Below are 115,343 nucleotides of genomic sequence, written 5' to 3'. Positions count from 1 at the left end.
TACCACCACCGTGACACCGCCCGCTCAGCAGCTTGCCAGTAGCCCACGCGGCGTCAGCTGGCCAGTACTGGATCCTAACGATGAGGCAGGCTGGGAGCGCATGGCTGCCGTCGCGCCCTATTTCCGCCCCCATGAAGTCACCGCTGGGGCTGGTGGTATCAGCGCCGATAATCCGGTGCCTAGCGCCAGCTACCCGTATCCGATCGTGGTCGCCAACCAGGATCTCGATGACAGCGTCGCTTACGGCTTGATCAAAGCGATGCAAGAGAACTACGACGACTATAAAGATAACGCGCCGGGGGCGGTGGGCTACGCACTCGAGTACCAGGATTTACAGTGGGTGATTCCTTTCCACGACGCCGTAGTGGAGTACTACAAAGAGATCGACGTGTGGACCGATGAGATGCAGGCCCACCAAGACCAGCTCGTCGAGCGGCAAAACGTATTGATGCAGGCCTGGGAGCAGTTTATGCAAGATGCCCCCAGCGATGCCGACACGTTTACCACCGATTGGATGACCGCTCGCGCTTCAGCCCTCGCCGAGGCTGGATTCGAGCCGATCTTCGAGTAACTCGCCATGGGGCGGCGCTCGCCGCCCCTGCCGATGGATGGAACGCCCTATGAGCACTGAAACACCACCTGCCAACACGGCGCAGGTCAAAGAAAAAATCAGCCAAATTCGCGAGCTGCCACTGGCGCTTCGTTGGGTACCGGCCACCGTCACCGTGCTCCTCATGATGATGACGCTGGACTACCTGTTTAACTGGGGCTTGCTCACGTTCGTCACCGGGCTGGAAACGCAGTTTTACTACGCAGTGGTGGCACTGCTTCTGCCGCTGGTGTTTCTGCTATGGCCCATGCGCAGCAGCCAGCAGGAGCAACCCATTCCCTTGTATGACTACCTGTTGAGCGCCGCAACGCTGATCGTAGGCGGCTACTTTGTTTACAACGCCGTCCCTATTCTCGAGCGCGGCTGGGCGTTTGCCGCTCCTGATATCGCCATTTATTTCAGCTATGCCTACTGGTTACTGATCATCGAAGCCGCTCGACGGGCGGGCGGCCTGCCCATTGCGATCATTGCTGGACTGTTTTCTCTTTACCCGTTGGTCGCCGATATCGTCCCTGGACCTATCCAAGCGTTCCCTTCCAGCCTCTCTGAAACGGCGATGTACCACACCATGAGCACCGAAAGCATCATGGGGGTACCGCTACAGGCCTTCGCAGGCTTGGTGATCGGCTTTCTGGTCTTTGGCGTGGTGCTGCAAAAAAGCGGCGGCGGCAAGTTTTTCATTAATCTGGCATTTGCACTGCTTGGCCATGTGCGAGGTGGCCCGGCCAAGGTATCGATTTTCTCCAGCGGCCTGATGGGCTCCATGAGCGGCAGTGTGATCAGTAACGTGTTGACCACCGGGGTACTCTCGATTCCCGCCATGCGCCGGATTGGCATGAGCCGCTCGTTTGCCGGCGGCGTGGAAGCCTGCGCCTCGACGGGTGGCGTGTTGATGCCGCCTGTCATGGGGGCCACCGCGTTCGTGATGGCAATGTTTCTGGACATTCCTTACGCCGCCGTCGCCCTGGCGGCGGTGATCCCGTCCATTCTCTATTTTCTAGGTCTGTTCATTCAAATCGATGCCTATGCCGCGCGCAACGACATCAAAGGCCTACCCGCCATTGAGCTACCCTCGATCAAACAAACGCTAAAAGAGGGCTGGTACTTTATTTTCGTTTTCGGCCTGCTGGTATGGATGCTGCTGGTCATGCAGCGCGAGGCCGTGGCCCCCTTCTACGCCACCGCCCTGCTGTTGGTGCTCAATCAGCTCTCCAAGCACAACCGCTGGGGCTGGAAGGATGTCACGGAGACATTGTCATCCGCGGCCAAACTGTTTGCCGAACTGATCGCCATTCTAGCGGGCGTTGGCATGTTGGTCGGTGCGCTCTCCATGACCGGCTTGTCGGGCACCATTGCCAACGACTTCATCAATATCGCTGGTGGTAGCGTGCCACTGCTGTTGATCATGGGCGCGGTCACCAGCTTCGTGCTGGGCATTGGCATGACCGTCACCGCGGCTTACATCTTCCTAGCGGTGGCGCTGGCTCCTGCACTGATTCAGGGCGGCGGCCTGGATCCCATGGCGGTTCACATGTTCATTCTCTACTGGGGCATGCTCAGCTTTATTACCCCTCCCGTCGCGCTGGGTGCCTTTGCAGCAGCCACCGTGGCAGGCGCCCGCCCGATGGAAACCGGGCTGCAGGCCATGCGTCTAGGCAGCGTGATTTACTTTATTCCTTTCCTATTCGTACTCAACCCTGCGCTGATCATGCAGGGCGAACCACTGATGATCGTTGCCGTGTTCATCCAAGCGGTGATCGGCATCGTCCTGTTTGCCTCTGCCATGCAAGGTTACCTGATGGGCGTGGGTCGGCTGGGCTACGGCGCCCTACAAGAAATGGTCATCCGCGCGCTCGTGCTCATAGCAGGCCTGCTACTGGCACTACCCGGTGGTGGCATGGTGCCCCTCAGCCAGTGGGAATTAATCGGCTTGGCCGCAGCGGCGCTGCTACCGGGCGTTGCGCTTGCGCGCCTAAGCCAACGCCATCACCAGCGTTCGCTCACTGCTAATGCTTAATATCACCCCGAGGAGTCTTATGAGCACAAAAACAACCCTCACTCTTGTACTCGGTAGTTTAACGGCGGGGTTGCTGGCGGCAGGGAGCGTCAGCGCCATGCCTAGCACCTTGAACTGGACAGCTTACGGCACCGGCACCAGCGGCCATGCGCAGATCATGGCGATCAGCCAGCTGCTTCAGGAGGAGCATGGCACCCAGTCCCGGGTCATTCCCGGTGAAAACGACACCATGCGCATGACCCCACTGAAAACCGGTCGTGTGGATCTGTGCGCCTGCGGCATTGCCAGCTACTACGGCTCCGAAGGCGTGATGATGTTCGCGGGGCCGGACTGGGGCCCGCAGCCGATCCGCGTGATTTCAACCTCCATGGCCAGCTTTGGGTTAGGTATGGCGGTAGCAGGCGACGTAGCGATGTCATCCATCGCCGATCTTGAAGGTAAACGATTAGCTTATCTTCGTGGCGACGACGCGCTGAACAAAGCCGCCGAGGCCTATCTGGCGTTTGCCGGACTGACCTGGGATGACGTTGAACGTGTCGATTTCCCCGGCTACAACGCCGCCTTCGACGGTATTATCAGCGGTCGTGCCGATGCCGCTATTACTACGACGGTGACGCCTGCCGCCCAACGCTTAGCGGCAAGTCCGCGTGGATTGCAGTGGCCGGAGCTACCCACAGAAGACGAAGCAGGTTGGGCTCAGATGCTGGAGGTGGCGCCATACTTCCAACCCCACGACGTCACTTCAGGCGCAGGTATTAACGCTGACCAGCCGCTTGCCAGCGCCAGCTATCCCTATCCGATCATGGTGGGCAACGCTGATTTAGCGCCAGAAACCGTCACCGGCCTGATTACCACGCTGGTGGAGTCGTTCGATGACTACAAGGATAACGCCCCGGGGGCCAGCGGCTATGCGCTGGAGAACCAAAATATGACCTGGGTAGTGCCTTTCCACGACGCCGTGGTCGAGTATTACCGAGAAAGCGGCGTATGGACCGATGACATGGACGCCCACCAAAACGCCCTGGTGGCGCGTCAGCAGCTTCTGATGGATACCTGGGATACCTACCAAGCCAATGCGCCAGAAGAGGAAACGGCGTTCATCGACGGCTGGATGGAAGCACGCCGCACCGCCCTTGAAGACGCCGGATTAAATCCCGTTTTCTAACCATGCAGCATCGCTATCCGCCAGCAGTTCGACACGTTCGGCCGCCTCTGGGCGGCCTTTTCTTTCGCTTTTTATTTCGCAATGCAAAATCATGTTTTGCATTATTGACTCCAACGGCCTCTTTCGCCATGATCACTGGATTCCAAATAACAACCTTAAATTTCACATAGCGAAACACGGGAGCCACTATGAGTGTTCACTATCAGCGACACGGCGAGGTCGGCGTCATCAGTATCGCGAACCCGCCGGTCAACGCTTTGGGCCAAGCAGTGCGAAGCGGATTGCTTAGCGCATTGAAAGAGGGCATCGCAGACCAACAGGCCAAAGCACTGGTGGTGATGGCAGAGGGGCGTACCTTTATCGCCGGGGCCGATATACGCGAGTTTGGCAAGCCACCCCAAGCACCGCTGTTACCGGATGTCATTACGCAATTAGAAGCCTGCCCCAAACCACTCATCGCATCGTTACACGGCACCGCGCTGGGTGGCGGCTTAGAAGTGGCACTGGGCTGCCACTACCGTGTTGCGCTGGCTGGCACCCGCGTGGGTTTACCGGAAGTGAAGCTGGGCTTGCTGCCTGGCGCGGGCGGTACCCAGCGGCTGCCCCGTTTGGTAGGTGTAGAAAACGCCTTGGAGATCATCACCAGCGGGCGGTTTGTGAAAGCCGCTGAAGCCCGGGATCTCGGCATCATCGATGCCATCAGCGATGCCCAAACGCCGCTGGAGGCAGGTTTGGCAGCGGCCCAAGCGATCCTCACAGGACAACGGCAGGCGCGCATTACCGGGCAGTTACCCTCCCCAGAAGCCAACCCCCAGGCCATTGCTACCATGCGAGAGCAGCTTGAAACCAGCGTGCCGGCACTGTTCTCTCCGTTTCGCATTGTAGAAGCCGTTGACGCCTGCACCAAAGCCGCGTCGCTGGAAGAGGGTTTGCGTCGCGAGCGTGAGCTATTTCTGGCTTGCATGGATTCTCCGCAGCGCGCAGGGCTGATTCACCTGTTTTTTGCCGCCAGAAATCCCCATGTGGTGCCCGGCGTCGACAGTGCTCAGCCCTTTGCGCATATCGCCCTCGTCGGTGAGCATCCGCTATTCGACACGCTCCTGAAAGCGGCCCAGCGCTCTGAGCTCACGCTGACCCACACACCAGACGCCAGCACCGAACTATGCCTGCTCGCCCCTGGCGAAGATGCCAGTGCCTGCCCTTCTCAAGCGGTCACCGTAGCGCTGCAGTTACTTACCGCAAATGCCTCAACATCGCCTATCAGCTTAGTGCTTTCCGAACGCGGCCCTTTCCATGAGCTGGTCAATCACGGTGCCAACGCAGCCGATCAGCAGCGGGTGGCCTTAACGCTCAAAGCGCTACGAGCCAACGTGGTGGTGACTCAGTGTCACAGCGTGCTGAGCACGCTTTATCACGCCGCAAGACAAACGCCCGACAACGATGCTCAGTCCGCCATGGAGCAGGCGAGCCTGACGCTGGCGCAGCAGGGGGCCTGCTACCGCGAGAGCGACATCGATCTGCTGGCGGTGGAAGCGTTGGGCTACCCACGCCATTTGGGTGGGCCGCACCGCCAAGCCACACTGCCATCCCCTTCATCGACTCACAAAAAGACGCCTTCCGAGGATGCACACTCATGAACCTGACGTTTAGCCCCGAAGAGCAGGCATTCCGCGAGAAAGTCCGCCGATTTCTAGCCGATGCACTGCCCAGCGACATTCGTGAGCGCGTGCGTTTAGGCCGCCATCTGCGCGCCGATGACCATATCCGCTGGCAGAACATTCTCAGCGAGCAAGGGTGGCTTGCGGCCAACTGGCCCGTCGAACATGGCGGCCCAGGCTGGGGCCCGGTGCAGCGGCATATCTTCGACGAGGAGTGCGCGGCCGCCCACGCCCCTACCGTGGTACCCTTTGGCGTCAATATGGTCGCGCCGGTGATCATGAAATTCGGCAGCGTCGAGCAGCAACGGCACTACCTGCCGCGAATTCTTAATAACCAGGATTGGTGGTGCCAGGGCTACTCCGAACCCGGCGCCGGCTCGGATCTGGCCGGTTTATCCACCCGCGCCGTGCGTGATGGCGACCACTACATCGTCAATGGCCAGAAAACCTGGACCACCCTGGGCCAGCACGCCAACATGATGTTCTGCCTGGTACGCACAGACCCCCACGCCAAAAAACAGGCGGGCATCAGCTTTTTGCTGATCGATATGCAGAGCCCCGGCATCACCGTGCGCCCCATTATCACCCTCGACGGCGCCCACGAAGTCAACGAGGTGTTTCTCGACAATGTCCGCGTGCCGTTAGAAAACCGCGTCGGTGAAGAGGGCCAGGGCTGGACCTGCGCCAAGTTCTTGCTCACCCACGAGCGCACCGGAATTGCCGGGCTTGGTCACGCCAAGCAGGCGCTGCGTCATTTGAAGTCGCTCGCCACCCGTGTGCAGCATCGCGGTAAACCGCTTCTATCGCTACCCAGCTTTCGCCAGCGGGTGGTGAAAGCCGAGCTTGAGCTGATGGCGCTGGAAGTGACTAACCTGCGCGTGATTGCCGCCGCACGGGATGGCGGCGTTCCTGGGGCGGAAAGCTCGCTGTTGAAAGTGCGCGGCTCGGAACTGCGCCAGGAGATCAGCGAACTTACTCGCCGCGCACTTGGCCCTGCCGCCCTGCCGTTCTTCCCTGAGTTTCTCCATGGCGACGAGTCGCTAGATGACAACGACGCCCAAAGTGCTGCCGCCAGTGCCCAGTACTTTAACCGTCGCAAGCTATCGATTTATGGCGGTGCTAACGAAATTCAGAAAAGCATCGTCGCTAAAACCATTTTAAGAATGTAGGGGGTCACCATGGATTTTGCACTTACCGACGAGCAGCGAATGCTCGAAGAGACACTGACACGCTTGGTGGCCGACCAGGTCACCCCCGAGCAGCGCCGTGCCATGCTGGAAGCGCCCGCCAAAGGCGCCAGCCCGCTGTGGCGCACCTTTGCCGAGCTGGGCCTGCTGCACATGCCGTTTAGCGAAGACGTGGGCGGGCTAGGCGGCGACGGCACCGATCTGATGATTATTATGCAGGCGCTAGGACGCGGCTTGGTTCCTGAAGCTTACCTGTTTGGCCTCGTTATGCCCGGTCAGTTACTCGCCCTATGTGCCAACCCCACGCAGCAGGAGCGCTGGCTTGCTCCGCTGTTGGAAGGTGAACACCAGCTCGCTTTTGCTTGGCAAGAGCAAAACGCCCGCTATGATGCCTTCGATATATCGACCCAGGCGAGCCAGCAAGAGGGCCAGTGGCAGCTTAACGGGTGTAAAGATGTGGTCATCAACCTAGACAATGCCACCGCCACGCTGGTCAACGCCCAACTGCCCAGCGGCAAGATCGGGCTGTTCATCGTGCCTGCCAATACCCAAGGCACCACGGTACGCACCTATCGCACTATGGATGATCAGCACGCCGGTGACCTGACGCTGAATAACGTGACGCTGCCGCTAGAGAACTGCTTAAGCGAAGACGTCAGTGACGCGCTGGCAGCGGTGCTGGCGCTAGGCCGCGCCGCGCTGTGTGCCCAGGCCATCGGCGCCATGGAAACCGCCTGCGACCAAACGTTGGCCTACTTGAAAGAACGCAGGCAGTTTGGCCTGCCGCTGGCCACATTTCAGTCCCTACAGCATCGCATGGTGGATATGCACCTGCACCTAGAGCAGTCGCGCTCCATGGCGATTCTCGCCGCCACCAGCCTCACGCTGCCTGCTAACGAGCGGGACTATAAAATCGCCGCGGCCAAGGCGTACTGCGGCGAGTCCGCGCGCTTTATCGCCGAACAGGCCATCCAGCTGCATGGTGGAATGGGCATGACCGACGAGTGCTTCGTGGCCCACTACGCCAAACATCTGGTGATGTTCGATCACTACCTGGGCGACAGCGACTATCACCTCGAGACGGTGAGCGAACAGCTCGACGCCGCTTAAGGAGCAGCGCATGACCAGCGAAGCAACGCCTTTAGTGCGGGTTAACGTCTCCGAAGGCGGTATTGCCGAACTATTCATTGCGCGCCCAGCGGTGCGCAATGCCCTCAACGAGCCTACGGCCCTGGCGCTGAATGAGGGATTAGCCAACGTAGCAGCTGACCCGAAGGTGCGCTGTGTGATTCTCAGCGGTGAAGGCAGCGCCTTTTGTGCCGGTGCCGATGTAGCGGAATTCGAGAAGGCCACTACTGCGCCCGCCAGCGAACGGTTAGCCACCCTTTTTCTTCCAGCACTGCGCAGCATGATGACGATGGAAAAACCCGTGATTGCGGCGGTCAGCGGTGCCGCTGCGGGGATTGGTGTTTCCTACGTGTTGGCCAGTGACATGGTAGTCATGGGCCGCTCGGCTTACCTGAAACTGGCCTTTATCAATATTGGCTTGATTCCCGATGGCGGTGCGTGCTGGCACTTGGTGCGCAAACTAGGCCACGCCCAGGCCTTCGAGATGGCGGCGCTAGCTACCCCAATAGATGCCGAGCGCTGCGTGGCGCTGGGCCTGGCTAACCGAGCGGTGGAAGATGATCAGGTGCTAGTCGAAGCCCGCGCGCTGGCACAGGCGTTGGTGACGCAATCCCCCCAAGCGCTGGGGGCAACGAAGCGGGCCATGCGACAAGCGGGGAATCTAACGCTCGACGAGACCATCACGCTCGAAGGTGAGCTGCAGGATGCGTGTAAGGCCACCGAGGATTTTCACACCCGCGTGGCCGTCTTTCGTCAACGCCGCCGCAAGTGATCTAGTGCCTGCTGATAATCCGCTCGCAGCGTGGCGACCTCATCGGCCACGCTGTTCAGTGTGATAATAACCCCCACCCCTTGCCCGGCACCCCAAATATCCCGCCACGCTTTGGCTTTGCTGCTGCCGCCTGATCCATAGCGCATGGCGTTTTTGTCACCCTCAGGCAGTGCCTCTGGGTCCAGCCCGGCCAGCTCGATGCTTTGGCGCAGGTAGTTACCGTGCACGCCGGTAAATAGATTGGTGTAGACGATATCCCCCGCGGCGGCTTCCAGTACCATCTGCTTGTAAGCCGGTTGGGCATTGGCTTCCTGGGTGGCAATGAAACGTGTGCCCATATACACCATGTCCACGCCCAGCGCCTGAGCGGCGGCGATCTGCTCGCCTTTGGTAATCGCCCCGGCCAGCACCAGCGGGCCATCGTAGAACTGCCTAACCTCCGCCACAAAGGCGAAGGGGTTGAGCCGCCCCGCATGGCCGCCTGCGCCATGGCAGACCAAAATCAGCCCATCCACCCCGGCCTCGATGGCTTTTTTGGCGTGCCTGATCGTGGTCACGTCATGAAACACCAGGCCGCCATAAGCGTGCACTTGCTTGACCACTCGGTTGGGCGCATGCAGGCTGGTAATGATCAGAGGCACCTTGAACTCAGCGCATAGCGCTATATCGTGCTCCAGGCGATCATTGGTGGGGTGCACGATCTGGTTCACCGCAAACGGTGCGGCGGGTTGTTGCGGGTGCTGAGCGTTATAGTCGTCCAGCGTCTCGGTGATCTGCTGCAGCCACTCCCGAAGCACTTCCGCAGGCCTGGCGTTCAGCGCAGGAAACGCGCCAATGATGCCCGACTGACACTGGGCAATCACCAGCTCAGGGCCAGAAACGATAAACATGGGAGAGCCGATCACCGGCAGCGTCATGGAGGCAGTCAGTTGGGTTAGCATACGTGGCTCATTATCATTGTTTGGAAGCCCATCAGCGTGAAAACCCCAAAAAAGGGGTTTTAAAGCATGGCCAAAATAGTTGGCATGGCCGGAACAGCCCATAGCGGGGGTCTTTCGCCAGGGCAGGTAACACGTTCCTGACGTTAGCAGCATTCCCGCCATCCATGGCGGTCAGAAGCGAAAGTAGCGCCCAAGGACGGGTTGACAGCGCCCCCGCCTAGGGCTATTCCGGACAGCCTCCTAAACTTACAGCTTGCTTTCCAGCTCCGGCAGAATCTCGAACAGATCCCCTACCAGGCCGTAATCGGCCACCTGGAAGATCGGCGCTTCGTCGTCCTTGTTGATCGCCACGATCACCTTGGAGTCTTTCATGCCCGCCAAGTGTTGAATCGCGCCTGAAATACCCACCGCAATGTACAGCTCCGGCGCAACGATCTTACCGGTCTGGCCCACCTGCATGTCGTTGGGCACGAAGCCGGCATCCACCGCCGCACGAGAAGCGCCAATGGCTGCCCCCAGCTTGTCGGCAATGCCGTCGAGCAGCTTGAAGTTCTCGCCGTTGCCCATGCCGCGGCCGCCGGAGATGACGATCTTGGCGCCGCCGAGTTCGGGGCGGTCGCTCTGCGCCAGCTCTTGCTTGACGAAGCGCGATTGGGCGTTGTCGACGACCACGTCCACCGCTTCCACGCTGGCGCTTCCGCCACTTCCCACTGCGTCGAAGGCAGTGGTACGCACGGTGATCACTTTCAGCGCGTCGTCGCTTTTCACCGTCGCGATGGCGTTACCGGCGTAGATCGGACGCAGGAAGGTATCGGCGCTGTCGACACCAATCACGTCCGATAGCTGGCTGACGTCTTTCAGCGCCGCTAGGCGCGGCAGGACGTTCTTACCCGTGGTGGAGGCGCTGGCCAGTACGTGGGTATAGTCGCCCGCCAGCTCCACCAGCAGCGCGCCCATGGGCTCGGCGAGCTGGTGGGCGTACACGGCGTTGTCCGCCACGCGCACTTTGCTCACACCGTCGAGCTGGGCGGCCGCGTCGGCGGCGGCCTGGACGCCTTCACCGGCCACCAGCACGTCGATGTCGCCCCCAATGGCTTGGGCCGCTGCGACGACGTGGGCGGTGGCGCCCGCTAACTGACCTTCATGCAGGTCGGCAAGTACCAGAATGCTCATGAGATCAGCTCCTTTTAAAGCACTTTGGCTTCGTTTTTCAGTTTGTCGATCAGCTCGTCCACCGAGGCGACTTTGATGCCGCCTTTGCGCTCGGCGGGGGATTCCACTTTGAGCAGCGTGACCTTGGAGGCCACCTCGACGCCGTAGTCGGCGGGGGTTTTGACATCCAGCGGCTTTTTCTTGGCCTTCATGATGTCCGGCAGTTTGGCGTAGCGCGGCTCGTTGAGGCGTAGGTCGGTGGTGACGATGGCGGGCAGCGTGAGGGCAACGGTTTGCAAGCCGCCGTCGATTTCACGGGTCACGTTGACCTTGTCGCCGTCTACGGCCACTTCCGACGCGAACGTGCCTTGCGGCAGGTTGGTCAGCGCGGCGAGCATCTGGCCGGTCTGGTTGTTGTCGGTGTCGATGGCTTGCTTACCGAGAATCACCAAACCGGGCTGCTCGTCGTCCACCACCTTGGCCAGCAGCTTGGCCACCGCCAGCGATTCGGCGCGCTCGTCGGTTTCAATGTGGATGGCGCGGTCGGCCCCTAGCGCCAGCGCGGTGCGCAGCTGCTCTTGGGCGGCCTTGGGGCCGACCGTGACGGCCACGACGTCGGTGGCCACGCCCTTCTCTTTCAGGCGCACCGCCTCTTCCACGGCAATTTCGCAGAAGGGGTTCATGGCCATTTTGACGTTGGTAAGGTCCACATCGGAATGGTCCGCTTTGACGCGGATTTTGACGTTGTAGTCGATGACGCGTTTCACCGCGACGAGGATTTTCATAAGGCATGCTCCAGCGATTGAACCATCAGCTTCTCAGTTTATATTCCGCATAGTAAAACTATATTTCACTTTATAAAATCACAATAAAAAAACGCCTGCTAAAGGTCAAGCGTTTCATGCTACCTACCGCCTTAGAATGGCGACCAACCAAACCATAACGCTAACAGCGGGATCACCGTGACCAAAAAGCGGCCATTCCAACGGTAGCCAATGCGGGTGGCGGGCACGCGGGTAAAGCGCGAAAGAATTAGCATCGACGCGGTCATGGGCGACGACATCAGCGCCAGCGCCCAGCCCACCATCAACGATGCCCCGATCAGCGCAGGCGACAGCCCCTCGATGCCCAGCGTGGGTAACAGGCCAACCAACAACGTCACCGTGACAATCGGATTGACACCTATTTGCGCGAGCCCCACCACCATCAGCATCGCCAACACCGCGTTGAATGCGCCTAGCGGGCCAAGCACTGCCAGTAGCGGCGCCAGTTGATGAGTATCCACCAAGCCTACGCATACATGCCCCAAATAGCCTGCCGCTCCCAGCACCACGATTTCATTGGCACTGGGAGACAGCAACCAAGGGAGCTGACGATGGACCGTCGTTATGGCGGCAGGCAATCCACCATAGCCTAGCCTGCGACGCTGCCAAGCCAGCCATAAAAGCGCCCCGCTAGGCGCGCCAAGCAGCGCGGCAATGGGTAGTCGTACATCCAGCAGCCACGCAATGGAAAACACCAGCGCGACAATACCGATTAGCAAAAAGCCAAACTGCGCCAATGGGCGCAACGAAGGAGTGACATAGGTTTTATTGGCGGGTGGATGCGGGCCGGTGACATAGTCCACCATCCAGCCCGCCATAAAAATCAGTGCGGCGGCCCCTAGAATATAGGGTGCCAACTGTGGCCAAGTGACCTGGGGAAGGCTGGACAGCACCACAGCCACCCCGATGCCCATGGGCGAGATCAGTGGTGCCAGCGAAAATCCACGCAGTAGCGCCAGCATCATACGTCGCTGGCGGGCCTGCTGTACCCAGGTGCGGCCCTGGGCGGCGCTCAGGGTATTGCTCTTTTCGATCATGGCGGCAAACAGGTTGAGCACACCAATGTTCAGAATGATGCCGAACAGCGCCGAGCCCAGCGATAGGATCGGATAACGGCGGCTGGGGGGCTGCAACAGCATGCTCTGCCCACAGCGGCGCACTAGGCGGGAGCGGTAGGCAGGTAAACGCAGCATGCTGAGCGCCACCACGAAGGTGGCAAAAAAGGCAAAACGCCCACTCGCCTCGAATAGCAGCTGGCCGGAGGTTGGCGAGCGCCATAGCGCGAGCAGCGTGAGAACGCCGGCAGCACACAGCAGCCCCTTGGCCATACGGGTGAGTTGACCTTTTAGGGTGGCCAAATAGAGCAGCAGCGCCACAACGCCTACGGCTTGCCACGCAACGCTGCCACCGACCAAATGAATCAGCGTGGCAAGCGTTACCAGTAACAAACAGGAAACCCGCAGACGGGCTGGACTCACTCGCTAGGCTCCCTCAACTGCGGGTCGGGAGTACCTTGCGAGGATTCGCTGCCGCTACGGCGACGAAAAGAGCCTTCTCCCATAGCGACAAGGTTGCCCCGTTCATCCACGATCTCACCGCTGGTCATGAAGGTTTTTTGCCCGCCGCCGCGCAGCGTGCCCGTCGCCCGCAACACGCCTTGCCGAGCAGGGCCCACGAAGGTGGTCGTTAGTGATAGCGTCATCCCGCGACGAATATTCCCCGGCACATCGCAGTGCAGGCCCGCCAAGCTTAGGGCGCTATCCAGCATCGAGGCCAGCACACCGCCGTGTACATTGCCGCTGCGGTTCAGGTGCTTGGGCTCGATGGTGAGCTCCACCACCGCGCGCCCCTCTTCCCACTCCACGACGTGCATGCCCAGCAATTCGTGATAGCCCATCAGCGCCTGGGGTGTGGTTGAGCCACCGTTGCTGTCTACGCCGCTCATAAAGCGCTCTCCCCTTGGGCCAGGTCGCGCAGTCGACCCTTGAGAATCTTACCACTGGCGGTGGAAGGCAGCGCATCCATGAAGACGATCTGGGTAGGCCGCTTATAGGGTGCCAGCCGTTCGGCAATGAATGCTTTGAGCTCTGCCAACTCGACGTCGATGCCCGGCTCACACTGTACGAACGCCACCACCTCCTCATTGCCTGCCACCTGCCGCCCCACCACGGCGGTTAAGGTCACCGCCGGGTGCTCGTTGATCACCGCTTCCACATCCGGCGGATAGATATTAAAACCCGAGCGAATAATCAGCTCCTTACTGCGACCCACGATATAGAGCTGATCATCGTGATCCAGCTTGGCAATATCGCCGGTATTGAGCCAGCCATCTTCCGTTAACGTGGCGCGGGTGGCGTCCGGCTGGCGGAAGTAGCCCTTCATAATATTGGGGCCACGCACCCATAGCTCGCCCACCTCATCGCCTGCCTTTTCTGACGTGCCGCTGCTGCCTAAGGGCTCTAACCGATACTCCAACAGCGGCAGCACGCGGCCCACGGTGCTGCTCTGATGACGATCATCGATGCGGGTTTGGCTAATCGTGGGGCTGGCTTCGGTGAGGCCGTAGCCATTATGAAGCGTTAACCCAAAGACGGCTTCCACGCGAGTTTTGGTATCGCTATCCAGCGGCGAGCCGCCTGCCGACATATAGATAAGCGCGGGCGCTTCTAATGCACGCTGCTCACGCTTCAAATACTCCAGGGCGCGAGCGTACATGGCGGGCACGCCCTGAAGAACGGTAATGCGCTCCTCTTTGAGCGTTGCCATCAGCTGTGCCGCATCGAAGCGAGGCACGGTGTAAAGGCACGCGCCGTTATACAGCGAGCCCATACACACCGATGAGAGGCCGAACACATGGGACATGGGCAGCACGCCGTACACCCGCTGCCCTTCACTCAGATGGCGCATGCCACCAGAAATAGAAGCGATATAGAGAATGCCGCGATGGGTGAGCATCACGCCTTTCGGTGTGCCGGTGGTGCCTGAGGTGTAGATCATCGCGGCGACCTGCTCGGCACCACTGGCGTGAACGGGCTCAGGTTCGCTCTCGAAAAGCGGTGAAATCGCTAGGCCGCCGAGCTGCGGATGCTGGTAGCGATCGGCCGCATGGCGCTCGGAGTGCTGGCTCGCCTCTTGAGAGGCTTCGCAGGTGTAAAACACCCGGCGCGGTAGGCAGTTGCCCTGGATCAAATCCACTTCCTGAGCGGAGAGTCGCGAATTGACAATCGCGACCCAAACGTCCATTTCACTAGCGGCCAACAGCAGTACCACCAGGGCACGACAGTTTTCACTGACCGTCATGATACGATCGCCGGGCCGTACGCCGAGATTGGCTAACCAATCGCAGGCAGCGTAGACCTCTTGCCCCAGTTCGGCGTAGCTCCAGCGAATACTGCCATCCACCAGCGCGGGATGATCCGCTAAACGTTTCGCATTTTCCAGCACGCGGGTGCTCAAGCGCTCGGGGAGTTCTGCTAACAGCTCGCTGGCCTGACGGCCAAAAATCATCTCGTCTGGCGCTTGGTAAGGGACCGACAGAGCCATTAGGACGCCTCCCGCACCATGTTCCGGGCAATCACCAGCTGCTGAATTTGTGTGGTTCCTTCGTAAATACGGAACAAACGCACGTCCCGGTAGAAGCGCTCGACGGCGTATTCTGACATGTAGCCCGCACCGCCGTGCACCTGCACGGCGCGATCCGCGACGCGGCCGACCATTTCGGCGCAGAACAGCTTGCAGCAGGAGGCCAGTGTTGAGACGTTTTCGCCATCATCCTTGCGCCGTGCGGCGTCCATCACCATGGTTTTGCCTGCGTAGGCTTCGGTTTTGCTATCGGCCAGCATGGCCTGCACCAGCTGATGCTCCGCCAGCGGCGCACCGAACTGCTTACGCTCCATGGTGTAGCGCAGCGACTCGTCGACCAAGCGCTCGGCCACGCCCACACACACCGCAGAGATATGCAGGCGGCCACGATCCAGCACCTTCATGGCGGTTTTAAAGCCTTGTCCCTCTTTGCCGCCAATGATGTTGTCAGCCGGTACGCGACAGTTATCGAAGATGATGTCGCAGGTATGTGCGCCCTTTTGGCCCATTTTGTTATCCGCCGGGCCGCGGATCAGCCCCGGCGTGCTGCCTTCGACGATAAAAGCAGAGATACCGCCCGCGCCTTTGTTGTCTGGGTCGGTACGCGCCATCACGGTGAACAGGTCGGCTTCTGGGCCGTTGGTGATATAGCGCTTAGTGCCATTCAACACGTAGTAGTCGCCATCGCGCACGGCGGTGGTGCGCAAGCTAGCCGCATCGGAGCCAGAGTCCGGTTCGGTCAAGCAGAACGAGCTGAGAATCTCGCCGGTGGCCAAGCGCGGCACGTATTTGGCTTTCTGCTCGTCAGTGCCATCGATCAAAATCCCCTGAGCGCCGATGCCATTGTTGGTACCGAATACCGAGCGGAACGCGGGAGACGTTTTGCCGATCTCCATGGCCACCAACGCCTCTTCTTCCATGGTGAGTCCTAACCCGCCGTACTCTTCAGGAATGGATAGCCCAAACAACCCCATCTCCTTCATTTCCGACAAAATTTCGGCGGGCACTGCATCCTCTTCGGCCAGCCGCGCCTCATTGGGAATTAAACGCTCCCGGACGAAGCGGGCAATGGTATCAACCAACTGATTCAACAGTTCGGGATCACGGATCATAACGGCTCCTGGTGGCAACGATATTTTTATGGTTGGCGTTCGCGCGGGCAGTGAGGCCTGCCATAGTTCTGCATGGCGAAACTAGCGTTCATTCTCTTGTCAGGCACTTTTGCATAGCCTAGGATGGCAGTCAATAAACGAAATGCTATTTTGCAATGCAGAATAAAAATACTAGCAGCGAGGATGTTGACCTATGGCTTATGACGCAGTCGCCCATTCATTCAAAACGCTTGGTATCGTCGGCACGGGAGCCATGGGGAGAGGCATTGCCCAGCTCGCCGCGCAGGCAGGCCTCGACGTCATGCTATTCGATGTCAAAGACGGCGCGGTGGCGGAAGCGACTGCCTTTATTCATGGGTTATGGCAGCGCAGCGCCGACAAGCAGCGTATTACTCAAGCCCAAGCCGAGCAGTACGGGGAGCGATTGATCGAAGCACGCGACCTCGCGGCCCTCGCCCCCTGCGATATCGTCGTTGAAGCCATTATCGAGAAGCTGGAGGCCAAACAGGGACTGTTTAACGATTTAGAGAGCATCGTTCGCCAGGATGCCGTACTGGCCACCAACACCTCTTCACTCTCCGTTACTGCCATTGCAGCGGCCTGCCAGCACCCAGAGCGCGTGATTGGCTTCCACTTTTTCAATCCCGTTCCGCTGATGAAAATCGTCGAAGTGATTCCGGGGTTACGTACCGCTTACGATGTCACCCAGCGGGTCGATGCCTTGGGTACTGCGATGGGCCACTTCACGGCCCAGGCCACTGACACGCCCGGGTTTCTGGTCAATCACGCCGGGCGCGCCTTCGGTACTGAAGCGTTGCGCATTTTGAGTGAGAGCGTAGCCGACCCCGCTACCATCGACCGCATCATGGTGGATCAAGGTGGTTTTCGAATGGGGCCGTTTACCCTGCTGGACCTGACAGGCCTGGATGTTTCCCATGCAGTGATGGAGTCGGTGTACCACCAATATTACGAAGAGCCGCGCTTTCGCCCGTCACCCCTCACCCGCCAGCGGCTCTCAGCAGGCTTGCTGGGACGCAAAACCGGTGAAGGCTTTTATCGCTACGTGAATGGCCAGCAACAGATGCCGGAAGAACCCGCCATTGCGTCGACCCCACCTTGCCCCGTGTGGATCAGCCAAGACGACCCGGGTAGCGCCACGCAGCTTGCCGAATTGGTTACCACAGCGGGCTGGCCACTAGAAAGTGCGGCTCAGCCCTCTTCAGAGGCGCTGTGCCTGCTGACACCGCTGGGCGAAGACACCACTCAGTGCGCGCTGCGCCAAGGCTTGAATGCCGAGCAGTGCGTCGCGGTGGATATGCTGGCGGGGCTGGATAAACGCCGCAGCCTGATGGCCTCCCCCATTACCCGCCCCGATCTGATCGATGCCGCTGCCAGCCTATTAAATGCTGATGGCACCCCGGTCAGCACGCTTCAAGACAGCACCGGCTTTGTGCTGCAGCGGGTGGTGGCATGCATCGTCAATGTGGGCGCCGATATCGCTCAGCAAGGCGTCGCAGCCCCCGCCACCATCGATCGCGCGGTGGAGCTTGGCTTGGGCTACCCGTTTGGACCGCTGCACATGGGCGACCACTACGGCGCTTCGCGCATCCTGACCATTTTGAACAACCTATTGGAGGCCACCGGCGACCCCCGCTACCGCCCCAGCCCGTGGCTGCGCCGCCGCGCCGCGCTGGGTATGCCGCTGACCGACGGGCCAAGAGGCTGACACATCTCAGTGTCAAATACGGCTTACCGAACCAGGAGAATAACCATGCAAGACGCCTATATTTACGACGGATTACGCACCCCTTTTGGTCGCCATGGCGGCAGCCTGGCGCCCATTCGCCCGGATGAACTACTGGGGCTAACGCTAAAAGCACTGGTAGCGCGTAATCCGTTTGCCTTAGAGAGCTATGAAGAAGTGTTGGCAGGCTGTACGAACCAAGCGGGGGAAGACTCCCGTAACGTGGCGCGTCACGGGGCGCTGCTGGCGGGCCTGCCGATTGAGGTGGCAGGCCAAACCGTCAACCGCCTGTGCGGCAGCGGCCTAGCCGCCATGATGGATGCCGCCCGCGCCGCTCGCTTAGGCGAGGGCGAGCTATTTTTGGCTGGCGGCGTGGAGTCCATGTCCCGCGCGCCTTACGTGCTGGGCAAGGCCGACTCCCCCTACGCGCGCAATCAACCGATGTTCGATACCGTGATCGGATCGCGCTTCCCTAACCCCTGGATCGCCAAAGAGTACGGCAGCCACAGCATGCCGGAAACTGCCGACAACATCGCCCACGACCTGAACATTGGCCGCGAAGCCAGCGATGCCTTTGCCGCCCGTTCGCAGGCGCGCTATGCCCAGGCGCTGGCAAACGGCTTCTATGACGGCGAAATGTTTGGCGTCGAAGTACCCCAAGGGCGCAAACAGCCGCCGCGGTTGGTAGATAAAGATGAACACCCGCGAGCTGAAAGCACCGAAGAGAAACTGGCCAAACTCGGTGCTCTATTCGAAGGCGGTGTCGTGACCGCAGGCAACGCCTCTGGTTTGAACGATGGGGCTGTCGCGCTGATCGTAGGCACGCGTGCGGCAGGCGAGCGGGCTGGGCTTGCGCCGCGAGCGCGTATCGTTGCCAGCGCCGTGGCGGGCGTTGCCCCACGCGTCATGGGCTTGGGGCCGGTACCCGCTTCGCAAAAAGCGCTGGCTCGGGCTGGCCTTTCGCTTGACCAGATGGACGTGATTGAAATCAACGAAGCCTTTGCCGTCCAGGTGTTGGGCTGCGTTCAACAGTTGGGGCTCTCCACCGACGACCCGCGCTTGAATGCCAACGGCGGCGCGATTGCCATTGGCCATCCGCTGGGTGCCTCTGGGGCGCGCTTGGCCCTCACCGCCCTGCGCCAGCTAGAAGCCACCGGCGGCCGCTATGCGTTAGTCACCATGTGCATTGGCGTTGGCCAGGGCATTGCGACCATCATCGAGCGTGTGGACCGCTAACCGCGATAGCCGCCCAACATAGCGGCGCTGCCAAACAGCGTCGCAGGCCAAGCGTTGACTAAGCTTCCTTTTCACGCTTTGCAACGCCCCAGCGCAGGTATGCGATACTTACCACTCAATGATTGATTAGCCGAGACGCTTGATGGAACCCACCGACGCCGCTGCCGATGAGCCGCAATCACCGGAAAAAGATCGCAACTTTGTCACCGCGCTCGCGCGTGGGCTAGAACTACTCCGTGCCTTTGGGACGGGTGAGGAGTACCTGGGCAATGCAGAGCTCTCGAATCGTACCCAAATCCCCCGCCCCACGGTGTCTCGGTTGACCTATACGCTGACCCAATTAGGCTACCTGCAACATAACCGCCATTTGGAGAAGTACCGCCTTGGGCCGGGTGTGCTGGCATTGGGCTACCGCTTTCTGGCCAATATGGGCATTCGCGAAATTGCCCGTCCCCACTTACAGCACTTTGCCGACGCCACCGATTGTAATGTCAGCCTGGGCGGTGCCGACCGCAGCGACATGGTGTATCTGGAAACCTGTCACGGCCACGGGCCGCTGATCATTCGGCTAGATGTTGGCTCACGCCTACCGATTGCCACGTCAGCGATTGGCCGCGCTTGGCTGTGCGGGTTATCGGGTGAGCGCCGCCAGCAGGTGATGCAAGAGCTGGCTGCCTTTCACGGCAGCGATTGGCCCCGCCTGCAGGCTGGTATCGAGCAGAGTCTGCGCGATTATGCCGAGTACGGCTTTTGCCTCTCCGAGCAGGATTGGCAGCGGGATATCAGCGCCGTTGCCATGCCGCTCATTTTAGAGGATGGTGCCGAAGTGATGGCCATCAACTGCGGCGGCTCTAGCCTGCGGTTGGATCATGACCGACTGGTCCATAACCTTGGACCTCGACTCAAAGAGGTAGCTGCCAAAATCAAGCAGGAGCTGGCGCCCAAGTATCGTGCGTCACGTTAAGAAACGTCGTCTTTCCTTTCACTAACGCTCGTTTGATTGCATCATGGTCTTCACTGTCATGTGAACGCACTGAGGAGCAGGGATGCCAAACGAGTGGATCACTCAACAGGGTGAGGTCGTTACACTGGGTGGCGAGTGGACGCTACGCCACTATACCGAGCTAAAGCACGTTCTAAAGCGGCGCGAAGAACTAGGTTCGGCATCGCTATCACTGCCTGGCTTCGAAGCACTCGATACTGCCGGTGCGGCGCTGATCGTCGAGCTCTTAGGGATCGACAAAACCAAACAGGCTGCCAACGACCTACCCCACGCGCAGCAGATGTTACTGATTCGGATTGCCGAAGCCATGGAGGCTCCTGTCGAGAGCACGCGCACTCATTCCCATCGGATCACCGATGCGTTGGCATCGGTGGGCCGCCAAATGGTGGCCATGACAGCGCAACAGCGGCAGCTATTGGCGTTTATCGGCTTGGTCTTGGCGACGTTTGCTTCGCTGCTGTTTCGCCCCCGCCATTGGCGTATGACCGCCACCGTTGCTCATGTTCAGCAAAGTGGTTTGAATGCAGTGCCTATCGTTGCGCTACTTACCTTCATGGTGGGGGCCGTGGTGGCCTTTCTTGGGGCGACCGTGTTGGAAGATTTCGGCGCAACGGTGTATACCATTGACCTGGTGGCGTTCTCCTTTCTGCGTGAGTTCGGCGTGCTGCTAGCCGCCATTCTTTTGGCAGGTCGCACCGCCAGCGCCTTTACTGCCCAGCTCGGTGCGATGAAATCCAATGAAGAGATCGATGCCCTGAAGACACTTGGGCTAGATCCTATCGAGCTGCTCGTGCTTCCTCGGGTGATGGCGCTGTTGATTAGCCTGCCGCTCCTGGCGTTTGTCGGCATGCTAAGCGGCCTCTTGGGCGGTGCGGTAGTGGCGTCGCTGTCGCTGGATATTTCTACTAGCCAGTTTATGGCAACGCTGCAAAAAGATGTGTCGGTAACGCATTTCCTAGTGGGATTGAGCAAAGCACCGGTCTTTGCCTTCGTAATTGCGGTCATTGGCTGTCTGGAAGGATTCAACGTCAGCGGAAGCGCCCAATCGGTGGGTGCCCACACGACGTCCAGTGTGGTGCAAGCCATCTTCATGGTGATTCTCATCGATGCATTAGCGGCGTTATTTTTCATGGAGATGGGCTGGTGAACGACAGATCTTCTCCGACATCGCAAAAATGTCAAAGCAAGGAAGCCGTCATTTGTGTGCAAGGGCTGGTAAATCGATTTGGCGATAATGTCGTTCACGAAGGAGTAGATTTGACCCTCTATCGTCGAGAAATTCTCGGCGTCGTTGGCGGTTCTGGCACGGGTAAATCGGTCCTGCTACGCAGTATCGTAGGGCTCAAGCATCCTAATGATGGCACCGTCGAGGTGCTGGGCCAGCGGTTGAATGCGCTAAGCGGCTCCCAGCGCAGCCAAATCGAACGGCGCTTTGGGGTGCTTTTCCAGCGCGGGGCCTTGTTTAGTTCGCTCAATCTGCAAGAGAACGTCGCGCTACCGCTCATTGAGCACGCTGGGCTGCCTCGGGAAGAGGCTGAATATCTGGCGCGCATCAAACTTTCTTTAGTGGGCTTGGCACCGCAAGCGGCACGGCAGTTTCCAGCATCACTCTCAGGGGGCATGATAAAACGTGCAGCCCTTGCCAGAGCGCTCGCCTTGGACCCGGACATTTTATTCCTCGATGAACCGACAGCCGGGCTCGACCCCATTGGTGCCGCTGCGTTTGACCAGTTGCTCGTGACCCTTCGCGATGCACTTGGCTTCAGCGTTTTTTTGGTCACTCACGACCTGGATACCCTCTACGCAGCCTGTGATCGCGTTGCCGTGCTGTCACAAAAGCGCGTTTTGGTCGCCGATACGCTGGAGCGAGTCGCCGAAACGGACGACGAGTGGGTACAAGATTACTTTAACGGTCCGCGTGGACGCGCTGCACAGCGTGCTGCTGACACACCATCGTCTAAGGAGTGACGCACATGGAAACTCGCGCACACCATGTATTGATTGGATTGTTTACCGTGTTAACGGCTGCGGCCGCCCTGCTGTTTGCGATATGGATGAGCTATGACGCTGGCCAACGGGATTACCTACCTTACCGTATTCTGTTCGAACGCAACGTCAGCGGCCTCTCGGAGGGCAGCAAGGTACAGTACAACGGCATCGAAGTCGGCGATGTCACCGAGCTGTCCTTGAACCCTGACGACCCCCGCCAAGTGATTACTCGGATTCGCGTGTATCAAGACACGCCCATCAAAGTCGATACACGGGCAAAATTAGCGTTTGCCAGCATTACCGGTAGCATGTCGGTGCAGCTATATGGCGGAACGCCGGCTAGCCCACGCTTATCATCGCAAAGTAACGACACGGCCCCCTTCATCCCAGCCGACCCGTCGCCCATTGCCACGCTGTTCGATGAGGGCGAGGAGATGATCGAGAACCTCAACGCGATCCTTCAGAGCGTGAACGAACTCTTCAATGACGACAATCGACAGCAGGCGGGCAACATATTGACCAACATTGCCCAAATCACGGAAATGATTGCCTCTCAGCAGGCTGCTTTGGATGAAAACATGGCGCTTTTTGGCGATGTGTCACGCCAAGCCACCACCACGCTCGAGAGCATCGAGACACTTAGCCAGGAGGCGAATCGACTGCTGAACCAAGAGGGCCAACAAGTCATGCGCAGTGCCGAGAACGCCAGCCGCGACGTTGCTAGTGCTGCTCAGCGGATAGAGCAATTGGTAAACGATAACGCAGGGGCCGTGGAAGGCACCTTACAAAGCACTCGCGACATCGCCCCAGCGCTCGCGGCGCTCCGCTCGACACTCGCCACCCTTGATCGCATTACGCGAGAGCTCGAAGAGAGTCCAACGGACTTTTTCCTTGGCCGCGACCACGTAGAGGAGTTTCGCCCGTGAACATGCCTATTTTTCGCATCGTCGTCATGATGAGCGCGCTGTCCCTTCTTTCGGCCTGCTCAGTATTACCCGAAAAGGCGCCATCGACGCTGTATCGACTGCCTGCAATGGCAACGCAGGCTACCCCTGATGCCACTCGCCTACCGGGTCGACTTGGCATCGCAACGCCAGAAGCGGGCCACTTGCTAAGCAGCAACCGTATCGTAGTGTTTCCCGAAGGCAACGTGGTAAATGTGTATGAAGGCGCGCGATGGCATGAAGATGCCCCCCAACTGCTGCAGGCCAAGCTCATTGCTGGCTTGCAACAGCACGCTCTATTCGCCGATGTGAGCAGCGATCGGCTTCCTTATGACCTGCTGCTACTGAGCGAGCTCCGTCACTTCCAAAGCGAATACGACGTGAGCCCGCCCAGCGTCAATTTACAGTTAGACGTTCAATTAGTCGGCGCAGATCAACAACCAACGGCCTCTACCAGTTTCGCGATTCGCGAACGTGCCAAGAGCGCGGAAATACCTGACGTGGTCAACGCCTTTGGCAGCGCCACCGACCGCTTGACCGAGCAGTTGGCACGCTGGCTCGCGGCCAATGCACCTAGATGAAAAGGCCGTTTCTAGTATGGCGGTGAGGAGTGCGAGTACCGCTTAAGATACTCTTTTGGATCTTTGGGGTAGAAGTATTCCGGCTGTCGCTCTAAATGGGTAAAAAAACGAGTGTCCTTGTACGGCATCTTCATGAACCCCGACACGCCCAGTCCCTCTATTTGACTGACGGCAGCGAGCATACGACTGAGCAAATCCCGAAACTCCTGCTCCCGCCGGGGATCGAGTAGCCGATAGTAGCTGTGGATCTTGAGATGCTTGGGTAGCGCTTCGAAAATGATCATGCCTGTGTGATGGATCTCGTTGAGCCGCTTGAGCGTTCGCATGATGGTATCCGGCAACACCAACAGCTCCTCAGGGTCCGGGCCATCCTCGAAATAGCTATGCTGACGGGTGCGATCCTCCATTTCGGGTACGGCGCTCACCTCGTAAGCAATCGCCGTATCGGGATCACAATGAAACGCTTCCTCGGGGGTTGCGCGCTCTAAGTGCAGGGTTTGGCGGGCATTGAACAAACAGCTTTTGAATACCCCCTGGCGATGAATGGCGCGTGCCAAGTGAACCATGTTGTTCACCGCCTCGATGAAGGCGGGCTTGAGCGCTGGGTCATGCAAATTGAGCGACGAATCGATATACACGCCCTCGCGCTCCCAGCGTACGGCCAAACCACCCACCACCGGATATTTGCCCAATCGGCTCACCGAGGCCAAAAAGGCTTTTTCGGTCTCGCCCATGCCCTGCATGAACTGCTTGTAGTAGCGGTCAAGCTGGACATCGTTCACATCGTTGAGCGTCTCCTCGGAATGGGCCTCTCGCAAGAAGGCTTTACGAGAGCTATAAACCACGGTGTCTATCTCGGCGGTAGCCACGTGGTGACGGCCTTTACCCCACACCGGCACCAGCGGTGTTTGCAGCACACCAGGCAGATCGAGCATGACCAATTTAGCCATGCGCGGCATTTCTCGGATGAAGTAATTACCCGCCTGATAGCGCACCTGAGGGTTGGGATCGAGCATGCCATCCAGCGTGCGAGCGAACTCCATGGGAAGTCCGAGCGAGCTTGCCGGTATGGCGCGATGGCCAAAACGACATGATTGCGCCGACGCGAGCGCATAGAGCGTCCCCGCCACCCCCTGCTCGTCGAAGCGCGGCGATGAGAGCGCGCCATTGAGCTGCTCTTCACCAATGAAATACACGTCCCCCAGTCGGGCATTGGTTTGCTGGAGATTGTCCGACATTAGTTCCATTACATTGGCACCCACGAACTGCAGCGAGGCATCCAATTGTGCGAACACCGATGAGCCCCAGTCGATCAACGCGATGGATTCACTGACCGAATCGAAAACGAGATTGGAGGGTTTGATATCACCATGCACCACTGGCCGGGCGTGCGGCCCGGCCTCACGACGCAGTGCCTTGAGAATATCCGCCAGTTGCGCGGCGATACGCACGATCAAGCGGGGCGAGAGCTTGCCCTGCTTGAGTGAGACTTGCTCTAGATTCCAGCCAGGCGCGCGTTCCATGACCAAAATCGACTGACCACGGGCACGCTGATAGGTAATGAGCTTTGGAATCCGCGGGTGTGACACTTGATCGAGCATGAACGCCTCCTCCTCGAGGCGCTCTTGCAGATGGGTGGGCAGCGTAATGCGTGAAAACTTGAACACATAGTCGGCCCTAGCCCCTTGATGCCAAGCGCACCCTGCAAAGACGAAACCGTAAGCGCCTTTTCCCACCAACTCGATATCGGCGTATCCCAACTGGGCCAACTGTGACTGACACAGCGCTACCCAGTCCTTGAGCTTACGCGCATCATGATGGCTCAGTAGGTAAACCGACTGCTCTTCGGGTATATAAAACTGCTGCAGCGGCGCCTGACTCATCACAAAATGCCTACACGGTCATGCCAAGTGCAGAAGCATGCTTTCAGGCGCTTCTAGAAATCCTTTCCAGGCGTTGCAGAAGCGAGCAATGGTGCCGCCATCGATAAAGCGGTGATCTCCCGCCCACGTCACCGTCAAAATCGCCCGGCGCTGCACGGCGCCATGCTCATCGAAACGCGGCAGCCATTGGGTTTTGCCAATCGCCACGATGGCGGCTTCCGGGGCGTTGATGATGGGCGCGGCGTAGGTACCCCCCAAAGCACCAATGTTGGAAATGCTGATGGTGCCGCCTTTCAGGTCGGCCTGATCGACTCGCGCGTCTCGCGCCGCCTGGGTCAGCCTGCCGACCTCCTTGGCGATCTCGAACAGGGTCAACCGCTCGACGCCTTTCACGTTGGGCACCAAGAGGCCGGCCTTGCTATCGACGGCCATACCGATATTGCAGTGGTCGTAGTAGCTCAGCTCGTCGGCAGCGTCGTTTAACTGGGCATTGATGATCGGCGTTTCTGCAACAGCCAGCGCCATCGCCTTCATGAAGAACGGCATCAGCGTGAGTCGCTCTCCCTGCGCCTCCACCTGGGGCTTGAGACGCTCGCGCAGCGCCAACAGCTCGGTGACGTCGATCTCTTCGCCGTAATGAAAATGGGGAATGGAACTGGCGGATTCGACCATGCGCTTGGCCATCACCGCACGCACGCCGCGCAGCGGCTCCACCCTGGCGGGCGCCGAACCCGATGATGTCGGTGGGGATACGTATGCCTCGTTATCAGCGACCGACGGTGCATTGAGGTGGGCCAGCACGTCTTCTTTCAACACGCGCCCCTCTTTACCACTGCCGGTGATGTCCGCCAGCACCAGATCGTGCTCCCTGACTAAACGCCTAACGGCGGGGCTAGCGGGGACTTTATGGGCTAAAGCACTCGGCTCGGCGGGAGCGCGCGTCGACGGCTCGACGTCGTCACGTTGCGGCGTGGACTCTCGAGGGTTAGCGGTCGACTGATCGGTGGAGGCGTCTGCCGTAGGCTCGCTGGAAGATGAGCCTACCGTTTGGTACGCGTAGAGGGGCGCGTGGACCTTGGCGATTTGCCCCTGGGGCACATAAAGCTTGGTGACGGTGCCCGCTTCGGGCGCCGTAATTTCGACCAGGGCCTTGTCGGTCATCACCTCGACGATGGGCTGGTCCTCTTCGATGGTGTCGCCTTCGGCAACGCGCCACTCCACCACTTCACACTCGACGATCCCTTCGCCGATGTCCGGCAATAAAAAATCACTCATGACTGTTCTCCCTAGCGCTAGAAGTTCACGCTTTCGCGGATCGCTTCAAAAATTTTCAGGTGGTCAGGCAGATACTCTTTTTCCAGCACCAGCGGGAAAGGGGTATCCAACCCGGTGACCCGAGTAATCGGCGATTCCAAGTAAAGAAAACAGCGCTCCTGTATCGTCGCAGCGACTTCTCCGGCAAAACCACCGGTCAAAGGAGCTTCGTGACTGACGATCATGCGGCCCGTTTTGAAGACGGATTCCGCCACGGTATCGACATCCCAAGGCAACAGCGAGCGCAGGTCGATGACCTCGCAAGAGATACCCTGCTCTTCAGCTAGCTCGGCGGCTTTGCCGATTACCTCCATCTGTGCGCCCCAGCCGACCAAGGTAAGATCACTGCCCTCTTTGACGATCTCCGCTTCGCCGATGGGCAACTGATAATCGTCGTCTGGCACATCGCCCACGGCCGCTCGGTAGAGCCGCTTGGGCTCTAAAAAAAGCACCGGGTCAGGATCACGGATGGCCGCGAGCAGCAGTCCCTTGGCTTGATAGGGATTACGTGGCACGACGACTTTCAGACCGGGCGTATGAGTGAAGTAGGCCTCGGGTGATTGGGAGTGATAAAGTCCCCCCGAAATACCGCCACCGTAAGGCGTTCGGATGGTGAGGCCACCTACATTGAAGAGATCCCCGGAGCGGTAGCGGAACTTGGCGGTTTCGTTGACGATTTGATCGAAGGCCGGAAAAATGTAGTCGGCAAACTGAATCTCCGCGACAGGTACCGATCCTTGCGCAGCCAGCCCGTTGGCGAAACCGACGATGCCTTGCTCTACCAGCGGGGTATTGAAACAGCGCGATTTGCCGTACTTCTCCTGTAAATGGCTGGTGGCCCGAAACACCCCGCCGAACACCCCAACGTCTTCGCCGAAGCAGATCACTTTTTCGTCTTCTGCCATGGCGATATCGAGCGCATTGTTGATCGCCTGAAGCATGTTCATGGTCGTCATCTTACGCATCCCCCTGGTGATCGGCGGTTGACGAGAGGGAAGGATCGAGCGACTGAGCGCCACGCGGGTAAGCATCGGGATAACGACGAATATGCCGCTTGAGCTGATCCAGTTGACGCTGCAACGCGGGCGTAACATCCGCATAGACATCGCTGATCAGCGATTCGAGCGGCGGCGGCGGGCGCTTTTCGGCCCGCTTCATGGTGTCCAGCACTTCACGTCGCAAGGTCTCTTGTTGGCTGGCCTCTTCTTCATCGCTCCACCACCCTTTCTTCGCCATCCAGCGCTGCATGCGCAGCAAGGGATCTTTGACGCGCCACGCCTCCTCTTCGCTTTTCGCACGATAGCCCGAGGGGTCATCCGAAGAGGAGTGGGCCGCCAAGCGATAAGACATGGCCTCGATGAGCACCGGCTGATTTTTTTCTACCGCAATGCGTCTTGCCTGACGCGTCGCTTCGAAGACCGCCAATGCATCGTTGCCATCCACACGAATCACGTGCATGTGGTAGCCAAACGCACGGGGAGCAATACCGTCGGCAGCAAACTGCTCGGTGGCTGGCGTCGAGATAGCGTAACCATTGTTACGGCAGAAGAAGATGACCGGCACTTGGTGCACCGACGCCATGTTGAGAGCAGCGTGGAAATCTCCCTCGGATGCGGCGCCCTCGCCAAAGAAGGTCAGCGTGCAGTGACCTTCACCGGCCAGCTTTTGACCGTAGGCATACCCGGTGGCTTGAGGAATCTGCGTCGCCAGCGGCGATGAGATGGTCATATAGTGCAGTTTACGGGAGCCGTAGTGAATCGGCATTTGACGGCCTTTGCCGTAATCGAGCTCGTTGCCAAATAGCTGATTCATGAACTCGTCGATGGAGAAGCCGCGATACATCAAGGCGCCCTGCTCACGGTACTGGGCCATGATCATGTCCGCATCGTCCAGTGCGGCCGTCGCTCCCACAACGGCAGCCTCTTCACCGGTGCACTGCATGTAAAAGCTGAGACGCCCTTGACGTTGAGCAGCCATCATGCGCTCATCAAGAATGCGGGTGGCTAGCATGGCCTGATACAGTCGGCGGGCGTGCTCTTGCGTGATCTCGGGTGCTCGAGCGCCTTCGTAAAGCTCGCCATCGGGATTCAGCAGGGCGAACGTCTCGATGGCAAACTCGTCGCCGGTCATGAAGGCCGGCTGGTATACGTACTGAGTCATCATTATTGTCCTTGTTTTTACCCCTTTTGAGGGCAGTGTTGTCGGTGATGACCGTTTTTGCCAGTGGATTTATCTGACAAGGGTCAACGCAACACTGGGACAGTAACTCAGTGGAAGCGGTTTAGGGATTCGACTTAAGATGCAGAGAGACGCTGACGCAGCGTCTGCTGATAGACATTGAAAGCGCTATCGACGCAGAGCGCCAGAAGCGCGATCAAAAGAGCACCTTGCAGTACGTAGGCCACATTACCGTTGACGATGCCCGCAATGATCGGGTCGCCCAGGTTACTCGCACCCACTGTCGCGCCCAGCGCAGCCGTGGCGATATTGATCGTCACCGAGGTGCGCACGCCCGCCAAAATGACCGGCGCCGCCAGCGGAAGTTCGACTTGTCGCAACACTTGCCAGGGCGTCATACCCATGGCCAGGGCCGACTGTTTGAACGTTGGGTCGACATCATTGATACCCGCCAGGGTATTACGCACGATGGGCAGCAGTCCGTAGAGCATGAGGGCAACGATGATGGGCAGCGTGCCAAAGCCGAGCACCGGAACGGCTAACGCCAATACGGCGACCGGTGGAAACGTCTGCCCCAGCGATGCCAGTTGCCCGATCAGCGGCAAAAAATCACGCCCTCTCTCACGCGTGACGGCCACCCCCGCCGCCACGCCCGCGATGATCGTCACCACCGCCGCCACGCCAACGACCAGGACATGACGGCCGAGCAACTCGTAAAATGCCGCGCGAGCATAAACGACCTGTCTAGCGTCAGGCTCTATCCAACGAAACAAGCTCTCTAGCAGAGGCATACCAATGATGCCCGCCGCCAACAGTGCAGCCCATGCCAGTGGAAGAAGCCACTGGACGTTAGCGACATTCGACAAATCGTTGTTACCGGACTTACGATTCACGCTGACTCGTCCTATCCCACTGTGCTTCTTTGACGATACGGCGAAGCGACAGCTCACCAATCGGCACATCGTTTTGATCGACGACCGTCAAGCGATCACAGTGATCACGCAACATCATGGAGAGCGCTTGGCGCAGCGAAAAATCAGCGGGAATGCGCGACTGCGCCGGCAAGGTAGGCCCCAGCGATGTCATGTGGTCTTTCACCCGTGTGAGCGCTGCTTGCTTCAATCCCCGCTCCAGGCCGCCGAGTAACGACTCGACAAACGGATCGTGGGGATGCTGTAAAAGCGCTAGTGGCGTGCCCTGTTGAACGATGCGACCGTCGCGCATGACGACAAGGTGGTCGGCCAACCCCAGTGCTTCATCCATATCGTGGGTCACGAACACGATGGTTTTGTGCAGCCGAGACTGTATTTTGGCAAGCTCCTCTTGGAGCTTTTCCCGGGTGATGGGGTCTAGCGCCCCAAAGGGCTCATCCATGAGCAAGATATCGGGATCGCCGGCAAGCGCGCGAGCCACACCTACCCGTTGCGCCTGCCCGCCGGAGAGTTGGTGAGGATATTTATGGGCGAACTCCTCCACAGGCAGCCCTAGCAACCCCATCAACTCCTCGACTCGAGCGGTAGTATCGGTAGCCGACCACTTCAATAGCCGAGGCACCAATCCAATGTTGCGTGCAACGCTCCAGTGAGGAAATAGTCCGGTGCTCTGAATCACGTAACCAATGCGACGGCGAAGCTTCACTGGATCGTACTGCTCGATCGCCTGGCCATCCAAGATGATGTCGCCACTGCTGTGATCGATGAGTCGATTGATCATGCGCAGCGTGGTGGATTTACCGCAGCCGGAAGTACCTACCAACGCACAGAGCTTGCCTTTTGCAACCCGCAGGGTAATGTCATCCACCGCGGTGGCGTCGCCGAACGTCTTTGAAACATGGGAAAGCTCGATCATTGCCGTCCTCCGGGACGCAGCGCGTCCGCTAACGCACCAAGCCCTGCATCCACCATGAGCGCCAAGATCAAAATGGGTAACGCACCCAACAGCACCATATCCATGGCAGCCTGACCCAGCCCTTGAAAAATAAATGTGCCTAAGCCGCCCGCCCCAATCAATGCCGCTACCGCGGTAAGTCCCACGGCTTGAACGGCGGTAATACGCACGCCTTCCAACAGCACGGGAAGTGCCAACGGAAACCGCACTTGCCAAAAACGTTGTGTCGTTCGCATTCCCATGGCTTTGGCGGCCTGCAATGTCTCCTCGCTCACTTCTTCGAGGGCGATGTAGGTATTGCGCACCATTGGCAGCAGGCTGTAGGCGATGAGCGCGATCAGCGCCGGCGCGTTGCCAATGCCACTCACCCCTAGCGCCGCCAGCGTTGGGACATTCGCTGCCAGCCAGGCAAGGGGCGCTAGCAGAAGCCCAAACAGCGCCAAGCTGGGGATGGTTTGTAAAAAATTCAGCAGCGTAAACGCTACTTTTTGTAGCCGCTCATAGCGACGCATGAGCATGGCCAGCAGCGACCCCAGCACCACGCTGACGCCTACAGCCGTGCTCACCAGCACCATGTGCTGCATCAGTGCCTGATAAAACTGCCCCTGCCGAGCTTGGAACTCCTGTACCAGGGCAAGGCGATCCAGCCAGAGCGCGGCACAGCCCCACCAGACAACGCTTACACCGAATAACAGTAGCGCCGTCCACCATCGAGATAACCCAAGACGCAGACGAAGCTCTACCAAGCAGAGCAATAAAACGAACAGTACGGTCCAGTAGGCCGGACCAATACCAAGACGCGCCTGAGGTAAGGAAGGGTCGACCAACCAGTGGCCAGCCACCATCAAACCAAACGGCATGAGTAGTAAGGTTAGCGTAACGATGGCCAGCACCGCTCGATAGTGCCGGACGTTAGGCATCAATGCCAACGTCGCCATAGCGAGAGAGAGCAATGACACCAGGGCTGCCCCTGGCCAACCAATGGCATCGACCATGCCAAAGGCGGTACCGGAAACGATACGATTAGGGGCGACACTCACCACGTTCAGTAGCCATGCAGCGGCTAACATGCTCCCGCTGAGACAGCACAGTACGACATTAGGCTGCCAAGGGCGTCGTTTAAAGGATGGCGATGGTAGGGCGTCGATCAACGACATTCATCAGTCATCCAGGCTGTCGAGGTAGTCACTCGCTACTTGATCCGGCGAGACACCATTCACCGCGACATTCGCATTGAGCTCTTGCAGCGTCACGAGGTCTAGCGTGGCAAACACCTCATTCAGCAACGCTTCCATGTCAGGGTAAGCGTCAAGCACTTCTTCACGCACCACGGGAGCGGGTTGATACACCGGCTGTACGCCTTTGGAGTCTTCGAGCACGACGAGGCCCAGGGCGCTCAGACCACCGTCGGTACCGTAGGTCATGGCGCCATTGACACCGCTGGTTTGCTGCGCGGCCGCACGCATCGTAGCAGCCGTGTTGCCACCCGAAAGGACGAGCAGCTGATCATCGCTCAACTCGAAACCATAGGCGTCCTGGAAAGCCGGTAGCGCCTGGGCGGATTCGACGAATTCAGCGCTGGCGGCAAATTTGAACGTTCCGCCATCGGCCAGATATGCAGCCAAATCATCCAGCGTGGTCAAATCATTGGCGTCGGCCACGTCTTGGCGAATGCTCATGGCCCAAGTGTTGTTGGCACTGGCGGGCCGTAGCCAAATCAACCCCTGCTCGGCATCGCGTTCGCTGACGGTTTGATAAGCGTCGTCGGCGCTGTTCCAGACGGGGCTATCGGTCATGTCGAAGAAGAAGGCGCCGTTCCCCGTGTATTCTGGGTAAAGATCGATCTCCCCTGCTTGCAGCGCGCTACGTACCACGCTAGTGCCCCCTAACTGAAGGCGATCTTCCGTAGGAATGCCGTTGCGTTCCAATGTTTGAATGATCAGTTCGCCCAACACCGAGCCTTCCGTATCGATTTTCGAAGACACCACGACGGGATCGTTGGCGCTGGCCGTGGAAAGAGTGACTACAGAGAAGGCTACCGTCGATAGACAGGCAGCCAGCGAAGGTGTGAACAATGAGCGCATGGGGTCGTCCTTTTCAGTGTGCGTCTGTGGCGTACCGGATCAGTATAAGAGCCTACTGCGTTGAAGTCAGACGCCGTTTTCACGGCGTCCGACATATCACCACGATCAAGGCGCTTCGATGACCCAGGTCGTCCCTTCCCGGGAGTCCTTGAGAACGATGCCGAGCGCTGCCAGCTCGTCACGAATGGCGTCCGCGCGGGCAAAATCCTTACTGGTTTTTGCATCATGACGTTCGGCGATTTTGGCTTCGATCTCCTCCTCGCTAAGCGCTACCTGCTGCTGAGCGCCTTTGAGGAAGGTTTCCGGCACTTGCTGTAATAACCCCAGCACCCCGGCCAAGCGCTTTAATTCGCCTGCCAAGCGCGGCGCTTCCGCTGGCTGGTCGCTTTTCGCGCGGTTGAGATCGCGGGCCAAGTCGAACAGCGCGGCCAAAGCGACAGGGGTGTTGAAGTCGTCGTCCATGGCCGCGGTAAAGCGCTCGGCCGCCTCGCTGGCGACTGCCTGCTCGTCAGCGTCCACGCCTTCCAACGCCGTATATAGTCGCGTCAGCGACTTGCGTGCTTCGACCAGCGAATCCAACGAGTAGTTGATGGCGCTGCGGTAGTGGCTGGCGACCAACAGATAGCGAACGACTTCCGGATCATGCTCGGCAAGTACGTCACGGATGGTGAAGAAATTGCCCAAGGACTTGGACATCTTTTCCTGATTCACACGCACGGCGCCGGCATGCATCCAGGTATTGACGTAGGTTTTCCCTGTCGCTGCTTCCGATTGGGCGATCTCGTTCTCATGATGAGGAAAGGTCAAATCCGGCCCGCCGCCATGGATATCGAAGGTATCACCCAAGCAGCAGGTCGACATTGCAGAGCACTCGATGTGCCAGCCGGGGCGACCCTCTCCCCAAGGAGAGTGCCAGTGGGCTTCACCGGGTTTGGCCGCTTTCCAAAGCACGAAATCCAGCGGATCCTCTTTGTGTACATCCACATCCACGCGCGCTCCCGAGCGCATGTCATCCAACTGACGGTTGTTCAATTTGCCGTAGTCGGTGAACTTGCGCACTCGGTAGTAGACATCACCATTGGCCGCGGCATAGGCAAAGCCTTTGTCGATGAGCGTTTCGATCATCGCGATGATATCGTCGATGTGCCCCGTTGCCCGGGGCTCCTGACTGGGTGGCAGCACGTTGAGGCGAGCTTCGTCCTCATGCATCGCGGCAATCATGCGCTCGGTGAGCGCGTCGATGGGCTCGCCGTTCTCCTCGGCCCGCTTGAGGATTTTATCGTCGATATCGGTGATGTTGCGGACATAGGTCACGTCATAACCGCGATGGCGCAGGTAGCGGGTAATCACGTCAAAGGCCACCATCACCCGGGCGTGGCCAAGGTGACAGTAGTCATACACCGTCATACCGCAAACGTACATGCTGACCTTGCCGGCCACCAGCGGGCGAAAAGGGTCTTTGCGGCGAGTCAGCGTATTGTAAATATGCATATGACGTTTCCTTAGCCCTTCTGTTTGATTTTCGCCCAGCTATCTTTCAACCCAACGGTACGGTTGAACACCAGGTGGTCGTTAGTGGAGACATGGCGATCAGCACAGAAATAACCGACTCGCTCGAATTGGAAGCGATCTTCCGGCGCGGCGCTGGCCAGGCTTGGCTCGCCAATGGCGTTGCATACCACCAGCGACTCGGGGTTCAAATGCTCGAGGAAGTCGACGTCCTTGTCACGATCGGGCTGCTCGACCATGAACAGGTTATCGTAGAGGCGCACTTCCATCGGCACGCCGTGGGCCGCGCTGACCCAGTGAATCACCCCTTTCACCTTGCGGCCTTCGGGGTTTTTACCCAGGGTGTCGAAATCGACGGAGCAGCGCAGCTCGACGATCTCGCCTGCGTCATCTTTGATAACCTCATCACAACGGATCACATAGCTATTACGCAGACGGACTTCTTTACCGGGCGCTAAGCGGAAGAATTTTTTCGGTGCGTCTTCCATGAAGTCGTCTTGGTCGATGTAGAGTTCACGACCAAACGGCACCTTGCGCATCGGCATATCGTCACGCGCTGGGTGGCCCGGCACCTCGTACACTTCCTCGTGATCTTCCGGCACGTTCGTCAGCACTACTTTCAGCGGCTTGAGCACGCACATGGCGCGGGGTGCGTTATCTTCCAGGTCCGAACGAATGGCGTGGGTCAGCATGGCGATATCCACCAAACCACCGTCGGAACGGGTCACGCCGATCATTTCACAGAATTTACGAATCGAAGCGGGCGTATAGCCGCGGCGACGCATACCGGAAATGGTCGGCATTCGCGGGTCATCCCAACCATCGACGATCTGCTCATCCACCAACAGCTTCAGCTTACGTTTGGAGGTCAGCGTGTAGTCGAGGTTCAGTCTGGCAAATTCAATCTGGCGCGGCTTGGCGGGCACCGGCAGATTGTTCAAGAACCACTCGTATAGCGGGCGGTGGTCTTCGAACTCCAGCGTACAGATGGAGTGAGTAATACCCTCGATGGCATCCGACTGACCGTGGGTAAAATCGTACGAGGGGTAGATTTTCCACTTGTCACCTGTTTGGTGATGATGCGCATGACGAATGCGGTACAAGATCGGATCGCGCAAATTGATGTTGGGCGACGCCATATCGATTTTGGCGCGCAGCACTTTTTCGCCTTCACCAAACTCACCGTTACGCATCCGTTCTAGAAGGTCCAAGCTCTCTTCGGCGCTGCGCTCACGGTAGGGGCTAGGCTTGCCGGGCTCGGTCAGCGTGCCTCGATACTCGCGAATCTCATCCGGGGAGAGGTCATCCACATAGGCTTTGTCTTCACGAATCAGATGCTGCGCCCAGGCGTAGAGCTGATCGAAATAATCAGAGGCAAAGCGCACCGGTCCGGCCCACTCGAAGCCCAGCCAGCTGACGTCCTCTTTGATGGCATCGATGTACGCCTGCTCTTCTTTGGCAGGGTTGGTGTCGTCAAAGCGCAGATGACACTCACCACCCAACTGCTCTGCCAACCCGAAATTCAAACAGATCGACTTGGCGTGGCCGATATGCAAAAAGCCGTTGGGCTCCGGGGGAAAGCGCGTCACGATTTTGGTGACCTGGCCGCCCGCTATCTCGTCGCGTACTTGGTTGCGAATGAAGTTCGGCGCTGGGGTGGTCTCGTTGGTCATGGTGGTGTTGATAACCTCATGGTGGATGGCGTGCTGGGCAAACGATGCAAAGGCAATCAGGGTTAGCGCTTCGCGGTGCCGAGCAAAACCGCTATTATAACGTGACGCCGATGCACAGCGCCAAGGCGAACGCTTTTATTGAACAGGAATTTATCCATGATCGTATTACAGACGAACCACGGTGACATCACCATCGCGCTCAATCATGAAAAAGCCCCGGTTACGGCAGCCAATTTCGAGCAGTACGTGCGCGACGGTTTTTACGACGGCACGCTGTTTCACCGGGTCATTGATGGCTTCATGATTCAAGGTGGCGGTTTCGACCAGGACTTCAACCAAAAACCGACCCGTGACCCTATCGAGAACGAAGCCGATAACGGCTTGCAAAACACCATCGGCACGCTGGCCATGGCGCGCACCCAAGACCCCCACTCTGCTACGGCACAGTTTTTCATCAATGTCGGTAACAACAGCTTCCTTAACCATAGTGGCAAAAGCTTGCAAGGCTGGGGCTATGCGGTGTTCGGAGAAGTCGTTGAAGGCATGGATGTGGTGAACGCGATCAAAGGCGTCAGCACCACACGTCGCGGCATGCACGCCGATGTGCCTGCGGAAGATGTCATCATCGAACGCGCCTACGTGAAGGAAGCGGAATAATCGTTGGGAGCTTTATGCGTACGCTGCTAATCGCTGATATGCATCTAAGTCACGAGACACCTGAGATCAATCAGGGGTTTTATCGCTACTTAGAACAGACGGCCAGTGGGGCACAGGCGCTCTACATCCTGGGAGATCTTTTCGATGCCTGGATGGGTGACGACCTGCTGGACACCCCTCACCCACTGAGCACCGTGGCCCATGACGTCATTCGACGACTGCACGCACTCAGCGAAGCTGGCACTGCCGTCTATTTCATCCATGGCAACCGAGACTTTTTACTGGGTGAACGTTTTATTCACGCCTGTGGCGCCACCCTGCTACCGGAAAGCGAACAAGTAGAGCTGCAAGGCGTTCCCGCCGTCATTCTCCACGGCGATAGCCTCTGCACCAAAGACGAGGCGTATATGGCTTTTCGCGCTCAGTCGCGCAGCGAACAGTGGCAGCAGCAAATTCTTTCGCTGCCCCTGGAGCAGCGGTTGGAGCTTGCCAAAAGCCTGCGCATGCAGTCGGGTGATGCCAATGCGGGCAAAGCCGACGACATCATGGACGTCACCCAAGATGAGGTTGTGGCACTCATGGAACGTTACGGTGTAACGACCATGATTCATGGGCACACCCATCGGCCCAAGGTGCACGACCTCACGGTCGAAGACGTTCCTGCCAAGCGCTTCGTACTGGGCGACTGGGACAACCAACACGGCTGGGATGTGGTGGTAGAGCCTGCTAATGAGCGTCATGCCGAACCCGTTCTGCGTCAGTTTTCGCTCGACGCTCTGCCTTGACTTGCGATACGAGCGACAAAAAAAGCCGATCACTCGATCGGCTTTTTCTCGGCTCATTGCAAGCGCCCACGCGGGCACTTGCATTTATTCCAATGGGGTATTTCAAGGACTTAGCGCTCGATCTCCGCATCGTTACGTAGATCGTCGATCAACCCCTGGATAACCGACTGGGCACGAAGCTGCTCGGCCATTTGCGCAACGAACGCGGTCATCTGCTCGTCCACTTCGCCTACAAAAACGCGATCTAGCGCAACGACAGCCACACCTTGCGGCATAGTCACCGCACGATAAACGCTTTCGCCCTCGCTGGGACGCGGCATACGGAACACTTCGCCCACAAGCGATTGAGGCAGTGCGCTATCCGACTGACGCGACACGTCATTGGCTTCCAGCCACTCCAGCTCGACATTTTCACCGTTCCGCAAGGAAGCAATCAACTCTCCCGCCTGAGCCTGAAGGGCCTCTTGACGCTGCTGAGCTGCGACGGCCTGTTCGACCTCATCGCGCACGTCTTCCAAAGGCAGAACCGTCGCGTCACGATGCTCGGCCACCCGTAGCACCAAACGACGGTCGTTATCGAGTTCGATGACTTCGCTGTTATAGCCCTCTTCCAGCACGTCTGCACTGAAGGCTTCATCTAGCACGCCAGGCTCGGAAAGTACGCCTTCCCCTTCATCACGGGCAATCCACTGCGTTTGCTCGAGTGTCAGGCCGAGATCATCGGCGACGCTTTGAAGGTCATCCGCGGCAAAACTCTCATCGATCAAGCGCTGAACCCGTTCGTTGAACGCGTCATTCACTTCCCGAAGTGCCACGTCTTGAGCCAGTGCATCACGCTGCTCTTCGAAGGTGGGGCCTGCCAGCTCGGTCACGCGGAGAATGTGGAAAGCACCATCCATTTCTACCAGCTGAGAGGTTTCGCCCACACCCAGGGAAAACGCCGCCTCGTCAAAAGCATCACCAAAAAAGCCGCGACTGATGACACCTAAATCACCGCCATCTTCGGCACTAGCCGTGTCATCGGAATAGCGCGCGGCCGTATCAGCAAAGCTTTCGCCTTCGTTGAGGGACGCAAGCGCTTCGCTAGCCCGCGCCTGAGCTTCTTCACGGCTACGCTCGTCACCGAAAGTGATCATAATGTGCGATACGCGACGATCAGCGCTTTGGCTCTGCGCTCGCCACGCGTCGCGAAGCGCCTGTTCGTCGACATCGACGTCCTCCGCCATAGCTTGGCGATCGATCAACACATACTCTACGCGCACCTGCTCAGGACGCTCGAAACGCGACTGATTGGCATCGTAGTAAGCCTGCATCTGCTCGTTGGTAACGTTGACGTCGATATTGGCGTCTTCGGCGCTCAGCATGACGTAACGAAAATCTCGCTGCTGCCGCTGTAAGTCAGCCAAACGCTCTTCTTCACTAGCCAGGGTGAAATCGCTAAAGGCAAGCCCTTGCTGTAAATGCTGTCGCTTGATGTCTACTCGTAGCTCTTCACGAAACGAGAGAGGCGTGTAACCTGCACCGGCGAGACGGTTACGGAAAATGTCTGCTGAGAATCGTCCATCTTGATCATGGAACTCGGGCAAGCTAACGATCATTTGATCCAATTGAGCATCGGAGACGTAAAAACCGCCCTCTTCCGCGTACTGGGTCAGTAAGGATTGGGTAATCAGCTGATCGAGCATATCGTTGCGCAAGGCGCGCTCTTGCTCTGGCGGCACCTGTCCAGAGCGCAACGCACGTTGAACGTTCAGCTCGACTTCTTGACGCATAATGGGCTCACCATTGACGCTGGCGACCTCGTTGGGATCGCTGCCGAACACGCTAAACAGCGACTCCACGCCAAACAGTGCCATGGCTGCCACCATGAGACCGATAATTATCTTGGCACCCCAGCTTCTGGAGCCATCTCGTATACTTTGCAGCATGCTAGCCTCAGATCATCAAAGCCATCTATTGCCCGAAATAGCGGGCCAGAAAATAACATGGGCGCATCGCGGATGCGATGCGCCCATTAATTTACAGCCAACGCGACCCAATTAGTTGACGGCGTCTTTCAGCGCTTTACCGGCTTTAAAGCTAGGTACTTTGGCGGCGCTGATTTCGATGGGCTGACCCGTCTGCGGGTTACGGCCAGTACGCGCAGCACGCTCTTTGATCGCAAATGTACCAAAACCGACCAGAGAAACACTCTCGCCTTTTTTGAGGCTATCGGTGACAGACTCCACCATGGCATCCAATGCGCGGGTTGCCGCTGCTTTCGGAATATCTGCAGACGCGGCAATAGCTTCAATCAGCTCGGACTTATTCACACTTCACCCCTTAACTGTTTCAAAAAATGGCTCTGAACGGTACGGTCACCGAGTGCATCAACCTCAAAGCATAGCTGCGTTTTATAGCAATGCCTTGAAACACCTGTCAAGCGACCTGACCGTGAAATGCCCGCCGCTCAAGGCATTGGGCAAATTTATTAAGTAAAATTAAAGCAGGCGTTGCTTTAACGCTTAATGGGTACTTGCAGCAGCATTCGTATTGAACGACGTGTCTGCGCCTTTCAACGTGGCACCTTCGGCAACGTTACCCGTCAACGCGACCGCCAGCACGTCATCTATCCACCGTACGGGACGAATATCAAGTGCATCTTTGATATTTTCCGGTACTTCCTTGAGATCTCGACGATTTTCCTCAGGAATTAGGACGGTCTTTATACCACCCCGCCGAGCCGCCAGCAATTTCTCCTTTAGCCCCCCAATCGGCAGTACTTCGCCGCGCAGATTGACCTCACCCGTCATAGCGACCTCACAACGCACCGGGCGCTGCGTATACGCGGAGACAATGGCTGTCACCATGGCAATACCCGCGCTAGGGCCGTCTTTAGGCGTGGCACCCTCGGGCACGTGGATATGCAGGTCTTCGTTCTCGAAACGCTGAGGATCGATCCCGTAACGCTCGGCTCGCGCCTTGACCACCGTCTGGGCAGCGCTCACCGACTCTTTCATGACATCCCCTAAAGAGCCGGTTTTATGGATGCGCCCTTTACCTGGCGTAACCACCGATTCGATATTGAGCAGCTCGCCACCCACCGAGGTCCAGGCCAAGCCCGTGACACGACCGACCTGATCCTCCTGTTCCGCCAATCCATAGCTGTAGCGGCGCACACCGGCATAGGTTTCGATCTGCTCGGCCGTCAGTATTTGCTGCGCCTGCAGCTTGCTGCCCGCTTTATCTGTTGATTTACGCTCTGCTTCTAGACGCTCACGCAGTACCTTACGACACACTTTCGCGATCTGGCGCTCGAGTTCACGCACCCCGGCTTCGCGTGTGTAGTAGCGCACGAGCTCCAGCAGAGCATCATCACCCAGTGCCAGCTCATGGGTTTCCAGACCGTTCGCTTCAAGCTGCTTAGGCAACAAATAGCGCTTGGCGATAGCAAGTTTTTCATCTTCGGTGTAGCCCGGAAGACGAATGATCTCCATACGATCCAACAGCGGTCCGGGAATGTTCATCGAGTTCGCCGTACAAATGAACAGCGTCTCGGAAAGGTCATAATCCAGCTCGAGGTAATGGTCGCTAAAGCTACCGTTCTGCTCTGGGTCCAGCACTTCTAGCAGTGCCGATGCAGGATCGCCCCGATGATCCATGCCCAGCTTGTCCACCTCATCCAGGAGGAAAAGCGGGTTTTTAACACCGGCTCGACTCATACGTTGCATCAGCTTACCTGGCAGCGATCCAATGTAGGTGCGACGATGGCCGCGAATCTCCGACTCATCACGGACGCCACCCAAGGCAAGACGTACATACTTACGGTTAGTCGCGCGAGCAATGGATTGACCAAGCGACGTTTTACCCACCCCGGGCGGACCAACCAAACAAAGCACTGGGCCTTTCAACTTGCGCACGCGTTTTTGTACGGCAAGATATTCAAGAATGCGTGCCTTGACCTCTTCCAACCCGTAGTGATCCGCATCCAGCACTTCTTGCGCTTTGACCAGATCGTGTTTTACCCGGGTGCGCTTTTTCCAAGGCACTGCAATAAGCCAGTCCAGATACGATCGCACCACGGTTGCTTCGGCAGAGTTGGAAGCCATCATTTTGAGCTTGTTGAGCTCTTGCGTTGCCTTTTCTGATGCCTCTTTGGGCATACCGGACGCTTTGATCGCTTGCTCGTACTTCTCTGCCTCATTGGGCACGTTATCCAGCTCACCCATCTCTTTTTGGATGGCTTTCATCTGCTCGTTGAGATAGTACTCTCGCTGAGTCTTCTCCATCTGCTCTTTGACACGCGAGCGAATGCGCTTCTCGACCTGAAGCAGATCGATTTCTGACTCGATCAACGCCATCAAGTGCTCGATACGATCCCGGACGCGATCCATTTCGAGCAACTCTTGCTTGTCGCCAATTTTTAGTGACAAATGCGCACAAATGGTGTCGACCAGCCGACTCGGGTCTTCGATGCCGGACAGCGAATTCAGCACCTCGTTAGGCACTTTCTTGGAAAGCTTCACGTACTGTTCGAACTGATTGAGCAGTACCCGTACGAGCGCCTCTTGCTCACGGTTAGTGAGTGGTTCGCTTTCCCGTGGCGTCAAATACGCCTGAGTGTAGCCCGCTTCGCTTTCCTCGATATCGATGACATCCGCCCGGAAACTGCCTTCGATCAATACCTTGACGGTACCATCGGGCAGCTTGAGCAGTTGCATGATGTCAGCAACGGTCCCCATCGCATAGAGGTCCGCGTTATCAGGGTCGTCTTGAGAGGCCTCGCGTTGAGCCACCAGCAGTACACGCTTGTCGGCTTCCATCGCGGCTTCCAGCGCCTGTATGGATTTCTCACGACCAACAAAAAGCGGAATAACCATTTGCGGGTAGACGACGACATCCCGCAACGGCAACAGGGGTAGACATTGTGTCTGTTCGGCGTTCTGCTGCATCGCAGACGTTCCTCAAATTCGGATGAGTACTTGATGGGTACTTAGTCAAGTACCACACAGTGGAAAGGGCATGGCAGGACACGCTCACTGCGTGCTGGTCAGCCATTTCAAGTCGCGTATTAACAGCAAGGGGCCGCCTAGGCGACCCCTTGGTTTGGCACAAGCGGTGGAGAGCTAGGCCGTGGCGGGCACCTTATGATTAACCGTCGGTACCATCGACACGAGTCTCTTGCTGCTGCGAGTAGATCAACAGCGGTTCACTTTCGCCAGCGATGACGGAACCATCGATGACGACTTTGCTCACCCCTTCCAAGGATGGAATTTCATACATCGTATCGAGCAGAACCGACTCTAAAATGGAGCGAAGTCCACGTGCGCCGGTTTTTCTCTCCATGGCTTTTGCCGCCACGGCTCTCAGGGCATCGTCTCTGAACTCCAGAGTGACGTCTTCCATTTCGAAGAGTTTGCCATACTGTTTGATCAACGAATTCTTTGGCTCGGTCAAGATTTGCACCAAGGCCTCTTCGGTGAGTTCTGTCAATGTGGCGATCACTGGTAAACGGCCGACGAACTCGGGTATCAAACCGAACTTGACGAGATCTTCAGGCTCGACATCTGCAAGAAGCTCCCCTACACCACGAGAAGACTCTTTGCTTTTCACGCTGGCATTGAAGCCAATGCCACCTTTTTCAGCGCGATCACGAATCACCTTGTCCAGTCCGGCAAACGCACCGCCCACGATAAACAGGATATTGGCCGTGTTTACCTGCACGAACTCCTGCTGGGGATGCTTGCGACCGCCTTGAGGAGGTACGGACGCCGTAGTGCCCTCGATCAGTTTCAACAGCGCCTGCTGCACCCCTTCGCCCGAGACATCACGGGTAATCGAAGGGTTGTCCGATTTACGCGAAATCTTATCGATTTCATCGATATAAACAATACCGCGCTCGGCCTTCTCGACATCGTAGTCGCACTTTTGCAGTAGTTTCTGGATGATGTTTTCGACATCTTCACCCACATACCCTGCTTCGGTCAGCGTCGTTGCATCAGCAATGGTAAAAGGTACATTCAGTAGCCGCGCCATGGTCTCGGCCAGCAGCGTCTTACCGCTTCCCGTCGGACCAATCAGGAGGATGTTGGATTTACCTAGCTCCACATCGCCTTCACGCACTTCTGACTTCAGACGCTTGTAGTGGTTATACACCGCTACGGACAGCACCATTTTGGCGCGGTCTTGTCCGATGACGTAGTCGTCCAGCGTATGACGTATTTCGCGGGGCGTAGGTAGACGCTCCTCATCGCTCTCGGCATCGGCTTCGAGAACTTCTTCGCGAATGATGTCATTACACAAGTCGACACACTCATCGCAGATATACACGGACGGGCCAGCAATCAGCTTACGTACTTCGTTTTGATTTTTGCCACAAAACGAGCAGTAGAGCAGTTTGCCACCTTCGTCCTTGCCTTTGCCGTCGGCCATTCGCGTACCTCTGTCACTGCGGCGGCTGACGCCGCCTTAAAAGCTCGTTAGAAAAGCAGAATCCTATCACGCTATCAGGATGTAGGCCGCTTATCCAGCACTGCGTCAATCAAGCCATACTCTTTGGCTTTATTGGCGCTCATGAAATTGTCACGGTCGGTATCTTGGGCCACTTTATCAATGTCTTGGCCAGTATGGTGGGCCAAGATTTGATTCAACTTCTCCCGGATACCAAGAATTTCACGGGTGTGAATCTCAATATCCGATGCTTGCCCCTGGTAACCGCCCAGCGGCTGATGAATCATCACACGTGAGTTCGGTAAGCAGTAACGCTTGCCTGCAGCACCTGCGGTAAGCAGTAGCGCGCCCATGCTGGCGGCTTGACCGATACACACGGTGGAAACGTCCGGCTTGATGAACTGCATGGTGTCATAGATAGACATCCCTGCCGTCACAGAGCCGCCGGGCGAGTTGATATATAAGTGAATGTCTTTGTCGGGATTTTCAGACTCAAGAAACAGTAGTTGCGCCACGACAAGGTTGGCCATGTAGTCTTCTACAGGGCCCACCAGGAAAATCACGCGCTCTTTCAGCAGACGCGAATAGATATCGTAGGCTCTTTCCCCTTTGGCGCTCTGCTCAACCACCATGGGCACTAGACCGCCGGCGTTTTGAATATCAAACTCACTCATTCGGGTGATTCCTTGCGTCCGGTAAGGGAAAAGCGCACCCAAGCAGGGTGCGCCACGCGATGAGATCAGGCGCTTGCCTGTTCGCCCTCTTCATTCTCATCTTGCTCAGCCTGTTGCTGAGCAGCAGCCAGCGCTTGCTGGTAAGACATTTCCACGTCTTTGACGTTCGTTTGCTCAAGCAGTTTATCGACCGCCTTCTCTTCAAGAATGGCAGATTTCACTTGGGTTTTCAGCTGCTCGTTACCCATGTAGTACTCCACCACTTCGGTGGGATCTTGGTACTGCTCTGCCAGCTCTTCGACTTTGGCTTTGATTTCAGCGTCGTCAGCATCCAACTCGTGAGCTTTGATCACTTCGGCCAACAGCAGACCGACTTGAACACGTCCTTTAGCTTGCTCCTCGAACAACTCGTTCGGCAGTTGGGTAACATCAAAATCCTCACCCAAACCGAACTGCTGAGCGGCCTGACGCTTCATACCGTCAGTTTCTTGCTGAACTAGCGCGCTGGGAACGGGAATGTCGTTTGCCTTCTTGAGGGCATCCAGCACCTGTTGCTTGACACGGTTATCGACCGCCTGAGAAGCCTCACGCGTCATGTTTTTCTTGATTTCAGCCCGAAATTTGGCTTCATCACCACCTTCGACACCAAAACGCTCAATGAACGCCGTATCCACTTCCGGCAGCTTTTGAGTACTCACTTTGTGAACGGTGACTTTGAAAGTCGCGTCTTGACCAGCAAGGTGCTCGGCTTGGTAATCTGCCGGGAACGTAACAGAAATAGTTTTCTCTTCGCCCGCTTTCGCACCAATCAGTTGCTCTTCGAAGCCCGGAATAAAGCTGTTGGAACCGATGACCAAGGCATGACCTTCAGCGCTGCCACCCTCGAACGGCTCGTCACCCAAGAAGCCTTGAAAGTCGATGGTAACCTGGTCGCCATCCGCTGCGGCCGTATCGACCTCTTCCCACTCAGCATTTTGCTTGCGAAGCGTATCGATCATTTCATCGACATCGGCCTCGCTGACAGAAACCACCGGACGCTCTACGTCCGTGCCTTCGATAGACGCCAGCTCGACCTGCGGGTAGACCTCCATGGTGGCAACGAACTCAAGATCTTTACCCGCTTGGTTTACCTTCGGTTCAATCTGCGGAAAACCAGCGGGATTGAGACCTTCTTCAGTGATGGCGCGTACGTAGCGCTCACGCATCACTTCGCCCACCACTTCATTGCGCACGCTGTCGCCATAGCGCTGACGCACGACGGCCATGGGCACTCGGCCTTGGCGGAAACCGTTCAAGCGAACGTTTTTCGCGGTGTCTTTCAAGCGAGCGCTGACGGCCTCGTCGATGTCTGCTGCCGGCACTTGAATAGTGATACGGCGTTCGATCTGGGAGGTCGTCTCGACGGAAACTTGCATGAATTGTCCTCTAGCGGATAGGCGTTGTGTTGATTGCGTAAAATGTATTCAAGGGGATCAATTTTAAGAACCCTGACGCATGGTGGCAAGCGCCATGCTCGCAAGATGGGGGCGTGACCATCGATTACAAGGGGTTAGCAGAACAAAAACTCACATTTCCCGTGCTGTCCACCATAACGATACGGCGTGCAGTAAAAGTCCGCACGTTGCCGCATGCGAGATAAATACCTGCCAACTGATCCAGTCGGTAAATATGGCGTGCCAAGCGCCCATCACTATAGCGCCTGCCACCAACATCACGATCAAGCGCTTGATGAGCCCCGGAAGCGTTTGCCTTGCGCTTTGAGACAGCATCTTCCACTGAAAAATAGCTGCTCCAGCCACTAGAACCAGAGCCATCACCAGCAGCGTTTGGCGCGTCTCGTGGCCACCCGCCATATAACGCGGTAGCGCTGCAAGCATCACCACACATAGGCCAATCGCCACACTGACACGCTCAGAGGAATAGGCTGATCGCTGCATGTTCAGGCGACCTTCAGCTGTTGATCGTCGATCCATTCTTCTACCCAAGGCAGCGCCGCATCATCTGCCATAAAGGTTTCCATGGCATCAATTTCAAGGCGCTCTCCTAGGCGGCGAGCGCCGAGATCCTGTAGCAGCTCATCCAGCGCTCTTCCCGCGCCACAAAACGTATCACCGTAAGAGCTATCGCCTAATGCGATGAGACCGTAACGTAACTTTGTTAGCGAGGGGCTTTGATCTTTCAAGCTGCGTACAAAGGGTACGAAATTACCGGGAAAATCACCGCTACCTGTGGTCGAAACGCAAAACAAGCTCAAGTCACTACCCTGGGTTACATCTTCCACCGTTGGCTGCTCTGAAATTTCGACCGTATAACCTGCCTGTTCGAATAGCGGCTTCACCTGTTCAGCCACATCCAATGCACCACCATACATGGTACCCACTACAATGGTTAACGTCGGCATTGCTCTACTCCTCGACGAAGATGTCGTACTGAGTGCCCTTGCGCATTCAACGTTCGCTCATCAGCGCTTGGCTCGTAAAGTCAGTCGACAAATACCTGATGAATTTGCTCAAATATTACCACGATCAGCAAAAACGACGCACGCCCACGATGGGCTCAATCAATCGTCCAATAGGAGCGCTTATGCAGCAGGCCTTCGAGACATGGATCACGCCCATAATGATTGGCGGCCTGATCATTTTCATGTGCTTTATCATTTGGGACCTGGCCAAAAAGTCGAACGCAGGCAAATTTGGCACGATCATGCTGTTTATCGTACTGGGCGCGGGGATGCTCGGTTACGTCATTAAAGTCGTCATCACTTGGCTCATCGAAGGACGAGGCATTTAGCCACTTACCAAGCTAGTCGCCCGTAGAGCTCGCATCAAAGAGCGAGCTCCAAACACTAAAAGGAGTGCCTAGGCACTCCTTTTGAGTAAGCGAACAGCAAAAAAGAAACTATTGGCTGCTCGAATAGCGCTCCACTTGCTGCTTGAGCTTCTGGCCTGGGCGAAACGTCACCACGCGCCGAGCGGAAATGGGAATTTCCTCACCGGTTTTCGGGTTACGCCCAGGCCGCTCACGCTTATCACGTAGGTCAAAGTTGCCAAAGCCCGACAGTTTTACCTGTTCGTTTTCGCGCAAACAGGCGCGGATTTCTTCAAAGAACGCCTCTACCATCGCTTTTGCTTCTCGCTTTGACAGCGCAAGCTCTGTATGTAAATGCTCAGCCAGCTCTGCTTTGGTCAACGCACCCATAGGGCTCCTCCATGTAGCATACGCATTGCCAAGAACGTGATAAGCGTCGTGTCATGGCATAGCTTAGTTAGCCGCGAAGTTCGGCATCTAATTCGGCTCGCACGTTTGTAATGATCGAGTCGACCAACTGATTGATTTCCTCATCATTTAGCGTGCGTGAAGCGTGCTGCCAGGTCAAGCCCAATGCAATGCTCTTATATCCCTCGGCCACGCCTTTACCAGCATAGACATCAAATAGCTTTATGTCTTTGAGGTAATCACCAGCCTTGGCTTTTGCACAATCCAGCAACGCTTGTACCGGTGTCTCTGCCTTGATCAAGAAGGCCAAATCGCGACGAACTTCCGGATAACGCGAAAGCGGCTCGAAGGCGGGAATCGAACCTTGGCTCAACGCATCCAATCGGACCTCGAACAGCACGGCATCCACTTTGAGCCCTAACGTTGCACGGACCTGGGGATGAAGCGTACCAATCCAGCCAGCAGGTTTCCCTTCATGGAAGAGCTGCGCCGTTTGACCGGGATGCAGCGAAGGATGCACTCCAGGCTCGAAGCGCCAGGCTGCTAGGCCACCCCCCATGGCCAAAAGACTCTCCAGATCCCCCTTCAAATCGTAGAAGTCTACCTGCGCTTTAGCACCATCCCAGCCTTCAGCTTCTCGCCCACCACATACCAGCGCCCCCATCATCGGGACTTGGGTTAGGTGGTCCAGAGAGCCATTGAACACCAACCCCGTCTCAAAAATGCGCACTCGCGTCTGCTGGCGATTCAGGTTGTGCTCCAGTGCTCTGACTAGCCCAGGAAATAGGCTGGCGCGCATCACAGAGAGGTCTGACGAGATCGGATTGGCCAATACCGGCGACACTGCGTCCGGTAACAGCGCTGCCTGTAGATCAGGAGCAACGAAACTGTAAGTGACAGCTTCTTGAAAACCACGCGCAACCATTTGGTGACGCAGTTGCGATGGTGTCAATGTCGATTCATTCGCAGAACGCAGTGCCAATCGAGCAGCTGGACGTCGCACCGGTAGATTGTTGTAGCCATGAATACGCGCCACTTCCTCGATGAGGTCTTCCTCGATGGCAACGTCAAACCGCCAGCTAGGCGCGACCACCGACCAACCCTCCGCATGCTTATCGACATCAAGACCAAGACGCTGGAGTATATCGGTAACATCGTCCGCCGATAGCCGCTTGGAAAGCGCGCTTTCTAGACGGGCTTCACGCAGCGTAATGGCGCGCGGCGCGGGCAAGTGCTCTTCGCTAACGGTTTCCACCACCGGGCCTGCCTGACCGCCACAAATCTCCAACAGAAGCTGTGAAGCACGCTCGACCGCTACGAGAGGAAGCTCAGGGTCGACGCCACGCTCAAAACGGTGCGATGCATCGGTATGCAGGCCGTAAGAGCGCGCCTGTCCGGCAATCGCAAGTGGCGCGAAGAACGCCGACTCTAGAAAAATGGCCTGGGTATTTTCGCTGACCCCAGAGTTTTCGCCCCCCATGATGCCAGCCATGGCCAGAGGGCCGCGCTCATCGGCAATGACGGGCGTTTCTGGGCGTAGGGTGACTTCTTGGCCATCCAACAGCGTCAAGCGCTCTGCGTCTTTGGCCAAACGCACGGTAATACTGCCCTGCAAATGATCGCGATCGAATGCGTGCAACGGCTGGCCAAGCTCCAGCATGACGTAGTTGGTGATATCCACCACAGGGTCGATGGAGCGTACACCGCTGCGACGCAGTCGCTCTACCATCCATAGCGGCGTTTCTGCATTCGTAGCCACGCCTTCGATCACACGCCCTACATAGCGCGGACACTGTCCAGGAGCCTCGACCTTCACAGGAAACGTTGTATCGATCGTTGGCGCCACAGCCGCAATGCTTGGGCCGCTCACCGGCAAGCGGTTGAGCACTCCCACTTCCCTGGCTAGCCCTTTGATACTCAGGCAGTCGCCCCGATTTGGCGTCAAATCCACCTCGATCGTCATATCATCGAGCTGCATGTAGTCACGAAAGCTTGTGCCTACCGGCGCCGACGCTGGCAATACCAGGATACCCGGAGAAGTCTCCTCCTCAAGCCCTAGCTCGGACGCCGAACAGATCATGCCACGAGACTCAACGCCTCGCAGTTTGGCTTTTTTGATCTTGAAGTCTCCCGGCAGCACGCCTCCTACCTGAGCGAAGGGAATTTTCTGACCTACATCGACGTTCGGCGCTCCACAAACGACCTGCACCGGTGCTGCCGACCCATCATTCACCGTACAAACATTGAGCTTATCGGCGTCGGGGTGCTTCTCTTTGGTGAGTACTTCCGCCACGACAACGCCGCTAAATGAAGCGGCCACTGGCTCAACGGCATCCACTTCAAGGCCTGCCATGGTGATCTGGTCGGCGATGGCCTGTGTATCCAGCTGCGGAGTTACCCAATCACGCAACCACTGTTCTGAAAATTTCATGTTGATTCCCGTCGCTGGCAGCAGTCTTTAGGTGAATTGACGAAGGAAGCGCAGATCGTTTTCGAAAAACAAGCGCAAATCATTGACGCCATAGCGCAGCATGGCCAAACGCTCGGCACCCATCCCAAAGGCAAAGCCCGTATAGCGCTCGGCGTCGATACCAGAGTGTCTAAACACCTCCGGATGCACCATGCCGCACCCCATCACCTCTAACCAGCCACTATGAGAGCAAACGCGACAACCGTTACCACTACACATCACGCACTGAATATCCACCTCGGCAGAGGGCTCAGTGAATGGAAAGTATGAAGGCCGGAAACGAACCGAAAGGTCGTCGCGCTCGAAGAATGCTTGCAAGAAGTCTTCGATCGTTCCTTTCAAGTCAGCGAAACTGATGCCCTCATCTACCAATAGTCCTTCGACTTGGTGAAACATGGGCGTATGCGTCAAATCCGAATCGCTACGATACACGCGACCTGGACACACGATGCGAATAGGCGGCTCACTGCTCTTCATCGTACGAACCTGTACGGGAGACGTGTGGGTGCGTAGCAAACGCGTCGCGTCGAAATAAAAGGTATCCGCCATCCCCCTAGCCGGGTGGTGAGCCGGAATATTGAGCGCTTCGAAATTGTGGTAGTCGTCTTCGATTTCTGGCCCCACGGCCACATCAAAACCAATGCGAGTGAATAGCCCCTCGATACGCTCCAACGTACGTGTTACTGGGTGCAGTCCACCACTCTCCTGCCCTCTCCCAGGCAACGTGACGTCGATGCGCTCAGCCACTAGGCGAGCATTGAGTGCCTCGCTCTCCAGCTGCTCACGCTTAGCGTCAATTTCACTCGACAACGCTTGCTTGGCCTGGTTGATTTGCTCGCCAGCCGCAGGGCGCTCTTCTGGTGACAGCTTGCCCAAGCCTTTTAGCAAGGCGGTGACTTCGCCTTTTTTACCTAAGTAACGTACGCGCAACTCATCTAGCACTGAGACGCTCTGCGCAGCTTGAATAGCATCGCGGGCCTCTGACACCAGAGTAGGAAGATGATCCATCCAATTTACTCCGAATTAAGCGGTCCCATCCCCGAGGATGGCTGGCATGTTGAAGGTGACAAAAAACAGGGGAAGAGCGGCTGCTCTTCCCCTGCATGGGTCACACTGAAATGACCTTGGGCATTTCACACGGGCATTAACCCAATGCAAATAGCCTTATTGGGCAGCCTTGGCTTTTTCCACGATAGCAGCAAAAGCTGCTTTTTCGTGTACTGCCAGGTCGGCCAATACTTTACGGTCGATTTCAATACCGGCTTTCTTCAGACCGCCAACGAAGCGGCTGTAAGACATGCCGTTAATGCGCGCACCAGCGTTGATACGCTGAATCCACAGCGCGCGGAATTGGCGCTTGCGGTTGCGGCGGTCACGGTACGCATACTGGCCGGCTTTGATAACAGCCTGTTTGGCTACACGGAAAACACGCGAACGTGCACCATAGTAACCTTTGGCCTGCTTCAGAACTTTTTTATGGCGACGACGGGCAACTACGCCACGCTTAACACGGGTCATAACACACTCCTGACTTTATGACTGAGGCTAGAGGCACTCAGATAAGAAAACTCGACCTTACAGGTTCGGCAGCATGCGCTGAATCAACGCTTTGTCGGAAGCATGAATCTGCTTCATGCCACGCAGCTGACGCTTACGCTTGGTCGACTTCTTGGTCAAGATGTGGCTACGGAAAGACTGTTTGTGTTTGAAGCCATTCGCAGTCTTTTTGAAGCGCTTGGCAGCGCCGCTGTTGCTTTTGATTTTCGGCATGAGAAAACTCCGCTCGATATTTTTTAGAAAACCCAGGGCCGACTAGCGCCTAAGCGCTAGCCCGTTGACTTCGCCGTTGGATCACTTCTTTTTCGGGGCAAGGATCATGATCATTTGGCGGCCTTCCATTTTCGGGAAAGACTCCACCGCTCCGATCTCTTCCAGGTCTGACGCAATCCGTTCCATCAGCTTACGACCGATGTCTTGGTGCGCCATTTCACGACCGCGGAAGCGCAATGTGACCTTACCCTTGTCACCACCTTCCAAGAAACGGGTCAGGTTTTTGAGCTTCACCTGATAATCGCCTTCGTCGGTGCCAGGACGGAATTTGACTTCCTTGACCTGGATTTGCTTTTGCTTCTTCTTTTGAGCCGCTTTTTGCTTTTTGGTCTCAAAAACGAATTTGCCATAATCCATGATCTTGCAAACGATCGGATCGGCATTCGAAATTTGCACGAGATCTAAACCGGCAGCTTCCGCACGTTCAAGAGCCTCAGTGGTGGGCACAACGCCCAACTGCTCGCCTTCGGCATCGATTAAACGTACTTCTTCTTCGGTAATTCGCTCGTTCATTGGTGGGCGTTTATCTTGTGGACGCCCGCGCTGGTTGCTTCGCTTGATTGCTCTGTCTCCTTAGGCAATTGACGATGTCGCCAGGGCTGCTCGCTCGGCATTGATACGTTCGATGAAGTCATCGACGGTCAAAGTTCCGAGGTTTTCGCCGCTGCGAGTTCGCACGGCCACTGAGTCAGCTTCGACTTCCTTATCTCCGACCACAAGGAGATAGGGAATTTTCTGTAACGTATGCTCACGGATTTTAAAGCCGATCTTCTCGTTCCTCAAGTCTGCTTTGACGCGAAGACCGCTTTTTTGCAAGCGTTTCTCCAATTTCAGCGCATATTCGCGCTGTGAATCGGTAATATTCATGATGACCACTTGCTCTGGTGCCAACCATAATGGCATAGCACCTGCATAATGTTCAATCAGGATGCCGATGAAGCGCTCCATGGAGCCGACGATCGCCCGGTGAAGCATGACCGGCGCCTTGCGCTCGCCCTCTTCGGTTACATATTGTGCGCCAAGGCGCTCGGGCATCATAAAGTCCACCTGCATGGTGCCGACCTGCCATTCGCGACCCAAGCAATCCTTCATGTGATACTCGATCTTCGGGCCATAGAACGCGCCTTCGCCGGGAAGTTCCTGCCAATCAACGCCGCAGGCTTTTAGCGCACCGCGAAGGGCGTCTTCAGCGCGATCCCACACTTCGTCACTACCAATACGCTTTTCCGGACGCAGCGCGATTTTGATTGCGATATCTTCAAAACCGAAGTCTTGATACACCTTTAGTGCTTGGCGATGAAAGCTCGTTACTTCCGGCTCGACCTGCTCTTCGGTACAGAAGACATGGCCGTCGTCTTGAGTAAAAGCACGTACGCGCATGATGCCGTGCAAGGCGCCTGAAGGCTCGTTACGATGGCAGCCACCAAACTCACCAAAGCGAACTGGTAGCTCACGGTAGCTACGCAGTCCTGAGTTGAATACCTGCACGTGCCCCGGGCAGTTCATCGGCTTGAGCGCGTATTCGCGCTTTTCCGACTCGGTAAAGAACATCCCATCGGCATAGTTGTCCCAGTGGCCTGACTTTTTCCACAGCGACACATCCATCACTTGCGGACAGCGAATCTCTTGATAGCCACCCTCTTTGTAAACGCCGCGCATGTACTGCTCGACCTGCTGCCAAAGCGCCCAGCCCTTGGGATGCCAGAACACCATCCCAGGCGCCTCTTCCTGCATGTGGAAAAGATCGAGCCGCCGCGCCAGCTTGCGGTGATCGCGTTTTTCGGCCTCTTCCAGGCGTTTAAGGTACGCCTTTAACTGTTTTTTATCCCCCCACGCAGTCCCATAGATACGCGTCAGCATGGGGTTGGAGGAGTCACCGCGCCAGTACGCACCGGCCAACTTGGTTAATTTGAAGGCCTTCAAATGACGCGTGTTGGGCACGTGCGGTCCACGACACATGTCCGTGTACTCTTCATGATGGTACAGCCGAATCGCCGCGCCTTCAGGGATGTCGCGAATGATCTCCTGCTTGTAAGTCTCATTACGTTTTTCGAACGTAGTCATCGCTTGATCGCGATCGACGTACTCACGAATAACGTCATATTCATGGTCGATCAGCGCCTGCATCCGCTTCTCGATAGCGTCCATATCATCAGGCGTTATCGATTTACCAAAATCGACATCGTAGTAAAAGCCATCATCAATGACCGGACCAATGGCCATTTTGGCATCGGGATAAAGCTGCTTAACCGCGTGCCCAATCAAGTGAGCACAGGAGTGGCGGATAATCTCTAGACCTTCTTCATCCCGGGCAGTAATGATAGAAACATCGGCATCCTGCTCGATGATATCGGCAGCATCTACCAGCACACCATCTATTTTGCCCGCCACACAGGCCTTGGCCAAACCAGGGCCAATGGACTCTGCCAGTTGCATGATAGAGAGGGGCGCTTCGAACGTTCTTTGGCTGCCGTCAGGCAGTGTCACTATGGGCATTCAGGTATTCCTTGAGCGCAGTGGTGATCCATACCAGGGATCACATTTCGCTATCAATGGGTTAGGGTCTTCATGGGGCTTTTAGGGCCGCCAAGCCTATCAGACTTTGTGACGCCGTAAAATAAAACGGGAGGCATACGCCTCCCGTTCTGTGTCAAAGGGTGTCATCGACGCTCAGGTCGAGGCAGCCTTTTCATGAGCATGTCATGTGGATTAGTTCCACTCGTCCAGTTCTACACGGCGGTTCTGGAAACGACCCTCTTCGGTATCGTTGGTTGCCACAGGACGCTCTTCACCGTAGCCCACAGCACGCATACGGTTAGCTTCTACGCCGCGCTGGTTCAGATAGGTTGCAACGGACTCAGCACGACGCTGAGACAGGTCCTTGTTGTACTGGTCAGAACCACGAGAGTCGGTGTGGCCTTCGATGCTCACACGAACGTCTGGGTTGTTGACCAGACGCTCAGCTACGCCGTTCAGGACGTTCTGTGCATTTGCAGTCAACTGAGCGGAATCAAACTCAAAGTTAACTTCGCGAAGTACCACGCTATCCGGGCAACCCAGCGCGTTGACTTCTACACCCGCCGGAGTATCCGGGCACTGGTCGCGATAGTCCGGCACGCCGTCGTTATCAGAATCCAGCGGGCAGCCGTTGGCATTGACTGCTACACCAGCCGGGGTGCCCGGGCACTGGTCGCGGTAATCAGGCACGCCGTCACCGTCGGAATCCAGCGGGCAGCCTTCGGCATCAACGGCAACACCCGCAGGCACTTCGCCGTAGCTCGGGCACTGAGGTGCTACCGGCTCAGGTGTACGATCTGCACACAGCAGACCACCGATAGCTGCGCCAGCCGCTGCACCGGTTGCGGCACCCGCGTCTTCATCTGAGCTGCTGCTGGTGGCATAGCCAATGCTACCGCCGATGATGCTGCCCGCCAAACCACAAACCGCGGGGTGCTGGTACCAGCTTTGGCCGCTGTTGGCGCCTGCTTGGCCAGAAGACTGAGAGGCTGAGCTAGCGCAACCTGACAGGCCGACGACTAAAGCAGAACCGATTAGCAAGCCAGTCGTTGATTTTTTCATGCAAGACTCCTTCTTGATCCAATGCTGACATGGTCTAGAGACCAAATCTATCCAATGCTTCTTATGGCGAGAGCATCCATTTTTCGCTGTTCTGTCCAGGACTGGGTTCCCCTGCCCGTGAAACTGAACGTGGTGCCTATCATTAACGTTTCAGCGTTAGAAGGCAACAATGCCGAGATATCAACTTCTTGCCAATACCGACCTTACCAGCATAGCAAAGCTCACATCTATGACATTAAAAATTTTTAATGAAGAGCGGAAGGGCCTTTAGCGCGCCATTTAATTACCTCTGCGGCGGCTGCGAGCACCGCAGGGCGCATCTCATCTTCCACAGCTAGCCTTTCCTTGTCCTCTTGCATTCTTTCCCGTGGGGTCAACTGTTTGCGCGCAGAGTGCGTCTTGAGATGACGCGTACGGTTATAAACCTCGGCGAACGCCTGAAACTCAGGTCGTTCAGAAAGACTTGGATCGACGATTTCAAGCAGCACTTTACAGCGCCAGGAACCCTCGGTGATGTCGACTTGCTCTTGGACGAGAGCGCTCACCACGTAGTCCAGATTTTCTAGGCTGTTTTGCTGAGCACGCCGCTCTTCTTCCAGTCTAAACGCTTCACGGCGCTTCACTTCGCTTCGCAATTTATGGGCGTAGACGACCAACCCGGCGATGATTAGCAAAGCGACAACGAACAGTAAAAGTGCAACCGTTGAACTCATAAAGCCCCTGAAACGTATAAAATAGCTTAACGAGAATTGTACACCCAATTAGCATCAGTAGACCAACCCAATTCGTCGTTTGCACGCCGTCGTAAGGGCAGTGTCGCGGTTAGCTAAAACGTGAATGCAGCTTGTCCGCCTGGGACAAAGAAGACGCCACCACTTGAACACCGGTACGATATCGCCAACACCACCAAGCCCACCCAAGGCTCAAGGCAAGTCCTACGGCGCCAGCGGTGTGTAGTAAGGCCAGCCATAAAGGCAGCCACAACAAGACATTCGCAATCCCCAGCCCTACCTGGAGGCCATAAGCGATGAGCACACCCACCAAGGCATTACTCACCGGCTGTAGGCCCCGATAACGCCACCAAAGCAGTAACAATAGCCCTCCTAATAAAAGAGCGCCCAATCGATGAACCATATGGATCGCCGTGCGCGCATCGGCATGGAGCTGCCCGTGCAAGTAACTAGGCCCCACCGTTTGCGTTAGATGAAACCCTTCACTGAGGTCCATGGCTGGCCACCACTGCGTGTTGCAGGTCGGAAACCCTTGGCAAGCAATACCCGCATAGTTACTAGTGACCCAGCCTCCCAGCGCCAGCTGAAGCACCAGCGCGGCTCCCGCTACGTACCAGAGAAGATTGCCAGCCCTGGCTGCACCACCTTTGTTGCGCCACGCCCTGCGCAACCGAAGATGCAGCCAGAAAAACAGCATCAAAACACTCAATCCTCCGAGCAAATGCAGCGTGACAACCTGTGGCCACAACTTAAGAGTAACGGTAAACGCACCAAACGCGCCCTGAACGAGAATAACGATCAGTAACGCCAAGCTAAGTCGCCATGGATATTCTGGACGTTTGCGCAGTGACCACCCCATTGCCACGATGGTGAGCACAATCAAGCCCAATAAACTGGCTACATAGCGGTGAGCCATCTCTACCCAGGCTTTGAAGGGCTCTAAAGGAGCATCAGGATGTCGAAGCGCCGCATGATCACTATCGGGAACAATGAGTTTGCCATAACAACCAGGCCAGTCAGGGCAGCCTAATCCTGCGTCGACCAAACGGGTCCACGCACCTACCAATATCACACAGGTAGTCAGTAACGTACCTGCTAACGTCAACCTTACAAGCCAGTCAAGGCGCTGTGAGTAGCTATGCATCGAGCTTCCTTACGGCTAAAACTAGCCGAGCAAAGGCTATATTGGATTGACTTTAAACAGGTGACGTATGTCATCCAGGATGTCGGCCGTAGCCGTTTCGTCACTAAAAGAGAGCGCTGGCCTGCCCATCGGATCGAACAACCACATGCGGTTTTCACCCCCCCAAGAAGGAGAATGTTGCCATTTTGTCACCACCTCGCCTGGCAGTGCAGTGGTCTCCCCACCAATCCTCAACCGCTGCAGTCGCGGCGCCTCACGCCCTAAGGCACGGTGTAGGCGCCAAAGTGCGTCCTGCTTTTCTTCGCATTGGCTACTGCAGTCAAATACCAGGGTCCACCGTTCTGAAGAGGGGGCACTCACCGCCAGCGGCCACTGTCGCAATGGGGGAACATCTAGGATGACTTGTCCATGAGCCGTATGCGCCTGCGGAATACCGACTTGCCACGTTAACATCCCCCAGGCAGTGACGATCGGCGCAGCAAAGATCACGAACAAACATAGCAGCTTGATTCTGGGATAACGTACTGGACGGTGAGACTGCATATTAACGTCCTCTTTCATAATGCTCGCGACGATCAGCCGCTAGGCGATGTCCGCCAAACAGCATGATGACGAAAGCCGTCAATGCCAAGGCCCACCACTGAACAGCATAGCCAACATGACGGCTTGCTGGCATAACGCTTGCCTCCCACCATGGCGTTAACACACCGTCCCCTTGCTCTGCATGCAGCCAGCCATGATGGCTGAATTCGCCCAAAGCCCCTTCCCAAGGCGCGAGACTTAGCTGCTGAAGGCGTACGCCCTCCTGGTTAGCCCCATAAAGGGGGCCTTGTGCTTGCGCTTTCTGCCACTCGCCCGACACGTCGATGACGCCTTCGGGAGTCGACACATGAGGCGCGTCTCTACTAAACCCCGTCTCCAAAAAACCGCGTTGAACCAACCACAGTTGACCATTCATGTCTCTCAGCGGCGTCAGCACCGCCACGCCTAAGCGTCCAGAGGCCATACGATTATCCAGATAGAGCGTGTGTTGCGGCAGATACCTGCCTCGAAGATATACTTGCGCCCCGTCTGATGGTGTATCGACGGGCTCGATCATTGACGGAGCCGCGGCCCTGCTGGCCAGTAAATCGCGCTTGTCATCGGCCCGCTCCCACTGCCATAGTCCCAACAGAATGCCAAGCGTCACCACGACAGACCAAAACAAATACCAGGCATAGAATCTCACTGGATAACGAGAGGGCTTGATCATGTTTTTAAAACTACTCATTGCCGTCGTGTTTATTGGAATCGTCGCCAGTCTTGCCGCAGGAGCAGGCTTTTTGCTACGAGATGACAGCACCTCAAGGCGTCTACTCATATCGTTAAAATGGCGTATCGCTCTCACCTGCCTACTCATCGCGCTGCTACTTATTGGCTTTTTATCTGGCGAGCTTGGGTAACGCACTAAAACACATAGACAAAGATGAAGAGGCCAACCCACACCACATCGACGAAGTGCCAATACCAGCAGGATGCTTCGAAGCCAAAGTGGTGGTCATTAGCAAAATGCCCTTTGATGATCCTAATTAGCATGCTGGCCAAGATGAGCGTACCAATGATTACGTGAAGGCCATGAAACCCGGTCAAAATGAAGAAAGTAGCGCCAAAAATCCCCGCCTCCAGGGTAATCCCATAGTGATGGTAGGCCTCGTAATACTCGACCCCTTGAATGACGATGAAGCAGAGACCTAGCAATACTGTCCCTGCTAACCAATTACGACACGTTTGTCGCTCACCCAGCTTGAGCGCCTCATGCGCAACGGTCAGCGTGATACTGGACGTAACGAGTATCAGCGTATTGACTAGAGGAAGCTGCCAGGGACTAAGCACACTGGTAGGCCCTGACACGGAGGTATCAGGTGGGTTGAGAAGTGGCCATTGGGGTACGAAATCAGGCCAGAGCAAGGCCGAAACACCCTTGGCGCCTTCTCCTCCTAGCCAGGGCAACGTGAACGTTCTGATATAGAACAAAGCGCCAAAAAAGGCGGCGAAAAACATGACTTCTGAGAAGATGAACCAGCCCATGCCCCATCGAAATGACCGGTCCATTTGCGCATCGTAGAGACCGCCCATCGACTCATGGATCACATCCCGAAACCATAGCCCCATGACGCTGACGACCCCTACTAACCCAATGACAAGCAGAGGCGCTCCCGTGTCGTATACCAATTGGATGCCGATCCCTAACATCAAGGCACCCAGGGCCAATGAACCTAAAATGGGCCACCGACTGGTAGCAGGAACGTAGTAGCTGCCGCTGCTCATGTGTTATCCCCCGCCAAGTGATTATTATAGGCCGTTTGCAGCGGCGTCCGCTGTACCGGATAAAGGGTGTATACCAACGTGATCGTATTGATCTCTTCGGGTAAGTCTCTCGCTAACTGAAATACCAGAGGAATCGTGAGTCGCTCCTCTCCCTGCAACTGCTGCTCTTGAAAACAGAAACAGCTGACCTTGCGTAAATGCGTCGTGGCACTGGAGGGAGACACACTAGGCACCGCCCGCCCCCAGCTTTCTATGGCACTGTTGTTGGTGAAAGTAAAATCTACCTCTGCCGTTTGCCCGGGATGAACGCGCATTTGCCGCGCTGCGACACTCATTTGCCAGGGTAAGCCTGCACTGCCGCGGGTAATGAATTGAACCATGACGAAACGCGTCTGATCGACCTCCTCATGAACAATGGCCTGAGCAGTCGTATCGACCTTGCCATTCAATCCCGTCACTTTGCAGAACACGTCGTAAAGGGGCACTAACGCAAAGGCAAAAGCGAACATCCCAAGCAGGGCGGCAACGCTGCGAATGACCGTCTTATTCACACCATCTCTTTGAGCTCGATCTATGCCCATGCTAATCCCCTCGATCTAATGCAGCGCTCACCGCTTATTCGTGGGTTTGAGCACGGTGAAAGACAGGTGGCGTTTCAAATGTATGCAGCGGAGCAGGACTTGGCACGCTCCATTCTAGATCCACCGCGCCCTCCCAAGCTTTCGCGGGTGCTTTTTGCCCTCCTCGAACGCACAGCACGATAACCAAGACGAACAGCAGCTGAGAGGCCCCAAAGAAAAACGCTCCGATGCTCGATAGCAAGTTGAAATCTGCAAACTGCAAGGCGTAATCGGGAATACGTCTGGGCATACCGGCCAAACCGGCAAAGTGCATGGGGAAAAACGTCAGGTTGACGCCAATGATGGAGCACCAGAAATGGCATTGCGCCAACCGCTCATTGGGATAGTGGCCCGTCCATTTTGGCAACCAGTAATAAACGCCTGCCATGATGGCAAAAATAGCGCCAGGCACGAGGACGTAATGAAAATGGGCAACCACAAAATAGGTGTCGTGGTACTGAAAATCCGCTGGCGCAATGGCCAGCATCAGTCCTGAAAAACCGCCAATGGTAAACAGGACGACGAATGCCAGCGCAAACAGCATAGGTGGTTCAAAACTGATCGAGCCACGAAACAACGTGGTCACCCAGTTAAACACCTTGACCCCAGTAGGCACGGCAATGAGCATCGTGGAGTACATGAAAAACAGCTCAGCGGTCAGCGGTAGACCTACGATGAACATATGATGCGCCCATACTAAAAAAGATAGCAGGGCGATGGCTGCGGTGGCGTACACCATCGAGGCATACCCAAACAGTGGTTTACGCGCAAACGTTGGAATGATGGCCGACACGATACCAAACGCTGGTAATATCATGATGTAGACTTCGGGGTGTCCGAAGAACCAGAACAAATGTTGAAATAGTACGGGGTCTCCTCCGCCCGCGGCATCGAAGAAACTGGTACCGAAATTGATGTCCATCAACATCATGGTAATGACCCCTGCCAACACCGGCATCACCGCAATTAGCAGAAAAGCGGTTATCAGCCATGTCCAAACGAACAGCGGCATGTCCATCATGCGCATGCCAGGGGCTCGCATATTGAGAATCGTCGCGATGATGTTGATCGCACCTAAAATCGAACTAATCCCCGCGATATGCAGCGCTAGAATAAAAAACGTCGTGGACGCAGGCGCATAAGTCGTCGATAAGGGAGCATAAAACGTCCAACCGAAATTAGGGCCACCGCCTGGCATCAATAACGTGGAAAGCAGCAGCGCAAAGGCAACGGGCAAGAGCCAAAAGCTGAAGTTATTGAGCCGTGGAAGCGCCATGTCGGGCGCGCCAATTTGTAGCGGTATCATCCAGTTGGCCAATCCGGTAAAAGCGGGCATCACGGCTGCAAACACCATGATCAAACCGTGCATGGTGGTCATTTGATTGAAAAACTCAGGCTCGACCAGCTGCAATCCCGGTTGAAACAGCTCGGCTCTCACCACCAGCGCAAAAATGCCACCCACGAAAAACATCGTCAGCGAGAAAATCAGATAAAGCGACCCAATCTCTTTATGATTGGTAGTCAGCAACCACCTTAATAGGCCTTTCGGCGGAGTATGATGCGCATGGCCTTCATGCGACTGGCCACCCGCGACGGCCGTTGAGCTGTGTTGCAGGGGGTTGTGTGGAGGAAGTTTCGGCGCCATGAGTCTCTCCGCGTACTTTATCGTTGTATTGGAAGATGGTGTTTAACGCTTCACTTATTGCGCAATACGTTCGGCCACTGTCGCAGGCTGAACAGCATCCCCCGTATCATTTCCCCAAGCATTCCGCGTGAACGTGACGACAGCGGCTATCTCTACTGGATTGAGCGTACTTCGAAAAGCGGGCATGGCCGCCCCCGACACACCGTTAATGACTCGGTCTAAATGCCAGTCCAGGTCGTCGATCAGCTGATCGTTGCCCGCCAGCGCCGGGAAGGCAGGAGGCGCCCCTTGACCTTCACTTTGATGGCAAGAGGAACATATCGATTGATAAACGGTTTCGCCACGTGCCATCAACTCATCGAGTGCCCATTCACGATCGATACCCATGGCTTCCTGCTCGGCTGCCGCTTTACGCTCTTCGAGCCACGTCTCGTACTCCGCTTCCTCCATGGCATGAACCACGATGGGCATGAAGCCATGATTCACCCCACATAGCTCGGCACACTGGCCGCGGTATATGCCAGGCTCGTTGATCTGCACCCAGTTTTCGTTGATAAAGCCTGGGATCGTATCCTGTTTGACGGCCAGCGCCGGCACCCACCAGGAGTGGATGACATCATCGGATGTCATCAAAAAGCGGACTTTACGATTGATAGGAAGCACGAGAGGCTCGTCTACATCAAGCAGGTAATGCTCGTCTCGCTCGGCCTCTCCACGGATTTGCTCGCGACTGGTACTAAGGTTGGAGGTGAATGCAATATCTTCACCTAAATATTCGTAGCGCCAGCGCCACTGCTGCCCCGTAATCATGATATCCAGGTCGGCTTCGGAAGCATCATACATGTTCTTCAGTGTCGCCGTTGCTGGCACTGCCATACCCACCAATATCAAAATCGGGATGGCCGTCCATAGCACTTCTACGGAGGTATGTTCATGAAAACTTGCCGCTTTGGCGCCCTTGGCATGGCGATAGCGAAACAAGGAGTAAAACATCACACCGAAAACGATCACGCCAATCACCACACACACCCAAAAAATGGTCATGTGAAGGCCAAAAATATCGCGGCTAATATCGGTGACACCGACCGGCATGTTCCAGCTGCTGGCCTGGGCCTGGGAGATACTTGCGACACTGGTCATGGTGAGAAGCCATCGCCACGGTAGGTGCATAGCAGCCTCCTTTTTATTGTTGTTCTCGCCATCCCGTTTATTAGGTCAGGATGAAGTGATGTCTTGTGAGTATAGAAAACAAATGGCATTCGTCACGCACTGCAAGCGTGATGTTTCTCAACGATTCACCCCGCGGCAAACATTGCTATGCTCGCTAGCACCAGAACGAACAACAACGTGACGACGATCGCCGTGAAAATGAACGCAGCAGGCTTGCCATTCGAAAAATCGTGCTGCCGTTGACGGTCATTCTGAACGCCGATCAGCGCTGCCAGCACCGACTTGATGACTGACCACATAGCTACTCCCTCATTGCTCAGGCATGTCACGTTACATTCGGCCGCTGTGTTAGAGCACCCGCCTACCGTTGATGATAGGCAATTTTGAGCATCTTGCTGCGGCTCGAAATTCAAGCAGCCACGCATGATCAGTCATAACAGCAGCACTTTGCTATGAATAAGCTTGCGGCAAAACGTGGGTCCATTCACACTTGTCGAACATTTGTCGCTACCGCAATGGACTGTCAATGGAGTCTTCTATGCCCAAGCATCGTGGCGTCGCACAGCGCGTCTGCATCGTCATGCTTTCCTCTCTTTTGCTCACTGGATGCACGACTTACACATGGCCAGACGGCTCTCAGGAAACCGTATTGGGCGTCGTCGCTGAAGATGAGAATCGCCGGTACGAAGAGCCTCGTGCTGACGGCGTTCGCTATCGTAAACCGGGAGAACTCCCTAACGCAGACAGTGACGATAACGACTGAATCTGCCTAGCCCCTCATTCGTGCCGTCGTTTGGTAGACGCCGTGGCTTGAGCCGTTAGCGGATCTTCTGGCCACGGGTGTTTGGGATAGCGACCCCGCATCTCTTTGCGTACCTCAGGGTAACCATTGATCCAAAAGCTCTTTAAATCTTGAGTCACTTGAAGCGGGCGCCGCGCAGGCGACAGCAAATGAAGTATTATCGATACACGCCCATCGACGACGGTAGGCGTTGATTGCCAACCAAAAGCCTCTTGTAGCTTCAATGCCAATACTGGCGCCTGCTCCACTTGGCACGGCGCGTAATCCACGTTGATGGCGCGACCGCTCGGCGCCGTGATCACGCTTGGCACCAAGCGCTCCAATTGCTGCTGTTGCTCCCACGCCAGTGTATTCATGAGGCAGCTATGAAATGGCAACCTTTCGACCTGCGCCATGCGCGTCAACCCCGCGACATAGGGCGCCAGCCACGTCTCCAACGTCCCCATTAGCACCGCCTCCGACCAATCGGGCCACTGCTCCGGCCATAGTCGTGAGAGCAACGCCATTCGCCCCTGCAATTGGCGAACGTCCTCCGTTATCACTAGCTGCGGGCGTTGCTTGAGCGCCTCTAGGAGCGCTTTTTCCATCGCCTCTGCCGACAGCTGGGGCAACGGACGAACGGCTAACACCAGCTCGCCGTGCCGCTGTACGGCCTCGCCGACCAGCTTACCCTGCTCCTCCGACCAGCCCACGCATTCTTCCCAACGTCCGGTATCAGGATAGAGCTGGACCAAAGTGGTTATCGTGATGGGTTCTGCGACGTAAATGCGGGCTTCACTGGTTGCACTCTCGATCGCTACCGCCACTAGCCAGTCGTGTTGGGCAAATGGATGACGCTCAGGCAGCGTTGCCGTTTTGCCATTCGCCAGTTTGAAGCGCCCAATGCCGATGCGCTGGGCGACACGGTCTGGGTATGCCAAACACAGCAGAGCGCTGAGCGCCCCTAGATCAACGACACGAGGCATGGAGACGTCCATCGACCTCGCTAGGCGCTGGGTCTGCTGATGCCATTGCGAAAAAGCAGAAGGCTTTTGCAATCGCTGGGTCAGCGCATCACGCAGCGACCCTTGCACCCGCTCTCGGCCCTCCATCAATGCTGCCAGTGCACAGGCCAGAGGTATCGCCTGCAAAGCTTTCGCCCCCACTAGCATGGCGGCTAAACGCGGCTCCAAGGCTAGCGCCGCACTCTGCCGACCGAGCTGCGTCAATCCCCCGCCTGGCGCTCGTAAGCGAAGCTGATCCAGAAGCGCCTGAGCCGATCTCAGCGCCCCCTCAGGAGGCGATGTGACCCACGACAAAGCTCTGGGTTCATGGACACCCCATAGGGCGGTTTCTAGCACGAGGTTGGATAAATCGGCCTGAAGTATCTCCGGTTCCGCATAGCCCACCAGGGGCTGTTCCGCAGCCCAAAGCCGATAGCAGACGCCCGGCTGCTGGCGACCGGCACGCCCACGACGCTGATCGGCACTCGCCTTGTTGACACGACGGGTGGTTAGTTTGGTCAGCCCCGTACTAGGATTGAACAGAGGCACCCGCTCGAATCCTGCATCGATCACGACGTTGACACCGTCGATCGTCACACTGGACTCGGCAATCGCGGTCGAGACGATCACCCGCCGACGCTCTGCACGTGGCCGCATGGCCGCCTGCTGTAACTCCAAAGGCAACCTTCCATGCAGCGGGTGCACCTCGACATCCAGAGGGCTCTCTTCCACGGCGTCAACGAGTTGAGCGATGTCGGCTACGCCGGGTAAGATTATCAGAACGTCTTGGCTCTCTGGACGTATCAGGGCCTCATGAAGCACTCGCAGCGCGGTGTCGCTCAGCGAAGCTTCCCCCAACGGCGGTCGATAGTGGGTCTCGACGGGGAAGGCTCGCCCCTCGCTTTCGATGACCGCTATATCACTCCCTAACACTCGCTTGAGCGCTGTCACATCCAAGGTGGCCGACATTACCAATAGACGCAGGTCGTCACGCACGCTCTCTTGCACATCGAGCGCCAGAGCGAGGCCTAAATCTGCCTCAAGGCTTCGCTCGTGAAACTCGTCAAAAATGATTCCCGCTACGCCCTCTAATAACGGGTCATCCTGCAGCATACGAATAAGCACGCCCTGCGTGACCACCTCCAGCCGGGTTTTACGGCCAGTTTGGCTGTCGCCCCGCATCCGATACCCAACGGTCTCACCCACTTGCTCATTGAGCTGGGCCGCCATGAAGGTGGCGGCGAGTTTGGCGGCAACCCGACGCGGCTCCAGCAGTAGCAGTTTCTGCCCCTGCGCCCACGCACACGACAGCAGCGTTAGCGGTACGCGCGTGGTTTTACCGGCTCCTGGCTGCGCTACGAGTATCAGACGGTTTTGGCTCGCCAGCACGGAACGAATTTGATTCAGATGCTGCTCAATAGGAAGCGATGTACTCATGGGTCATTGGGTCAGCGCGTCAGAGGGTGCAATACCGCACCCCTTGAGAATGACGTGCTCCAAGAATTGGCAAATGGACAACAGATCCGCCTCGCCAAGGGATTCCTCGCCAAGAATACCGGATACCTGAGCACTGTATTCCGTGTAGTGCTGGGTGGCTGACCAAATCAAAAAAATCAGCCAGCGTGGGTCCACATCATCCATCTTGCCCTGCCGCGACCACGCGCGCATGATGGCGGCACGGGAAGCGACCCACGCTTTGAGCTCACCGGAGAGGTACTCCTTCAAAAACGGTGCCCCCGCCAGAATTTCCGCTGCGAACAGTTTTGACCCCTCTGGATAGCGCTGCCCCAGCGCCATTTTGGTGCGTATGAAGTCGCGGAGTACTTGGGCAGGATCGCTGTCTTCATGGATATCTTCTAGCACCGCGTTCCATCGCGTCATCATTCGGTTCAATAGACGTACATAGAGTGCTTGCTTGCTCCCCATGTAATAGAGAACGTTAGCTTTGGGCAGCCCGGCAAGATCGGCAATCGCTTGAAGACTCGCCCCCCGATAACCATGCTGCGAAAACACCTGTTCAGCCGCGCTCAAGATGGTCTGTTCGATACGTTCTCTGCTGGCGTTTTCTGGATTCGCGGTATCGACCGACATTCAGTAGGCTCCTTATGATCGCTCGCTAGCGAACGGGTCAGCGGTACTGGGCAGCACGCCACATTACCGTGCACTTTCAGTAAAATGCACTTTAAAAGTGCGTGACACATCGTGTTTAACAAAGTCTTGCAAGGTGCGCCGTTTTGTCCCAAGCTCAACGATATTGACCAATCGGTCAGAACAATCATAACGGAGTTTGGCATGGCGACAATTGAGTTTTTGCTCAATGGCACCCCGACCCAGTGTCAGGTGCCCCCTGACACCAGCATTCTAACGTTGTTGCGCGATCATTTGGGCATGACGGGTACGAAAGAGGGTTGCGCTTCGGGAGACTGCGGCGCCTGCACCGTGGCGATGAAAGGCCCTACAGCCTCTGAGTTTGCCAGTCTCAATGCCTGTATTACACCTGCCCATCAATTACAGGGTCAGCACCTAGTGACGGTAGAAGGCTTATCGGTCAATGGACAGCTTCACCCGGCGCAACGCGCGATGGTCGAGTGCCATGGAAGTCAATGTGGCTTCTGTACGCCTGGTATTGTCATGTCACTCTTCACACTTCACGCCCAACAACAGCAGCGACCGGCGCCTTTAAGTCCGGAGCGACTGGAAGCCTCGTTGGGGGGCAACCTATGTCGCTGCACCGGTTATCGCCCTATTCGGGATGCTGCCCTCAGCATGTCGTCCTACGAGTGGCAGACGCCGCAGTGGTTCGACGCCACTCAGCCATGTCCGTCAGCACTGACGCCCACCTGCCTGGAAGAGACCGTCTCCCGCTTCTTTGCGCAGCCCACCACGCTTAAAGAGCTGACCGCTCTTCGCCGCCGTTATCCCTCGGCGCGCTTGGTCGCAGGCGCTACCGATCTATGGCTCGAAAACACTCAGCGACTTGCTACGCTGAATCAATTAATCGATGTCACACGCGTCGAATCGCTTCACCACATCGAGGAAGCCACACTGGCAGAGCAGCCCGGTTGGTGGATAGGCGCAGGCGTTACCTATTCCCAGTTAGAGCCGCTATTCGAAGCGCACTTCCCGGCGTTTGCTCATCTGCTACAGCGACTTGGTTCTCAACAGGTGCGCAATCGAGGCACGCTAGGCGGCAATATCGCCAATGCCTCGCCCATTGGCGATACACCACCGGTGCTGTTAGCGCTGAACGCCTCGATAGAGCTTGTCCATCAGGGCGGTCGCCGCCTACTCCCTCTGAGCGATTTCTTCTTGGACTATAAAAAAACGGCGCTCGCTGACGATGAAATCATTAGCCGAATATTCCTCCCTCGCTTGGCCGAAGGTTGCGACCTGAAAGTGTGGAAACTCTCTAAACGCCGTGAGGACGATATTTCGGCCGTGTTAGGCGCCTTTCACTATCGCCTGAGTGACGGTGTTTTGAGCGATGTGCGCGTCGCCTTTGGCGGCATGGCTGCCGTACCCAAGCGCGCCTTGCAAGCAGAAGCCGCTTTGACGAACACCCCCGTATCGCAAGAGTCCTTCCAAGCTGCTCAGCAAGCACTCGCCGATGACTTTCAGCCGATGAGCGACGTACGCGGCGGTCGACACTATCGACAGCAAGCCGCTGCTAACCTCATGGAGCGGCTTTATCTCTCGCTCTCGGCACCGACACAGGAGGTGATGCTCGATGCGTACGCTCACTAAGCTCGATGGCGATAGTCGCCGTGCTCGTCGCGAATTACGCGATCACATCCAGGGCTCTGGTCCACTGGCCCGCCATACGGTCGACAGTCACGGGCAGCGGCAAGCCGGTGCCTCCAGCTTTCACGAGAGTGCCGAAAAACATGTGACCGGCAAAGCGACCTACATTGACGATCTCAAGACGCCCCAGGATGCGCTCCATATAGCGCTGGGACTATCGCCCATCGCTCACGGCAAGCTCGTATCGTTGGAGCTGGACGCTGTACGTCAGGCGCCTGGCGTGGTCGATGTGATTACCTTTCACGATGTTCCTGGCCATACCGACATTGGCCCCGTGTTTCCCGGCGACCCGATTTTCGTTGATCACGACATCAGCTATGCCGGACAGTGTCTTTTTGCCGTAGCGGCGACGTCTCATCAGGCCGCTCGTCAAGCAGTCACATTGGCCTCGATGCAGTTCGATGAGCAGCCAGCCAGTCTCGATCCAGTCGCCTCCTCCGAACGGCAAGAGGTCGTTCGCCCTACCCACGTACAAGAATGTGGGGACTGGGAAGCAACACTAGAAGGTGCCGAGCAGGTGGTCGACGGCGACCTGTTCATCGGAGGACAGGAGCACTTTTATCTCGAGGGCCAGGCCTGTGTGGTGATCCCCACCGAGGACGAAGGCGTCATGGTGCATACCTCGAACCAGCACCCCAGCGAAACGCAAAAGCTGGTTGCCGAGGTGCTAGGTATCCCTTTCCATGCAGTGACGGTGGAGGTACGCCGCATGGGCGGCGGGTTTGGGGGCAAAGAGACGCAAGCATCGCCCTGGGCATGCATCGCTGCGATCATTGCGCGCCGTACGGGCAGAGCTACGCGGCTGCGTCTACCACGAAGTGTCGATATGCGAATCACGGGCAAGCGCCATCCTTTTCATAATCGATACCGATTGGCGATCGACGCTCGCGGCGTGATTCAAGGTGGCGATATCACCGTCATCGGCGACTGCGGCTACTCACCTGACCTCTCGGACGCTATCGTGGATCGTGCCATGTTCCACGCGGACAACGCTTACTCACTGGGTGATGCCCGCGTTACCGGCCACCGTGCCAAAACCCACACGGCGTCCAATACCGCCTTCCGTGGCTTTGGTGGTCCACAGGGCATGATGATCATTGAAGCGGCGATGGATGACATTGCCCGTCACGTCGGCGAAGACCCGCTCACCATTCGTAAGCGCAATTTCTATCGCGAGGGTCGAGACACAACGCATTACGGTCAGCAGGTGGATCAAAAGCAACTGCTGCATACGCTCGTCGATACGCTGGAAGCCAGTAGCGATTACTGGTCGCGACGCCAACAGGTACGTGACTTCAACGCGACAAGCCCCGTCATCAAAAAAGGGCTAGCGCTGACGCCGGTTAAATTCGGGATTTCATTCACCGCTCAGCACCTCAATCAGGCGGGTGCTCTGCTCCATGTTTATACCGACGGCAGCATCATGATCAACCATGGCGGTACGGAAATGGGCCAGGGGCTGCACACGAAAATTTGCCAGGTGGTTGCCCGTGAACTAGGACTGGATCTAGACAGCGTCCGCATCAGCGCAACGCGCACTGACAAAGTCCCCAACACGTCGCCCACCGCCGCCTCTAGCGGTGCCGATCTCAACGGCATGGCGGCCAGAGATGCCGCCGGTAAACTTCGTGAGCGGCTGTTCGATTTTGCCGCTGGACATTTCGAGGAGGGGCTAGATCGCGAGGGCATGCGACTGGAAAATGGCATGCTGGTCGCAGGCAGCGGAGAGAGCGAACGGCGCATCCCGTGGGGAGAGCTCATCCAAACGGCATATTTGAACCGCGTCTCGCTGTCGGAAAAAGGCTTCTATGCAACCCCTTTGATTCACTACAACCGAGCGACGGGGCAAGGTCGTCCCTTCTACTACTATGCCTTTGGAGCAGCGGTCGCCGAAGTGAGTGTCGACACTCTAAGCGGTGAATATCTCGTCGACCGAGTGGACATCCTCCACGATGTCGGCAACTCACTCAACCCAGCCATCGATATCGGCCAAATCGAAGGAGGCTTCATTCAGGGAATGGGCTGGTTGACCAGCGAAGAGCTCAAATGGAGCGATAAAGGTGTGCTGATGAGCGACGGACCGGCGACCTATAAAATCCCTACTTACGGTGACCTACCCCGCGTCTTCAATGTCGAGCTCATGGAGGGGCACCCTAACTCCATGGCAAGCCTATACCGCTCCAAAGCCGTGGGCGAACCCCCTTTCATGCTGGGTATTTGCGTGTGGTCGGCGCTAAGAGACGCACTGTCGAGCCTGACGGACTATCGTACATCCCCTCACTTAGACACCCCCGCCACGCCGGAAAGAGTCATGCTTGCAGCCCATGCGATTAGGAAAAAAGCGTTATGACCACGCCCCCTGACACTTGGCATGCTGCGCTTCATCGTTTACAGCAAAGCGGTACGCCGCATGTCCTCGCGACCCAAGTGACGTGTGCAGGTTCGACCCCCCGCGAGCCGGGAGCTCGCATGGTGATTACCGATGATGCTCTTTTCGACACGCTGGGGGGTGGCACCTTCGAGTGGCAAACCATTAGCGCTGCCAGAGGTTTACTGCGACAAGGAGACGCTGGGTTTCATCTCGAGGCTTTTTCCCTAGGCGGTCGTAGCGGTCAGTGCTGCGGTGGCTTCGTCAACGTGCTACTCGAGGTATTCCCAGGCGCTTCCCCACGCCTCGCGCTATTTGGCGCTGGTCATGTCGGCCATGAAATCGTCAAACTGAGCGCCCCTCTTCCTTGGCATATCGATTGGTACGATAGCCGCAGCGACAGTTTCCGCAACTGCGCAGACGAACAGCCGCGATTGAGCTGTCATCTATTGCAAAACGTGACTTCTTGCATCATGGCCCTCCCTGCCGCATGCCACGCTCTTGTGATGACTCACAGCCACGATGAAGATTACGCCCTGATTGCAGCACTACTCAAACGCCCGGACATAACCACCATTGGGCTAATCGGTTCAGACAGTAAATGGGTAAGCTTCCAACGACGCTTATCGCGTGATGGCTTTCAACCCAACGAGATTCAGCGCGTACGCTGCCCTATTGGCGCGATCCACGGCAACAAACTTAGCAACAAAACGCCCTATGCGATTGCCATGACCGTCGTCACCGAGCTTTTATCACTAACTGACAAACCCATTGATCGACAAACACGCGGGCTTGAGCCCGCTGTTCTGCGCTTTCTATTTAACGATACGGCGACATCCTCGAGCTAATATGACTTCTACCGATACGTTGATTCGTGCAGAGCTGGTGAGCTTTGCTCGTGACCCAGGGGACGATGACCTGCCGACACCTGGCAGCCTCGAGCATTACAACGATGGTGTCCTGTGGCTTCGAGAGGGCCATATCCAGGCGGTTGGCCACTACGCCGATCTCGTCGATCAACTTCCGCTGCACAGCCAGATCCTCGACTATCGCGGCAAATTGATCCTGCCCGGTTTTATCGACACCCACGTACACTATGTTCAGCTCGATATCATGGCGTCGTATGGCCGCCAGCTTTTGGACTGGCTGAATGACTATACCTTTCCTGAGGAGTGCCGCTTTGCCAACCATGCCCATGCACAAGCGCTGTCCAATGCCTTTCTAGACGAGATGCTAAGAGCCGGCACGACGACGGCTCAAGTATTCGGCTCTAGCCACCCAGGATCGGTCGATGCCTTCTTTAGTGCTTGCCAGAAGCGCCAGTTACGCATGCTCGTTGGAAAAGTCTTGATGGATCGCAATGCGCCCGACGCATTAATGGACGGTGCAACGGGCATTGCCGATACGGAGCGTTTGATCGAGGATTGGCACGGCCAACAGCGGCTAGGTTACAGTGTAACGCCTCGCTTTGCGCCCACGTCGACGAAGGCTCAAATGGATGCGGCGGGTGCCCTGCTACGCAACGACCCATCGCTATGGCTGCAAACGCACCTTGCCGAAAATAGCGGCGAACTCGACTGGGTGGCCGAACTTTTCCCGGGCAGTCGAGATTATCTAGCGGTGTACGAGGACGCTGGCCTCGTAGGCCCTCGCAGCACCTTTGCTCACGGTATTCATCTCGACAACGGCATGCGTCAACGTCTAGCCGAACGAGGCGCCAACATTGCGTTCTGCCCAAGTTCTAATCTATTTCTGGGTAGTGGACTTTTCGATCGAGACGCTGCAAAAGAAACAGGTATGTCCTTTACCTACGCCAGCGATATTGGTGCCGGTACCGATCTTTCGGGTTTCGGAACGTTGAAAAGCGCTTACCAGGTGGGCCAACTGCGCGGCCAACCGCTGACGGCATGGCAAGGTTTTTACGGCTTGACCCACGGTAACGCCAAAGCGCTGTCACTGGATCATCACATTGGGCAACTTGCCCCCTCCTACGAAGCCGATTTCGTCGTCATCGACCCACATGCCACGTCGCTTCTTGAGCGCCGCATTCAGCACTGCACCACGCTGGGCGAGCGCCTCTTCGCCCTCATGATGCTGGCCGATGATCGCGCCATCTATGAAACCTGGGCAGGCGGCGTTTGCCAGCATCGCCGGGATTGATTGCGAAATCGACGCTCGCTAGACAAGCCGCTTCTCATCAGCGGCTTTTGTCACTTCCACGGCAGCGCAGACCGGTTATGGCCCAAACGGCAAAAAGCCCCGCACACGGTGTGTACGGGGCTTATCGAGCGCGCAACAAAAAACCCAGCCGTTTGGCTGGGTTCTTTGCGATATAAGTGCCTGACGATGACCCGGGCGGCGCTCCGCTACTCTTCAGGGGGAGACCCCTAAAAAGCAAAACCCCGACCAGATGGCCGGGGTTTCTAAATAAGTGCCTGACGATGACCTACTCTCGCATGGGGAGACCCCACACTACCATCGGCGCTAAGCGGTTTCACTTCTGAGTTCGGCATGGGATCAGGTGGTTCACGCGTGCTATGGTCGTCAGGCGTAACGGGTCATGCATATCATGCTGACGGCGTCGTTGACGCGGTAAGTGATCGTCTCTTGTCCGCCAGCGTCTTGGCGGGCGGATGCGTATCCGGTTTTTCGAGTGGCTGTCCACTCGGTCGTTATCACGGCGACCAGACCCCTTGGGTGTTATAGGGTCAAGCCTCACGGGCCATTAGTACACGTTAGCTCAACGCCTTGCAGCGCTTCCACACCGTGCCTATCCACCAGCTGGTCTCGCTGGGCCCTTTAGGAGGCTCGAGGCCTCGGGGATGTCTCATCTTGAAGGGGGCTTCCCGCTTAGATGCTTTCAGCGGTTATCCCGTCCGACCATAGCTACCCGGCAATGCCACTGGCGTGACAACCGGAACACCAGAGGGTCGTCCACTCCGGTCCTCTCGTACTAGGAGCAGCTCTTCTCAAACATCCAACGCCCACGGCAGATAGGGACCGAACTGTCTCACGACGTTCTAAACCCAGCTCGCGTACCACTTTAAATGGCGAACAGCCATACCCTTGGGACCGACTTCAGCCCCAGGATGTGATGAGCCGACATCGAGGTGGCAAACACCGCCGTCGATGTGAACTCTTGGGCGGTATCAGCCTGTTATCCCCGGAGTACCTTTTATCCGTTGAGCGATGGCCCTTCCATACAGAACCACCGGATCACTAGAACCTGCTTTCGCACCTGCTCGACGTGTCTGTCTCGCAGTCAAGCACCCTTATGCTCTTGCACTCATTGCACGATGTCCGACCGTGCTGAGGGTACCTTCGTGCTCCTCCGTTACGCTTTGGGAGGAGACCGCCCCAGTCAAACTACCCACCACACACTGTCCTCGATCCGGATCACGGACCTGAGTGAGAACGCCAATGATGCCAGGCTGGTATTTCAAGGTTGGCTCCACCCGAACTGGCGTCCGGGTTTCAAAGCCTCCCAGCTATCCTACACAGGCAACATCAGCGTCCAGTGTGAAGCTATAGTAAAGGTTCACGGGGTCTTTCCGTCTAGCCGCGGGTACACCGCATCTTCACGGCGATTTCAATTTCACTGAGTCTCGGGTGGAGACAGCGTGGCCATCATTACGCCATTCGTGCAGGTCGGAACTTACCCGACAAGGAATTTCGCTACCTTAGGACCGTTATAGTTACGGCCGCCGTTTACCGGGGCTTCGATCAAGAGCGTCGGCCGAGGCCTAACACCATCACTTAACCTTCCGGCACCGGGCAGGCGTCACACCCTATACGTCCGCTTGCGCGTTAGCAGAGTGCTGTGTTTTTACTAAACAGTTGCAGCCACCTGGTATCTTCGACCGGTTCGGGCTGAAGGAGCAAGTCCTCTCACCCTACGCCGGCGTGCCTTCTCCCGAAGTTACGGCACCATTTTGCCTAGTTCCTTCACCCGAGTTCTCTCAAGCGCCTTGGGATTCTCACCCTGACCACCTGTGTCGGTTTGGGGTACGGTCGCACATGATCTGAAGCTTAGAGGCTTTTCCTGGAAGCGTGGCATCAATGACTTCGACACCGTAGTGTCTTCGTTTCGTGTCTCGGCCTTGAGCACCCGGATTTACCTAAGCGCTCAGCCTACTCACTTTCACCAGGACAACCAACGCCTGGCTCACCTAGCCTTCTCCGTCCCCCCATCGCAATCATGTCCGGTACGGGAATATTGACCCGTTTCCCATCGACTACGCCTTTCGGCCTCGCCTTAGGGGCCGACTCACTCTGCTCCGATTAGCGTCGAACAGAAACCCTTGGTCTTCCGGCGAGGGAGTTTTTCACTCCCTTTATCGTTACTCATGTCAGCATTCGCACTCGTGATACCTCCAGCATGCTTCTCAACACACCTTCATCGGCTTACACGACGCTCCTCTACCGCTCACACATAGTGTGAACCCGTAGCTTCGGTACCTGGTTTAGCCCCGTTACATCTTCCGCGCAGGCCGACTCGACTAGTGAGCTATTACGCTTTCTTTAAAGGATGGCTGCTTCTAAGCCAACCTCCTAGCTGTCTGAGCCTTCCCACATCGTTTCCCACTTAACCAGGATTTGGGGACCTTAGCTGACGGTCTGGGTTGTTTCCCTTTTCACGACGGACGTTAGCACCCGCCGTGTGTCTCCCACGCTCGCACTCACCGGTATTCGGAGTTTGCCTCGGGTTGGTAAGTCGGGATGACCCCCTAGCCGAAACAGTGCTCTACCCCCGGCGGTGATACGTGAGGCGCTACCTAAATAGCTTTCGAGGAGAACCAGCTATCTCCGGGCTTGATTAGCCTTTCACTCCGATCCACAAGTCATCCAAATCTTTTTCAACAGATCCTGGTTCGGTCCTCCAGTTGATGTTACTCAACCTTCAACCTGCTCATGGATAGATCGCCCGGTTTCGGGTCTATATCCAGCGACTGGTCGCCCAGTTAAGACTCGGTTTCCCTACGCCTCCCCTATTCGGTTAAGCTCGCCACTGAATATAAGTCGCTGACCCATTATACAAAAGGTACGCGGTCACAGAACGAGTCTGCTCCCACTGCTTGTACGCACACGGTTTCAGGATCTATTTCACTCCCCTCTCCGGGGTTCTTTTCGCCTTTCCCTCACGGTACTGGTTCACTATCGGTCAGCCAGGAGTATTTAGCCTTGGAGGATGGTCCCCCCGTCTTCAGTCAAGGTTTCACGTGCCCCGACCTACTCGATTTCACGTGATCAGATTTTCGACTACGGGGCTATCACCCGCTATGGCCAGACTTCCCAGTCTGTTCGCCTAATCTTTCACACGCTTAAGGGCTGGTCCCCGTTCGCTCGCCGCTACTAGGGGAATCTCGGTTGATTTCTTTTCCTCAGGGTACTTAGATGTTTCAGTTCCCCTGGTTCGCCTCTTACGCCTATGGATTCAGCGCAAGATACTCATCTTGTGATGAGTGGGTTTCCCCATTCAGAGATGTCCGGGTCGCAGGTCGTTTGCCACCTCACCGAACCTTATCGCAGGCTACCACGTCTTTCATCGCCTCTGGCTGCCTAGGCATCCACCGTGTGCGCTTCATTGCTTGACCCTATAACCCGAAGGGGTCTGGTGTCTCGCAATGATAACGATTGCCGGATACGCTTGAGACGTATCACTTAACAATTACGTATGAACGTTATAAAACGTTCATGTCAGCATGATATACATTGTTAAAGAGCGACTGTTCAGTGAACAGTGATAAAGCGACATGAATAATGTCAGACTTATCAGTGGTCACGAAACAACAAACGGTGTCGAGAATGGTGGAGCCAAGCGGGATCGAACCGCTGACCTCCTGCGTGCAAGGCAGGCGCTCTCCCAGCTGAGCTATGGCCCCATCTTGTAGCACTTTATTTCCACAAATTTCTGTAAGACAAGGCAAAATGCGACGACGTATAGCCTGCTATACGAGGAACATTTTAACGCCGTATTACAGGAATTTGGTGGGTCTGGGCAGACTTGAACTGCCGACCTCACCCTTATCAGGGGTGCGCTCTAACCAACTGAGCTACAGACCCGGTCATTTCGCTGTATGCTTGAGCTTGTTGCCCAAACAAAGCAGAAATAGCTACCGTTTGCTCTACTATCTGATCAGGTAATTCATTGTGAGCGCTTACCGCGAGGATGAGTCATCGGTTAAGGAGGTGATCCAGCCGCAGGTTCCCCTACGGCTACCTTGTTACGACTTCACCCCAGTCATGAACCACACCGTGGTGATCGCCCTCTTGCGTTAGGCTAACCACTTCTGGTGCAGTCCACTCCCATGGTGGACGGGCGGTGTGTACAAGGCCCGGGAACGTATTCACCGTAGCATTCTGATCTACGATTACTAGCGATTCCGACTTCACGGAGTCGAGTTGCAGACTCCGATCCGGACTGAGATCGGCTTTTCGGGATTGGCTCACTCTCGCGAGTTGGCAACCCTTTGTACCGACCATTGTAGCACGTGTGTAGCCCTACTCGTAAGGGCCATGATGACTTGACGTCGTCCCCACCTTCCTCCGGTTTGTCACCGGCAGTCTCCTTAGAGTTCCCGCCATTACGCGCTGGCAAATAAGGACAAGGGTTGCGCTCGTTACGGGACTTAACCCAACATTTCACAACACGAGCTGACGACAGCCATGCAGCACCTGTCTCTGCGTTCCCGAAGGCACTAAGGTATCTCTACCAAATTCGCAGGATGTCAAGAGTAGGTAAGGTTCTTCGCGTTGCATCGAATTAAACCACATGCTCCACCGCTTGTGCGGGCCCCCGTCAATTCATTTGAGTTTTAACCTTGCGGCCGTACTCCCCAGGCGGTCGACTTATCGCGTTAACTTCGCCACAAAGTGCGCTAGGCACCCAACGGCTGGTCGACATCGTTTACGGCGTGGACTACCAGGGTATCTAATCCTGTTTGCTACCCACGCTTTCGCACCTCAGTGTCAGTGTCAGTCCAGAAGGCCGCCTTCGCCACTGGTATTCCTCCCGATCTCTACGCATTTCACCGCTACACCGGGAATTCTACCTTCCTCTCCTGCACTCTAGCTTGACAGTTCCGGATGCCGTTCCCAGGTTGAGCCCGGGGCTTTCACAACCGGCTTATCAAGCCACCTACGCGCGCTTTACGCCCAGTAATTCCGATTAACGCTTGCACCCTCCGTATTACCGCGGCTGCTGGCACGGAGTTAGCCGGTGCTTCTTCTGCGAGTGATGTCTTTCCTAGCGGGTATTAACCGCTAGGCGTTCTTCCTCGCTGAAAGTGCTTTACAACCCGAGGGCCTTCTTCACACACGCGGCATGGCTGGATCAGGGTTCCCCCCATTGTCCAATATTCCCCACTGCTGCCTCCCGTAGGAGTTCGGGCCGTGTCTCAGTCCCGATGTGGCTGATCATCCTCTCAGACCAGCTACGGATCGTGGCCTTGGTGAGCCGTTACCTCACCAACTAGCTAATCCGACATAGGCTCATCCGATAGCGGGAGCCGAAGCCCCCTTTCTCCCGTAGGACGTATGCGGTATTAGCCTGGGTTTCCCCAGGTTATCCCCCACTACCGGGCAGATTCCTATGCATTACTCACCCGTCCGCCGCTCGTCAGCATCCAGCAAGCTGGATCTGTTACCGCTCGACTTGCATGTGTTAGGCCTGCCGCCAGCGTTCAATCTGAGCCATGATCAAACTCTTCAGTTTAAGATCAATGCGGTTCTTGCCTGTCACCGAAGCAACAGAAGCGAACCAAACTTGGCTCAAGGGTCAAACGAATTCATTCATTAGGCCGAAGCCTGTTTGACGAGTCGCTTGCCTTGATAATAGGTGATTTGTCACCCTCATCGGCAAGCGCCCACATGAATTACCTGATCAAATTGTTAAAGAGCTTTTCGAAGGGCGTTGCCGTTCGATGTGGGGCGTATTTTACGCATTTAACTCCGCGCGTCAACACCTTTTTTTGCCAAACACCTCATCAAGCAGCGGCTAAACGTTTGAGAAGTTCGTCGCGTCGCTGCTCGCTGACAAATGCCTCCTCGATAGCGTAACGATTGAGCATTCGAAAGGTATCTTCATCCCAGCCAAACGCATCGGCACACGCCAAATGGTTCTCCAGCAATCCACCGCCGAAATAGGCAGGGTCGTCGGAGCTAATGGTGACTTTGAGCCCCTCGGCCAACAGTTGGGGCAAAGCGTGGTCACTTAGCCGCTCGACAACTTTCAAGCTGACGTTTGACAGCGGACACACGGTCAGGACCGTTTGCTGATCACGCAAACGCTTGACCACGTCATCGCTTTCCAGACAGCGCACGCCGTGATCGATACGTTGCACTTCTAGGATATCGAGCGCTTGAGCAATGTATTCGGCAGGTCCCTCTTCTCCGGCGTGGGCAACACGGACCAGACCAAGTTCCTTGGCGCGAGCGAACAGCGCTTGAAACTTGACCGGAGGATGATCGCGCTCGGCGCTATCGAGTCCGATAGCATCCAGGAACTTCCAATAGGGAGAGGCCTGTTCAAGCACATGCAACGCTTCATCGGCGGGACGATCACGAAGAAAAGCCATGATCATGCCGATCGTCAAATCCAACGATGCTTCGGCCTCCTCTTTCGCCCGTAGAAGACCGGCCATGACGACTTCGAGCGGTACGCCGCGCTGTAGATGCGCCTGGGGGTCGAAGTGGATGTCGATATGCATCACCCCTTCGCTACGGGCACGCTTAAAATAGTCCATGGCAAGATCGTAAAAGTCTTGCTCATTGCGCAGTACGTTCATGCCTTGGTAATAAAGATCTAAAAACCCTTGAAGGTCTTTGAAATCGTAGGCCGCTTTCGTTTCGTCCACGGACGCATAGGGCAACTCGATCCCGTTACGGGCCGCCAGTGCGAACATGAGCTCAGGCTCCAAGGTGCCTTCAATATGCAAGTGGAGCTCGACTTTGGGAAGTTGACGTAAAAACTCATTCATACGGCGCGCCTGCTTGCGGTTGGGAGAAAGAAGTAGTATCGGTACATAAGCGCCCACCATCAAGGTGCCACCAAGCATCGATCCCAGCCAAAAGCGCCGCGTCCTCGGTTTGATGAACGAAGAAAATCACGGTTCGCCGTGCGAGCCAGCGATCTAGCGCCGCGGCCAAGTGCTTTGCCGTATCGGCGTCTACGCTAGCAAACGGTTCATCCAACAACACAACAGATGGATCGCGCAGCATCAATCTCGCGAAAGCAACCCTTCTTGCCTGACCTCCAGACAATTGCTGGCCTTTTTCGCCCACGTTCGTCGAGAGCCGCTTAGGCTGCTGTGCTACCCAGTCTTCCAAGCCCACCATGTTGAGTACCCGCCACAACTCGTCATCGGTAGCGCTCGGCTTGGCGATCCGTAAATTCGACTCAAGCGTTCCATCGAATAGATCCGTTTGCTGAGTGAGAAAGGCGAAATACTCGGCTCGACTCTCTGTGGAGAGACGATGTGGCGGCACTCCAGCGACACGAATCTCGCCCTGGGTCGGTGCCATACGTCCCATCAACACACTGGCCAACGTCGATTTACCAGATCCCGACACACCAGTAATCACGACTCGGGTATGTGGCAAGAGCGTCGCCTGTACATCGACCAGTGCTGGATACATCGTGTTGGGATAAGCGTAATGAACGGAAACAAGCTGGATGGCATGTTCATCGGCACGATAGGGAAGCCCTTGCATGTCGATTGCAGGCGCTAGGGGTTTGAGAGCATTCAAACGCTGCACGGCTGCGTAACTCGCGCCCAGTTTCAAGAACGCCGCGGGGAGCAACGCGAACACTTCGTTCATTCCCAGCACAGCAATCACGGCCATGACGAGCACCGGACCCACGACCTGCTCTGCCGAAAACGCCAAACTTCCCAGCCATAGCGTGGCGATGAGCATCAGCCCGGTCACCGCAGAAACGAAGGCGTTGCCCAAGGCCAATTTCAAAGCCAAACGACGCTGGTTCTCGGTGGATACTGCTTCGAGATTCTGGATTTTCTGGCGATGCCACCCGCTTGTTTGATAGCTACGCAGCTCCGCAGATGCCTGCACCTGATCCAATACCAATCGACGTAGCTCCTCTTGATCACTGACGTGCTGGTAGCTATTACCGAAGCCGATCCAACCAAAACCGACCGTCACCACTAGCCAAAGCAGCGTGAATACCAAAGCCATCACCACAGCAACCCAAGGTAGCCATATGGCGATGAACCCGGAGACCACGAGTACGGTCAGCAGCGCCGCTACCGGAGGGATCAGACAACGTAAGTAGAGGTTATTGAGTTGATCGATATCTGCCGTTAGACGGCTGAGCCATTCACTTGCACGTTGCCGTTTGAGAGTCGCATCATCCAGGCCTGTCAAATCACCGAACACTCGGTAGCGTAGATCGGCCAACAGGGTAAGCACGGTGCTATGGTTGTATAAACGCTCAACGTACCGCGCCAAAGTCCTCAGCAGGGCAAAAAAGCGGATGCCTCCACCGGGTACGTATACGTCCAACGTCGACGGAAGACCCGCCGCGAGCGCGATCCCCGCCAAGGCGCAGGACACGATGAACCATCCGGACAGTCCTAGTAGTGACAAACCCGCAAGCAAGGTCACCCAAACCAATAAGGCTCCCAACCAGAACTGTTGACGGCGGCGAAGCAGTAACTTAAGCCAAGGCGCAACGTCACGAAAAAGGGCCATCATTGCTTTACCTCCACCAACTGGCCTGAGCGGCATACAAAGTGGCGATTGGCTACCGTCATGACGGCCGGGTGATGCGTCGCCATGACTAGCGTACGCCCCTCACCTGCCCATTCGAGCAGCGCCTGGATGACCACGCTTTCCGTTTCTGCGTCTAAACTTGCCGTCGGTTCATCGAGCAAAATAAGCCGAGCCTGACTAAGATACACGCGCGCCAGCGCAAGCCGCTGCGCCTGTCCACCAGAAAGGCCAACACCACGTTCACCCACGGTCGTTTCCAATCCATGGGGCAAACTTGCCAATAGCTTGCCAAGCCCGGCTCGCTGCAAAGCTTTCACGAGCGCAGCGTCATCCGCCTTTGGAGAAGCAATGCGCAGATTATCAGCTAAAGAGCCCTGCAGTATGCACGGCGCTTGATCCAGCCAAGCAATAGGAATAGAAAGGTCGATGCGGCACACTCCACGAGTAGGCCTCATGAACCCCGCCATGAGTGCCAGCAGTGACGACTTACCGCTACCAGACTCACCGGTAAGCACGGCCACATCGCCCTGCCTTAGCGACATACTCACATCGCTGAGCACCGGCGTACGTTCAGCGTAGCGAATATCGACGCCATCAAGCTCGAGGAGCACGCCAGACGCCGAGGGCGGCAACGGAGAGGAAGCTACTTGGTTGGGTTCGTTGAGAATGGCCACGACGCTCTCAGCGGCGCCAAGGGCAGCAGCACGATCATGATAATGTTGCGACAACGTTCTAAGCGGCTGAAAAAATTCCGGCGCAAGGAGCAACACTGCCAACCCGCTAAACAGCGTCAACTGGGGCGAAGGACCGTAATCGATGTATCCTAGCAAGCCAAAACCAACATACATGGCCACGACAGCAATCGCGACGGAAGCAAAAAACTCCAAGACCGCCGACGATAAGAACGCTAAACGCAGCGTCCGCATACTCAGTCGACGATAGTGATCGGTGGCGTACCACACATCTTGCTGAGCCTCTTTGGTGTGACCAAACAGCTGCAGGGTGGTCATTCCGCGCACTCGGTCGATAAAGTTTGCGGAAAGACGAGAGACGGCCATGAACTGATCACGATTCAATCGCTCAGCCCCCATCCCTACCAATGCCATGAACAGCGGTATTAGTGGGGCGGATAAAAGCAGAAAAAAGGCAACCAGGTAGTCGAGCCAAACGACAATGCTCAGTATCAGCATCGGCAACGCCACGACGATTCTCAGCTGCGGATAAAAGCGAGCGAAGTAACCATCCAGCGCCTCGATGTGCTCCACCGACTGAGTGGCCAATGCCCCACTCTGCTGACGCGTCAACCATGTTGGCCCAAGCGCCGAGATTTTGTCGAGCAGGGTTTGCCTGGCATATTGGCGAATGCGAAGGCTTGCTTTAGCGCTACACGTCTCTTGCAGGGCCTGAAAAAGCGAACGCAGCAAGACAACCACCACGAGGCCAACGAACGGTAGCACGAGTGACCAGGGGGAACGCCCTGCAATGACCAACTGGTCGATCAGCCAAGCAAGCCCCACCACCAGCAGGACGGTTTGCATACCCGCCAGCACGCCCCAAACCGCCGCCCACATCAGCTGTTTCTGCTCGCGTTTGGCAAGCAAGTTAAGCCAATGGCGCGGCGTCATGGCCTCCACCGTATTCACTTCGGGAGGATGGTCTGCCATAGCGTTAGTGGTATCCCTCCCCTACACGCACCTTGCCGCGGAACACCCAGTAGGTCCAAGCGGTATAGGCCAGGATGATCGGGATAACGAACAGCACGCCAATCAGCAGGAACAATTGTGATTCGGGCGCTGACGCGGCGTCCCAAAGTGTGTAATTGGGCGGCACGATAACCGGCCATTTACTGACGATCAGCCCTAAGTAGGTAAAGACATAGATGCCTATCGTTGCTACGAACGGTATCCCTTCATCGCGACGCTTGACGGAGCGATACACCATGAAGGCCGAAAAAAGCGCCAACGCCGGGAAAATCCAGATCAGTTGCAGATGGCCGAACCAACGTTCCCATACCACCGGATTAACGAACGGCGTCCAAATACTGATAATGGCGAACACCCCGAGCACCAGCGCCAGCAACATGGGCGTGATCTTGTAGGCCCAGTCTTGGATATGACCTTCCGATTTGAGGATCAACCAGGTCGCACCAAGCAGAGCGTAGCCCGCCATCAAGCCTAGTCCCGTGAGCACTGAGAACGGCGTCAACCAGTCGAAAGCACCGCCCACGAAAGCAAAGTTTTCGACACGGAAGCCTTGAATGTACGCCCCGACCACGGCCCCTTGGGCAAACGCCGCCACACCGGAACCCCAGCTGAATGCACGGTTCCACCAGCGCCGATTACGACGCGACTTGAAGCGAAATTCAAACGCGACGCCGCGGAAAATCAGCCCGGCCAGCATCAAAAAGACCCCTATGTAAAGCGCTGGCAAAAAGACCGAATACACCAATGGGAAAGCACCGAGCAGGCCCGCGCCCCCCAAAACTAGCCAGGTCTCGTTGCCATCCCATACAGGGGCTACCGAGTTCATCATGACATCGCGGGAATCTTCATCTGGGGCGAAGGGAAACAGTATCCCCAAGCCCAGATCGAAACCATCCATTAATACGTACATCATGATGCCGAAGCCGATGATGCCCGCCCAAATTAGCGTTAAATCAAACATTTCCATGTTCAGCTCCTGACCGGATCGACGTCATCGTCAAAAGGGGTGTGTGCCGCAGAGAATGGGCGCATAGGCCGCTTGAAGTTCTCACTCGTCGTTTCCTGCTCGTCGTGAGGCAGCATGCCATTGCGTACCACGCGAGTGAGGTAGTAAATACCGGCGTAGAACACGACGGCATAGACTGCCACGTAGCCAATCAGAGTGAATAGCGCCATTGGCCCGGTCAGCGACGGCGTCAAGCCCTCGGCATGGGTCATCATGCCGTAAACCAGCCAAGGAGCGCGTCCGGATTCGGTGACGATCCAACCTGCCAACACCGCCGCGAAAGGCATGGGGATCATACAGACCAGCGCCTTTAAATAGCCCGAGTGTTCGTACACTCTGCCCTTGCGACGCATCAGCAGACCAATGAAGGCGGTTGCAATCATCAGCAGACCGATGCCGACCATGACACGGAAAGCCCAAAATACGATGATAACGGGTGGCTGCTCCTCAGGAGCAGCTTCGCTGATCCCAGGAATTACCCCATCGGGAGAGTGGGTCAAGATAATGCTAGCGAGGTTCGGAATGCCGATCTCAAGATGGTTGGTTTGCGCTTCCTGGTCCGGAATGGCAAACAGCAGCAGCGGTACGTTGCTAGACGTTTCCCAATGCCCTTCCATCGCCGCCACTTTAGTCGGCTGATGCTCGAGTGTGTTCAAACCATGAAAGTCCCCGACCACCGCTTGTGCAGGTGTGAGAAAAAGGAGTAGCCACAAGCACATGGAGAGCGCGCGGCGATTGGCCTCTGGATCGCGCCCACGAAGCAGGAACCAAGCGCTGACGCCCGCCACGACGAAACCACCCGTCAAGAAAGACGCCATGGCCATATGGGCAAAGCGATACGGGAAAGAGGGATTGAAGATAGCCTCGAACCAAGAGAGTACGTGGAAGCGGTTGTCGATCAGTTCCACACCGGCAGGCGTGTGCATCCAGCTATTGGCTGACAAAATCCAGAAGGAAGAAATGAACGTACCCACTGCCACCATAATGGCAGCAAACAGGTGCACCCCTTGCGGGACTTTTCCACGGCCAAACAAGAGCACACCGAGGAATGCCGCTTCCAAGAAGAACGCGGTGACGACTTCATAGCTCAGCACGGGCCCCAAGAAGTTGGAGGCGGCCTGGGAAAAGTTGCTCCAATTGGTGCCGAACTGGAAAGACATCACGATACCCGAGACGACGCCCATGCCAAAGACAACGGCAAATACCTTGGTCCAAAACAGCGAAAGGCGGTCCCACGCAGGATTGCCGGTCTTAAAGTACAGCCCATGGAGCAGCGCAATATAGGACGCTAGCCCAATGGTAAAGACTGGAAAGATCGCATGAAACGATACAACGAAGGCGAACTGTATTCGCGATAGTACTAGGGGGTCGAGTTCCATCACACTCTCCTAAGACCTGAGTTGGTATCCCGTCAATGGGTGTCACAAGCTTAGTTGAGCCTTAATGGCACTGCATTTTAGTTATAAGCACTAAGCTTATTCTTTACATGCGTTGTAGTTTACCGGTTCGACCATCGCTATACAGCGTTAGTTTGCCTGAAAAGCTGTGTCGCATTGACGCACACTCTCCAGGCAACACCACTTTGCCGTACTAGGCCATCACCACGATGCTGACCATATAGCCGGTGTAGGCAATAAACATGGTAAAGAGTGCACCACCCTCGATACGGTTGATACGCCGCGGACGCCCACGCCAAGAGAACGCAAACAGCACCATGACGAGCGTCATGAGCGTCATTACGCTCCAATCCCGCATCAGCACTTCACGCCCCGCCTCGATCGGCGCAATGACGCCCGCCAAGCCCACCACGGCCATGCTATTGAAGAGGTTCGAGCCGACAACGTTACCCAGCACCATGTCATGTTCATTGCGGCGCAAGGCGCTGATAGAGGACGCTAATTCAGGTAACGACGTGCCCACCGCCACCACCGTCAAACCGATGATCAAATCACTCACACCAAAACCCACGGCAATTTCAACGGCGCCCCATACCAGCAATCGAGAGCTGGCAATCAATAACACCAATCCAATCAGCGTCCACATGATGGACTTACCGCGAGACATCGGCTTGCTATCCAGGCTTTCGGTCACTTCTGCCATCAACGGATCGTCTTGCTGACCGCGAGCGTTGAAGATGCTCGCCGTAATGAACACGCCAAGCCCGATGAGCAACAGCGCCGCTTCAAGCCGCGATATCCATCCGTCCCATAGCATGTATCCCGTCACTAGCATCACCAAGACGAGTAGCGGCATCTCTTTACGAATTACCCCCGAATGGACGGCGAGAGGCGCCATCAGTGCGACAAAACCCAGCACCAACCCCATGTTGGCAATGTTAGAACCGTAAGCGTTACCCACCGCCAAACCAGGATTGCCTTGCATTGCCGCCAGTACCGAGACCATCATCTCCGGGGCGGATGTACCAAACCCAATCACCAGCATGCCGATCAAGAGCGGCGAAAGCCCTAACCAGCGCGACGTCGCCGCGGCACCGTCGATAAACTTCTCTGCACTCCATATCAGCAGGACCAAGCCCACTACCACAGCAAGAAAGGCGAGTAACATTTCAGTTCCTTAATGTCATAATGTTAGGCACTATCGCGGCTGCATCCTTGTCTAACGAGCCTGTTTGGTCAAGTGCCGTTTGCAAGCGTCGGTTCCGTTCCCTAAATTGACTGGCACCACGCTCCATCGTATTGGTTCTTACCGTCTCATGCACAGAGAGTTTGCTGTTGCCCCATTACTCTTTCATCAAACGGCCTTCTCTGCCGGTTAACTCTCCCGAGGTCGACTGTTTTCCACCTGAGACCCGCACTCAGCGGCGGCGCCTGCGCGCCTGCCATGAGTGTGACTGGGTTTCGGCCCTTCCGCCGCTCAAATCAGGTGAAAAAGCAACCTGCCCGCGCTGTTCACACGTACTGGTAAAGCGCCATCGCTATCCGGCTCAGCGCAGCATGGCGCTCGCACTGGCCTCACTAATAGCACTGTTGGTAGCGATCTCGTTTCCCTTCGTGAGCTTTAGCGTTAGCGGCGTCGGCAATCGCATCGAACTATCACAAACGGCGACGACGCTGATCGCGTTTCATCAGCCCATCGTTGCCATCGCCGTCATGATGACCATACTCGTGCTACCCGCCGTTTATTTAGTGGGTGTGGTATGGCTACAGTTTGGACTCTTGCGAGCGCGACCCATGCCGTTCAGCCGTGATATCGCCCGCTCGCTGGCCCATTTGACCCCATGGATGATGGCGGATGTCTTCATCATTGGCGCCCTGGTCAGCTTGATCAAAATAGCGGGTATGGCGCAAATCGAACTAGGCATCTCCTTTTGGGCGTTTTGCCTCTTCGGTATTTTGCTATTGATGACGGTGCAATCCATCGACGGCGACTGGATGTGGTTCTCGCTCGAAGGCGAGCCCCTTGCCCCTGAGGGCACATTGACCGGTACGACCGCTGCCAACCAAGGTGTCACTGGGTGCCCCACCTGCGGATTGGTCAATCGCATCGAACATGACCGACAGCGATGTTTGCGCTGCCATGAGAAACTGCATACTCGGCTGCCACACAGCCTGCAGCGTACATGGGCGCTGCTGTTTGCCGCCACCGTCATGTACCTTCCGGCCAACCTCTATCCCATCATGACCACCACGAGCTTGGGCAACGCTACGCCCTCCACCATCATTGGGGGAGTCGTTCAGCTCATCCAAATGGGATCATGGCCAGTAGCCGCCGTCATATTCGTAGCCAGTGTCATCGTGCCGGTCGGCAAACTGGTCGCTCTGGCCTGGCTTTGCTTGATGCTCAAACGCAGCAATGAACTCAATGCCCAGAGCCGCACCCGGCTCTATCGTTTGACCGAGTTCATTGGACGCTGGTCCATGGTCGACGTATTCGTGGTGGCCATTTTGGTTGCTCTCATCCGCGCGGGGTCGTTAATGTCGATTACGCCTGGACCAGCCGCCCTGGCGTTTGGCGCGGTGGTCGTGCTCACCATGCTCGCGGCTATGACCTTCGACCCCCGCTTGATATGGGATACTCAACCTTCACGCTCTCTTCGCCGTAAAACGGCCACCAAGGAACCTGTTGATGGCTAACGATTCCATGCCTCAGAACACACCCAACCCAGATCAAGGCGAGTTGCACAAAGCCAAGGCGTCGCCCCAAACACGCTTGTCCCCGATTTGGATCGTGCCGCTGGTTGCCGTGATCATCGGGCTATGGCTGGTTTACGACAACTACTCCAGTCGCGGCACCCTGGTCACGTTGACGATGGAAAGCGCGGAAGGAATCGAGGCGGGCAGTACGCTCATTCGCAGTCGCAACGTCGAGATTGGTCGGGTCCAGAGCGTACGTTTGTCCGATGACCTCTCCCATGCCGTCATGGTGGCACGCATTCAACCCGGGGCGGAAGCTATGCTAAGAGAAGATAGCCGCTTTTGGGTCGTCAAACCGCGTATTGGCCGCGAGGGCATCAGTGGGCTGGGTACCGTTCTTTCAGGTGCCTACATCCAGCTAGAACCGGGTCAGTCAGAAGAGCCACAGCGAGAATTCGAGGTTAGCGATGTACCTCCCGTGGCTCCCGCCGGCCAAGCTGGGTTGCAAATCAACTTGGTGAGCCAACTAGGCAACTCGCTGCGCATCGGCGACCCGGTCTCTTATCAGGGCTACACGGTAGGCCGCGTCGAAGACACGCGCTTTGAACCTGAAACGCGCACCATGCACCATCAAGTTTTCATCGAAGAGCCCTACGCCCAGCTCGTCACCGACAGCACGCGCTTCTGGACGGCCAGCGGGATCGACTTCCGCCTGGATGCCGATGGTGTGAGAGTCAATGTCGAATCCCTCGAAGCGCTATTGGGCGGTGGGGTGACCTTTGGCGTACCGGAAGACCTTCCCATGGGCAAACCTGTGGAGGCCAACACACGCTTTAATCTCTACGCGGACGAAGATACTGCCCGGGAAGGCACGTTCAACCGATACTTGGAGTATGTTTTGCTGGTTGACGACACGGTAAGAGGCTTGTCTCGGGGAGCACCGGTGGAGTTTCGTGGAGTGAGAATCGGCACCGTCGCCGCGGTCCCTTGGAACTTCACGGCGCCACAGCCTGATTCCCGGGCGCGATTCGCCATTCCGGTACTCATTCGCATCGAACCCCAACGCTTGGGTATCGAAAACACCGACATCGACCTAGAGGAGTGGGATGAACGCTTCAAGCGGATGTTTGGGCTAGGTCTGCGCGCCTCGCTTAAGAATGGCAGCCTGCTCACAGGGGCGCTGTTCGTCGACCTTAACTTTCAGCGCGACCTTGCCGATGAGTACGTCGCCGAGCGATTTGCCGAGCGAACCGTGTTCCCCACTGTGGCTGGCGGTTTTGCACAGATTCAGGCACAGGTCACCAGCCTGCTCGAAAAGCTCAACGCGCTGGAAGTCGAACCTCTTCTTGCGGGGCTAGAGCGTAATCTTCAAGCCTCGGAAAGCGTGCTAAACGAGGTTCGCGAGGTCAGTACATCGATCCATCAGTTATTGAACGACCCGGATACTCAGGCGATTGGCGGCAACTTGAACGGCACGTTGGAAGAACTGCGCCGCACACTGGAAGGCGTTTCGCCCTCCTCGCCAGCGTACCAAGAACTGACCGGCGCCATCGAGCGCCTAGATAGACTAATGCGCGATCTACAGCCGCTCACCCGGACGCTGAACGAGAACCCAAGGGCGCTGCTGTTCGATAACTTGGACACCCAGGACCCGATTCCTCGCGCTCCTCGCTAATTAAGGATGACCGTTATGTTACGTCGCTTATCTCTATTTTGGCTGGCGGCTTTTACGAGCCTACTCTTGTCCGCCTGTGCCAGCAGCGTATCTCCACCCACGCGCTATATGTTACCTACAAGCCCGGCGGTCAACGCACCGAGCCGTGCCGAAACAACGCTTCAAGTCAGCCCCCTCCGCCTAGCCCACTATTTGGATGTGGACGGCATCGTAATGCAGCTCGATGACATCACTTTGAATGAAGCGCGCGAGCATCAGTGGGCGGAGAGCATTGGCCGGCAATTAGAACGCGCGTTACGCGCCGAATTAGCCGACCAGCTTCCTAGCTTGCAGGTAGTGCGGGCGGAAGGCAGTCGTCCCAGTGCGCTGACGCTCTCATTGGAAGTGGATCAGTTCCAGGGCCGCTATGATGGCGTTGCAGTGACCAGCGGCCAATGGCAACTGCGCGATAGCGATGGCGAGATGCTCGCCCTAAAAAGCTTCACTGCTGAAACGGTCCTCGATCAGGACGGTTACCCAGCCCTGGTGCGCTCGTTGGGCGAGAGCTGGCAGGTAGTGGCCGAGCAAATCGCCGACCAGTTGAGTCAAGGCGGCTACTTATAACCCCAGGCGTGTTCGCTACGGGTAGCGCGTCGACGTGAGACTTTCGTGTTACACTCACGACCACGACGACGTCACTGTCAGCGCCACCCTGTCTCCCTCTTGTGAAACCCAGAGGTGTCACAAGACGTTTTAACGCCCGTCGCGGCACAGCGTGCTATCTGTCAAACTTCGCTGCCGCGACGGTGTACCATCCTCGCTTTTTTGAACATGACGCTTAGCAGCGCCGCCCATTAGGTGGTGCCGCCTGCTATGCGACTGCGGAGAACGCATGAGCTTTTCTGATCTTGGTCTGCACGACGATTTATTACGCGCGGTGAACGCGCAGGGCTATACACAGCCGACGCCGATTCAACAAAAGGCCATTCCCGTCGTTCTCGAAGGACGCGATCTCCTTGCCAGCGCACAAACCGGCACGGGTAAAACGGCAGGCTTCACACTGCCGATGCTACAGCGCTTGGCAAACGGCAAGCGTCCCGGGAAGCGCCAAGTGCGCGCGCTCGTCCTAACGCCGACCCGCGAGCTGGCGGCACAGGTGGGCGAAAGCGTAGCGGCCTATGGACAACACCTTTCGCTGCGCTCCCACATCATTTTTGGCGGCGTCGGTCAACAGCCCCAAGTCGATGCTTTAAGGCATGGTCTCGACGTGCTGGTCGCTACCCCTGGCCGCCTGCTCGACCTGCACCAGCAAGGGCACGTCGACCTGTCCGCCATTGAAATTCTGGTACTGGATGAGGCGGACCGCATGCTGGACATGGGCTTCATTCACGATATCAAGCGCCTACTGCGCCTGGTCCCCAAGCAACGCCAAAATCTCCTGTTTTCTGCCACATTCTCCAACGAAATCCAAACGTTGGCGCAGCAGCTACTCGATAATCCCGCTCTCATCGAGGTGGCGCCACGCAACACCACGGCAGAAAAAGTCGAGCAAGCGATCTACCGAGTGGATCGCGATAAAAAGCGCGACTTGTTGGCGCACTTGATCCAGCGTCACAACTGGTTTCAGGTACTAGTATTCACTCGCACCAAGCACGGCGCTAACCGGCTAGCCGAGCAACTCTCCAAGCAGGATATCCCTGCCATGGCGATCCACGGCAACAAAAGTCAGGGTGCACGCACGCGTGCGCTCGGTGCGTTCAAGAGCGGCGATTTACAGGTGCTCGTCGCCACTGATATTGCCGCCCGTGGCCTAGACATCAATGAACTTCCCCATGTGGTGAACTTCGATCTGCCCAATGTCGCGGAAGATTACGTTCACCGCATCGGTCGCACAGGGCGTGCGGGCAGCAATGGTGAAGCTGTCTCGTTGGTGTGCATCGACGAGCATGGTCTGCTCAAAAACATCGAGCGACTGATCAATCAAACGTTGCCGAAACACATCGAACCGGGCTTCGAGCCTGACCCCAACGCCAAGCCAGAACCCATCGAAAATGGTCGCCGGAGTCAGCGTCCACCTCGTCGGCGCAAGCAAGATGGGCCATCTACCAATACGGGTGGAGAGCGACGTCGCCGTAGCCGCCGCTAGCCCGCACGCCCGGAATGTGCGAAGGTATCGCCTCGCCTATTCGGGCGTTTTTGCTGAATTAATTCATGGAGTGACTATGGCGTCTTCACAACTCATGGCCGATTATCGCCAATGGCTGGTCTTTCAGCGTCAGGAGCAACTCAGCCGCGAACACCAGGGAATCGCGCAACGCTTGGAGGACGCCCGCGCCTCAGCGAATCAGGTCGTGCAAGCCTACCGCAGCATGGCTGAAAAAGCTGCTGCCGAAGGCGCCTGCTATCGCACGCTTTTCCTACGCGAGCGTGACAACGCGTCACTCCCCTGCGAAGGTTGGCTGTTCGTACGCCGCGTATTGAGTGAAGGGAACAGCACACGTGTTCGTGCCACTCTACTGGAAACCTTCACGCTGGAAGATGGTATCGTGGCACCAGGAGAGAAGCCCGCCAATAAGCTGACGCTCGAAATCTACGATAAACTGGAAATCGACAAAGGCATGCGAACGCAAGTACGCGTCGACTGCCTGGATAACCCGGAAGATTTTCACTTCATCACCCTGCTCGATGCGGTACGCGGCGACCTGCGCCCTCACTTGAAATAAGCCTGCGCCATGGTTTCACGCCACGCTTGCCGCTTCATTGTGTTGATGTTCTTGGTAGGGCTCAATTTGCGCCCTGCCATGTCATCGGTGGCACCGTTACTCAATCGTTTGCAAGAGAACGCAGGGCTCTCAGCCCCAGCAGCGGGCCTCCTGACCACCCTTCCCGTGCTGTTTCTTGGTTTGACGGCACCGCTTGCGCCTATCATCGGTCGTCGACTGGGGAGCGAACGTGCGCTAAGCAGTGCCCTACTTCTGCTGGCCAGCGGTTTATTGATCCGCGTACTACCACTGCCTGGGATGTTGTACGTGGGTACTGCCATGGCAGGAAGCGCTATTGGGCTTGCGGGGACGCTGTTACCCGCGCTGGTCAAACGCGAACTTCCCCAAAATGCGGACCTATTGACCGGACTCTACACTATGGCACTCTGCATGGGAGGCGCGCTAGGTGCCGGGCTCAGCGTCCCGCTGATGCAGTGGCTAGGCGGTTGGCAGGCCAGTTTGGTCAGTTGGGCGCTTTTAGCGCTCGCCACCCTTATCGTTTGGGTTCGCTATGCACCCACGCCTTACTCCTCGAAGGCCATTGGCTCCCCCTCCAGCCTTCCGCTCGTCACGTTACTTAGCAAGCCGCTTACCTGGCAGGTCATGCTGTTCATGGGCATCCAGTCCTCCATGGCCTATATCGTGTTCGGCTGGCTGCCAACACTGCTCATCGAGCGGGGTTACACAGAAGCTACTGCCGGGTGGACGATGGCCGTTTCCATCCTGTGTCAGCTGGCCTCGGCACTGAGCGCCCCATGGATTGCGCGCCTCCATCACGACCAACGCCCTGCCCTCCTGCTGGTATTGATCTGCACGGCGATGGGTCTCGCCTGCTTACTGGCAGCGCCTTTGACCTGGCGCTGGCCAGGCGCCGTATTGCTAGGACTTGGGCAAGGCGGAAGCTTTAGCCTTGCATTAAGCCTACTGGTGTTACGAACTGCCAACGAGCGCTTAGCAGGGCAGCTATCCGGCTTGGTACAGGGCGGCGGATACACATTGGCCGCCTTGGGGCCCTTTGGGGTAGGCTTGATGCTCCAAGCCGGTGCTACCACTGAACATATCGCCTGGCTACTCGTTGGCCTGATTGGCATTTGCGGCATTTTCGCGCTGTTTGCAGGCCGACAGCGGCAACTCGACGACCATAGCGGCCATCTTCAGGTCTATCACCGATAACGTTTAGCTCTCACAGGATACCGCGATGAGCCAAGCTCCTCTTCTAGCCGATACGCCCCACCGCCAAGAGCGGGTATTGGTCATTTACACCGGTGGCACGATTGGCATGCAGCCCCAGGCCAACGGCTTGTCGCCAGCGGGAAATTTTTCCGAGCGCTTAGACAAGGCACTGAGTCAACGGTCACTGCAGGATCAATCCCTGCTTCCCGCCTACGACGTGATGAGCTACTCGCCTTTGATCGACTCTAGCGCCGCAACGCCATTGACGTGGCAGCAGCTTGCCAACGATATCGCCGAACGCTTCGATCAATACCGTGGATTCGTGGTCATCCACGGCACCGACACGCTCAGCTGGACCGCCGCGAGCCTGGCCTATCAGCTCCAAGGCCTGGACCGGCCCGTCGTTTTAACAGGCGCGATGGCACCACTCGAAACCCCCAACGGCGATGGGTTAGGCAATGTGTATGGCGCTTTACGGTTCTCAGCCCATCCTCAATTGCAGGAAGTCGCGGTCTATTTCGCCGATCGTTTACTCAGAGGGGTTCGCGCCATCAAACAACACAGTGAAGCCTCCGATGCCTTCACTTCACCAAGTTACCCACCGCTAGGGGAGCGCGTAGGTGACGATTTCATCCTCTTCCCAAGCCGTGGCTTGGTTTACCAACAGCGCGGCGCACCGCGATTCGAACGATTGGATTATCAACCCGTGGCTCGGGGCGAAGTGGTCCGGATTACTCTTTGGCCAGGAATGGCTGCTTGGCAACTCGACGCATGGCTTGGCCACCCTAACGTCAAAGGGGCGCTGCTACAGCTCTGGGGAGCAGGTAATTTGCCTGATGACCCCGACCTTCTTGCTGTGATCGCCAAAGCCAGCGGCGAAGGCAAGTTGATCGCCGCCATCAGCCAATGCCCCCAGGGTCGCGTAAAGATGGGCGCTTATGCTGCAGGTAATGGCCTCGTGGATGCGGGCGTATTGTCTGGAGACGACATGACACCCGAAGCCGTCTATACCAAGCTGGTCCATCTAATTGCTCAACCGCTTTCACCAGAAGACCGGCGCGAGCGCTTCATGATGCCGCTCGTAGGCGAGCGTTAACGGCAAGACTCCGACTCATACTGGCGTAGCCGCTAATAAACGCTATGGTTAACTTATCTGTTTAACGTTTATTACCCCAATAGGATAGGAAGCGACTTATGGATCAGCCGGTGCATCACTTTAGTGAACTCTTCGAGCAGTTAGGCCTACGCTCGGATGCGGAATCCATCGAGCGCTTCATTCAGCGCCACTCACCTCTACCCAAAGAGATGCCGTTGGCGGATGCACCCTGCTGGAACGAGGGACAAGCCGACTTTCTTAGGGAAGCCGTAGAGGAAGACGCCGATTGGGCCGAGGTGGTCGACCACCTAGATGCGTCTATGCACAAGACCCACTAAGTTCTGGAACTCATGAAGACATTTGACGCGCCGCCTCCAGGCGGCGCCGATACCACGCCCCTAAAAGTAATAGGAGTGTCAATGCCAGCAGTGGCAGCATGACATCCCATTGCAGGGCATCCTCTTCTTCGATGGCTTCCAGCGCGCCATAGATGGCGCTGCTATACACTGCCCATTTGACCGATAACCCAAGACATGCGGCTAGCAGATAGCGACCAAGCGAAATTTTGCCCAACCCTGCTGCGAAATTGATAACCGAGTGGGGAAAACCCGGTAACACTCGTATGGCGCACTGCGTTAGAAGATCACTTCGTGCTTTGAGGTGCTCCATCACCTTTAGCGTCAAGCCTCTAGGCTGCCAGCGCTCACCCAGTCGGGCAGCCAATGCGTATGCCCCCCAGGCCCCCACCACGCTACTGACCGTTAACATCAGTGTGGCTACTAGAGGCGTATAAAACGGAGCAATCAGCCATAGGCCTATGCTACCGGGCAGACCTACGGCAAGTGTCAGCGCCATGGCCACCATCACAGATGCGATCACCGCGGGGTGATGAGACATCGTGGCGGCCCAGCGCCTCAGCGCGGACAAATCAGGGGAGTACCACAGCCAGAGATAAGCCAACATGGCAGCGGCCGCAAAGCTTACTACCCAGCGCCAAGAATGAAGCGACAATTTAGCCATTCAGCCGTGCTTCGACCCGATCGAGAATTTGTCGGCTGACCTTGCCCACCAACGGCTTTGCTGCTTTGTTGACGGCTTTTTCCATTAGGCGATTGCGAATCTCATAATGTAGCGTCAACGCCACCTCCGTGCCCTCGGGTACGGCCCGCAGCTGATACCGGCCTTGATTTTTGACACCCTCCAACGACTCCCAAGCCAGCACATGGGGCGGCTGAATGTCGGTGACGACAACATCGAACGACCAATCCATCCCTACTGCCCGCACGTGCCAGCGATAGCGGTTTTCGCCTAAGCTATCGATGGAGCGAATGAGGTCCGAGTAATCGGCAAAATCTTCGACACGGCGTAGCAGATCAAACACCCGCTCGGGGGGAGCCTTGACGATTTCGCTATGTTCTATCGTGGCCATAAGTGTCTTCCTAACGGCTTGGCCAATTAGCTTAACATGGCAAACCACTCACACACACCGACTGAGACGCACTAGCCCACTGGCTAGATGGTTCGCTATTGCGTAAACTGCCGCCTTTCCGGACCGGACCCCGGAACACTGCCTTGCACCGAGGCAAAGACACATAAATTCTCCGACGATGAGCATTTCGTATGTCCTCTACCGCTTCACCTGGCGCCAAGGCGTCAGCCACCGTCGTGATTTACTCCGGCGGCATGGACTCTTTCACTGTTTTACATCGCGCCATTCGGGAAGGACTCACTGTCCACGCGCTCTCTTTCGACTATGGCCAGCGCCACCGCCGGGAGCTCGACACCGCCCGCCAGGTGTGCGAATCCCTGGGCATTGCTCACCAAGTCGTCGATATTCGCGCCATCCATGGGCTGATCGATAACTCAGCGCTGACCAATAGCGCTATCGACATGCCCACCGGCAATTACGACGCAAACAACCTCAGCGCCACGGTAGTGCCTAATCGCAACATGATTTTGCTCTCCCTGGCCATTGCCAAGGCGGTCAACATTGGCGCGGGGCGGGTGGATTACGGCGCTCATGGGGGCGACCACGTACTCTACCCAGACTGTCGTCCCGAGTTTGTCGATGCCATGAATCACGTTGCAGGTATCGCCAACTTCGAACCCGTGTTACTTCATGCGCCTTATCTAAACGTTCGTAAAGAGGATATTCTGCGCGAAGGGTTAGCCATGGGGCTGGACTATCGCCAGACGTGGACCTGCTACGAAGGCCGCGAACTCGCCTGCGGCCAGTGCGGTAGTTGCCGTGAGCGGTTGGCCGCCTTTGCGGCCAACAATTGCGTCGATCCTCTTGCTTACGCTATCGACACGTCGCAGGGTGGCCGCTGATGTACCACGTCAAAGAGGCTTTCTACACCCTGCAGGGCGAAGGCGCCCAAGCGGGTCGCGCCAGCGTGTTTTGCCGCTTCACCGGCTGCAACCTCTGGTCAGGTAGAGAAGCGGATAGACCTAACGCCAAATGCACCTTTTGCGATACCGATTTCATCGGCACCGATGGGGTCAACGGCGGCCGATTCGAGACCGCAATGGCGCTAGCACTTCATATAAAAGCACTGTGGCCTCGAGAAGTGAGTCAAGCAGTGCCTTACGTGGTGTTCACTGGCGGCGAACCGTTGCTACAACTCGATAGCGCCCTGATCGCCACGTTACATAGCGAAGGCTTCGAAGTGGCCGTTGAGACCAACGGCACGATGCCTGCCCCTGCAGGCATCGACTGGCTCTGTGTGAGTCCCAAGGGCCGCAATCCATTAGCGATCACTCAGGGGGACGAGCTGAAGCTGGTCTACCCTCAGGCGGATGCGCTGCCCGAGCAGTTTACTCACCTCGCTTTCAAGCACTTCTTTTTACAGCCCATGGACCTCAGTGCTGTCGCCCATGCGCAGATAGCTACCGACAGGGCGGACATCGTGAAAGCTACCACTGCCTACTGCATGGCCAACCCCCAGTGGCGTCTGTCACTGCAAACGCACAAAATCGCAGGATTCGAGTAATGGCGCTATTCGTTAATCAACTAACCCACGTCGATGTTTCCCTTTGGTGCTCTGTGAGCGGGCTGGTTGGCTGTAGCTGGCAGGTAGATGCCCAGCTTGAGGGAGAGCTAGGCGAGGATGGCATGCTGTTCGACTTCGGCGAAGTCAAACCATGGATCAAGCGCACCCTGGATAGCGGATTGGATCACACCTTACTGGTTCCCACCCAAGCACCTGGGGTCGAGATCAGCGAGTGCGATGAAGGCGTTTGCCTCCGTACCACCCACCCCTACCCCATGGAAGTTCGTGGACCGGCAGAGGCGTTTACGCTGCTGCCTTGGGAATCGATCTCCCTAGCACGCGTCACCCGTTATCTCAGCGATCAACTCACCGAGCAGCGACCAGCCAACGTGGAACGTGTAATGCTGACGCTTAGTAATGAGCGTGTAGATGGCGCAGCCTATGGCTACAGTCATGGACTTAAGCGCCATTTGGGGAATTGCCAGCGCATCGCCCACGGCCACCGCTCTCGCTTACATATTTTCCAAGAGCAGCAGAGACAGCCGTCGCTGGAACGGCAGTGGGGCGCTTGGCTAGACAACCGGTATTTGCTGGAAGAAGCGGACATGACAGAGCATAGCGAAACGCAACTGACTTGCCGCTATGAGGCTGCTCAAGGCCGTTTCTCGATCACCTTGCCAACCGAGCGGTGTTGCGTGCTACCCAAACCCACCACCGTCGAAAACATCGCTCAATGGCTGGCCAATCAGATTGCCGAAAAGACGGGAATAGTGACCGAAGTTCATGCGTTCGAGGGCATAAACAAAGGTGCGACGGCACTGGCGACACCATGAGCGAGCTCATTGCCAGTGACAGCACCGTTGGTTGTCGTCCAGGCTGCGGTGCATGCTGCATCGCGCCGTCTATAACCTCCCCCATTCCGGGGATGCCCCATGGAAAACCGGCGGGCGTACGCTGCGTTCACCTAGACGACCACCATCTATGCATGCTGTTTGGCAGTCCGCAGCGACCGGACGTATGCGGTCAATTCGATTATGACCCTATGGTATGTGGCGAACACCGTAATGAGGCGCTCGCCACGCTATCATGGCTGGAGCAGAGCACGCGCTAAATGGCCTACGTCTCCTTTTCGACGCTTAGCGTGTGAGGCAAACGTCGATCCAACAAGCTTACCCAGCGCACCAGCACCGGCGCATCACTATGACTTACCTCCCCCAACAGGCGCCGGAACGCTTCTTTTGCCGCCTGGTCATGGGGAGCAATACGCGTCAACCAGAGCTCCAGGGCCGCTAGTTCCTGATGGCGATTGCCATGTTCTCGCGCCTGGTTGATTGCCATATCGGCCAAGGCTCTCACTTCACTGGCGGGATGACCCAGCAAATCACGCACCCTAGCCAGCTGTGTCGCCAGCTCGGGCAAAAATAGTGTGGTGCGCTCTCGGGCAATCACCAAGCACTGATCCAGGTACTCTTCGGCGGCCTTCAACTCACCAAGCTCGATACAGGCGTCCGAATACCATAAAACAGGACGTTGGAACCGGTCACGCCCGTTCAGCTCGGCCATCTGATCCAGACTGTCTCTCAGTTGCACCAACCCGGCATGATCTCCCGCCATGGCCTTCTGCCAGCCCAGCATGCCCTGAGCAGAAATCTGCCACAGCTGTAGATCAGGCGTTCCCGTCATCGCCGCCGCACGCTCAGCGTGACGGGCAGCGAGATGTACATGGCCCAGCTGGCGATACAAAGCGGCGGCGAACAACAGCGCCATGGCCAGTGTCCCTGGATGGCCGATTTTCTCGGCCAACCGAATGGCCGACGACACGTGTCGTTCGGCGCGCTGATAGTCACCGCGCAAACAGAGCGCCCACCCCTGAAAGCAGGCCGCCGTTACCTGCGGGTGATCCGAAAACGGCAGCCACTCGATCATCATGGGCGCATTGAGTGGATCGATTTCATCCAAGTGATCATGAGCCTGCTGAATGCGCCCTGCCCAATATTCACAGTGTGCCCGGGCGTAGTCGGCCAGACGCCGATAGCGGGGGTCCTCCAGGCGTTCGGCGATATCTGCTAGCGTCGAGGCGAGGGCAAACGCATCTGCATGGGCATAGCGCTGGCTGCGGCCCACCCATAGCCCCCACTTCACCAAGAAAATTTGCTCGAGATCCTCCGGGTCGTCCGGCGTATCGCCACCCGATTGACGCAGTAACTCCCGCGCGCGCACGAAACTCTCATGAGCCGTGGGCGAGCCGTGGCCCTCTAGCGCAAAGGCTGCTTGGCCACGAACGGTCAGCAGACTCACCTCGCGCTCCACCTCATGCTCGACATGGCGCAAGCTCGCCAAACCAAAGTCCGCCATCCGCAGCGCCGTTCGGTTGGCGCTTACTTTTAGCGCTTCACGGGCAGACAGCTCGAAATAGCGCGCACCCCGGGCATAGTGACCGCTACGCCGTAGGTGAGTCGCGAAATCTCCAGGATGGCGGCTGATCCATACTGGGAAACGCTCTTCGATCAAGGTAACGACCTGCTGGTGTAACTTGACCCGCACGTCGCGAGGACAGGAGAGGTACGCCGCCTCCTGCAGCAACTGATGGCTAAACTGGTATTCGTGCTCAGCGCTCTCTTTATCAACCGGCTCGATGACCTCCAGTTGACGCATGTGCTCCACCGCTTGCGAGAGCCGCGCCTTCTCCCATCCGCTGCATTCAGCCAAGAAATCCAAGCGAAAACGCTTGCCCAGAACGGCGGCAATATGAGCAATCTCTCGATCGCCTTCCAACTGGTCGATACGACTCGCCAACAGCCCCAGTAAACCCTTGGGCAACTCGTCGAACTGAACGCTGCGACCTTCGCGTCGATCCATATCGAGCCGTCGGCAAATCTCCTGCATATAGAGCGGGACGCCGTCACAGCGCTCAATGATCTGGTTGCGCAAACGGGGACTCAAATGCATACGGTAGCGACGCGACAACTGCGAGAGCAGCCGCGAGGATTGCAGTGCATCAAGCTTTCCGAGGCTGATCTGTTGATCCCAATGCAGCTTGACCGGCAGCGCCTCTCGACCGTGATGGCTAGCCACCAGCATGAAGGCCGTATTGATCGGCAGGCGGGCCTGTAAACCAGCAAGGACCTTGAAGGAGGGCTCGTCTAGCCACTGCAAGTCATCGACCATCAAGACGAGCGTCTGGGCACTAGCGCGCTGATCGATCAGACGATGCAGCAGCTTCACGACCAGCTCGACCGCTTCACCATTTTGCGTGAGCTGGGTAATTTCCTGAACGTCTCTCACCCCTAGCGCTTCTTCCAGCAATTGTTGACGCGCAGCGTCCAACGGCGCGTCGCCTAGCGCTGCTTGCAACTGGTGCAACCCTGCTAACGTCGGCGTAGTGTCCAGGTGCCACGCCAGCAGCGTTCGCGCCACCCCATAGGGCTCTAGTACGGACAAGCGCGTGGTAGGCTGCCAACAGATTGCAGCGTCGCGGCTTAGCTCTAGCTGACGAAACCCCACCATCAACGCCGATTTCCCCATTCCAGAGGCACCGCGTACGAGAACGCTTTGGCGTAAACCAATACCTGCGCGCGCCAGAGCATCGCGCAGGGTTCGCAGCGACGTCTCGCGGCCGACCAAGCTTGGCGGTAGCGCGTCGCGGCCACCCTCGTTCTGGCCCAACACCAGTGCGCGTAAGCGAACGCGTCCATCACTGGCCACCAGCCGCGAGACCAAACGCGGCTGTAGGTCTAGCGCCGGCGGCATGTGCTGACTGGCTTCTTGGGAAATCACCAGTTCACTGCCTTCGGCGGCACTCATCAACTCGAGCGATACCTGAGTGACCTGGCCCAGGGGGTCGGCTAGCTGACGCTCGGGCAAATAGACTACCCGTCCACTATTGAGACCTGCCGCTAGCTCGAAGGTGGGGGCCTCGCCGTCACCACTCCAGTGGCGTTCGGTTTCTTGAGTGAGCGCCTGCTGGCAATGCTCGTAAAGCGCCACTAGCTCGGCAAGCTGGTGCGCCGGACCATGAGTACCAAAGCACGCCAACCCCAATCCCCCTGTGGCTCCTGGCAACCAAAAACCACCCAAGTGATGGCACTGCTGTTCTAGCCAGCGCATCAGTTCCAGTTGAAGCGCCAGGCAGTTACGGGTGGCTGCGCGATCTTGCCAGTCCCCTTTCAAACGTAAACGAATCGCCATGACCGACAATTGGCGAAGTTCGATCTCATCTTCACGCAGCGGCTTGCTATCGGCGGCCAACGCACGAGAGAAAGCTCCCTGGGGAGACATCGCTCGTGGGTCATGGTGGCCGTCGGACCAATAGCTCGCCAATTGCAAAAAACTAGGCTCAGGTTGCTGGCCCGACAGCGCCAGCAACTGTAAGTAGCTATTGTATTGCTCATGAGCAGCCGCCATTTGATTCTGCTCCGCCAACTGGCGCACCAACCGCTCATGGAAAGGTCCATAGCCTGAAAAGCGGCTTACCAAGCCCTCCAGCATATCGTTAGGCGTCTCGTCATGGCTCTCCAACACCTGTTCGGCGAAGCGTATGACACGCTGGCGCCATTCGTTACGCACCTGCACCAGCCAGCGCTGAAACTCGCTACAGTTGGACAACTGCAGCTCCTCGATGAGGTCACCCTGGTAGCAGGCCATTACCTCTTCGAGCGTATCAAGATCCTTTGGGCCTTCCAGCAATTGCTGCAAATCGTGTAGATCGACTTGCCAATGGGCAGGTAGATGAAAAGCGATCGTCTGACGAGAAACGTTCAGCACTTGGTCAGCGCTTTCCCCCATCGACTGCCGCAGGCAGTGCAGCGCATGGCGCAAGTTGGTACGGCCAGACGATAATCCCTGATCTGGCCAGAGCAGCTCTGCCAGCGCTGCCCGATTGACCGGCTGGCGATGCAACAGCAGGTACACCAGCAGAGCTTTCACTTTGTCGTAACTAAAATGAGTGAGTACGTCCTCTCCCTGCGTCAAGGAGAAGTGACCAAACAAGGTCAGCTGATCTGTCTGTTGAGCATCGCGCATGGAATACTTCCTGCCTGGCTAGCGGCGGCTTAGGCGGGCACACCGCTATGAAAACGAAACGCCGTATCCGGAGCAGTGATCAACTCCGCTTCACGTGCGATAAAGAAGGCAATACGATCATCGATCGGCTCTGCAGTCTGTTGACGCGCCAACAGCAGATAATCTTCGAAATGGCGTCCTTCGGATTTCACAAGCGTGCGGTAAAACTTTGCCAGCTCTTCGTCGAGATAAGGGATGAGACGTGCGAACCGCTCACAGCTACGCGCTTCGATCAGGGCACCGATAATCAATACATCGATCAAGCGCTCTGGATCATGACTGCGCACATGCTGTCGCAGCCCTTCGGCATAGCGCGACGCAGTGAGGTGATGGTACGTCACTCCGCGCTTCTCCATGAGACCGACTACCTGCTCGAAGTGGAGCAGCTCTTCACGGGCCAACTGAGACATTTTACTGAGCAACAGCGGTTGATCGACGTAGCGATACAGTAGGCTCATGGCCGTAGAAGCCGCTTTCTTTTCGCACTGCGCATGATCGATCAGCAGTATGTCCGGATTGGTAAGCGCCCACTGAAGCCAGCTATCCGGTGTGGGGCAGGCCAGAAACGCATGCAGGCTTTCTGGCAGCAAATCTTCCGCCTGCATGGCGTGGTCTGCTGTTTTAAGTTCGACTAATTGTATAGACATATTACCGCTACCGAGCGTTTATCACACTATTGTACAACATATAAACGCCGTTGGCGTTTGTTCCCTAAAAACCGAAGGCCACTTATTACTATGGCGCTCCAATTTCCATATAGCATATCGCTAATATATAAGCTTGGTTTATTTGATGCTCCACACACCCCATAAACCTAGTGGTGACGCGTTAACCCTCGTCTATGGCCATGGTAACGCGGCATAACAATAATCACACCCGCGCTTACCGTAAAACAGCCCGATTGGTAAAAAACTTTCAGCTAGGGAGCACAGTAACGAAAAAAACGGCTTAGAAGGAGCCAAAAAACAGCACCTCAACATAAAGTACAAGCAAGCACTTAGCTTGGCTTCTTAACATTGTCGACAGTTTCCCGTAGAATCCCGCTCATCCACCAGACGCTGTTTGTCAAGCGTCTGTCACGTGTCCGAACGCCTCACCCACCGTGCTAGCAGTCGTTCGGCACCACTGAGTCATCACTACCAAGAAGATGAGAGGGCCCCAACGTGCTTGAAGCTTACCGCCAACATGTCGAGGAACGCGCCGCAGAGGGCGTCCCCCCCAAGCCCCTGACCGCCGAGCAAGTCGCGGCCTTGATCGAATTACTCAAAGCGCCCCCGGCCGGTGAAGAGGAATTCATTCTCGACTTAATCACCAATCGCGTTCCTCCCGGTGTCGACGAAGCCGCCTACGTCAAAGCTGGCTTCTTGACGGCCATTGCCAAAGGGGAAGCGACCTCTCCGCTGATCGATAAAATTCACGCGGTCAAACTGCTCGGCACCATGCAAGGCGGCTACAACATCGTTTCGATGGTAGAGCTACTTGATAATGAAGAGCTAGCCCGTGAAGCAGGTGAACAGCTGAAGCACACCCTGCTAATGTTCGATGCCTTCCACGATGTGGAAGAGCGTGCCAAGAAAGGCAACGTCGTTGCCAAAGACGTGATTCAATCCTGGGCCGATGCCGAATGGTTCCTCTCCAAGCCCGCGCTAGAAGAGAAAATCACCCTGACCGTCTTCAAGGTACCCGGTGAAACCAACACCGATGACCTCTCCCCCGCCCCGGATGCATGGTCACGCCCCGATATTCCGCTGCATGCCAACGCCATGCTCAAAAACGAGCGCGAAGGCATCGAGCCTGAAGTACCGGGCTCCACGGGCCCGCTCAAGCAGATCGAAGACGTCAAAGCCAAAGGTTTCCCAGTGGCCTATGTCGGCGACGTCGTTGGCACCGGCTCTTCGCGTAAGTCTGCTACCAACTCCGTGCTGTGGTTCTTCGGTGACGACATTCCTTATGTCCCGAACAAGCGCGCCGGTGGTTTCTGCTTCGGTGGCAAAATTGCGCCTATCTTCTTCAACACCATGGAAGACTCCGGTGCGCTGCCCGTAGAAATGGACGTTTCCAAACTAGAAATGGGCGACGTCATCGACGTTTACCCCTATGAAGGCAAGGTGTGCAAACACGGTACCGATGACGTGCTGACCACCTTCGAGCTGAAAACTCAGCTCATTCTCGACGAAGTTCGCGCAGGTGGCCGTATTCCACTGATCATCGGCCGGGGCCTGACCGGTAAAGCGCGCGAGTCGCTAGGCTTGGCGCCTTCAGACGTTTTCCGACTGCCCGATCAGCCGGCCGATACTGGCAAAGGCTTTACGCTAGCGCAGAAGATGGTGGGTAAGGCTTGCGGCATGGACGGCGTTCGTCCCGGCATGTACTGCGAACCGAAGATGACCACCGTAGGCTCCCAGGACACCACGGGCCCAATGACCCGCGACGAGCTGAAAGATCTTGCTTGTCTTGGTTTCCAAGCCGATCTGGTCATGCAATCGTTCTGCCACACGGCGGCTTATCCGAAACCGGTTGACGTAGACACTCACCACACCCTGCCGGACTTCATCATGAACCGAGGCGGCGTTTCGCTGCGCCCAGGTGACGGCATTATCCACAGCTGGCTAAACCGCATGCTGCTGCCGGATACCGTGGGCACCGGCGGTGACTCGCACACCCGCTTCCCGCTGGGCATTTCCTTCCCCGCCGGTTCGGGCTTGGTCGCGTTTGCGGCGGCCACGGGCGTGATGCCGCTGGATATGCCGGAATCCGTTTTGGTGCGTTTCAAAGGCAAGCGCCAGCCGGGCGTCACGCTGCGCGACTTGGTTCACGCCATTCCGTTGTACGCCATCAAACAAGGCCTACTGACCGTCGAGAAATCCGGTAAGAAAAACGCCTTCTCGGGCCGCGTACTTGAAATCGAAGGCCTGGAAGACCTCACCGTCGAGCAGGCATTCGAACTCTCCGATGCCTCCGCCGAGCGCAGCGCCGCTGGCTGTACCATCACGCTGTCTGAAGAGAGCGTGACGGAGTACCTGAAATCCAACATCACGCTGCTCAAGTGGATGATTGCTAATGGCTACGGCGACGAGCGCACCATCAGCCGTCGTATCGAAGGCATGGAAGCGTGGCTGGCCAATCCGAGCCTAATGCGCGCCGACAAAGACGCCGAGTACGCCGAAGTCATCGAAATCGATCTCTCTGACATCAAAGAGCCAGTTTTATGTGCACCGAACGACCCGGATGATGCGCGTCTTCTGTCCGACGTGGCTGGTGAGAAAATCGACGAGGTGTTCATCGGTTCGTGCATGACCAATATCGGTCATTTCCGCGCGGCCGGTAAGCTACTCGAAAAACAGCCTGCGGGCAGCCTGAAAACCCGTCTGTGGCTCGCACCGCCGACCAAAATGGATCAGCATCAGCTGACCGAAGAGGGTTACTACGGCATCTATGGCCGTGCAGGCGCTCGCATGGAAATGCCGGGATGCTCTCTGTGTATGGGTAACCAGGCACGCGTTGCCGCGAAAAGCACCGTCGTGTCCACGTCTACACGTAACTTCCCGAACCGTCTAGGCGATGGTGCCAATGTCTACCTCGCCTCAGCAGAGCTGGCAGCGGTTGCCGCTGTAGAAGGTCGTCTGCCCACCGTTGATGAGTATCAGCGTTACATGGGCGAGTTTGACGCCCTGGCAGGTGAGATCTATCGTTACATGAACTTCCACGAAATCGAGGAGTATCAAAAGATTGCCTCGAACGTGATACCGGTCGCCCAAGAGGCCTGATAGCCCGTGGCACCGACCCATCGCCGATGCTCGCAACATCGCAGCCAGGCTAATCCCTCGCTGAGTCGATGACAAAACGCCCCTTCCTTCGATGGTAGGGGCGTTTTTTTATGGCACATTCAATCAAGGAGTTACCCATGACAACGACAAGCGCAGTGATCACCCCCGATCTATGCGATGCCTATCCCGAGGTAGAGGTACTAGAGCCTCTCTTCGCTAACTTTGGCGGTGTCGACAATTTTTATGGCCCCATTCGCACCGTGAAATGCTTCGAAGATAATTCGCTGGTCAAACAAGCCGTGGCGGAACCAGGCGAAGGGGCCGTCCTGGTGGTCGATGCGGGTGGATCGCATCGCTGTGCCATGTTAGGCGATATGTTGGCAGAGAAAGCCGCACAAAACGGCTGGGCGGGAGTCGTCATGTACGGCTGTGTACGAGATGTCGATATTCTTGCAACACTGCCTTTAGGTATCCAAGCCCTCGGCAGTCATCCCCGCAAAAGTGACAAGCGCGGTGAGGGCCAGCGTGACCTTGCCGTGACCTTTGCAGGCGTTACGCTTAGGGTTGGTCAGTGGCTTTATGCTGACAACAACGGCATCATCATCGCCGAACAGCCGCTCAAACTCTCTTAGCATACTTGCCAGGGGTGGCAGAGAGTGCCACCCTGAAGCTTTACTTTGACACTTTCGTGACCATGCAGCCGCTCACTCTATTAGGCCACGCCCTTCTTCGTACCCTGCGAGACCACCTTCGACCACTGATTGCTTATCACCTACTGTTTACCTTACTGGCATCCGCTCTGCTGCTGCCTACGGTTGCCTGGCTGTCGCAGCGTTTTCTAGCACAGCTAAACCGCACGGTGGTGACCACAGACGCCCTACTCGCGCTGCTGTTCAGCCCCCTGGGGTTACTGGTCATGCTCGTCGGCTTCGGCCTGACGTTTTTACTTATCTACTGGCAGCAAGCGGGTATGTTACATGTCGCTGTCAGGCCGAAAGACCATCACTACCGACTGGCCCTGGAGGCACTGTGGTTAGGCACGCGACGTCTGCCGGCGCTAGCCGTGCTGGTCGTTTTACAAGTCGGAAGTCATCTCCTACTTCTGGCCCCCTTCATGGTAGCGCTCACATGGCTCTACGATCTTTGGCTAAGCGGCCTCGACCCTTATTACCTGCAGCGCATTCGCCCCCCCGTACTGTGGTATTTTCTGGCCTGTGCGCTACCCCTCGTTCTGCTATGGATGCTGCTAGCCGCTTGGCTTTACCTGCGCTGGCTACTGGCGCTGCCGCTCGTGGCATTAGAAGCCTACTCGCCTCTCCAGGCGCTAAAACACAGCGTGCATTTGACCCGCGGCTGGCATCGCTCGATTGGCGCAGCCGTCCTCATCCTGCTGGCCATCATCATTAGCTTGCCGATCCTCACTACTTGGCTATTCGACAGCGTGGTCACCCCGCTACTGTGGTGGCTGCCGGAACACAATGCCCTGTTGATACCGGCCATGCTGGTCTACTTGACCGGCTATGTGCTCATCACTCTGGCCATGACGTTTTTGGGGATTACCACCAATGCCTTGCTGTCGGCGTGTCTGTATATGCAACTCGCCCATCACAAAACACGTCCGGCACCGCCATCATCCAATGCACATACGGGTCGCATGGCCTGGGCGCTGGAGCTCTGTGTGCTGCTGCTCGCTGGCCTGCAGGCGTGGTGGATTCTCAACAGCTTTGACATTCGCGACAACGTCACCATCATCGCCCATCGGGGTAGCTCCATGGTAGCACCGGAAAACACCCTGGCCGCCGTATCACAAGCACTAGAAGATGGCGCCGACGCCGTTGAACTCGATGTACGTTTGAGCGCCGACCAGCAGGTCATGCTCTATCACGATCGAACGCTCGCCCGCCTCACTGGCGACCCAAGGGAATTCGGCGATCTGACTCGTCGTGAACTGAGCGAATTCGATGTCGGCAGTTGGTTTGGCGATGCTTTTCAAAACGAGCGCATCTCGGGGCTGGATGACGCTCTTGGCATCGTGCGCGGACGGGCGTCACTAATGATCGACATGAAAGCGTTACCGGGCCAAGAGCAGATGCTTGCTCAAGCCGTCATCGATGCTCTCCAAGAAGAGAGCGATCTGCGCTATCGCTGTTGGGCCACGCAGCAAAGCGCCCTGAGCGGCATGACCGCTTGTGGCTTTCCCAACGCGCTAATGGAGATGCGCATCGCGACCATGTCGCCTGATCTGGTGCGTTACATCAAAGCAAGGGCTCCCGAACTAAGGGTTACGCTGCTGGCGCAACTGATATTGCCAGGCACCCTGGATCGCCGCCAATTTGACGCCCTGGGCTTGCGCCATAATCGTATAACGGGTCAAGAGGTCAGCTTGGCGGCAAGCTTTGGGTATGAGATCCATGCTTGGACGGTCAATGATCGAGCGAGAATGTCGACACTCATCGATTTGGGTGTCGATGCGATCATTACCGACTACCCTGATCGGCTTCGTGAGCTAATAGAAGACCGCCGATCGCTGAGCGACGGCGGCCTCATGCTGGTCAAACTTCGCAACTGGCTACGCCAGTGAATCGGGTTCACTCGCCCATGACAACGCCTTCACGGCGAGGATCGGCTCCGCCAAATAGAGTGCCATCCTCCAAGCGCCGAATCGCTTGCAGGCCGCTTGTCAGCTCACGTTCGCTGACGGTGTGACCACGTTCGCGCAACGCTTCGATGGTCGAATCTGGAAAACGCCCCTCCTCTAGATAGACATCACCACCCAGCGTGATGGCATGAGGTAGATTGAGCGCTTCTTGAGCGTTCAGCCCCCAATCACGCATGGCCGCCAGGGTGCGCGCGGTATAATGAATGATGGCCGCGCCACCGGGAGACCCCAGGCTCGCCACTAACTCGCCGCTTTCTTGATCGAAAACCAGCGTAGGACTCATGCTTGAGCGAGGACGTTTACCTGGCTCGACACGGTTGGCCACCGGCTGACCATCGATTTCTGGGGTAAAAGAGAAATCCGTCAGCTCATTGTTGAGCAAGTAGCCGCCCGGCAAATCGGTGCCGCCGTCCGCTAACAGCCGCGATCCAAAGGCCTGCTCGATGGTGGTCGTCATTGCAATCGCATTGCCGTCGGCATCGACGATACTGATATGACTCGTACCGTACTCAGGCTGTTCCGGCTGGCTGGCAAAGCTGACGGCCAGTTCCCCTGGGTTGCCCGGCTCGGCGCTCTCACCCATGCTTTCGTCGCCAATCAATTGGCTGCGCTTGTCCAGATAATCGGGTGCCAACATCAGTGACCAGTCACCGCCCGGCGCGTCGACGAAATCAGGATCGGCGATGTAACGTCCACGGTCAGCAAAGGCGAGTCGAGAAGCTTCCAAGAACTGATGCAACCAACCACTGCTGGTCACGCCATCCTCCAACGGCGCTTCAAGCAGCGGCTGCTGATCCATCATGCCCAGAATCTGCATGACGGTAAGATGACCAGATGAGGGCGGAGGAAAACCACATACTTCCCACTGCTGCCAGGGCGTACACAGCGGCTCACGCGCTAACGACTGATAACCGCTGATATCCTCCAGCGTCATGGTACCGGGCCGCACCGGGTGTGACTGCACTTGCTCTACCAAATCCTCCGCGACCGCCCCCTCATAGAATGCGGCGCTTCCCTCATCCGCGATACGGCGCAAAATGGCCGCCAACGCAGGATTTTTCAGGGAGGTGCCGACTTCAAGCGGTTCGCCCTCGGCGGTGTAATAAAATGCCCGAGCACGCTCGTTCTGTCGCAAGGCCTCGTCGTTGGCAAGACTGGTATGCAGTCGCTGACTGACGGCAAACCCCTCTTCTGCCAACGTGATGGCGGGTGTAAAAAGCTCTCGCCAAGGGAGCTGACCATGCTCAGCGTGGGCCTGCTCCAGCATGCGGACGGTACCCGGCACTCCCACGGAGAGACCACTGGCAACGGCGCCCATGAAGGGTAACGGCTCACCATTTTCCATGAACAGTTCGCCTGTCACCGTGGCAGGGGCCGTTTCACGCCCGTCATAAGCTTGCACGTCCGCCCCGTCAAAGTGCATTAGAAACGCCCCGCCGCCGATACCGCTGGACTGCGGCTCGACCAGCGTCAGTACCATTTGCACGGCGACTGCCGCATCAATGGCATTTCCTCCCGCCTTGAGCACTTGGTAGCCTGCATCGGTGGCCAACGGGTTGGCAGCGGCCACGGCAAAGGTCTCGGCTGCCCAGCCAGGTTTCTCTTCGAAACCCGATCCAACTTCTGGGGTAATAGAAGGGGTTTCGTAGCTAAACCCCCAACTCACCATGGGCACCAGCAGTAAACCAGTGAGTGAGAGAGCCCTTGTTGGACGCATCGCTTTTCTCCTTGAACCTTAGCGCAGACGTTAGCCACCCAGACGAAAGCGCCCGGTTGACATTCAAACAACAGCTTAGCCTATAAAACGAGGACGCCCGGCACAATGGCCGGGCGTAAAATAGCAAGCAGGCTAATTTCAAGGTCGCAAGCTTAGGCGATGGTTTCCCCCGCTAGCATGAACCACGTTTCGAGCACGGCGTCAGGGTTGAGCGACACCGAATCGATCCCCTGCTCCATCAACCACTTGGCAAGATCTGGGTGGTCAGACGGCCCTTGGCCACAGATACCCACGTACTTACCTTTCTCCTTACAAGCTTTGATCGCCATGGCGAGCAGCTTTTTCACTGCAGGGTTACGCTCGTCGAACAAGTGCGCCACGATGCCTGAATCCCGATCCAAGCCCAGCGTTAACTGGGTAAGGTCATTCGAGCCAATGGAGAAGCCATCGAAATACTCGAGGAACTCGTCCGCCAATAGCGCGTTGGCGGGCAATTCACACATCATGATGACCTTCAAACCATCAGGGTGCTCATCACCGCCACGCTGCAAACCGTTAGCCGCTAGCAGATCGACCACTTCACGCGCTTCATCCGTGGTACGGACGAACGGCACCATGATTTCGACGTTGTTCAGCCCCATGTCGTCACGCACACGTTTCAGCGCGCGACATTCGAGCTCGAAACAAGGACGAAATGCCTCGGAGATATAGCGAGAAGCCCCACGGAAACCCAGCATGGGGTTCTCTTCACCAGGCTCGTAGAGCTTACCGCCTATCAGGTTTTCATACTCGTTGGACTTAAAATCCGACAACCGAACGATCACGCGCTGCGGATGAAAAGCGGCAGCTAGCGTGGAAATTCCCTCCACCAGCTTATCGACGTAGAAGCTCACCGGATCGGCATAGCCAGCAGTACGTAGATCGATGACCTGCTGAAGATCCGCAGGCAGCGTATCGTACTCGAGCAGCGCTTTCGGATGCACGCCAATCATGCGGTTGATGATGAACTCCAGACGCGCCAAGCCGACACCGGCATGAGGCAGACTGGCAAAGCCAAACGCACGATCCGGATTACCCACGTTCATCATGATTTTGAACGGGATTTCCGGCATCGAATCGACGCTGGACACATTACAATCAAAAGCCAACAGCCCTTCATAAACGTGGCCAGTATCACCCTCCGCACAGGAAACCGTCACGTCGATGCCTTCCTGCAGCTGCGTGGTAGCGTCGCCACAGCCCACCACGGCCGGAATGCCCAGCTCACGCGCGATGATCGCCGCGTGGCAGGTACGGCCGCCGCGGTTGGTCACGATGGCCGATGCGCGCTTCATGATCGGCTCCCAATCAGGGTCCGTCATGTCGGTCACTAGAATGTCGCCTTCCTGAATTTTGTCCATTTCGTCAGGGCTAAGAACGATCTTGACCGCCCCTCGCCCGATACGCTGACCGATGGCACGACCAGTAATCAGGGTGCGGCCTTTCTCACGCAGTTGAAAGCGCTCGAGCTTGCCACCCTCTTGCTGAGACACCACGGTTTCAGGACGTGCTTGCACGATGTAGAGCTTGCCGTCGTCACCGTCCAGTGCCCACTCGATATCCATGGGGCGTTGGTAGTGCTGCTCGATGATCACGGCCTGGCGCGCCAGATCCATGACCTGCTCATCATCAATACAAAAGCGACCGCGGTCTTTAAAGGGCACATCGACAGTTTCGACGGACTTACCGGCACTGGCATCTTGGCCGTAAACCATCTTGATCAACTTGGACCCTAACGTACGGCGCAACACCGCCGGACGGCCGGCAGCCAGGGTGGGCTTGTGAACATAGAACTCGTCAGGATTGACGGCTCCCTGCACCACGGTTTCGCCCAGCCCCCATGAGGCCGTGACGAACACGGCATCACGGTAGCCCGACTCCGTATCGAGCGTGAACATCACCCCGGAAGCACCCGTTTCGGAACGCACCATCTTTTGGACGCCCGCTGACAGGGCCACGTTTTCGTGGGCATAGCCACGGTGCACGCGGTAAGAGATTGCGCGATCATTGAAGAGCGAGGCAAACACTTCATGCACGGCGTGCTTGATGTTGGCAAAACCCTCGATGTTCAAGAAGGTTTCCTGCTGCCCTGCAAAGGAGGCATCGGGCAGATCTTCAGCCGTGGCAGAGCTGCGCACGGCCACTTTTAGGTTGGGATGCTGCGCCTGGAGTTGCTCATAGGCATCACGCAGGGATTTTTCGAAAGCGGGGGGCAGCGGTGTCTCGATGATCCATTGGCGGATCGTTTTACCAGCTTCAGCCAACGCTTTGACGTCGTCGACGTCTAGGCGAGCGAGCGTGTCATTGATGCGGTCGTTCAAGCCTTCATGGGACAGAAACTCACGATATGCGTGGGCCGTGGTCGCAAAACCGCCGGGCACCGTGACGCCAACACCCGACAAGTTGGAAATCATTTCGCCTAGCGAGGCATTTTTACCACCCACGCGTTCGACGTCTGCCATACCTAGCTGATCGAACCACAGAATGTACTCTTCCACGCAACCCCCTCGCTCTCAGACTCTGTTGCAACCCATCAGGGCGACACTGTTAGACGCTGACACCCTAGCATTGCGGGGCCCTATTCGCCATTGGTCTAACAGCGAAGGGAGTGGAGGATTTTTACAACAACGATCGAATATGGCTGTTTTATGTAGTGGCAAGAAGCATTGTGCTGATGGAAGAGGCAGCCCACAATAGACGCTTAACGCATCTCTAGCTGGCGGAACAGTTTATGAAACGAACGGCCTTTTTCATTTCCGATGGTACAGGCATTACCGCAGAGAGTTTGGGTCGCAGCTTGCTGGCCCAGTTCAGCGATGTCGAGATCAACATGCTGACTAAACCTTATATCGATACCGTGGAAAAAGCCCAAGCGCTGGCGGAGGTCATCGAGTCCACCGCTATCCGCGATGGTCATCGGCCAATCATCATCGATACCATCGTGGATCAAAACATCCGTAACGTCATTCGCCAGGCGTCGGGCTTCAAGGTCGATATTTTTTCGACGTTCCTGGAGCCGCTGGAGCAGGAGTTGGAAACCCACTCATCGTATAGCGTCGGGCGCACTCACTCCATTGGCAGCGACGACGTCTATATGGACCGTATCCACTCGGTACACTTTGCGCTCGATAACGATGATGGCGCACGCACCCATCAATACGACAAAGCCGACATCATTTTGGTCGGGGTGTCTCGCTGCGGCAAAACCCCGACGTCGCTATACCTAGCGCTTCAGTTCGGCATTCGCGCCGCCAACTATCCGCTGACCGAGGACGACCTCGACGAAGACGGTCACCTCAAGCTCCCCAAAGCCTTAGCTCCTCATCGACACAAACTGTTTGGTTTGACCATCGATGCCCGTCGGCTATCGGCCATTCGTAACGAGCGACGGCCCAACAGCCGCTACAGCTCAATGGATCAGTGTTTGCAGGAAGTAGAGCAGGCAGAATCGCTGTATCGAACCATGCACATTCCGTTCATCGATACGACGCGGTTTTCCGTGGAGGA

94 protein-coding genes, 2 tRNA genes and 3 rRNA genes (2 of these 99 only partly in view) are annotated in these 115,343 nt (G+C 56.8%); 39 read left to right on the top strand and 60 right to left on the bottom strand.

Annotation, left to right across the window (positions count from 1 at the left end; all coding sequences use genetic code 11):
• The 7 genes from FRH_RS14410 to FRH_RS14380 all read left to right on the top strand — a co-directional run.
• A protein-coding gene (locus FRH_RS14410; RefSeq protein ID WP_153843302.1) for a TAXI family TRAP transporter solute-binding subunit crosses the window boundary here: on the top strand, positions 1–571 show its end. Its footprint begins 590 nt before the window's first position; only the last 571 of its 1,161 coding nucleotides appear in the window; its start codon lies beyond the left edge, outside the window; its stop codon occupies positions 569–571.
• Between the two features lie 49 nt (positions 572–620).
• A complete protein-coding gene (locus tag FRH_RS14405; protein ID WP_153843301.1) occupies positions 621–2,627 on the top strand; it encodes a TRAP transporter fused permease subunit in 2,007 nt (668 codons plus the stop codon).
• Positions 2,628–2,646: 19 nt separating this feature from the next.
• Positions 2,647–3,792 (top strand): TAXI family TRAP transporter solute-binding subunit, encoded by a 1,146-nt coding sequence (locus FRH_RS14400; RefSeq protein WP_153843300.1) that lies wholly within the window; start codon positions 2,647–2,649, stop codon positions 3,790–3,792.
• 188 nt (positions 3,793–3,980) lie between these two features.
• Positions 3,981–5,429: an enoyl-CoA hydratase/isomerase family protein gene (locus tag FRH_RS14395; RefSeq protein ID WP_153843299.1), complete on the top strand. Its 1,449-nt coding sequence runs from the start codon at positions 3,981–3,983 to the stop codon at positions 5,427–5,429.
• On the top strand, positions 5,426–6,619 hold the full coding sequence (locus FRH_RS14390) for an acyl-CoA dehydrogenase family protein (protein WP_153843298.1): 1,194 nt from the start codon (positions 5,426–5,428) through the stop codon (positions 6,617–6,619). Before FRH_RS14395 ends, FRH_RS14390 begins: the two co-directional genes overlap by 4 nt.
• Positions 6,620–6,628: 9 nt before the next feature.
• On the top strand, positions 6,629–7,747 hold the full coding sequence (locus FRH_RS14385) for an acyl-CoA dehydrogenase (RefSeq protein ID WP_281997068.1): 1,119 nt from the start codon (positions 6,629–6,631) through the stop codon (positions 7,745–7,747).
• Positions 7,748–7,757: 10 nt separating this feature from the next.
• The gene (locus FRH_RS14380) at positions 7,758–8,537 is read left to right on the top strand and encodes an enoyl-CoA hydratase/isomerase family protein (RefSeq protein WP_281997067.1); all 780 of its coding nucleotides are present in this window, start codon (positions 7,758–7,760) and stop codon (positions 8,535–8,537) included.
• Here FRH_RS14380 and FRH_RS14375 read toward each other — a convergent pair.
• The 7 genes from FRH_RS14375 to FRH_RS14345 all read right to left on the bottom strand — a co-directional run bounded on the left by FRH_RS14375 (position 8,519) and on the right by FRH_RS14345 (position 16,148).
• Positions 8,519–9,478: a nitronate monooxygenase family protein gene (locus FRH_RS14375; RefSeq protein WP_153843295.1), complete on the bottom strand. Its 960-nt coding sequence runs from the start codon at positions 9,476–9,478 to the stop codon at positions 8,519–8,521. The two genes, FRH_RS14380 and FRH_RS14375, sit on opposite strands and share 19 nt — an antisense overlap.
• Positions 9,479–9,724: 246 nt before the next feature.
• Positions 9,725–10,651: an FAD-binding protein gene (locus tag FRH_RS14370; RefSeq protein ID WP_281997066.1), complete on the bottom strand. Its 927-nt coding sequence runs from the start codon at positions 10,649–10,651 to the stop codon at positions 9,725–9,727.
• 14 nt (positions 10,652–10,665) lie between these two features.
• Positions 10,666–11,415: an electron transfer flavoprotein subunit beta/FixA family protein gene (locus tag FRH_RS14365; RefSeq protein ID WP_219863663.1), complete on the bottom strand. Its 750-nt coding sequence runs from the start codon at positions 11,413–11,415 to the stop codon at positions 10,666–10,668.
• Positions 11,416–11,546: 131 nt separating this feature from the next.
• On the bottom strand, positions 11,547–12,932 hold the full coding sequence (locus FRH_RS14360) for a hypothetical protein (protein WP_219863661.1): 1,386 nt from the start codon (positions 12,930–12,932) through the stop codon (positions 11,547–11,549).
• Positions 12,929–13,399 (bottom strand): PaaI family thioesterase, encoded by a 471-nt coding sequence (locus FRH_RS14355; RefSeq protein ID WP_139528498.1) that lies wholly within the window; start codon positions 13,397–13,399, stop codon positions 12,929–12,931. The genes FRH_RS14360 and FRH_RS14355 overlap by 4 nt, the downstream gene beginning before the upstream one ends.
• Complete coding sequence (locus FRH_RS14350; protein WP_219863659.1) at positions 13,396–14,997, bottom strand: class I adenylate-forming enzyme family protein; 1,602 nt, start codon at positions 14,995–14,997, stop codon at positions 13,396–13,398. The genes FRH_RS14355 and FRH_RS14350 overlap by 4 nt, the downstream gene beginning before the upstream one ends.
• Positions 14,997–16,148 carry an acyl-CoA dehydrogenase family protein gene (locus FRH_RS14345; RefSeq protein ID WP_153844029.1) on the bottom strand — a complete coding sequence of 384 codons (1,152 nt, stop codon included), beginning with the start codon at positions 16,146–16,148 and terminating at the stop codon, positions 14,997–14,999. The genes FRH_RS14350 and FRH_RS14345 overlap by 1 nt, the downstream gene beginning before the upstream one ends.
• Positions 16,149–16,341: 193 nt before the next feature.
• On the opposite strand from FRH_RS14345, the gene FRH_RS14340 reads away from it, so the two are divergent.
• The 7 genes from FRH_RS14340 to FRH_RS14310 all read left to right on the top strand — a co-directional run bounded on the left by FRH_RS14340 (position 16,342) and on the right by FRH_RS14310 (position 23,645).
• Positions 16,342–17,874, top strand: a complete 1,533-nt coding sequence (locus tag FRH_RS14340; RefSeq protein ID WP_281997065.1) for a 3-hydroxyacyl-CoA dehydrogenase — start codon at positions 16,342–16,344, stop codon at positions 17,872–17,874.
• A gap of 45 nt (positions 17,875–17,919) precedes the next feature.
• Complete coding sequence (locus FRH_RS14335; protein WP_219863655.1) at positions 17,920–19,128, top strand: 3-oxoadipyl-CoA thiolase; 1,209 nt, start codon at positions 17,920–17,922, stop codon at positions 19,126–19,128.
• Positions 19,129–19,270: 142 nt separating this feature from the next.
• Positions 19,271–20,092, top strand: a complete 822-nt coding sequence (locus FRH_RS14330) for an IclR family transcriptional regulator (protein ID WP_219863653.1) — start codon at positions 19,271–19,273, stop codon at positions 20,090–20,092.
• 82 nt (positions 20,093–20,174) lie between these two features.
• A complete protein-coding gene (locus tag FRH_RS14325) occupies positions 20,175–21,278 on the top strand; it encodes an ABC transporter permease (protein ID WP_219863650.1) in 1,104 nt (367 codons plus the stop codon).
• Positions 21,275–22,099: an ATP-binding cassette domain-containing protein gene (locus FRH_RS14320; RefSeq protein ID WP_219863648.1), complete on the top strand. Its 825-nt coding sequence runs from the start codon at positions 21,275–21,277 to the stop codon at positions 22,097–22,099. The genes FRH_RS14325 and FRH_RS14320 overlap by 4 nt, the downstream gene beginning before the upstream one ends.
• A gap of 5 nt (positions 22,100–22,104) precedes the next feature.
• Positions 22,105–23,046: an MlaD family protein gene (locus FRH_RS14315; protein ID WP_153844024.1), complete on the top strand. Its 942-nt coding sequence runs from the start codon at positions 22,105–22,107 to the stop codon at positions 23,044–23,046.
• A gap of 2 nt (positions 23,047–23,048) precedes the next feature.
• Positions 23,049–23,645: an ABC-type transport auxiliary lipoprotein family protein gene (locus FRH_RS14310; RefSeq protein WP_153844032.1), complete on the top strand. Its 597-nt coding sequence runs from the start codon at positions 23,049–23,051 to the stop codon at positions 23,643–23,645.
• Positions 23,646–23,656: 11 nt separating this feature from the next.
• Here the strand turns inward: FRH_RS14310 and FRH_RS14305 are convergent, their stop codons facing one another.
• The 10 genes from FRH_RS14305 to FRH_RS14260 all read right to left on the bottom strand — a co-directional run bounded on the left by FRH_RS14305 (position 23,657) and on the right by FRH_RS14260 (position 36,173).
• Positions 23,657–25,528: a protein kinase gene (locus FRH_RS14305; RefSeq protein WP_281997063.1), complete on the bottom strand. Its 1,872-nt coding sequence runs from the start codon at positions 25,526–25,528 to the stop codon at positions 23,657–23,659.
• An 18-nt stretch (positions 25,529–25,546) separates the two neighbouring features.
• Positions 25,547–26,803, bottom strand: coding sequence for a 2-oxo acid dehydrogenase subunit E2 (locus tag FRH_RS14300; protein WP_281997062.1), 1,257 nt, complete (start codon positions 26,801–26,803; stop codon positions 25,547–25,549).
• Positions 26,804–26,820: 17 nt separating this feature from the next.
• Positions 26,821–27,798 (bottom strand): transketolase C-terminal domain-containing protein, encoded by a 978-nt coding sequence (locus FRH_RS14295; protein WP_281997061.1) that lies wholly within the window; start codon positions 27,796–27,798, stop codon positions 26,821–26,823.
• 1 nt (position 27,799) lies between these two features.
• Positions 27,800–29,002, bottom strand: a complete 1,203-nt coding sequence (locus tag FRH_RS14290; RefSeq protein WP_281998168.1) for a thiamine pyrophosphate-dependent dehydrogenase E1 component subunit alpha — start codon at positions 29,000–29,002, stop codon at positions 27,800–27,802.
• A gap of 134 nt (positions 29,003–29,136) precedes the next feature.
• Complete coding sequence (locus FRH_RS14285; RefSeq protein ID WP_281997060.1) at positions 29,137–29,913, bottom strand: ABC transporter permease; 777 nt, start codon at positions 29,911–29,913, stop codon at positions 29,137–29,139.
• Positions 29,903–30,868 (bottom strand): ABC transporter ATP-binding protein, encoded by a 966-nt coding sequence (locus FRH_RS14280; RefSeq protein WP_281997059.1) that lies wholly within the window; start codon positions 30,866–30,868, stop codon positions 29,903–29,905. Before FRH_RS14280 ends, FRH_RS14285 begins: the two co-directional genes overlap by 11 nt.
• Positions 30,865–32,064, bottom strand: coding sequence for an ABC transporter permease (locus FRH_RS14275; protein WP_139528513.1), 1,200 nt, complete (start codon positions 32,062–32,064; stop codon positions 30,865–30,867). Before FRH_RS14275 ends, FRH_RS14280 begins: the two co-directional genes overlap by 4 nt.
• A 3-nt stretch (positions 32,065–32,067) precedes the next feature.
• Positions 32,068–32,991 carry an ABC transporter substrate-binding protein gene (locus FRH_RS14270; protein WP_281997058.1) on the bottom strand — a complete coding sequence of 308 codons (924 nt, stop codon included), beginning with the start codon at positions 32,989–32,991 and terminating at the stop codon, positions 32,068–32,070.
• 105 nt (positions 32,992–33,096) lie between these two features.
• A complete protein-coding gene (cysS, locus tag FRH_RS14265) occupies positions 33,097–34,482 on the bottom strand; it encodes a cysteine--tRNA ligase (RefSeq protein WP_153844020.1) in 1,386 nt (461 codons plus the stop codon).
• 11 nt (positions 34,483–34,493) lie between these two features.
• Positions 34,494–36,173, bottom strand: a complete 1,680-nt coding sequence (locus tag FRH_RS14260) for a glutamine--tRNA ligase/YqeY domain fusion protein (protein WP_139528516.1) — start codon at positions 36,171–36,173, stop codon at positions 34,494–34,496.
• Positions 36,174–36,329: 156 nt separating this feature from the next.
• Between FRH_RS14260 and FRH_RS14255 the strand changes: the two genes are divergently transcribed.
• Entirely contained in the window at positions 36,330–36,830 is a 501-nt protein-coding gene (locus tag FRH_RS14255) for a peptidylprolyl isomerase (protein ID WP_139528517.1), read from the top strand.
• A gap of 14 nt (positions 36,831–36,844) precedes the next feature.
• Positions 36,845–37,615, top strand: coding sequence for a UDP-2,3-diacylglucosamine diphosphatase (locus FRH_RS14250; RefSeq protein WP_139528518.1), 771 nt, complete (start codon positions 36,845–36,847; stop codon positions 37,613–37,615).
• Positions 37,616–37,725: 110 nt separating this feature from the next.
• On the opposite strand, the gene FRH_RS14245 is transcribed toward FRH_RS14250, so the two are convergent.
• The 8 genes from FRH_RS14245 to FRH_RS14210 form a co-directional block, all read right to left on the bottom strand.
• On the bottom strand, positions 37,726–39,543 hold the full coding sequence (locus FRH_RS14245) for a SurA N-terminal domain-containing protein (protein WP_281997057.1): 1,818 nt from the start codon (positions 39,541–39,543) through the stop codon (positions 37,726–37,728).
• A 111-nt stretch (positions 39,544–39,654) separates the two neighbouring features.
• Positions 39,655–39,927, bottom strand: a complete 273-nt coding sequence (locus tag FRH_RS14240) for an HU family DNA-binding protein (RefSeq protein WP_009724302.1) — start codon at positions 39,925–39,927, stop codon at positions 39,655–39,657.
• A 192-nt stretch (positions 39,928–40,119) separates the two neighbouring features.
• A complete protein-coding gene (gene lon / locus FRH_RS14235; RefSeq protein ID WP_139528520.1) occupies positions 40,120–42,546 on the bottom strand; it encodes an endopeptidase La in 2,427 nt (808 codons plus the stop codon).
• 199 nt (positions 42,547–42,745) lie between these two features.
• Positions 42,746–44,026: an ATP-dependent Clp protease ATP-binding subunit ClpX gene (gene clpX, locus FRH_RS14230; RefSeq protein WP_139528521.1), complete on the bottom strand. Its 1,281-nt coding sequence runs from the start codon at positions 44,024–44,026 to the stop codon at positions 42,746–42,748.
• Positions 44,027–44,100: 74 nt separating this feature from the next.
• On the bottom strand, positions 44,101–44,718 hold the full coding sequence (gene clpP / locus FRH_RS14225; protein WP_139528522.1) for an ATP-dependent Clp endopeptidase proteolytic subunit ClpP: 618 nt from the start codon (positions 44,716–44,718) through the stop codon (positions 44,101–44,103).
• Positions 44,719–44,783: 65 nt separating this feature from the next.
• Positions 44,784–46,133 (bottom strand): trigger factor, encoded by a 1,350-nt coding sequence (gene tig / locus FRH_RS14220; protein WP_219863642.1) that lies wholly within the window; start codon positions 46,131–46,133, stop codon positions 44,784–44,786.
• Positions 46,134–46,283: 150 nt separating this feature from the next.
• Positions 46,284–46,655, bottom strand: a complete 372-nt coding sequence (locus tag FRH_RS14215) for a hypothetical protein (RefSeq protein WP_153844016.1) — start codon at positions 46,653–46,655, stop codon at positions 46,284–46,286.
• Positions 46,656–46,657: 2 nt separating this feature from the next.
• Positions 46,658–47,119, bottom strand: coding sequence for a flavodoxin (locus FRH_RS14210; RefSeq protein WP_153844015.1), 462 nt, complete (start codon positions 47,117–47,119; stop codon positions 46,658–46,660).
• A 182-nt stretch (positions 47,120–47,301) separates the two neighbouring features.
• Between FRH_RS14210 and FRH_RS14205 the strand changes: the two genes are divergently transcribed.
• Positions 47,302–47,508 carry a DUF2788 domain-containing protein gene (locus FRH_RS14205; protein WP_139528526.1) on the top strand — a complete coding sequence of 69 codons (207 nt, stop codon included), beginning with the start codon at positions 47,302–47,304 and terminating at the stop codon, positions 47,506–47,508.
• Positions 47,509–47,616: 108 nt separating this feature from the next.
• On the opposite strand, the gene FRH_RS14200 is transcribed toward FRH_RS14205, so the two are convergent.
• From FRH_RS14200 to FRH_RS14150, 11 genes are all read right to left on the bottom strand, one after another.
• Positions 47,617–47,916 (bottom strand): integration host factor subunit alpha, encoded by a 300-nt coding sequence (locus tag FRH_RS14200; RefSeq protein ID WP_139528527.1) that lies wholly within the window; start codon positions 47,914–47,916, stop codon positions 47,617–47,619.
• 67 nt (positions 47,917–47,983) lie between these two features.
• Positions 47,984–50,365, bottom strand: coding sequence for a phenylalanine--tRNA ligase subunit beta (gene pheT / locus FRH_RS14195; RefSeq protein ID WP_281997056.1), 2,382 nt, complete (start codon positions 50,363–50,365; stop codon positions 47,984–47,986).
• Between the two features lie 27 nt (positions 50,366–50,392).
• Complete coding sequence (gene pheS / locus FRH_RS14190) at positions 50,393–51,412, bottom strand: phenylalanine--tRNA ligase subunit alpha (RefSeq protein WP_219863637.1); 1,020 nt, start codon at positions 51,410–51,412, stop codon at positions 50,393–50,395.
• Positions 51,413–51,568: 156 nt separating this feature from the next.
• On the bottom strand, positions 51,569–51,922 hold the full coding sequence (gene rplT / locus FRH_RS14185) for a 50S ribosomal protein L20 (protein WP_009097607.1): 354 nt from the start codon (positions 51,920–51,922) through the stop codon (positions 51,569–51,571).
• Between the two features lie 57 nt (positions 51,923–51,979).
• Positions 51,980–52,174, bottom strand: coding sequence for a 50S ribosomal protein L35 (gene rpmI, locus FRH_RS14180; protein ID WP_009724291.1), 195 nt, complete (start codon positions 52,172–52,174; stop codon positions 51,980–51,982).
• 81 nt (positions 52,175–52,255) lie between these two features.
• Complete coding sequence (gene infC / locus FRH_RS14175) at positions 52,256–52,795, bottom strand: translation initiation factor IF-3 (protein WP_139528530.1); 540 nt, start codon at positions 52,793–52,795, stop codon at positions 52,256–52,258.
• 12 nt (positions 52,796–52,807) lie between these two features.
• Entirely contained in the window at positions 52,808–54,730 is a 1,923-nt protein-coding gene (thrS, locus tag FRH_RS14170; protein ID WP_139528531.1) for a threonine--tRNA ligase, read from the bottom strand.
• 213 nt (positions 54,731–54,943) lie between these two features.
• Complete coding sequence (locus FRH_RS14165; protein ID WP_139528532.1) at positions 54,944–55,813, bottom strand: OmpA family protein; 870 nt, start codon at positions 55,811–55,813, stop codon at positions 54,944–54,946.
• 245 nt (positions 55,814–56,058) lie between these two features.
• Positions 56,059–56,526: a DUF2489 domain-containing protein gene (locus tag FRH_RS14160; RefSeq protein WP_139528533.1), complete on the bottom strand. Its 468-nt coding sequence runs from the start codon at positions 56,524–56,526 to the stop codon at positions 56,059–56,061.
• 109 nt (positions 56,527–56,635) lie between these two features.
• Positions 56,636–57,688 (bottom strand): COX15/CtaA family protein, encoded by a 1,053-nt coding sequence (locus FRH_RS14155; protein ID WP_139528534.1) that lies wholly within the window; start codon positions 57,686–57,688, stop codon positions 56,636–56,638.
• A gap of 544 nt (positions 57,689–58,232) precedes the next feature.
• Positions 58,233–58,940, bottom strand: coding sequence for an SURF1 family protein (locus FRH_RS14150; protein WP_139528535.1), 708 nt, complete (start codon positions 58,938–58,940; stop codon positions 58,233–58,235).
• Here FRH_RS14150 and FRH_RS14145 point away from each other — a divergent pair.
• The gene (locus FRH_RS14145) at positions 58,939–59,130 is read left to right on the top strand and encodes a DUF2909 family protein (protein ID WP_139528549.1); all 192 of its coding nucleotides are present in this window, start codon (positions 58,939–58,941) and stop codon (positions 59,128–59,130) included. The genes FRH_RS14150 and FRH_RS14145 overlap by 2 nt on opposite strands.
• Positions 59,131–59,134: 4 nt before the next feature.
• Here FRH_RS14145 and FRH_RS14140 read toward each other — a convergent pair whose 3' ends face one another.
• The 5 genes from FRH_RS14140 to FRH_RS14120 all read right to left on the bottom strand — a co-directional run bounded on the left by FRH_RS14140 (position 59,135) and on the right by FRH_RS14120 (position 63,729).
• Complete coding sequence (locus FRH_RS14140; protein ID WP_139528536.1) at positions 59,135–59,995, bottom strand: cytochrome c oxidase subunit 3; 861 nt, start codon at positions 59,993–59,995, stop codon at positions 59,135–59,137.
• The gene (locus FRH_RS14135; protein ID WP_139528537.1) at positions 59,992–60,576 is read right to left on the bottom strand and encodes a cytochrome c oxidase assembly protein; all 585 of its coding nucleotides are present in this window, start codon (positions 60,574–60,576) and stop codon (positions 59,992–59,994) included. The genes FRH_RS14140 and FRH_RS14135 overlap by 4 nt, the downstream gene beginning before the upstream one ends.
• Before the next feature lie 34 nt (positions 60,577–60,610).
• The gene (ctaD, locus tag FRH_RS14130; protein WP_218013995.1) at positions 60,611–62,260 is read right to left on the bottom strand and encodes a cytochrome c oxidase subunit I; all 1,650 of its coding nucleotides are present in this window, start codon (positions 62,258–62,260) and stop codon (positions 60,611–60,613) included.
• 54 nt (positions 62,261–62,314) lie between these two features.
• On the bottom strand, positions 62,315–63,430 hold the full coding sequence (gene coxB, locus FRH_RS14125; RefSeq protein WP_139528538.1) for a cytochrome c oxidase subunit II: 1,116 nt from the start codon (positions 63,428–63,430) through the stop codon (positions 62,315–62,317).
• A 125-nt stretch (positions 63,431–63,555) separates the two neighbouring features.
• A complete protein-coding gene (locus FRH_RS14120) occupies positions 63,556–63,729 on the bottom strand; it encodes a DUF2970 domain-containing protein (RefSeq protein ID WP_139528539.1) in 174 nt (57 codons plus the stop codon).
• 239 nt (positions 63,730–63,968) lie between these two features.
• Between FRH_RS14120 and FRH_RS14115 the strand changes: the two genes are divergently transcribed.
• Complete coding sequence (locus tag FRH_RS14115) at positions 63,969–64,193, top strand: hypothetical protein (RefSeq protein WP_139528540.1); 225 nt, start codon at positions 63,969–63,971, stop codon at positions 64,191–64,193.
• Between the two features lie 14 nt (positions 64,194–64,207).
• Here FRH_RS14115 and hrpB read toward each other — a convergent pair whose 3' ends face one another.
• Together hrpB and FRH_RS14105 are read right to left on the bottom strand one after the other, a co-directional pair.
• On the bottom strand, positions 64,208–66,652 hold the full coding sequence (gene hrpB / locus FRH_RS14110; RefSeq protein WP_139528541.1) for an ATP-dependent helicase HrpB: 2,445 nt from the start codon (positions 66,650–66,652) through the stop codon (positions 64,208–64,210).
• Between the two features lie 3 nt (positions 66,653–66,655).
• Positions 66,656–67,306, bottom strand: a complete 651-nt coding sequence (locus tag FRH_RS14105) for a TetR family transcriptional regulator C-terminal domain-containing protein (RefSeq protein WP_139528542.1) — start codon at positions 67,304–67,306, stop codon at positions 66,656–66,658.
• A 201-nt stretch (positions 67,307–67,507) separates the two neighbouring features.
• On the opposite strand from FRH_RS14105, the gene xdhA reads away from it, so the two are divergent.
• Genes xdhA through guaD form a run of 4 tightly spaced genes read left to right on the top strand, consistent with a single transcriptional unit; the run spans position 67,508 to position 73,544 of the window.
• A complete protein-coding gene (gene xdhA, locus FRH_RS14100; RefSeq protein ID WP_139528543.1) occupies positions 67,508–68,959 on the top strand; it encodes a xanthine dehydrogenase small subunit in 1,452 nt (483 codons plus the stop codon).
• Positions 68,943–71,366, top strand: coding sequence for a xanthine dehydrogenase molybdopterin binding subunit (gene xdhB / locus FRH_RS14095; RefSeq protein ID WP_139528544.1), 2,424 nt, complete (start codon positions 68,943–68,945; stop codon positions 71,364–71,366). Before xdhA ends, xdhB begins: the two co-directional genes overlap by 17 nt.
• On the top strand, positions 71,363–72,232 hold the full coding sequence (gene xdhC / locus FRH_RS14090) for a xanthine dehydrogenase accessory protein XdhC (RefSeq protein ID WP_139528545.1): 870 nt from the start codon (positions 71,363–71,365) through the stop codon (positions 72,230–72,232). The genes xdhB and xdhC overlap by 4 nt, the downstream gene beginning before the upstream one ends.
• 1 nt (position 72,233) lies before the next feature.
• Positions 72,234–73,544 (top strand): guanine deaminase, encoded by a 1,311-nt coding sequence (gene guaD / locus FRH_RS14085; RefSeq protein ID WP_139528546.1) that lies wholly within the window; start codon positions 72,234–72,236, stop codon positions 73,542–73,544.
• A 273-nt stretch (positions 73,545–73,817) separates the two neighbouring features.
• Here guaD and rrf read toward each other — a convergent pair.
• The 11 genes from rrf to FRH_RS14030 form a co-directional block, all read right to left on the bottom strand.
• Positions 73,818–73,933: ribosomal RNA gene (rrf, locus tag FRH_RS14080) — 5S ribosomal RNA — on the bottom strand.
• Between the two features lie 155 nt (positions 73,934–74,088).
• Positions 74,089–76,978, bottom strand: a 23S ribosomal RNA gene (locus tag FRH_RS14075).
• A 212-nt stretch (positions 76,979–77,190) separates the two neighbouring features.
• A tRNA-Ala gene (locus FRH_RS14070) sits at positions 77,191–77,266 on the bottom strand.
• A gap of 104 nt (positions 77,267–77,370) precedes the next feature.
• Positions 77,371–77,447: transfer RNA gene (locus tag FRH_RS14065), tRNA-Ile, on the bottom strand.
• A 119-nt stretch (positions 77,448–77,566) separates the two neighbouring features.
• Positions 77,567–79,098: ribosomal RNA gene (locus tag FRH_RS14060) — 16S ribosomal RNA — on the bottom strand.
• Together the 16S, 23S and 5S rRNA genes with 2 tRNA genes alongside form the textbook arrangement of a ribosomal RNA operon.
• 271 nt (positions 79,099–79,369) lie before the next feature.
• Positions 79,370–80,362, bottom strand: coding sequence for an adenosine deaminase (locus FRH_RS14055; protein ID WP_139528014.1), 993 nt, complete (start codon positions 80,360–80,362; stop codon positions 79,370–79,372).
• On the bottom strand, positions 80,355–82,094 hold the full coding sequence (gene cydC, locus FRH_RS14050; RefSeq protein WP_139528015.1) for a thiol reductant ABC exporter subunit CydC: 1,740 nt from the start codon (positions 82,092–82,094) through the stop codon (positions 80,355–80,357). Before cydC ends, FRH_RS14055 begins: the two co-directional genes overlap by 8 nt.
• The gene (cydD, locus tag FRH_RS14045; RefSeq protein WP_139528016.1) at positions 82,091–83,776 is read right to left on the bottom strand and encodes a thiol reductant ABC exporter subunit CydD; all 1,686 of its coding nucleotides are present in this window, start codon (positions 83,774–83,776) and stop codon (positions 82,091–82,093) included. Before cydD ends, cydC begins: the two co-directional genes overlap by 4 nt.
• Before the next feature lie 4 nt (positions 83,777–83,780).
• Positions 83,781–84,782 (bottom strand): cytochrome d ubiquinol oxidase subunit II, encoded by a 1,002-nt coding sequence (gene cydB, locus FRH_RS14040; protein WP_139528017.1) that lies wholly within the window; start codon positions 84,780–84,782, stop codon positions 83,781–83,783.
• A 2-nt stretch (positions 84,783–84,784) separates the two neighbouring features.
• A complete protein-coding gene (locus FRH_RS14035; protein WP_139528018.1) occupies positions 84,785–86,200 on the bottom strand; it encodes a cytochrome ubiquinol oxidase subunit I in 1,416 nt (471 codons plus the stop codon).
• 211 nt (positions 86,201–86,411) lie between these two features.
• Positions 86,412–87,386 carry a calcium/sodium antiporter gene (locus FRH_RS14030; protein WP_139528019.1) on the bottom strand — a complete coding sequence of 325 codons (975 nt, stop codon included), beginning with the start codon at positions 87,384–87,386 and terminating at the stop codon, positions 86,412–86,414.
• Between the two features lie 167 nt (positions 87,387–87,553).
• Between FRH_RS14030 and FRH_RS14025 the strand changes: the two genes are divergently transcribed.
• The 8 genes from FRH_RS14025 to FRH_RS13990 all read left to right on the top strand — a co-directional run bounded on the left by FRH_RS14025 (position 87,554) and on the right by FRH_RS13990 (position 95,938).
• Complete coding sequence (locus FRH_RS14025) at positions 87,554–88,915, top strand: paraquat-inducible protein A (RefSeq protein ID WP_139528020.1); 1,362 nt, start codon at positions 87,554–87,556, stop codon at positions 88,913–88,915.
• Positions 88,908–90,590, top strand: coding sequence for an intermembrane transport protein PqiB (pqiB, locus tag FRH_RS14020; RefSeq protein WP_139528021.1), 1,683 nt, complete (start codon positions 88,908–88,910; stop codon positions 90,588–90,590). The genes FRH_RS14025 and pqiB overlap by 8 nt, the downstream gene beginning before the upstream one ends.
• Positions 90,591–90,605: 15 nt before the next feature.
• A complete protein-coding gene (locus FRH_RS14015) occupies positions 90,606–91,193 on the top strand; it encodes an ABC-type transport auxiliary lipoprotein family protein (RefSeq protein ID WP_281997055.1) in 588 nt (195 codons plus the stop codon).
• Between the two features lie 268 nt (positions 91,194–91,461).
• Complete coding sequence (locus FRH_RS14010) at positions 91,462–92,715, top strand: DEAD/DEAH box helicase (RefSeq protein WP_139528023.1); 1,254 nt, start codon at positions 91,462–91,464, stop codon at positions 92,713–92,715.
• A gap of 76 nt (positions 92,716–92,791) precedes the next feature.
• Positions 92,792–93,292, top strand: a complete 501-nt coding sequence (locus FRH_RS14005; protein ID WP_139528024.1) for a hypothetical protein — start codon at positions 92,792–92,794, stop codon at positions 93,290–93,292.
• 9 nt (positions 93,293–93,301) lie between these two features.
• A complete protein-coding gene (locus FRH_RS14000) occupies positions 93,302–94,504 on the top strand; it encodes an MFS transporter (RefSeq protein WP_139528025.1) in 1,203 nt (400 codons plus the stop codon).
• A 25-nt stretch (positions 94,505–94,529) separates the two neighbouring features.
• On the top strand, positions 94,530–95,600 hold the full coding sequence (locus FRH_RS13995; RefSeq protein WP_139528026.1) for an asparaginase: 1,071 nt from the start codon (positions 94,530–94,532) through the stop codon (positions 95,598–95,600).
• Between the two features lie 98 nt (positions 95,601–95,698).
• Positions 95,699–95,938, top strand: coding sequence for a DUF2789 domain-containing protein (locus tag FRH_RS13990; protein WP_139528027.1), 240 nt, complete (start codon positions 95,699–95,701; stop codon positions 95,936–95,938).
• Positions 95,939–95,948: 10 nt separating this feature from the next.
• On the opposite strand, the gene FRH_RS13985 is transcribed toward FRH_RS13990, so the two are convergent.
• Complete coding sequence (locus tag FRH_RS13985) at positions 95,949–96,620, bottom strand: VTT domain-containing protein (RefSeq protein WP_139528028.1); 672 nt, start codon at positions 96,618–96,620, stop codon at positions 95,949–95,951.
• On the bottom strand, positions 96,613–97,029 hold the full coding sequence (locus tag FRH_RS13980; protein WP_139528029.1) for an SRPBCC family protein: 417 nt from the start codon (positions 97,027–97,029) through the stop codon (positions 96,613–96,615). The genes FRH_RS13985 and FRH_RS13980 overlap by 8 nt, the downstream gene beginning before the upstream one ends.
• A gap of 191 nt (positions 97,030–97,220) precedes the next feature.
• On the opposite strand from FRH_RS13980, the gene queC reads away from it, so the two are divergent.
• The 4 genes from queC to FRH_RS13960 are packed head-to-tail and all read left to right on the top strand — an operon-like array spanning position 97,221 to position 99,704.
• Positions 97,221–97,931: a 7-cyano-7-deazaguanine synthase QueC gene (gene queC, locus FRH_RS13975; RefSeq protein WP_139528030.1), complete on the top strand. Its 711-nt coding sequence runs from the start codon at positions 97,221–97,223 to the stop codon at positions 97,929–97,931.
• Complete coding sequence (gene queE, locus FRH_RS13970) at positions 97,931–98,593, top strand: 7-carboxy-7-deazaguanine synthase (protein WP_139528031.1); 663 nt, start codon at positions 97,931–97,933, stop codon at positions 98,591–98,593. The genes queC and queE overlap by 1 nt, the downstream gene beginning before the upstream one ends.
• A complete protein-coding gene (locus tag FRH_RS13965; protein WP_139528032.1) occupies positions 98,593–99,426 on the top strand; it encodes a 6-carboxytetrahydropterin synthase in 834 nt (277 codons plus the stop codon). The genes queE and FRH_RS13965 overlap by 1 nt, the downstream gene beginning before the upstream one ends.
• On the top strand, positions 99,423–99,704 hold the full coding sequence (locus tag FRH_RS13960) for a YkgJ family cysteine cluster protein (RefSeq protein WP_139528033.1): 282 nt from the start codon (positions 99,423–99,425) through the stop codon (positions 99,702–99,704). Before FRH_RS13965 ends, FRH_RS13960 begins: the two co-directional genes overlap by 4 nt.
• A gap of 5 nt (positions 99,705–99,709) precedes the next feature.
• On the opposite strand, the gene FRH_RS13955 is transcribed toward FRH_RS13960, so the two are convergent.
• Both FRH_RS13955 and FRH_RS13950 read right to left on the bottom strand, forming a co-directional pair.
• Positions 99,710–103,615 (bottom strand): AAA family ATPase, encoded by a 3,906-nt coding sequence (locus tag FRH_RS13955; RefSeq protein WP_281997054.1) that lies wholly within the window; start codon positions 103,613–103,615, stop codon positions 99,710–99,712.
• A gap of 29 nt (positions 103,616–103,644) precedes the next feature.
• Entirely contained in the window at positions 103,645–104,301 is a 657-nt protein-coding gene (locus FRH_RS13950; protein WP_139528035.1) for a tRNA-(ms[2]io[6]A)-hydroxylase, read from the bottom strand.
• Between the two features lie 516 nt (positions 104,302–104,817).
• On the opposite strand from FRH_RS13950, the gene acnB reads away from it, so the two are divergent.
• From acnB to FRH_RS13935, 3 genes are all read left to right on the top strand, one after another.
• A complete protein-coding gene (gene acnB, locus FRH_RS13945; protein WP_139528036.1) occupies positions 104,818–107,421 on the top strand; it encodes a bifunctional aconitate hydratase 2/2-methylisocitrate dehydratase in 2,604 nt (867 codons plus the stop codon).
• 137 nt (positions 107,422–107,558) lie between these two features.
• On the top strand, positions 107,559–108,053 hold the full coding sequence (gene rraA, locus FRH_RS13940; protein WP_153843876.1) for a ribonuclease E activity regulator RraA: 495 nt from the start codon (positions 107,559–107,561) through the stop codon (positions 108,051–108,053).
• Between the two features lie 62 nt (positions 108,054–108,115).
• Complete coding sequence (locus tag FRH_RS13935) at positions 108,116–110,002, top strand: glycerophosphodiester phosphodiesterase family protein (protein WP_255303973.1); 1,887 nt, start codon at positions 108,116–108,118, stop codon at positions 110,000–110,002.
• 7 nt (positions 110,003–110,009) lie between these two features.
• Here the strand turns inward: FRH_RS13935 and ggt are convergent, their stop codons facing one another.
• Positions 110,010–111,797, bottom strand: coding sequence for a gamma-glutamyltransferase (ggt, locus tag FRH_RS13930; RefSeq protein WP_139528038.1), 1,788 nt, complete (start codon positions 111,795–111,797; stop codon positions 110,010–110,012).
• A gap of 152 nt (positions 111,798–111,949) precedes the next feature.
• Positions 111,950–114,334 carry a phosphoenolpyruvate synthase gene (gene ppsA / locus FRH_RS13925; RefSeq protein WP_139528039.1) on the bottom strand — a complete coding sequence of 795 codons (2,385 nt, stop codon included), beginning with the start codon at positions 114,332–114,334 and terminating at the stop codon, positions 111,950–111,952.
• A gap of 233 nt (positions 114,335–114,567) precedes the next feature.
• On the opposite strand from ppsA, the gene FRH_RS13920 reads away from it, so the two are divergent.
• On the top strand, positions 114,568–115,343 hold the 5' portion of the coding sequence (locus FRH_RS13920; RefSeq protein ID WP_139528040.1) for a pyruvate, water dikinase regulatory protein. 58 nt of this gene lie beyond the right edge of the window; the window shows 776 of its 834 coding nt (coding positions 1–776); its start codon is at positions 114,568–114,570; its stop codon lies off the right edge, out of view.

This window comes from Halomonas sp. A020, assembly GCF_027943625.1.
GTDB classification, from domain to species: domain Bacteria; phylum Pseudomonadota; class Gammaproteobacteria; order Pseudomonadales; family Halomonadaceae; genus Vreelandella; species Vreelandella piezotolerans.
Note: the sequence above shows the minus strand (reverse complement) of the source record. Positions and strands in the feature narration are given on the sequence as shown.

Excerpts from the sequence above, each read along its gene's own strand:
- FRH_RS14270 (WP_281997058.1), bottom strand. The coding sequence starts at position 32,991 with ATGCGCTCATTGTTCACACCTTCGCTGGCTGCCTGTCTATCGACGGTA.
- FRH_RS14165 (WP_139528532.1), bottom strand. The coding sequence starts at position 55,813 with ATGAAAAAATCAACGACTGGCTTGCTAATCGGTTCTGCTTTAGTCGTC.
- FRH_RS14365 (WP_219863663.1), bottom strand. The coding sequence starts at position 11,415 with ATGAAAATCCTCGTCGCGGTGAAACGCGTCATCGACTACAACGTCAAA.
- cysS (WP_153844020.1), bottom strand. The coding sequence starts at position 34,482 with ATGCATATTTACAATACGCTGACTCGCCGCAAAGACCCTTTTCGCCCG.
- FRH_RS14105 (WP_139528542.1), bottom strand. The coding sequence starts at position 67,306 with ATGTCGGTCGATACCGCGAATCCAGAAAACGCCAGCAGAGAACGTATC.
- FRH_RS14035 (WP_139528018.1), bottom strand. The coding sequence starts at position 86,200 with ATGGAACTCGACCCCCTAGTACTATCGCGAATACAGTTCGCCTTCGTT.
- FRH_RS14305 (WP_281997063.1), bottom strand. The coding sequence starts at position 25,528 with ATGAGTCAGGCGCCGCTGCAGCAGTTTTATATACCCGAAGAGCAGTCG.
- FRH_RS14260 (WP_139528516.1), bottom strand. The coding sequence starts at position 36,173 with ATGACCAACGAGACCACCCCAGCGCCGAACTTCATTCGCAACCAAGTA.
- queC (WP_139528030.1), top strand. The coding sequence starts at position 97,221 with ATGTCCTCTACCGCTTCACCTGGCGCCAAGGCGTCAGCCACCGTCGTG.
- FRH_RS14370 (WP_281997066.1), bottom strand. The coding sequence starts at position 10,651 with ATGAGCATTCTGGTACTTGCCGACCTGCATGAAGGTCAGTTAGCGGGC.
- FRH_RS14245 (WP_281997057.1), bottom strand. The coding sequence starts at position 39,543 with ATGCTGCAAAGTATACGAGATGGCTCCAGAAGCTGGGGTGCCAAGATA.
- pqiB (WP_139528021.1), top strand. The coding sequence starts at position 88,908 with ATGGCTAACGATTCCATGCCTCAGAACACACCCAACCCAGATCAAGGC.
- FRH_RS13960 (WP_139528033.1), top strand. The coding sequence starts at position 99,423 with ATGAGCGAGCTCATTGCCAGTGACAGCACCGTTGGTTGTCGTCCAGGC.
- pheT (WP_281997056.1), bottom strand. The coding sequence starts at position 50,365 with ATGAAATTTTCAGAACAGTGGTTGCGTGATTGGGTAACTCCGCAGCTG.
- FRH_RS14355 (WP_139528498.1), bottom strand. The coding sequence starts at position 13,399 with ATGAGCGGCGTAGACAGCAACGGTGGCTCAACCACACCCCAGGCGCTG.
- FRH_RS14390 (WP_153843298.1), top strand. The coding sequence starts at position 5,426 with ATGAACCTGACGTTTAGCCCCGAAGAGCAGGCATTCCGCGAGAAAGTC.
- FRH_RS14340 (WP_281997065.1), top strand. The coding sequence starts at position 16,342 with ATGGCTTATGACGCAGTCGCCCATTCATTCAAAACGCTTGGTATCGTC.
- FRH_RS14310 (WP_153844032.1), top strand. The coding sequence starts at position 23,049 with ATGCCTATTTTTCGCATCGTCGTCATGATGAGCGCGCTGTCCCTTCTT.
- FRH_RS14120 (WP_139528539.1), bottom strand. The coding sequence starts at position 63,729 with ATGTGGTCAGTCATCAAGTCGGTGCTGGCAGCGCTGATCGGCGTTCAG.
- FRH_RS14280 (WP_281997059.1), bottom strand. The coding sequence starts at position 30,868 with ATGATCGAGCTTTCCCATGTTTCAAAGACGTTCGGCGACGCCACCGCG.
- FRH_RS13955 (WP_281997054.1), bottom strand. The coding sequence starts at position 103,615 with ATGCGCGATGCTCAACAGACAGATCAGCTGACCTTGTTTGGTCACTTC.
- FRH_RS14210 (WP_153844015.1), bottom strand. The coding sequence starts at position 47,119 with ATGCCGACGTTAACCATTGTAGTGGGTACCATGTATGGTGGTGCATTG.
- guaD (WP_139528546.1), top strand. The coding sequence starts at position 72,234 with ATGACTTCTACCGATACGTTGATTCGTGCAGAGCTGGTGAGCTTTGCT.
- ggt (WP_139528038.1), bottom strand. The coding sequence starts at position 111,797 with ATGCGTCCAACAAGGGCTCTCTCACTCACTGGTTTACTGCTGGTGCCC.
- FRH_RS14345 (WP_153844029.1), bottom strand. The coding sequence starts at position 16,148 with ATGATCCGTGATCCCGAACTGTTGAATCAGTTGGTTGATACCATTGCC.
- rpmI (WP_009724291.1), bottom strand. The coding sequence starts at position 52,174 with ATGCCGAAAATCAAAAGCAACAGCGGCGCTGCCAAGCGCTTCAAAAAG.
- FRH_RS14030 (WP_139528019.1), bottom strand. The coding sequence starts at position 87,386 with ATGTTACTCGCCTTTCTTGCTGTGGTAGTGGGCTTGGTCCTGCTGATA.
- xdhA (WP_139528543.1), top strand. The coding sequence starts at position 67,508 with ATGGCGACAATTGAGTTTTTGCTCAATGGCACCCCGACCCAGTGTCAG.
- FRH_RS14250 (WP_139528518.1), top strand. The coding sequence starts at position 36,845 with ATGCGTACGCTGCTAATCGCTGATATGCATCTAAGTCACGAGACACCT.
- FRH_RS14290 (WP_281998168.1), bottom strand. The coding sequence starts at position 29,002 with ATGACTCAGTACGTATACCAGCCGGCCTTCATGACCGGCGACGAGTTT.
- cydC (WP_139528015.1), bottom strand. The coding sequence starts at position 82,094 with ATGATGGCCCTTTTTCGTGACGTTGCGCCTTGGCTTAAGTTACTGCTT.
- FRH_RS13990 (WP_139528027.1), top strand. The coding sequence starts at position 95,699 with ATGGATCAGCCGGTGCATCACTTTAGTGAACTCTTCGAGCAGTTAGGC.
- FRH_RS13985 (WP_139528028.1), bottom strand. The coding sequence starts at position 96,620 with ATGGCTAAATTGTCGCTTCATTCTTGGCGCTGGGTAGTAAGCTTTGCG.
- FRH_RS14155 (WP_139528534.1), bottom strand. The coding sequence starts at position 57,688 with ATGCATAGCTACTCACAGCGCCTTGACTGGCTTGTAAGGTTGACGTTA.
- FRH_RS13995 (WP_139528026.1), top strand. The coding sequence starts at position 94,530 with ATGAGCCAAGCTCCTCTTCTAGCCGATACGCCCCACCGCCAAGAGCGG.
- FRH_RS14055 (WP_139528014.1), bottom strand. The coding sequence starts at position 80,362 with ATGAATGAGTTTTTACGTCAACTTCCCAAAGTCGAGCTCCACTTGCAT.
- FRH_RS14215 (WP_153844016.1), bottom strand. The coding sequence starts at position 46,655 with ATGCAGCGATCAGCCTATTCCTCTGAGCGTGTCAGTGTGGCGATTGGC.
- FRH_RS14325 (WP_219863650.1), top strand. The coding sequence starts at position 20,175 with ATGCCAAACGAGTGGATCACTCAACAGGGTGAGGTCGTTACACTGGGT.
- FRH_RS14015 (WP_281997055.1), top strand. The coding sequence starts at position 90,606 with ATGTTACGTCGCTTATCTCTATTTTGGCTGGCGGCTTTTACGAGCCTA.
- FRH_RS14275 (WP_139528513.1), bottom strand. The coding sequence starts at position 32,064 with ATGTCGTTGATCGACGCCCTACCATCGCCATCCTTTAAACGACGCCCT.
- thrS (WP_139528531.1), bottom strand. The coding sequence starts at position 54,730 with ATGCCCATAGTGACACTGCCTGACGGCAGCCAAAGAACGTTCGAAGCG.
- FRH_RS13950 (WP_139528035.1), bottom strand. The coding sequence starts at position 104,301 with ATGTCTATACAATTAGTCGAACTTAAAACAGCAGACCACGCCATGCAG.
- FRH_RS14140 (WP_139528536.1), bottom strand. The coding sequence starts at position 59,995 with ATGAGCAGCGGCAGCTACTACGTTCCTGCTACCAGTCGGTGGCCCATT.
- FRH_RS14005 (WP_139528024.1), top strand. The coding sequence starts at position 92,792 with ATGGCGTCTTCACAACTCATGGCCGATTATCGCCAATGGCTGGTCTTT.
- FRH_RS14135 (WP_139528537.1), bottom strand. The coding sequence starts at position 60,576 with ATGGGCATAGATCGAGCTCAAAGAGATGGTGTGAATAAGACGGTCATT.
- FRH_RS14000 (WP_139528025.1), top strand. The coding sequence starts at position 93,302 with ATGGTTTCACGCCACGCTTGCCGCTTCATTGTGTTGATGTTCTTGGTA.
- xdhB (WP_139528544.1), top strand. The coding sequence starts at position 68,943 with ATGCGTACGCTCACTAAGCTCGATGGCGATAGTCGCCGTGCTCGTCGC.
- pheS (WP_219863637.1), bottom strand. The coding sequence starts at position 51,412 with ATGGATCATCTTCCTACTCTGGTGTCAGAGGCCCGCGATGCTATTCAA.
- FRH_RS13935 (WP_255303973.1), top strand. The coding sequence starts at position 108,116 with ATGCAGCCGCTCACTCTATTAGGCCACGCCCTTCTTCGTACCCTGCGA.
- FRH_RS14295 (WP_281997061.1), bottom strand. The coding sequence starts at position 27,798 with ATGACGACCATGAACATGCTTCAGGCGATCAACAATGCGCTCGATATC.
- xdhC (WP_139528545.1), top strand. The coding sequence starts at position 71,363 with ATGACCACGCCCCCTGACACTTGGCATGCTGCGCTTCATCGTTTACAG.
- FRH_RS14335 (WP_219863655.1), top strand. The coding sequence starts at position 17,920 with ATGCAAGACGCCTATATTTACGACGGATTACGCACCCCTTTTGGTCGC.
- FRH_RS14375 (WP_153843295.1), bottom strand. The coding sequence starts at position 9,478 with ATGCTAACCCAACTGACTGCCTCCATGACGCTGCCGGTGATCGGCTCT.
- queE (WP_139528031.1), top strand. The coding sequence starts at position 97,931 with ATGTACCACGTCAAAGAGGCTTTCTACACCCTGCAGGGCGAAGGCGCC.
- FRH_RS14300 (WP_281997062.1), bottom strand. The coding sequence starts at position 26,803 with ATGAGTGATTTTTTATTGCCGGACATCGGCGAAGGGATCGTCGAGTGT.
- FRH_RS14315 (WP_153844024.1), top strand. The coding sequence starts at position 22,105 with ATGGAAACTCGCGCACACCATGTATTGATTGGATTGTTTACCGTGTTA.
- FRH_RS14255 (WP_139528517.1), top strand. The coding sequence starts at position 36,330 with ATGATCGTATTACAGACGAACCACGGTGACATCACCATCGCGCTCAAT.
- rraA (WP_153843876.1), top strand. The coding sequence starts at position 107,559 with ATGACAACGACAAGCGCAGTGATCACCCCCGATCTATGCGATGCCTAT.
- coxB (WP_139528538.1), bottom strand. The coding sequence starts at position 63,430 with ATGCACCTACCGTGGCGATGGCTTCTCACCATGACCAGTGTCGCAAGT.
- FRH_RS14200 (WP_139528527.1), bottom strand. The coding sequence starts at position 47,916 with ATGGGTGCGTTGACCAAAGCAGAGCTGGCTGAGCATTTACATACAGAG.
- FRH_RS14350 (WP_219863659.1), bottom strand. The coding sequence starts at position 14,997 with ATGGCTCTGTCGGTCCCTTACCAAGCGCCAGACGAGATGATTTTTGGC.
- FRH_RS14010 (WP_139528023.1), top strand. The coding sequence starts at position 91,462 with ATGAGCTTTTCTGATCTTGGTCTGCACGACGATTTATTACGCGCGGTG.
- FRH_RS13980 (WP_139528029.1), bottom strand. The coding sequence starts at position 97,029 with ATGGCCACGATAGAACATAGCGAAATCGTCAAGGCTCCCCCCGAGCGG.
- FRH_RS14405 (WP_153843301.1), top strand. The coding sequence starts at position 621 with ATGAGCACTGAAACACCACCTGCCAACACGGCGCAGGTCAAAGAAAAA.
- rplT (WP_009097607.1), bottom strand. The coding sequence starts at position 51,922 with ATGACCCGTGTTAAGCGTGGCGTAGTTGCCCGTCGTCGCCATAAAAAA.
- FRH_RS14150 (WP_139528535.1), bottom strand. The coding sequence starts at position 58,940 with ATGATCAAGCCCTCTCGTTATCCAGTGAGATTCTATGCCTGGTATTTG.
- FRH_RS14115 (WP_139528540.1), top strand. The coding sequence starts at position 63,969 with ATGCCCAAGCATCGTGGCGTCGCACAGCGCGTCTGCATCGTCATGCTT.
- FRH_RS14385 (WP_281997068.1), top strand. The coding sequence starts at position 6,629 with ATGGATTTTGCACTTACCGACGAGCAGCGAATGCTCGAAGAGACACTG.
- FRH_RS14380 (WP_281997067.1), top strand. The coding sequence starts at position 7,758 with ATGACCAGCGAAGCAACGCCTTTAGTGCGGGTTAACGTCTCCGAAGGC.
- cydB (WP_139528017.1), bottom strand. The coding sequence starts at position 84,782 with ATGGAAATGTTTGATTTAACGCTAATTTGGGCGGGCATCATCGGCTTC.
- FRH_RS14395 (WP_153843299.1), top strand. The coding sequence starts at position 3,981 with ATGAGTGTTCACTATCAGCGACACGGCGAGGTCGGCGTCATCAGTATC.
- FRH_RS14205 (WP_139528526.1), top strand. The coding sequence starts at position 47,302 with ATGCAGCAGGCCTTCGAGACATGGATCACGCCCATAATGATTGGCGGC.
- clpX (WP_139528521.1), bottom strand. The coding sequence starts at position 44,026 with ATGGCCGACGGCAAAGGCAAGGACGAAGGTGGCAAACTGCTCTACTGC.
- lon (WP_139528520.1), bottom strand. The coding sequence starts at position 42,546 with ATGCAGCAGAACGCCGAACAGACACAATGTCTACCCCTGTTGCCGTTG.
- FRH_RS14400 (WP_153843300.1), top strand. The coding sequence starts at position 2,647 with ATGAGCACAAAAACAACCCTCACTCTTGTACTCGGTAGTTTAACGGCG.
- FRH_RS14145 (WP_139528549.1), top strand. The coding sequence starts at position 58,939 with ATGTTTTTAAAACTACTCATTGCCGTCGTGTTTATTGGAATCGTCGCC.
- ctaD (WP_218013995.1), bottom strand. The coding sequence starts at position 62,260 with ATGGCGCCGAAACTTCCTCCACACAACCCCCTGCAACACAGCTCAACG.
- FRH_RS14160 (WP_139528533.1), bottom strand. The coding sequence starts at position 56,526 with ATGAGTTCAACGGTTGCACTTTTACTGTTCGTTGTCGCTTTGCTAATC.
- tig (WP_219863642.1), bottom strand. The coding sequence starts at position 46,133 with ATGCAAGTTTCCGTCGAGACGACCTCCCAGATCGAACGCCGTATCACT.
- clpP (WP_139528522.1), bottom strand. The coding sequence starts at position 44,718 with ATGAGTGAGTTTGATATTCAAAACGCCGGCGGTCTAGTGCCCATGGTG.
- cydD (WP_139528016.1), bottom strand. The coding sequence starts at position 83,776 with ATGGCAGACCATCCTCCCGAAGTGAATACGGTGGAGGCCATGACGCCG.
- FRH_RS13965 (WP_139528032.1), top strand. The coding sequence starts at position 98,593 with ATGGCGCTATTCGTTAATCAACTAACCCACGTCGATGTTTCCCTTTGG.
- FRH_RS14330 (WP_219863653.1), top strand. The coding sequence starts at position 19,271 with ATGGAACCCACCGACGCCGCTGCCGATGAGCCGCAATCACCGGAAAAA.
- hrpB (WP_139528541.1), bottom strand. The coding sequence starts at position 66,652 with ATGAGTACATCGCTTCCTATTGAGCAGCATCTGAATCAAATTCGTTCC.